The organism is Corynebacterium sp. HMSC074E01 (genome assembly GCF_001808885.1).
GTDB lineage: Bacteria > Actinomycetota > Actinomycetes > Mycobacteriales > Mycobacteriaceae > Corynebacterium.
The window spans coordinates 1-113,612 of the sequence record NZ_KV794846.1 but is presented as its reverse complement, the minus strand read 5'-3'; the positions used below and the strand labels follow the sequence as shown (position 1 = coordinate 113,612).

Here is a 113,612-nt window from a genome sequence, read left to right as displayed (position 1 = left end):
TGAACCAACTGAATTGAATGGGGGTGAAGTCAAAACCATCTCCGTTGTATGCGCGCCATAAAGCTGCAATGTCGAAGGAGAGAATCGCGATGATTTGAATTGCGACGAGGATGTATTGCATCTTCTGCGTTGTATCCATACCCCGATATGCAACCCAAGCTGCAGCAATCAAGAACACAAGGGTTGTTGGAATATTCACCCAGAGGTTCCGCGTGAGTTCAGCAAGTTCGGGCTTACCTGCAAGCTGCGCGATGAGCAGGTAAAAGAAGTCGACGGCTACTGCGGCAAGATTCGACAGGACCAGAATCGTAGCGGCGATAAGGCCCCAGCCGCCCATCCATCCGACCCATGGGCCGAAAGCTTTTGTTGCCCATGTAAAGGTGGTACCGGAATCAGGAGCACGGTTGTTAAGCTCGCGGTAGGCAAAAGCAACAAGCAGCATGGGAATAAAGCCCAGAATGAGGACGGCCGGAACGAAGGCACCCACCGCCGAAATAGCAGGACCAATTCCCGAAGTTAGGGTGTAGGTTGGTGCTAAGCAGCTGATGCCAATGACAACTGCGCCGAGCAAACCGACTTTGCCAACTGCCAGGCCTTTGTCAGAAACTACTGGTTGTTCGCTCATGAGCGTTCACCTCCTTTCAGCGTCATGTAGCCCGAAGGGACAACAATGGATGGAACCGGAACATGCCTGAGGATTCGATGAGCGGTAGCGCCAAGGAAGAGCCGACCTTCACTGGCAATCCGTGCTGATCCAAGAACTGCTACTTCGCCTTCTTCCCAGCTAAGGTTTTGTAGCGCTGACTGGACACTTGCTCCCGATGTGGTGATGCGCGACGCCCGGCCTTTGGAAACCGCGTCCTCGATTGCTTCGGAAAGCTGCTGCTCGAAAGTGACCCCGGAATCTTCTCCAGAAATCTTCAGAGTAATGATGCGCAGCGGGACCTCTCGGCGGTATGCGCGGTCGAGCCCGATAGCAGCGACATCTGATCGTCCTTGTCGCGGGCCGACAAGTGCAGAAACGCACGTTATTGGTCCGGGATATGAATAACCTTGGGGAGCTAGCGCGACTGGGACTTGCGCTGTGTAGAGCAAGGAACTGGACACTGTACCGATGCGGAATCGGTTCAAGAGTCCGCCTGAGCGTGCTCCGACGATAATTAGATCGCATTCAAGTTCTTGCGCGGCGTCATTCAAGGCGAGCGCGGGATCGGTTCCCTCCACAATGTGACACGTCGCAGAGATATCAGAGGGAAGACTCTCTACTGCGTCGGTGAGGCGCTGTTGGGTTTGCTTTCGCACGATTGCGTTGTAGCCAGGGTCCTGAGTCTGCACGCCAAACCCTTGAGGGGTAATTGGTGGAACAACAGAGACTAGTTTTAGGGTGACTTGGCGCTTGCGTGCGAGAGCGATTCCCAAGTGGAGTGCATCGTGGCCATCACTAGTATCGATATAGGCGACGAGCAAGGAGCCGCTAGCTTTGCGGCGTGGAAAGTCGGTGAGTGGATTCATTGACAGTCACCGCTTATCCCTGCCCAATGATCTGCTGCGCAACGGTTTCGCCGATACGTACTGCGCCGTCGACGTGCTGGTAACCTGCACCAGCGATGTCAGAGGAAGAGTAATAGATCGGACCGACTGGTTGGTTTTGGAGATGGCCCCATCGCGATAATCCGCCCAAGTCATAAGATGTTGCGTAAGCTCCGCGAGTCCACTCTTCAGCCGCCATATCGGAGAGGAAGAATGCGATGGGATTCTTTACCTTGTCACCAAGGTAAATGGACATTGCATCGAGGATTCGCTCCTTGCGTTCTTCGGCGGTGAGCGCCCACATCTCCTCGGCGTAAACATCGGAGACGAAGCCGACTAATGTGCCGAAGGTATCTTCCTTTCCTTCCTCCCCGCCCGCAAAGTTCTTTCCGTAATTTGTGTTGTCATAGATTTCAGCAACGAGTCGATCGCCACCGAATGCAGTACCGGACAATCCCTCCTCGCGCCAGAAGGGGGTTTCATAGACAGCATGAACTTTAATGACTAAGCCCATGGAAATGTGCTGGTGGGCAACATGCTGCTCGCGTGGTAGCGGTGGCACATAGGAAATGCGATTGTAGAGGTTGGGCGGAACCGCAAGGATTGCGTATTGAGCATGGACAATTGCTCGGTCCGAGTAAGCGGTTACGGTGCCAGGGCCGCCGTTGTTGGCTACACCGTTGCGGACATCCGCTTCTACATTATTGGGGGCATCCGCCGTAGCGGGATCCGGCGTAGCCCACTCGAGAGTGCGTACAGGTGAGCTCAAGATGACGTCGTCGCCGAGTTCCTCAGCCATCGTTATGGAGACGGACTGCATGCCGCCAACGACACGCTTGTCAAGCAAAAAGTCTTCATCAACAAGGTTGTCGAATGAGCCGGCCGATGAAGCCATGAGGGCTGCTTGGAGCACGGAAAAAGTCCGAGAAGGCTTGGTGAGCATCCCTGAAGAAATATAAAGGGAGATGTTGTCGATTGCTTCGGAATCGTCGGAAAGGCTCTCCAGCCAGTCGCGGAACGATTGGCTGTCTAGTTCCTCTGCGCGTGGGTGCTCCCAAGGGGCATCCGCGTCGACTTCCTCGGCTAGCTGATTGAGCTTACTAATCAGCCGATCCATTTCGGCAGCAGTTTCCTTTGAAGTCGGGAACGTATCTCCTTCGAACTCGTGTCGCGTGCCATCCGGGGAAACATAAACCGACTTTCCTTCGCGGTAGCGGTCGAAGGTTTCGAGACCAAGCTCTTCAACAAGCTCTGTCAGTCGTGTTTGATCGGGCGAGATCCACTGACCGCCGATTTCGATGAAGTGCTCGGCGCCCTGGGCATCTAGCACCTTGCCGCTCCATGTTCGGCCGCCGACACGATTGCGCGCTTCGAGAACGCAGACTGACTTGCCTGCCTTCTTTAGGGTGCGGGCAGCCATGAGACCCGAAGCGCCGGCGCCGACGATTACAACATCAACTGTGCGCTCTTCAGCGCTGGTATTACCATTTGGTTGCGTGACCATTGGAGTGTTTCTCCTTCGCGTGCGGTAGGTATGCGGGGGAGGGAACCTTCGTACGAACGACGGTGCTCCGGCGTTAAATTAAACCCTTTAATTTAACGCTGTGACTACAGTAACAAACTTGCGGAGAGAATTGTAGGGATCACAGTGGAAAAAGTTTCGCGCCCCAAAGGGCGTCCGGTTAAAGCGCTGGTAAGCCGGCAGAAAATTGCGTCAGCCGCATTGCGTATTGTTGAGTGCAAAGGGCTTGAGGCTCTGTCTATGTCAGCGGTGGCGAGATCTATGAAAGTGAGTACAGCAGCGCTCTACAATCACATTTCAAATAAGGAAGAGTTATTGGCGTTGGTGCAGGATGACATCATTGCCAAAGTTGATACTTCAGTGCTCCAAGGTGCGCTTGCAGGCGAAATTTCGGCAGTGGATGCGCTTCGAAAATGGGCATGGTCTTATCGTGACATCCTGGCTGCCAACATCCCTCTAATTCGCGTTATTACCCAGCTTCCTCTTTATGGATCGCCACAAACGATTGCGATGTACGAAGCGCTAGTTCAAGTGATTTCACTTGCCGGAGTACCCGAGCGGGATGTCATTACGAGATTGGTTGCAATTGAGGCATTGGTTTTTGGCTCTGCCTATGACGTCCATGCGCCCTTGGATATTTTTGCCTCACCGGGACCCGAGGATAGTGCTTTGAATAAGATGAATTCGATTTACTTGGCGCAGTTTAGAGAACAATCATCTGACGAAAAAGAACAAGCTAGACTTCGTGCGGACAAGTCCTTTGAGGCGGGGCTGGAAGCGCTTATAAAAACGCTCCTATAGACGCCGTGGCGCCTTGATCAATGCAATCGTGTCAACGATCACGTAGCCCTCCCCGGTACTTCGTATATCCGGGGAGGGCAAATGTAGGTGCTCAAAACTACCTAGGCTTAGGCCTTTCTCGGCTTTTTAAAGTCCGTGTCCTTCAGCTTCGAGGCGTTCGGATCGATCGGGCGTCCGTCAGCGTCCAGATCGTTGAGCTCAGCGAGCTCGGTGAAGTCCGCCTGGGCATCGGCGAAGCCTTCTTCCGGATCGATTTCATCGAAGTTGCGGATGGTGCCGTCGCGTTCGTCCTTGAACATGTCCTTGCCGTAGATGACCAGAACCATGATGATGCCGGCGGCGAATCCCCATGCGGCACCCTGGGTGGCCAGCACGCCGGCGGTAACGCCTGCGATACCCAGATCCTTCTGGTTCTTGGCCTCCATGATGCCCACGCGCACAGACACGAAGCCCTGAATGATGAGCGTCAGTGCCAAGCCCACCGGCAGGATGGGCTCCACGAAGGAGGTAATCGGCAGCAGGAGGAGGCCTGTGTTAGTACCCCAACGGAAAGAGCCCGCGCCGCCAAAGATGGTGCGCATGGCGCGCTTGCCCTGCTTGTAGCGTTCAACGATGACCACGTGCATCGCCGCCCACAGCGGGCCACACATGGCGATGTCCGGGCCGATGATGGACATCAGCATGTTGCGGCCGCCGAAGAGCAGGTGCGCGCGCGATGGGCTGTAGACCACGGCCTCGTCCGTGCGGACGTGGTCGGCTTCCTTGAGAACGGCGTTAGCCTGCAGGACGTCACCGAAAACAACGATGTACGCAGCCAACACCGTGGGGATAGCGGTGAGGAACATGTGCGCCGGCGGAAGACCGACACCGAAGACGGTGTACTCAGACCACAAGGTCATGAAGTCAGGTTTTGAAAAGCCCCACTCCCCGTCCGGCCAGGGAGCCTCGCCCGCCAGCGGTGCGACAAAGACCGCGACGAAGATGGCAGGCAGGATGCCTAGCGAAGCCAGGAAGCGCCAACCGGCGGCCTTCTGTCGTAGGGCTTGGAAACCTCGTGAATACATGAGGAAGAAAGCTACGGCTACCGCGATGGTGATGGTGATGGGGAAGGAGTGGAAACGTCCATCCTCCTTAAACACCGAGATGATGGCGGCAATACCGGCACCGAGAACGATGCCGGAGCGCAAGCCCGAGGGGATGAGGCGAACGACCTTTGACGCCCATCCCGTTATGCCCAGCGTTAGTGAGAATATGCCCAGCATCAGCTGGAAGCTGATCAGGGCCCAGATACGCTCTTCACCCTCCGGGAAGGTTTGGATGTAGACCGTCAGCAGCGGAATGGCCGGGGTAATCCAGCCCGGGACAACCGGGTCACCCAAGAGGTGGTGGGTCAGGTAGAGAAGGCCGTTGAGCATAACGACGGCCAGTGCCGCTTCGTAGGGCATGCCGAGGGCCTCGGTCATCAGGGGGATAGCGCCCAGGTCGACCACGCACATGAACAAGCCTTGGGCGAAGTCCGGCCATTCCATGCGGTAGTGCACGAATGGCAAACGGACATCAAAGGGCCCCATCTTCCAGTGGGGCGAAGCTTGACCGATGCCCTGATCTTCGGGTTCGGTGGCTTCAGTGGTTTCGGCCATGACGGCCTCCTTTCAAAGAAAAGGGACCAAGCCCTACGGGCGCGAACCACGCAGGGCTTGGTGAGGAAAGGTGAAGTGGTTGAGGTTTAGCTGAACTCCGTTTAGTCGAATTCGATGATCTGGCGCAGGGCCGCACCGTCAGACAGACGGTCCATGGCGGCGTTGATGTCCTCGAGCTTGATGTGATCGGAGATCAGGGCCTCGGCGTTGAGCTTGCCCTCACGCCACAGCTGCTCGTACTTCGGAATGTCCTTCGACGGAACGGAGGAACCCAAGTAGCAGCCGTGCACGCGGCGTGCCTCACCGGTCATCACGAGCGGGTCGATGGTGATGGTGGAGCCCGGTGCTGGCAGGCCAACGGTAACGGTCAGGCCGCCCGGTGCGGTGACCTTGTATGCGGTTTCCAGGGCCTTCGGGTGGCCGGCGGCCTCCACGACGGCGGTGAATTTCTTGCCGGACTCCTCAGCTTCCTGCGGGGTCATGGCGGAGGTGGCGCCGATTTCGAGCGCCTTCTCGCACTTGTCCTTCTGCATGTCGATGCCCACGATCTCCTTCACGCCGAGCGCAGCGGCGGTGATGATCGCAGCCATGCCCACGCCGCCGAGGCCGACGACAGCGATGCTGTCCTCCGGCTTCGGGTCGATCTCGTTGAGCACGGCGCCGCCACCGGTGAGGATGGCGCAGCCGAGGATAGCGGCGATGTCCGCCGGGACATCGGAGCCCACCGGTACGACGGAGAGCTCGGAGACCACGGCGTGGGTAGCGAAGCCGGAAACGCCGAGGTGGTGCTGGACCATCTCACCGTTGCGGGTGAGGTGGCGGGTGCCGCGAATGAGGGTGCCCTCGTTGTTGGTCTTGGAGCCGACCTCACAGGGCATCTTGCCGTCGGTCTTGCAGCCGGCGCACTCGCCGCAGCGCGGGAGGAAGGTCATGACTACGTGGTCGCCAACCTTGACGTTGGTAACGCCCGGGCCAATTTCCTCGACGATGCCGGCGGACTCGTGGCCCAGCAGCATCGGCAGCGGGCGTGGGCGGTTGTTGTTGACCACGGAGAGGTCGGAGTGGCAGAGGCCAGCGGCGGTGATCTTGACCAGAATCTCGCCCTCGCCGGGGGCGGTGAGCTCGAGCTCGCTCACGGTGATGGGCTGAGAGTCGGCGTAAGGGCGCTCATCGCCGGAGCGCTCCAGGACGGCGCCGCGAATGGTAATCGTGTCAGACATTGATACCTCCAGACATCGGATGGGGTTAATGCATCGCAATGTACGCCACGTCACGTCGGGGAGGGCGGGAATGGTGTGGGAAAACCTACACCCAATAGTTGTATGGGTGGGGAATTCTCTACCTACTCAGCGCGTGGGCGCGCAACGCTACGAAGACATCGAGCCCGCGCTGGCCCACGGCCCACTCATCTCCCATGAGCTCAGCGATCCGGTCGAGTCGCTGGCGCACCGTATTGGGGTGGATAAACATGGCGCGAGCTGTTTGCGGGATGCTGTGGCCGGAGAGCAAGTAGTGGTGCGCGGTATCGGTCAGCTCCGTGGAATGCTCTGCGTCATAACGCACCAACGGGCCGATCGTGCGCGTGGACAGCGCGCTCAACGCCTGCGGGTCCGCGCCCAAGATGAGGCCGACGGTGCCCAAGGTATCTTCGGTGACTAAGCGGCCTTGTACGCCGAGCGCTAAAGCTGACTCCAAGTAGGCCATAGCGGAATCGTGGGCGCTGCGTGCCGAATCCAGCCCGTCGAAGCCGATGGCAGAAACCGTCAAGTCAGAAAACTCAGACAGCAGCGGGGCAAGTGCCTTATCAATTGCTCGATCCGGCTGGTACAGCACGCACACGTGCTGGTCGTGGTGTGTGATAGCGGCATTTCCCGGCAGAAGGTGCTCTAGTTGCGGGCGAGTCGGCAAACTCTTTGCCGAGTGTAAGCCGACGAAATAGAGCTGTACCGAAGAATTCAGGCTGATTCCCGTTAGGTGGCGCAGACGAGCGATCTCCTCGCGCCCAGCATTACCCAGAGCGACGGCGTAGACGAGGTCATCGACTTTGCGCGCGGTGGCGTCGACAAGCGCTTCGGCAAAAAGAGCAATCGCAGTAAAGGCAGCGGAGGCGTGGCTGATGACGCGCAGTTCGGCATCGCTGAGCTCTTTGTCCACGCCAATCGTGCCTAAGGCCCGCCCGTTGAACTCCACGGGGAAGGTACTGGTTGGGGGAGTGTTCGGGGCACCTTCCGTGGTCCATAGGGACACCGGTGCATCGAGGCTATCAGCCAACACGCGTTCGAGTTCCTCAAAACTCGCGTTATTCATCAGCACGTGGAGCAGCTGCGTGTTGACCTCATTGAGCCACTGCAGTTCCTCCACGTGCCGGCTCAGCGCTATCTGGGAGCGGGTAAGCTCCGCGACGGACTCTCCCTGACTTTCGATGACTTGCGCATTTTCCAGAGCCACTGAGGTAATAGAGCCGAGCACCTCCAGTGCGGCGATTTCCTCGTGCGTGTAGTGGCGGGGGTGGCGGTCGCCCACCAGCAGCGCGCCAATCGTGCGTCCGGCAATGCGGATTGGGGCGCCGAGGATCCCGCGGATTCCTTCGGCTTCTACCGCGCGGTCCACGTAATCCACGTGGGTGACGTTGGGATCGGCGGAATGGTCATAGGTCCACGCCGGGCGGTTGGTGGCGGCCACAATGCCGAGGATTCCGGAGCCCATCGGCATATTGATGGTGCGGAACTCCTCCGTCACGACACCGCTGGTGGCCAGCACCTTAGTAAAGCCGGTGTCCTCATCGTTGAGGCTGAGGTAGCCCACGTCCGTGCCGATGGTGGAGCGCGCGTGGCGCACGATGGCACGGAAGATATCGGTGGATTCGCGGCCCGAGTTGAGCATGTGGGAGACGTCGAGAAGCTTGGTCGACATCACCCGCCACGTGTGGTTGGCGCGCATGGTTTCCTCAACGGCCCGAAGCGCGCCAAGCTCCTCGGCTGCCAGTTGCTCTCGCAACTCGTCGGGGACACGGGTGCCGCTGGCGAGGTGGGAGAGTACGGGGCCGAGGAGAGACATGCCCCCTAGCTTAGGGGGCTAGTCGGGGCGCTACCTACTTCCAGTGGGAGGAGGAACGCTTGGTCATCTGCTCGCGGTACTGCTGGGTGGTGGTGGGCAGGAGCTCACCGGTGGCCCAGTCCAGGATGACACCGTAGTGGCGGACCAAGTCGAGCTGGTCTAGCTCGCCGGCGTTGTAGCGCTCTGCCACGGACTCCGGGTTCTCCGCCAGCTTGTCCAGGCGGGTGGAGCGCAGCTCCTCGCGCAGCTTCTTGGTTTCCTCCTCATCGAGCTCGTACTCATCGATTTCGGGGTCGATGGGGCGGATGACCACACCGTAGTCCTTTGCGGCGCGGCCCACGGAGACATAGCCGTCAATGACATCCTCCAGCACGGCCTTCGGGTCACGCTCCAGCGCATCACCGAAGCCGCCGCCACCAGCAGATGGGCGCTCGAAGGTATCGCCCGGGCCTACCGGCACGTTGGAGAAGAGCGCGCCGAGGTACTGCTCATCCGGGGTCCCGCGGTTGAGCCATACACCCTGCGGGATGGAGGGCAAGCCGCCGTCGATGCCCCAGGTGACCGAACGGGAACGGTCACAGCAGTAACTCATCACCGTCTGGTTCGCATCCGTGAGCACGCCGCCCTTGGATACGCCGACGCCGCCGCGGAACTTGCCGGGGCCAGCCGAGTCGGTGACCAGCGCGTGGTGGCTGGTGAGAACCGGGGAGAGGCGCTCCTGGCCTTCCACCGGCTGGACCGCTAGTCCCGGGCCGAAGACCGGAGCGGTGGCAGAGGAACCATCGCGGTCGACGCGGCCGCCCCAGCCGCCGGCCATCCAGTCGTACCACATGAAGAACTCGCCCTTATCCTGCGGCTTCTTCGCATCGCGCGTATCCCAACCACCGATGAGAAGGTACTCCAGGTTGAAGGCACAGGCCATGGCGCGCTCTTGCATGAGCTGGGACCACAGTTCGAAGACGGCGTTCATGATCTTCTCGAAGGGGCCGGAACAGAAGCCGGTCACCGCGTGCGGCATGCCGGCGTTGACCACGGTTCCCTCGGGGCCGAGGTCGATATCCATGGCGCGGTAGAGGCCGGAGTTCAGCGGCACGTCGGGGAAGAAGGTCTTGGTACCGGCGACGATTCCGGAGAACGCGGAACCATAGCCCGCGTTGAGGAAGCTGGCCACAGCTGGTGCGGAGCCATCCAGCGAGTAGGACAGGCGCCCGCCCTTGATGCGCATCGTGACCTTAATCGGCACGAGGCCTTCTTCCTTGGCCGGGTCGAGGTCGATGTAGTCGACGGTCGACCACTCGCCGTCGTCAAGCTCGGCGACGCGGGCGCTGACGATGTCTTCCACGTAATCCTGGACCTCACGCAGCGCGGTGCGCACGATGTCGACCGAGTACTTGTCCACGAGGCGGTGGATTTCGCGCTCACAAACAGCGGTGGCCTCAGCCTGGGCCTTGAGGTCACCCATGACGATCTCGGGGCTACGGGTGTTGCCCGCCAGGAGCTTGGCGACGTCCTTGAGGAACACGCCCTTGGACCACACGCGCACCGGAGTAATACGCAGGCCCTCGGTGTAGTAGTTGGTGGCGGAAACATCGAAAGAACCCGGGACGGAGCCGCCGGCATCCGCCCAGTGGCCCTTGTTCTGCGCGAAGGCCAGCAGGGTGCCCTCGTAGAAGATAGGGCGCAGGAAGGAAACGTCGTTCATGTGCGTGCCGCCCTGGTAGGGGTCATTGATGGCGAAGACGTCGCCTTCGTGGATGTCATCCCCAAATTCCTTGAGCACGGCCTGGCACTGAAAGTGCAGCGTGCCCACGTGCACGGCAATGTCCTGGTCACCCTGCATGACGGTGTTGCCCTCGGCATCGCACAGCGCGGAGGAGAAGTCGCGTGAATAGATAACGAAGGAGTAGCACGTACGCAGAATCTGCTCGGACATGAGGTTGACCGAGGTGGCGAAGGCGTTCTTGAGCACCTCGAAGGTCACCGGATCGAGTGAACGGCGGTTGGACGAGGACTTATTCTGCGTCTGCGACTGAGTTTGGGTTGTAGTCATGTCGATTCCTTTCAAAGGAGAGTCTTAAGGCGAGAGTCTTAGGCGTTGGTGGCCTTGCCGATGTGGATGCGGATGTTGGACCACTCATCAATTTCTGCGCGGTCTCCTGGCGGAATAACGGTGGTGGCGTCGAACTGATCGATGATGGCGGGGCCGTTGAGCTTCGCACCAGCCTTCAAATCCGGGCGGTGGTAAATCGGGACATCGGCCCAGCCGCCGTGGGCGGAGAAGTACACCGGGCGGGTCGTCTCCGGAAGCTCTGCTTCGTGCTCTTCAACCTCGTAATGCTTGAAGGGCGGGTTCTCCAGCTCACCGATGGCGATGAGGCCGATCTGGTAGAACTCCACGGCGCCCTCGCGGTCGGCGAAGGAGTACTCGCGCTCGTGCTCGTCATGGAACATGGCCACGGCATCATCCAGCGGGTTATCGGATTCCGGAATCTCTACGGTCAGGGAGCGCCACTGGCCGCGGTAGCGCATAGAGGCGGTCAGCTTGAACTTCATGCGCTCCTCGGGGACATGCTCCTTGTGGAGGCGCTCGCGGGCCTCGGAGATAAGCGCCTGGAATTCCTTGCGCAGGTCCGCAGTGTCCACTTCGTCCACGGGGGCTTGGTACATCTTGGTGATGTCATGGCGGATGTCCACGAGCAGGCAGCCCTGAGCAGAGGTCACGCCCGGGTGCGGTGGGACGACGACGGTGGGGATGGAGAGGTCACGGGCCACCTCAGCACCGTGCAGTGCGCCGGCGCCGCCGCCGACGACGAGAACGAAATCGCGCGGGTCATAGCCGCGGCGGATGGACAGCAGGCGAACGGCGTCGGCCATGTTGGCGTTGGCCACCTGCACGATGTTCTCCGCGGCGGTTTCGGTATCGAGACCGAGGGGTTCCGCGACCGTCTTGTTGACGGCTTCGCGCGCGGCATCCGGGTTCAGCTTCAGCGCGCCACCGATGAGCTCTGTGCCGAGGCGGCCGAGGGTGACGTTGGCATCGGTATTCGTGGCCTCGGTGCCGCCGCGCTCGTAGCAGACCGGTCCCGGATCCGCACCGGCCGACTGTGGGCCGTTGCGCAGGGATCCTGCCTCATCGATCCAAGCTTCCGAACCGCCACCGGCACCGATGGTGCCCACCTCAATGGACGGGAAGCAGATGGGGAAGCCGTACTCGACCTGCCACTGCTTGGTAATGCGAATATCACCTTCGTAGACCAAGGCGATATCGGTGGAGGTACCACCCATCTCCAGGCCGATCGCGTTGGAGTAACCGCAGCGCGTAGCGATATCCTGCACCGCGATGGCACCGGCGGCAATGCCAGAGGCGGCCAAGCGGACCGGGTAGCGGGAAACCATCTCCGGGGTCATGGAACCGCCGCCGGAGTGGAGGAGCAGCAGGTCGCCGTCGTAGCCGCCTTCCTCCAGCTGGCGGGACAGGCGGTTGACGTAGCCGGAGACCAGCGGCGCTAGGACCGCATTGGCGACGGTCGTGGAGAAGCGGTCGTGCTCGAAGATCTCTGGGAGGATTTCGGAGGAGGTGGAGATGGCGGCGTCGGGAAGCTCCTCGCGCAGGATCTCCGCCATGCGCTCCTCGTGGGAAGCGTTGGCGTGGGAGTTGATGAAGCAGATCGCCACGGTCTCAATTTTCTTGCGGCGCAGGATGCCGGCGATGCGGCGTGCCTCTGCTTCATCGAGTGGGGTGACCTCCGCGCCATCGAAGTCGATGCGCTCTTCTACCTCGTAGCGGTCGCGGCGGCGGATGTAGGGCTCGGCAACGTCCTTGTAGGCGTCCCAGAGCTCATCCTTGGTGCCGTCACGAATCTCCAAGACATCGCGGAAGCCCTTCGTGGTGATGAGCGCTGCGGGTGGGAAGCGGCGCTGGATCAGCGCATTGGTGGCCACCGTGGTGCCGTGGGAGAACACCTCGACCTGGTTGAGCTGGACGTCGGCCGACTTGAGGCCGTTCATCACCGCCTTCATCGGGTCATCCGGGGTGGAGGGGACCTTCGCTACCGACAGCTCGTGGGTGTCGGTGTTAACGATCGCGACGTCGGTGAACGTTCCGCCGACGTCAACGGATACGCGAAATGGCTTGGTCTCCGTCATGGTGTGGACCTCTCTTTCAAAGGCTAGTGAATTCGGTTGGAAGAAATCTTCATATGCTTCCCGGAAGCCGGCAATGGAGAAATGGTGAATAGAGGTGGAAATAGGTGGAGGAAACTCCAAAAACCCAGGCTGAAGGCCGCTAGAATTACCTGATTAAAAGTAAGATAGGACACTATTTCTCGGAGGGTTAAGTGGCGTCACAAGAAGGTCCGGTGTTGCGCATCGCCGATCTCGTCGTGATGGAGCCGCGGTTGGGCCGCGTTAATAAAGCTCCCGAAAGCGAAGATTTTGTGGGATTGTGTGCTGAGGGCGATGGCGACGTGACAGGCTGGCTGGTCTTGCCCCGAGAGGAGGGAACGCCCCGCGCCATTCAGCGCCGTCTCGCGGATGCCGCCGGTGTGGTCTTCCTTGAGTCCGAGTTTGATGAGCAGGAAATTCTGGACTCGGTGGATGGCAGCGTGGCCCTCTTGTACGGCACCGGAGGGGTGACGCGCCAAGACATTCGCCGCGCCGTGGATGAGCTGCTTCGGCGCCAGCCCAACCTTGCCTCCTGGCGGAAGCTGAGCACCATTGGTCAGCTAAGCCCGGGTCTGGTTAACCCGGCTCCGGAATCTGAGATCCTCGCGCGCTTTGCCCGGTTTAGCGGTGATTCCCTGCTGCTCTTGAGCATCGATGGGCGGGTCATTGCGGCAGCCGGCGAGCTTCCCGCGCGCAGTATTGCCCGTTCCCTATCGGTGGTCACTAACCACAGCACTACTACCTTGCACGTCGGGCGCTGGAAGGTCTTTGCCCGGTGGCTTGACATTGCTGGCGAAAGCCCTTCCTTCGACCATGGTTATTGGTTGATCCGAGGGAGGCAGACCAGTCAGGACGCAGACTTCGATGACCCTAGCTTTGCGGCATTGGAGGAGCTGCTTACCGCCTCCTTGCTGGCGCAGCGAAATATTCAGCGCAACCACGTCGCCGAATCCAGCGCGTTGTTGGTGGCCTTGTGTGATGAGAACTCGAATAGGGAGGAGGTGGCGACGACCTTGCGCAGAAGGGGATTTTCAGAGCATGCGAAGATGCGGCTCATTGTCTCCGACTCCGTGAAGGACTCCTACCGCAGCGATGTCCGGGACAAAGCCTTCGCCGTGGCCCAAGATGCGGGCGTGCCACTGGTGCTGGGATATGTGGCTGGCCGCACCTGCGTGCTGACGACGCAATCGGGTACTGAGACCAAGATTGCGGACGTGCTCTTCGGCTCAGTGGGGCTTTCCGATGGCTTCGACACCGTCGAGCAGGGCCCGCAGGCGTGGCGGCAGGCTTTGCTTGCTGCCGTCGTGGTGGATCGGAAGCACTCCTTGCACCTGCAAAACCTGGAGTTTTCTCAGTGCAGCGCCATTGAGAAGGCAGCGGCCTACCTGGGCCAGCGGGGCCTCGAAGATGCGGTGGGGGAGCTCGACCGCGCGATCGGCTCCATCAAGAACGGCGAAGAGATTTTTCATGCCTACGAGGCTGAAGGGTTTTCCGTCGCCCGTACGGCCAAGGTCGTGGGCGTGCATTCCAATACGGTCCGGCACCGGCTGGAAGCACTGGGGGACCGCATCCGCTTCTCCGATGCGGACCTGGTCCTCTGGGCGCTGTGGAAAGCATTGCGCCCCCGCATGCAGCGCTAAGCGGCTGGATACGGGGGCACAGAGGAGACGAGAGAGTAGAGAGTGAGAAGAGGAGCGGAGAGAACTACACCTTCTTCTTGGTGCGCGGGATGGGCTTGCCGGTAATCAGCGCGTGGAGCTTGCCGTCACCGATCTGCAGCTCTTCCGGAATGTCCTCGGAATCAACCTCGGTCATGATCTCCTTGATGAAGTCAGATTCCGGGATGGAGGAGTTGCGAGCGATGGCCACCAGCTCACGAGCCTCCTCATCGGAGAGGTGGTTGTCATTCTCAAAGCGCTTCTTGAGTAGCTCACGCGCGCGGCGGCGCAGGTCGGCCTCAGACTGCAGGTCCTTGCGGTTCTTCAGCCAGGCGAAGCCAATGATGAACATGATGGCAATGCCCATGTATCCCAGAATCGGGTAGACCCAGCCGATGAGGTTGGAGAAGCCGACGAAGGAGAGCACGAAGCCGATGAGCACGGAAATGACATAAACCTTGTAGAAGTGCTGCGGCTTGCCGCGGGTCAGGCGCTTGGCAAAGGCATAGAACATACCAATCGCGGTGTTATAAATCATGCCGTAGATGGCAACGGACATGGCGATACCAAGCCATGGGTGGATCTGCTCAATCATGGCCAGCGTTGGCATTTCAGCCTCGGTGATCGGGCCCACGGAGACGTAGAGGCCGCCGACCAGGACCGCCAGCAGGAAGAGGAAGCATACGCCTCCGAGAATGCCGCCGTAGCCCACCTCTTTGGCATCGAGGAAGTTGCCGCCGATGACGATCATCATGGAGACCACCACGATGACGTTCAGCCCCAAGTTATTGATGGCGGAGACCCACCAGTTGGGCAGCGTGGTGGGAATGTTCTGCGCCTGCTCGTTGAGGTGCGACCAATCGGGGTTGGCCGTGAGCACGGTGTAGACGGTGCCGATGGTCAGCAGAATGATGATGAATGGGGTGATGACTCCAATGGCGATGGTCACCTTGTCCACATCGAGCAGGCCGGTTAGCAGGGTGAGCACGAGCATGAGGACCGCGCCGATCCATACCGGCCAGCCCCACTGCTGGTTAAGGTTGGCGCCGGCACCGGCAAACATGGCGAAGCCGATGCAGAAGAGACAGGTCAGCGTGGCGAAGTCGAGGATCTTCGACACGATGGGGGTGGACACCGCGTTGAACACGGAAGTGTGCTCCTTGGCACGGTGATAAGAACCTAGTTGGAGAATAGTGATACCGGAGATGGTCATGGCCAGTGCAGTAACGATGGCACCGACGATGCCCATGTTGCCGAAGGCAACGAAGTATTGGAGGGCCTCGCGGCCGGACGCGAAGGAGGCACCCGCGAGCACGCCGATGAAGGCCATCGCGATGCCGAATGAGCGTTTAAGCATGGTGAACCTAACTTTAGGTGGATAGAAATCTCTACTTATGCAAACGGGGCAGGCGGCCTAGGAAAGGTGCCTGCCCCGTGCGTGATGGAGCGGAAGCTTTTAGTTCGCTGCCGCCTTGATGAACTCGGCGACGACTGCGAGCTCTTCCTCACCGCGGTCAATGACACCGGCGGAGGTGAACAGCCCGTGGTGGTAGCCCACGAGATGTTTGTGCGTGACGTCGACGCCTGCCTTAGCTAGCTTCCCGGCATACTCAATGCCCTCGTCCGCCAGCGGATCGTTATCCACCGTGATGACGAGTGACGGGGGCAGACCCTCTGGGAGCTCGTCAAGCAACAGTGGGGAGAGATCCGTGGCCGTACGCTGTGATTCCTCCGTGACGAAGGTATCGATGAACCAGCGCATGGTGTCCGATGCCAGCGGGAAGCCCTCCTCCAAGCGCTTGTAGGAGGCCCCATTTTCGGTTCGCTCGCGAGAGCAATCCGTGATCGGGTAGAGCAGGATCTGGGAGCTGAGCTTGGCAGCGTTCTCTTCGCCCACAAACTCGTTTGCCAGGGTGGCAGCGAGCTGGCCACCGGCCGAGTCACCCGCCACCGAGATGGAGGTCACGGTCAGGCCGTGCTCAGCCGAGGAATCTGACAACCAGCGGTAGGCGGCGCGGCAATCGTCGATAGCCGCCGGGTAGGTGTGCTCCGGAGCAAGGCGATAGTCCACGGCAACGACCGGGAGACCGGTCAGCACCGCGATACGGCGTACCGAGGAGTGGTGGGTCTCCAGGTTGCCCATGAGCCAGCCACCGCCGTGCATGTAGAGCACCGCAGGGGTCTCCTGTCCGCGCTCCGCCTCCGGGCGGGGGTCGTAGAGGCGAACCTGGAACTGGTCGACCTGGAAATCCGTGGTCGCGGGTTCCTTCTCCTCGTGGAGCGGGTTGGCGTGGGCAGAGGCTACGTAGTTCTCACGCACCTGCGGGATGGGGAAGTTATGGAAGGACTTCGCCCCACCATCGCGGAAAGGTTTCAGCGCCTTCCACGCATCCTCAGCGACGGGGCGCCCGGAGTATTCGTCGTGCAGAGTGTGCATTGTGAAACTACCTCCTAGACCAGCTCGTAGTCGTTGAGCTCGAGCTTGTCGGTGAGCTCGTAGTACTCAGCAACGTTGCCGGACCAGTTGTTGATGACGCGGCCTTCCTCGTTCTTGTACCAGGAGGAGCAGTCAGCGGAGAACGCAGATGCCTCGAGCTCCTTCTGGATCTTGGTGTTGAACTCGTCGATGACGTTCTTCTTCACGTCGAGGGCTGCCTCTGGGTTCTCGCGCAGGTACGCAACGGCCTGGGAGATGTAGCGGTCCTGAGCCTCGAGCATGGCCACCACGGAGTGGTGGTTGAGGTTGGTGTTCGGGCCGTAGAGCATGAAGAAGTTCGGGAAGCCATCCACGGACATGCCCAGGTAAGCCTCCGGGGAGTTGCCCCAGCGCTCACGCAGGTCGACGCCATCGCGGCCAGCAATCGGCAGGTCACCCTGGAACTCCTGGGAGTGGAAGCCGGTGGCGTAGATGACCACGTCGAAGTCGTGCTCTGCGCCGTCGTCGGTGCGGATGCCGGTCTCGGTGAACTTCTCGATGCCCGCGGTGATGAGCTCCACGTTGTCACGGTTGAAGGTGGGGTAGAAGTCATCGGAGCGCAGGATGCGCTTGCAGCCGAAGGCGAAGGTCGGGGTGAGCTTCTCCACCAGCTCTGGGTCGTTGACCTGGGAGCGCAGGTGCTCCATGGCCTGCTCGACACCTTCGGCCGCGGAATCGGTGCCCTTGCGGGTGCGGTCGAAGCCTTCCTCGCGAACCTCGTGGATCTCCTGGCGGATGGCGCGGTAGGAATCCGGGTTCTCCTGGAATTCCTTAAGCTCTTCATCGGTGAAGATGACCTGGTTGCGCGGCAGGATGTAGTTTGCGGAGCGCTGGAATACGGAGAGCTTCTCCGCTTCCTTGGCAACCTCCGGAACCAGCTGGACAGCGGAGGCCGCGTTGCCGATGACGGCGACCTTCTTGCCGTTCAGGTCGACGTCGTGGTTCCACTCGGCGGAGTGGAACTGTACGCCCTGGAATGCCTCGCGGTTCGGGAAGTTCGGGATCTTCGGCTTGGAGAGCTGGCCCCAGGCGCCGACGAAGACGCGGCCGTAGTAGGTCTCACCGTTGGCCTCGATCTCCCATGCCTTGAGGTCTTCCTTCCACTCGGCCTTGGTGATGCGGTGGTTGAATTTGATGTGGTCGTAGAGGTTGAATTCCTCAGCAAGAGCCTTGAGGTAGCCCTGCATTTCGTCCTGACCGGCGAACATGCGGGAGACGCCAAGGTTGAGGAAGTAGGAGTAGCAGTAGATCAGAGCCTGGGTATCGCAGGCAGCACCCGGGTAGGTGTTGTCGCGCCACACGCCGCCGACCTCATCGGCAGCCTCGAGGATGAGGAAGTCTTTCTGCTCGTCGCGGACCAGCTGGGCGCCCATGCCCAGTCCGCCGTAGCCGGTGCCGAGGATGATGCAATCGTAGATCTTCATAGTGGTGTGTCTCCTTTTAGACGGTGGTGGTGTGGATTAGTTTGCGCGGATGGCTTCGGCCAGGACCTGGAGGCCGTCGCGCAGGGTGGACTCATTGATGACCAGCGGGGGCAGGAGGCGGATGACGTTGCCGTCGAGGCCGCAGGTGAGGATGAGCACGCCCTGCTCGCGGCAGGTCTTGGCTACCTTGGCGGTGAGGTCAGCGTTCGGCTGGTTGTTGTCGTCTACCAGCTCGATGGCGATCATGGCGCCGCGGCCGCGGACCTCGGCGACGGTGGTGAGCTCGAGCAGCGGCTCCAGCTCCTCGCGGGTGATGGCCTCGATCTCGCGGGCGCGGGAAGCCAGATCCAGCTCCTCCATCTCCTCGAAAGCTGCCAGGGAAGCAGCACAGGCCACCGGGTTACCGGCGTAGGTGCCACCCAGGGAGCCCGGGTCCGGGGCATCCATGATCTCGGCGCGGCCGGTCACAGCGGACAGCGGCATGCCGCCGCCCACGCCCTTGGCGGTGGTGATGAGGTCCGGAATGATGCCCTCATCGTCGCAGGCGAACCAGGATCCAGTGCGGCAGATACCGGCCTGAATTTCATCGGCGATGAAGACAACACCGTTGTCGGTGCACCATTCCTGCAGCGCCGGGAGGAAACCCTTGGCCGGCTCGACGAAACCGCCCTCGCCCTGCACTGGCTCGATGATGACTGCAGCCAGTTCTTCGGTGCCGACGTACTGCTCGATGTAGCGCAGGGTGCGCGCTGCTGCCTGCTTGCCGTCGAGGCCGTCGCGCAGCGGGTAGGACATCGGCGCGCGGTAAATATCAGCGGCCAGGGTGCCAAAGCCCTGCTTGTAGGGCTTGTTCTTGGCGGTCATGGTCATGGTGAGGTTGGTGCGGCCGTGGAAGGCACCGTCGAAGACCACGACGCGGTTCTTGCCGGTGTAGCGGCGAGCGATCTTGATGGCGTTCTCCACTGCCTCCGCGCCGGTGGAGAAGAGACAGGTCTTCTTCTCGTGGGTGCCCGGGGTCAGCTCGTTGAGCTTCTTGGACACCTGGATAAAGCCCTCGTAGGGAGCGTTGAGGAAGCAGGTGTGGGTCAGGTGGCTGGCGGCCTCGGCGACGGCCTTGGCAACGCGCTGGTTGGAGGCGCCAACGGAGGTCACGGCGATGCCGGATGCGAAGTCGACGATGGTGTTGCCGTCGACGTCGACAAGCACGCCACCGTCACCGTCGGTGATGTAGGAGGGGTAGCCCGGGATGACGCCAGCAGCGACGTCTGCTTCACGTGCGGCATTCAGCTCCTGGCTGCGAGGACCAGGGATTGCGGTGGAGACATTCCGCTCCTGGGGGAGGCGGTGCTTGAGATCCTGCATGCTGTCTGCTCCTTAATACTCGGAATTTTTTATGACGTGGGTCATTCTTATGGCTAAACTTCAGAAGGGCCATAGACAATCTGGTGAAAGAATGGTGAGAATTTGTCCACAATGGATACGGGGGTAGCGGTCGGGCTGGAAGAGGGGAGCGTTTCCCTGAGATGGTTGGCTAATCAGCCTGATTTGGGGATAGAAATTCTGCACGATTGTGGGCGCCCTTTTTCCGTAATGCACCCGTGTGAGCTGCGCGATCCCCGTGAGTTTGTGGGGTCTGGGGTGGTTATCCTGCTTACCGGCATGGCGTTTGAAGGGAAATCGGAAGAGCTGGCGGAGTACATCCACAGGGTGGCCGAAGGCGGGGTAACGGGGGTGGGTTTCGGCGTTGGGATTGCCTTTGCCGAGGTTCCGCCCGCCATGGTGGAGGCCGCCCGGGAATGCGATATTTCGCTCTTCACGGTGGCGCTGCGTGTTCCTTTCGTCTCGGTGCTCGCGCGTCTCCACGACGAGCTGCAACGCCAGCGCGAGGAAGGGCTGGAGCGTTTCATTGCCCAGCAGGGTGCGCTGAACGACGCCGCCGTGGCCGGCCTCGACGCCCTCGTGGACAAGACCGGCCGACTTTTGGGTGCGCACTGTTGCCTCGTGGATAAGGATGGGCGGGTCTTCGCGCAGTCGAGCCTTCCCGGGCTGCCGCCGGTGGAGTGGGCACCAGTGATTGCTGATGCCCGCGCTCAAAACTTCTATGCCGCACGCCGTGTCGGCGGGTGGAATGTTTTGGCCCAGCGCTTGGCCGACCACGGCGCACGATCCTTTGGTCTGCTGGCGGTGGCGCGTGAGAGTTTCGGTGTGAACGAGCGCGCGCTGCTCAAACAGGCCGCAGGTCTAGCGGAACTCACGGTGAAGCGCCCGCAGGAGCTGCGGCGCACCCAAAACGAACTCAACTCCATGGCCATGGCTATTCAGTTGGGTATGGACCAGCCAGAAGATCCCATGCGCCGCATCTTCCACATGGTGGGTGATGCGCAGGGTCGGGTGCGTCCTGTGCTGGTGAAATCTGAGGGGGAGCGCGCCCACCAGCGCTTCATTCAGGCGTTGGATGCCCGACTGCAGGAACACGGGCGCTTGCTTTTCGAGTACGCGCTGGATAAATCCTCCAGCCTCCTGCTCTTTAGGGGAAGCCGGTCGATGAAGAACCTGCAAGACTTGTTGCGCGATATTCGCGGAAGCAAGCGCATCGTCGTGGGGCAACCTATACCATGGGCCGAGCTGGGAGTAGGAGTTGTCCGTGAATTGGAATCCTTCGCCTTTGGGTTGCAGCCAGGAATGTTGGCGGGACCAGAATCGCGGACGCTGAGCTGGACCAGGGATCCTCGGGTCAAGGGTGCGGTGCACAATCGCGCCGAAGAAACCTGGGGCAAGGTGCGCGCCTTTGATGCGGAGCACGGCACCGAACTGGCGGAAACCCTGGAGGTCTACCTGCGCGCGGGTGGGCATGTGAGCCGCACTGCTGAGGAGCTGCAGTCGCATCGGCATACCGTGCGCAAGCGCATCGCGGATTTGGAAGATCTCCTGGAAGTCGATCTCAAGGATCCCCTCGTGGCGGCGGAGCTGCTCATCCTCGGGGTCAGCGTTCCGGATTGAGGCCTTAAAAGTCAGCTAAGAGTCAATACTGAGTAAGAGAAGCTCCGCCCGGGTTACAGGGTTGGCCAGGTCCACGCCGCAGAGTTGCTCCACTTTATCCAACCGAGCGCGCACGGTGTGGCGGTGAACGCCGAGCTCCGCGGCGGCGGTGGCCAGGTTGGCGTTGCCCACGAGGAAGGCTCGCAATGTAGTAAGCAGCTCGGTGTTGTGTTGCGTATCGTGCTCGGCTAGAAGGCTGACCGTGGTTGCGCGCCGAGCGGCGAGAGCCTCGGGCACGCCCGGCTCTGCCAACCACGTGGGCGCAGCGGAGTCGAAAGGCGCCACCGTGCCAAGTGGGAGGCTGCGGGCGTGGTTGTGGAGTGAGGATAGAAGCGCTGGGGTCAGTGTCTGCCATTGTGTGTGCCGCAGGTGAGATGCCCGGAGGTAGCGCGTGTGCTTCCCAAGGAGTTGCGGGTGCACGGTGCCCGGTGGAAGCGCGATAAGTGCCGAATCGTGGTCCGGGCGGATGAGGCTGAGAGGCTCGGCTTTTCCAATTTCGCTCAAAGCCCGCGTGAGGCGGGAGGGGGAAGGCGCCGTGAGAAACAGGACATCTATGAGGTCATGGCTATCGACCATATGAAAAGCCGCCTGCAGAGCGGGGGAGTTCACGCCGGCGAGCTGGGCGTCGAGTGCCAATGCCCCGAGGATTGTGTGCGCAGTGGTGTCGGGGTGGTCCAAGAGCAGGCTGGCCAGACCCGCTAGGTGCCGAATGAGCGCCCGAGAGTAGGAATCGAATTTTTCTGCACGCGTTACCGCGATGGCCCAGCGCCGTCCCGCCGAGCCGAAAATGCTGGTGATGGTGGCGCCTGTGCTTGTCGACGTCCCCGTTCCCCGCCCCGTCTGCTCCGCGGCCTCCACCGCGGCGTCGGCTGCACTGAGCTGGCCGCGATCGCTGCGGCTGACCACCGCTCCGGAGGAACTGGCTACCGCTACCGCGGCGCCGAGTTCCTTGCCTGCCTGTGCGATGAGTGCGCCGATGTTCGTGGCCGCCGCCTGGTTGAGGCGCTCCTGCTGGCGGTGGAGTGCAAAGTGCGCGTTGTTGTCCAAGCGGGCCTGTTCTTGAGCCACGGCCGTGGTGATGGAAACGAATCGGGTGGCGCGCGGGACTTCAAAGAGGGTGAGGTCGTGCTGGGAGCAGGCGCGGATAAGTTCTGCGGGAACCTCACTGAAGGCCAGTCCGGTGCCAAAGCCGATGCCCTGCACGCCGGCCGCGGCGAGGGCCGCAACATAGCGCTCGAATCCTTCGGCTGCCTCCTGGAAGGCAAGCCCCAACGTGAGCATGAGCGCGCCGGGGGAGGTGAACTCGCTGGGGTCCGCGAGCTCGGAGGCGTGAATGGTGTTGAAGGAGGTTTTAGCGCTAAGGACGCTCCGCAAGCTCAGAGAGCGCTGGTTGAGCAGCCAATGGAAGGAAATCTCACGCATGGTGGACAGACTACACAGTAGTGGGAACAAAATTTATACATAGTGTCCATAGTGTTCGGGGCGTGTTGGGGGCCACACTAAGGGGCATCCTATTCAACCGAACACAAAAGGAAGACCATGCAGGAACTTCAGTACCACATTGAGCAGTCCCGTCACCTGGGTCAGCAGGTCCCGGGCCCGAAGAGCGCCGCCCTGGATGAGCGCCGCAAGAACGCCCTCCCCGCGGGCATGGCACCGTCACTTCCGGGCTACGTAGTGGATGCCGATGGCGGCATTCTTGCCGACGCCGACGGCAACCGCTTCATCGACCTCGCTTCCGGTATCGCTGTGACCTCCGCTGGTGCTTCGAACCCGGCCGTCGTGGCCGCGGTTCAGGAGGCCGTCGCGCACTTCACCCACACCTCCTTCACCGTGTCCCCGTATGAGTCCTACGTGGCCGTGGCAGAAAAGCTCAACGAGGTCACCCCGGGTGACCACCCGAAGAAGACCGCGCTGTTTAACTCCGGCGCAGAGGCCGTCGAGAATGCCGTGAAGATTGCCCGCAACTACACCGGAAAGCGCGGTGTCGTGGTCATGGACCGCGCCTTCCACGGCCGCACCAACCTGACCATGGCTATGACCGCCAAGCAGTCGCCCTACAAGAATGGCTTCGGCCCCTTCGCCCCGGAGATTTACCGCGCACCGATGTCCTACCCGCTGCGTGACGGCCTGAGCGGCGCCGAGGCGGCCCAGAAGACCATCACCATGATTGAGCAGGAAGTCGGCGCAGCTAATCTGGCCTGCGTTGTTGCTGAGCCGATTCAGGGCGAGGGCGGCTTCGTCGTCCCGGCCGAGGGCTACCTCGCAGCAATCCAGAAGTGGTGCAACGAGAACGACGTGGTCTTCATCGTCGACGAGATTCAGGCAGGCATGATGCGCACCGGCACCTGGTTCGCCTCCGACCATGAGGGCATTGTTCCGGACATGGTGACCATTGCGAAGGGTATTGCCTCCGGTATGCCGCTGTCCGCAGTGACCGGCCGTGCGGAAATCATGGATGCCCCGCAGCCGGGTGGCCTGGGCGGTACCTACACCGGTAACCCGGTGGCCTGTGCTGCTGCGCTGGCAACCTTCAAGGAATTCGAAGAGAAGGACTTCGGTGCGCGTGCCCAGAACCTAGAGAAGGTCGCCCGCGAGGAGCTGGAACCCATTCTGGGCGATGAGCGCGTGGCCGAGTTCCGCGGCCGCGGCGCCATGCTTGCCCTCGAGTTTGTTACCGCTGAGGGTGAGCCGGACTCTGAGCTGGTGCACAAGATTGCCGACGCCGCCAAGGCCGAGGGCGTCCTGCTGCTGACCTGCGGCCTCGACCACAACGTCATCCGCTTCCTGCCTTCTCTGGCTATCCCGGAAGACCTGTGGCGTGAAGCGCTGCAGGTCGTCGTGAAGCAGTTCAACGAATACAAGTAAGGCAAGATCACGTGCTCACCCAGCGCTGGCTGGGTGAGCACAAGTTTTAGTAATCATCGGAGAAGTCTTTGTCCAACAAAATTTCTGTGCCGCAGAGGGATGAATCCGCGGCGGAATTCAAACCTGCGTTGTCTTTTGCGCAGGGCGTTGCCCTCATTTTTGGCACCAACATCGGCGCTGGAGTCCTCTCCATTCCTTATGCCGCTCGCAACGGCGGATTCCTTGCGCTCGTCATTGCCCTGCTCGTGGCCGGTACTCTCACGACCATTTCCATGTTGTACGTGGCGGAGTCCGCCATGCGCACCAAGTCCACGCTTCAAGTCTCCGGACTGGCCGAACATTACCTCGGGCAGTGGGGCAGGTGGCTGGTCTTCGTTGCCATCATCGTTAACGGCATCGGCGCGCTCATTGCCTATGCCGCCGGTTCCGGCGACTTGATCAACAACATCTTCGGTCTGCCGCCACTCCTCGGAACGCTGATCTTCTTCGGCTTCGGCTCGTGGGTGATGTACCGCGGTCTGCACACCACGGGTAAGACCGAGGGCGCGATTACGGCCGGAATGGCTATCATCATCGCTGTCCTTTGCGGATGGACGATTCTGGGCCCTGGAATCAAGATTGACAACCTTTTGGTTATGCACCCGTTCTTCATCGTCCCGATTCTGAATCTGGCGGTCTTCTCCTTCTTGGCACAGTATGTGGTTCCGGAGCTGGTGCAGGGCATGGACCCGGCCAAGCCGCAGCAGACCGCCCGGGCAATCGTTATGGGCATGGTCATCACCGGCTTTACCCTGGCGTTGGTACCTTTTGCCGCGCTTGGCCTTCTTGGCATGGAGGTCACCGAAGTGGTGACCATCGCCTGGGGAGAGGCACTCGGTCCGGTGGCCTACTACCTGGCCAACATCTTTGCCCTAGCGGCCATGTTGACCTCCTTCCTGGCGATTGGTTTTACCACCATGCGCAACGTCCTAGACATCTTCCACTGGGAAGGCGTGAAGGGCCAGCGCATTGTGGCAGTGGCGCTGACGGTTGTTCCGCCACTGGTGATTTCCATTGCTGGTCTCGGTGGCTTCGTTGCGGCGTTGTCCTATGCTGGTGGTTTTGCGGGCGCCATCATGTCCGTCATCCCGGTGATGCTGTTGCATGCCTCCCGAAAGAAGGGCGACCGCGATCCAGGCTGGAACGTGGGCGGACTCGCACACCCAGTAATCCAAGGAACCATCATCGTGGTCTACGTCTTGGCCTTCCTTTACTCGATCATTTCTATCCTTGGGTTGGTGCCGGCAGGCTGGGCTTAGATCCGGCTTTTCGACGCGACACCCCGCCTACTTGCCAAAGTTCGGGCCAGATCTTGAGTCAGGAGCGAGGGATTTGGCAGAACGGGCAGTTGTAGCCCGGACCTGGCTCTAGTTCGTGCCGAAAAAAAGGCTGGGCCGCTCTCCATGTCGGGAGCGGCCCAGCCTTTCAGCATGATGTAACCGAGGTTACGGCCTAGAAGATGCCGTGGTTATGAAGTGCCTCGTCATCGGAGGGGACCTCAGAAATGGCATCCCACATTTCGACGAGCTTGCCGTCCTCGACGCGCCACAGCTCGCAATAGGAATGGCGCGCACCAGCGATGCTGCCTTCTGAATGGGTCAGAACGAACTGTCCCTGCGCAATCGTGCGGTGGATGCGCTCATACTCCAGCCCCTCGCCATCTTCCTTCAGCTTGGTGAGGAAGTCGACGCAGTTTTCGGCACCATCGGCGATGTCAGGGGAATGTTGGGCAAACTGATCATCGCGGGTGTTTTCGATGAAACCGGAGTAATCAGCGCCGATGAGCGAGCGGGTGAAGAACTCGATGACGAACTCTCGGTTCTGCTCGGTGAGGCTCTCATCACCGATTTCGGTAGCGCCATCGAGCTGCGTGCGGCCGCTTGCGTTCGGTTCTGCCAAGGGAACGAGGTTGTCCCAGTGCTCGACAATCTTGTCGCCCTCGACGCGGTAAATATCGAAACCGACGAAGGGCTCATCCTCGATGCCGTCGAAGCGACCATGCAAAGCAACGAGGCCGTTGGCTTCATCCGTAATCACGCGGGCGTTGGTGTACTTCAGTCCCTCGCCCAGATCCGCGACAAATTTCTTGAGCCCTTCTGCATCATTAGCGATGAGGGGAGAGTGCTCCACAAAGTTATCGGCGAAGTGCTTGTCCAGGACCGAGGTATCGTGGCCGTCGAAAAGCGCGGTGTGAACCTCGAGGACAGAGTTTCCTAGTGAAGTCATGGAATCTCCTTAGTTGGCCACGAAGTAGGTGCGCTTGTTGACGAACTCATCCATGCCATAGGGGCCGAGCTCGCGGCCGTAACCGGAGTTCTTCACGCCACCGAAGGGGACTTCGGCGCCCTCCGCCGCGTAGGTGTTGACGTTGGACATGCCGACCTCCAGGCGCTGGGCAATCTTCTCGGCGCGCTCGACGTCCTTGGAGAAGACGCAACCGCCCAGGCCGTACTGGGTGTCGTTGGCCAGCTCCAGCGCCTCTTCGTCGCTGCTGACCTTGAACACGGTGGCCACCGGGCCGAAGAGCTCTTCGTAGTAGACATCAGAGCCAACCGGAACATCGGTCAGCACGGCGGGGCTGAAGTAGGAAGACTTCTCATCGACGAGCTCGCCGCCGACGTGCAGAGTGGCGCCGGCCGCCACGGTGCGGTCGATCTGATCCTTGAGGTTTTCTGCCGCGCTGCGCGAAGACAACGGGGTGTAGACAGTTTCGGAAGCCTCCTGCGGGGTACCCGGCTTCATGGCCTTCGCGAGCTCGACCAGCTCAGCGACGAACTCGTCGTAGATATCCTCCATCACAATCAGGCGCTTGTTGGAGTTGCACGCCTGGCCGGTGTTGTACATGCGGGTCTCCCACGCATCCTTGGCTGCCTGCTTGACGTCATCGGTGTCGAGGATGACGTAAGGATCGGAGCCACCGAGCTCGAGTACTGCCTTCTTGAGGTTCTTCGCAGCCAGAGAACCCACCGCGGCACCTGCGCGCTCGGAGCCGGTGAGGGACACACCGCGCAGCTCCTTGTGCTCGATGATCTTCTCTGCCTGCTCATGGGTTGCGAAGATGTTGGTGTAGACGCCCTTGGGCACACCGGCGTCATCCATGATCTTCTGGATGGCAAGCGCGGAGCGCGGGCAGATGGTGGCGTGCTTCAAGACGATGGTATTGCCCAACATCAGGTTTGGTGCGGCGAAGCGCGCGACCTGATAGTAAGGGAAGTTCCACGGCATGATGCCCAGCAGAGTGCCGATAGGGAGGCGCTGGATGTAGCCCTTGCCGTCCATCTCGACGGGGATTTCCTCGTCGGCGGCGAACTTCGGGCCGTTGTCGGCGTAGTAGGCAAAGATAGCGCCGCTGAACTCAGCCTCCTCGAGGCCCTCGGAGACCGGCTTGCCCATTTCGGTTGCAATGATCTCAGCGAGCTCATCCTTGCGCTCTTCGAAGAGCTCGGCAACGCGCGTGACTAGCTTGGCGCGCTCCTCGATCGGGGTATCGCGCCAACTGAGGAATGCCTCGTGCGCGCCATCAACGGCGGCCAGGATTTCCTGGTCAGTGGCGTGGTCAAAAGTCTCAAGAACCTCACCGGTAGCGGGGTTTTCTACGCGAAATCCGGACATTGCTTCATCCTCCAATGATTGAAGTGTGTATGGGTTGCACCCCATTATGGGGCGGATTGTGACTTATTGCAAGGGTTCTGCACTTTATGTCATTTGTCTCAGTATTGGCTTATGGGGTACTTGGACTGAGGGGGTGAAAGGAGGCCACTTAGCCCCGCCAGGGCTGAATGCCCGCGCGGCGCCAGGCCTCCAAGAACTGGGTAGTCTCGGCTTCATCGGTAATGGACACGCGCACGCCCTCATCGAGGTAGCGGCGGATGACCACGCCTTCATCGAGCATCTTCGTTTCCACCTCCGCGGCATCCGCGCGCGGCAGCCACACGAAGTTGCCGTAGGACTTCTCGGCCCCTAGTTCTGCGCAGACGCGGTCGCGTTGTGTTTTGGTGATTTCGACGGCGTCGTCAAGCTCGTCATGGCGCTTGAGCACCTCCACCGCGGCAGTTTCTGCCATGGCGGTCACCGTTAGCGGCAGGGAGAGCAGCTGCAGAGCATTGATGATTTCTGGGCCAGCCACCGCGTAGCCCACGCGCATGCCGGCCAGGCCCCATGCCTTGGAGAAGGTGCGTACACCGAGCAAATTGGGGTAGCGCTGGTATTCCTCCACTGAATCCGGGGTATCGGGGGCGTCGTTGTATTCCCAGTAAGCCTCATCCAGCAGTACGACGACGTCCTTGGGCACCCGGTCCATGAAGGCGCGGAATTCACCGCGCGTGATGACGGTGCCCGTCGGGTTATTGGGGTTGCACAGGATGATGAGCTTGGTCTTCTCCGTCAGGGCGGCAAGGACTGCCTCCAGATCGACGCGGTAATCCTCCGTGAGCTGGACCAGAATCGGTTCCGCGCCGGCCATGCGCACGTAGAGGGGGTAAGCCTCAAAGCTGCGCCAGGGCACGATGACCTCATCACCCGTCTGGCAAGAAGCCAAGATGGTGGCCTGCAGGATGGGCGTGGAACCCGCCGAGACGAAGATATTTTCCGCCGGGACATCTAGGTAATTGCACAAGGCGTTGGTGAGCTCTAGGCTGCCGGGCTGTTGGTAGCGGTTGGTGGTGCGGGCGGCGTCGGCAACCGCGGCAATGATGTCCTCGGCAGGCGGGAAGGGGACCTCGTTGGAAGAGAGCTTCAAGGCATTGGGGAAATCCTTGCCCACCTTGTACTCGGGGAAGCTTGAGAGATCACTACGAAGCATAATCACGTCCTTTCTAAATCATGTCCCAGATGGTCACGGCCATAATCAGCAGGCCCATGCCGAAGACGAAGTAGTTCCACGGGTCATTGCGGAATTGCTTGTACACGTCCAGTTTCTTGAACATGTACACCGGAACCAGGTAGACGATGAACGCCACGAAGACACCGGAGACCACGGAAATCATCGAAATAATGGAGGGGTTGAAGATCGCCACGAGCGTGGTGCACACGAAGGCGATGAGATAAATGATGTTGAGCAGCGTGCGGTGCGAGACCTTTTCCGCCAGCTTTGGCGCGGCGTTCTTCAGCAGGTATTCCGTTCCCTCTTCGGTACCGAGCATGTGGCCGAAGTAGGAGGAGACGATGGCGCAGATGACCACGATGGGGGCCATGTAAGCCATGAACGGAGTGCCCGTGACGTTGGCGAAATAGGAGAGCACCGGGATGTTTTGCTCGAGTGCCTCATTCATACCGTCGGCGCCGAGCGCGAGGACGCAGGACCACACGAAGAACATGGTGAAGACGACGAGCAGGATGGCGGTGTAGAACTCCGTGCGGGAGACGCGCTTCTCGGTCTTCTCGCCGTACTGCGGCTGCATGTCGATGGCGAACTGCGAAAGCGCCGCCATGTGGGAGAAGGAAAAGACCAGCACCGGAAGGATGAGGAAGATGCCCTTGAGCATCTGGCCCCAGCCATCGGCACCATCGTCAAAATGGATGAAGCTGTGCAGGTCCCAGCGCGGAATGAGGTAGATGGACGTGATGGCCAGGGCGATAATCAGCGGGTAGACCAGCACTTGGGCCAGCCAAATCATAGGTTTGCGGCCGATGGCGAAACCACCGGTCATGATTCCGACGCAGATGGTGGCCAGCAGCCAGCGGTCGATGGAAGGCCCGCCCAGCTGGTTGACGATGAAGCTATCCACCGCGTTGGTGATGGAGACACCGTAGATCAGGACGGTGGAAAAGACCGTGATCCAGTACAGCACCGCGAAGCCAATTCCTTGGCCTTTGCCCAGGTATTGCGAAACCAGCTCGAGGATGTCTTTGCCGTGGTCCTCCTTGGGTGCGCCGGCAACGATGCGCGCATAGGTGCGGTGTGAAAAGTACACCAGCGGAAGGATGAAAACCGTAGCGAAGACGAGCGGCCAGAACCCAAATCCGCCGGCGTTAAGCGGCAGGAAGAGGATGCCGGCACCTACGGCGGTGCCGAAGAGCGTAATGATCCACGATGCGGTGGAGGCGGCGGGGCGCTGCTTGGCGACGACCCCATCGCCCACGATGTGCTCGCCCTCTTTCAGGTCACTGGTGGGCGGTGTGGATGTTGTTGAGGGAGTATTGGTAGAGCTCATGGTGAGCCTCCTCTAGTCGATGGGTAGGGAGTGGTCCTGGTCAGTGATGACGTTGATGAGAGCTGGTACGCCGTCTTCGGCGATGGCGCGCAGGGCCCGGGCTACTGCCTCTTGTGCCTGCGAGTCGTCGGTAACGAGCTCACCGTGAGCGCCGAAGCCGCGGGCTACCGCCGCGAAATCTGGGTTCACCAGCTGGGTGCCGGAGACGCGATCAGGGAAGTGCTTCTTCTGGTGGTCGCGGATGGTTCCAAATTCGCCATTGGACATGACGATGATGAGGAAGGGCGCGCCGTATTGCAGTGCGGTGGCCAGCTCTTGGCCGTTCATGAGGTATTCGCCGTCGCCAGCAATGGTGACGACGGTGCGCTCCGGGAACTGCAGTTTGGTGGCTACTGCGGCCGGGATGGAATAGCCCATCGAGCCGTTGCGCACGCTGAACTGGGAGGGGTAGACCTGCGAGCGCAGGAATTGTTGGGCCCAGATGCAGTGGTTTCCGGCGCCGAAGGTGTAGATGGGATCCTGCGGCAGCTGTTCGTGGAGTGCTGCGAGGATGGCCTCCATGTGGGCGGTGCCTTCTTTTCCGGGACGGTAGTCCGCTGGCTCGGGGAGAGTGGCGAAGTCGAGGTGGTTCGCGTGCGCGTTATCAAACCACTCGCCGCGCTTGTCCTTGCCCTCGATGCTCAAGCGGTCCAGGGTGTTAGCGAAGGCTACGGGGCTCGCCACGATGTGTTCTAGCAGCGCCACGGAGTGGCCGCGGAGGCTGGTATCAGGATTGATCGCGATGTTGCGTGCCTGAGGTGACTGGCGCAAGGTATAGCCATCGGTGGGAACATCACCGAGAACGGCACCGACTTCGATGACGAGGGAGGCGGCTTCCAAAAGTTGTGCCGCGCGTGGGTCGCGCCCATAGCCGAGCCAGCCGGCGTTGGCGGGGGAGTCGAAAGGCACGCGGTCAGCGGCGCGGAAGTCTTGAATGATCGGGATGCGGTGCTCTTCGGCGAAGCGAGTGATCTTCTCTGCGGCCTCCGGGGTCCAGCGCGGACCGCCGGCAAAAATGAGTGGACGCTCTGCGCGGCTCAGCTCGCGGGAGAGGAGGTCCAGGTGATCGTCGGAAAGCGCGCCTTCCGCAACCGGGATGGGCGGATGGATGGTGCCCGTGTACTCCTGGTGGAGAATATCCTCCGGCAGGCCCACGATGACGGGGCCGGGGCGGCCCTGCTGGGCTTGGAAGAAAGCTTCGGCCACGACGCGGGAGGCGCGCGAGGGATCATCGAGGACGAAGACCTGCTTGGCCTGGGTGCCGAACCAGGCCTTGGGGTCGAATTCCTGGAAGGACTCGCGGTCGCGGTCGGAGGTGGGGATGAGGCCCACGAAGAGGACGAGCGGGGTGGCATCCTGCCAGGCGGTGTGGATGCCCACGTAGGCGTTGGCCGCCCCGGGCCCGCGGGTGACCATGGCGACGCCCGGTTGGCCGGTAGCCTTGCCGTGGGCTTCGGCCATGTAGGTGGCACCGCCTTCGTGGCGGGTGACGATGGCCTTAACGGGGGAATCGTAGAGGCCGTCGAGGACGGGAAGGAAGCTTTCGCCGGGCACGAGGAAAGCGCGGGTGACGTTGTGCGCGGCGAGGGATTCGGCAATAGCGGCGCCGACATGTGACATGGAAACCTCCCTGGTGTTGTTGTGGTGGTGGTCTCATTATTCTTTGCTGATGTCATGTTGTCTAATGTCTAGAAAGCTGGAAACCCATACCCTAAAGGCATGTGCCGTGGTAGAAGTGGGGGAATGGACATGGTGAAGGCCAAATATTTCCTTGCGGTGGCTGAGGCTGGCACGGTGACCGCTGCCGCGGCGCGCCTGGGTATTACCCAGCCGGCGCTGAGCCGCCAGCTGCGGCGCTTTGAAAAAGAGCTGGACCTGCAACTCTTCGTGCGGGCAGGGTCCTCACTAGTGCTTAGCGACGCTGCACATGCCCTCATCCCGACCTGCCGCCGCCTCCTCGCCGAATCTGCGCGCGCCGGGCAGGCAGTGGAGGCACTTCGCGCGGGCAGTATCCCGGCACTGCGTGTGGCTGCTACGCCGACGACGATTTCGACTCTGCTTGCGCCCTTTATTGAGGCCGCTGGCCAGACTATCCCTCTGCTCACAACGACCCCGGTCACGCACTACGACGTCTTTGACGCGCTGGAAGGCTCCGCCGACGTGGTGATTGCCACCATCCCGCCAGGCAATGACGTGGCCTCACTGGCTTTGGGCACGATTCCGGTGCGTGCCTGGGTGCCGCCGACGCACCCAATGGCATTGGAGTGTGCGGGTTCGACCAGCGTGGAGGTTAGACGGTTATTGCAAGAAAAGGTGGCTCTGCCCTCGCGGCGCAGCGTGTCCCGCGGGGTGGTGGATTCCTTCGTGGGCACGGCCGGCTGTGCCTTGGGCTCGCATGCCGAGTGCGATGACACCGCAACCTTGAGTGCCTTGGCCCGCTCGGGCCGAGCCGTGGCCCTGATGACAGAGCTGCAGCCTCCGCGGCTGGTGGGCTTCGACGTGGTCGATGGTGAAAAGACCCTGGGCGGGGTGCCGCTGGTCGCGGCCTGGTCCCCGGGGCACTTCGCGGGGCAGGAGATTGCACAGATTGCGCGGCGGTTCCGGAGTTTTATTGAGGGTTCGCTTCGCTAGGGTCTGCTTCTGGGCGCTGGGCGGTGTGCGCTTGGTGTGCGGTGGATAAAACTGCCCCAGTTGCCAAAGTTCTGGCCTGAATCAGAAGCGATAACTTTGGCAGCAATGGCAGCTGCGCAGCACTCAGCGGTGAACCGTGTTACCTTGGGGCTTAATCTTCCGGGGGGGGGGAAATGACATGAGACATGGCATTGTGCGCGATCTGTCTAAAGGTGTGCTTGCAACTCGCGTGCGCCGAGGAGAAGTAACGCGACTGGCCAAGGGGCTCTATGTCTGGGGCAGGCCCGAGCCATTAGAACTGTTGAAGCTGCTACAGGAGCACCGGCCATTCCTTAAGGCGACAGGAACAACGGCTGCCCAGGTGCTTCTTGGAGAGACAGTTACTTTTCCACTGAAGCTCGCCAGTGTGGAGAGAATGCCGGCATCGACTTTTTATGTGCACTCGCGGGTGAGCGTCGAAAGCTTTGTTACCTCGTCTGGGATCCGGATTCTTAATCCTCTTGTCGCTATGAAGTCCGTGAGCCCTGAAATGGGGATTCGCGTTTTTGAGTCCATCTATTCCTCGAAAGCCGGACGAGCCCGACTGGATAGTCACCGCGAAGCACTCAATGTTATCCCTGTGGTAAGCCAACGCATGCTGGACCAAGCCGCGCTATTCACCGATTCTGGTGCGGAGGTGAAAGTGGCGAAGGGGCTGAAAAGGCGTGGGCTCAAGGTCGAGTGCAACGTTGTTATCGGTCACTACACCTGGGATATCGTGCTCCCAGAGCTCAAGATCGCGGTAGAAATCAACGGGATGAAATTCCATTCCCAGCAAGAGTCATGGTTGCGGGACCACTGGAAGAACAACGAAGGTGCTCTGATTGGGTGGTTAACGCTGCGCTACACAGGTCATTGCGTGGCTCATCATCTGGACTATGTAATCGACCAGATAGCTAATGCCAGGAATCCGGACTTTGAGAAGCGCTACTTCAAATTCATCGGATTTTGGCACGAGGGAGTGTTGCCGCCCAAACCAAAGCCCTGGGAGTACAGCGAGCATTTGAGGTATCTGCCGCCTGTGCCGCCGGAACCGCCAGACTTTCCGGGGCCACCCAACTGCCCTAGATGACGAAGTTATTGCCAGATCTTGAATCGGAGCCGCGAACTTTGGCAGAACGGACAGTGTGGAGCGTGGTCCTGGCAGCAGGTCGCGGACGCTAGGCAGCAACCAGCCCCTCAACAATGAGCGCCAATGCCGCGCTGATAACTACGACGATGACAATGCGGTTGAGCACCGTGGCGTTGATGAAACGGTTGAGGTAGCTGGCGGCAATGAGGCCCAGGATGGCTACCGGCAGGTAGGCCGCGGCGGCGGTGAGCTGCAGGCTGGTGATTTGCCCGTTCAAGCCCAAGATTGCCAGCGAGATGGTGGAGCCGATGATGAAGGTGCCCGACAGGGTTCCGCGTATGCGGGCTGGGTCATAGCCTTTAAGCACCAGCGCCATGGGCGGGCCACCGATGGAGGTCGACGTGCCCAGGAATCCGGAAGTAGCGCCCGCGACAGCAATGTTGGTCGTGGTGTGCTTGGGTGACCAGCCGAGGCTGGACAAGGTCATGGCGAAGATGACCGCGCAGCCGATGAATAGGGAGAGCCCGCGGTGGGAGAGGGAGGCAATCGCCCACGCACCCGCGAGCGAGCCGGGGATGCGCGCGATGGAGGAGATAGTCACGATGTCCCACGACACCGCCGAGCGTGACTTGAGCATCGTCGTGGTTGAAATGACGAATGCCAGCAGGAGGATGAACGTGGGAACCAGCTCCGGCTTGATCAGCGCCAAGATTGGGGTGGCGATGGTGCCCAGCCCAAATCCGATGGTGCCCTGGCAGATTGTGCCCACGAGGATGAGCACGCCGATGAAGATATAGAGCCAGCTGAACATTGCTCTACTATCTCACGACAAGCTTTAGGAGCGGACGGTGACCTTCTCGTTGGCAGCGATGTCCGCCAAACGATCGGCCGAGCACAAGCCCGTCACGATGACGGCTGAGCCGCCCGCAGCCAGCGGTTCGAGGACGGCCCGCTCGAAGGAGGGGCTGTCCGTCCAGCCTTGGGAAAGTACGCGCTCAGCGCCTAAATTCGTGGGGAAAAGCTCCGGTAGCGGGGTAGTGGTGCCATAGAAGTGATCGCCATAAAAGCGTACGGTGGGGCCGAAGTCGATGGTGCCCAATGGCAGCTCGCCGCCGCTTTCGACAACGCCGCGGCCAAAAGGATCCTGGGTGACTAGCACCGTATCGACCAGCGGTGCTGATGCAGAGCCGGCGCCCGCGTCCGCCGCAGCCTTGAGGTAGGCCTCCGGGGAGGTGAACACCACGGCGACATCATCGGCGTGCGGCTCTGGGGCAGCCGCACCATCCGTAATGTCAAAGGGGATGCCGGCGGCTAGCGCCCCAAGCGCAATGACGGCAGCCTGCCAGGACACCGGAAGGTCAATGAGGATACGGGAGTCCGTGTCCGGTTCGAGGTCGAGCTCCTCCAGCAGCATGTTGGCAATCTTGGAGGTCCAGTTCTCCAGCGTTTGCGCCGAGAAGTCCATGCGGGTGCCGTCAGTTTCGTTATAAACACTGAGCCGGGGAGCAGAGGCATCGGCGGACAGGAGATGCTGTAGGAGTTCCATGTCCGCCCATCGTAGGTGGCAGGCGCTCAGCCCGCCACGAACGGCCGGTGACTAGGCCTTTGGGCGCGCGGCGAGCTTCACTCGCGGCACGTTTAGTTGACGCAGCGCGGGCCGTCGCCGCCGGCGTCGATCTCAGGCGAAACCTCCGCGGTACCGAAGTCATCGCCCGGGGTACCTACCTGCTGGGTTTCACCGCCTTGGTCAGGCTCCGCAGCAGCCTCTTCTTCCTGTGCGGAATCATCCTTCGGGCCGGCGTAATCATCAGTGGCCACCACGATGAAGGTATCCGGCTCGAGCTCCTCGTTGGCCGTGACCGGCAGTCCGCCGAGCTGCTCGGCTAGGGCCAGGGCGCGCTCATCGTTAGCATCCGCAGCCACAATCTGGGACTCGGTATACAGGCCCGACTGCGCATTGGCCGTGCGCTCCACGGTGTAGCCCACGTTCTTCAGCCATGCGCCGATTCCGCCGGCCATTCCGTCGACGTTGCCGGCGTTGAGGACGTGCAGATTGAGGTCCTCAGCCACGGGCTTTTCGCCATTGTTGTTGCCCTCGTCCGTGGCGGCATCCTCAGACTTTTCGTCTTCCTCGGCCTTTTCCTGGGACTTGGCCAGATCCTCCATGAAGCGATGTACCTCCGCGGTATCGATGGTCACCACCGATTCGCCATAATCACCCACGCCGGAAATGGAGGTCACCGGGATCGTCGTAAAGGTCACGTTGCCGCCGGCCAGCCCAGCCAGCTGGGTAACGAAGCCCATGATGTCCCAACCGTCATCGATGACCACGGAGCGCTCCACGGCATCGGCAATCTTGTTGAGTTTGCCCGGGGAGGTCAACGTTCCCGAGTCCAGTACCTTCGAGGTCAGCGATGCCATGTAGGCCTGCTGGCGAACGATGCGGTCAAGGTCACCGCGCGGGAGATCGTAGCGCTGACGCACGAAGGACAGGCCCTCGGGGCCCTGCAAAGTTTGGCGTCCGGCCGGGAACTTGGCGCCCGACATCGGATCATCGACGGCGTCGTTGAGGCAGACATCGACGCCCCCGACGGCGTCGGTAAGCAGCACGAAGCCCAGCAAGCCCACCTCAGCGTAGTGGTCAACGCTGACATCAGTGAGTTGGTGCACCATCGAAATGAGACCAGAACGGCCGGCCTCCGTGCTTTCCTTTTCGATCTCCTTGTCCGTGTGAGGTGCCTTCTTGCCCGCTGCCTCAGCCTCCACGTTGTCCTGCTGCAGCTCCTCCATCTTGGCTACCTTGTGTTGCGCAAAGACGGCGTTGATCTTCGTGTTTCCGAAGTCTTCGTCGTGGACATAGGTATCGCGCGGAATGGATACTGCCGTGGCGCGCGAGCCGTCGTTGGGAATACGGATCACCATGATGGTGTCCGTGTTTTCCTCTCCTTCGTCCACGCCAGCATGCAGATCTGCCAGCTCCTGTTCTGAAAGCGGATTCCCCTTGGCATCGGTGCGCGAGTCCTTGCCCACGAGCAAGATATCGACCGCGCCATCGAGACTGCTGTCCTTGAAACCACCCTGGTTGCCCAGCGCCAGGTTGGATGCGGAGGAAATATCATTTCCCAGCTTTCCCACGGTGAAGTAGCCCACGCCGGAGACCACGAGGACGACGGCGGACAAGAAAGCGACGATGGCTTTCACCGGCGTCGATCCTCGTTGGGCGGTGGGCGCGGACTGCGAGGGCGCGGCCTGGATATGGCGGGCGGCGCGCGGGGAGTTCGGGGAAGTCACGGGACTAGTTTAGGTGAGCTCGCTGCAAAAACGTGAAGCAGTGTCGCGGGCGCGTGCGCGCGCTGGCGTTGGGTACGCTCAAATTCATCGTGAAGAATATACAGAAACCCCTGGCCGTGGTCACCGTGACCTTTTCTCCTGGCCGTTACCTCAGCGATTTCTTGTCATCGCTGCGCTTGGCGACGTCCCAGCCTACCCTCATCATCCTTGCCGACAACGGCTCGACCGACGGGGTGCCGGACGCCGCCGCGCGGGAGCACGCGGACGTGGAATTCCTCGATACCGGGGGAAACCTCGGTTATGGCGCCGGAATGAATGCCGGCGCGCGTTTCGCTCGAGCGAAAGGCGTCGATGAAGAGTTCTTTCTCATTGCTAACCCGGACGTGGCGTTTAGCGAAGGTTCTCTGGATGAGCTGATCGCGTGCGCGCGCCGCCACCCAGATGCCGCGGCGGTGGGGCCGCGCATCGTGGAGCCGGATGGCAGCAACTATCCCTCTGCACGCGCGGTGCCGACGTTGTTGACGGGTGTGGGCCATGCGCTCTTTGGCACGATCTGGCCTTCCAATCCGTGGTCGCGTGCCTACCGCGATGATGCCGACATGGACAGCGAGCGCCCCGCCGGCTGGCTATCCGGTTCCTGCCTGCTGGTGCGATGGGAGGCTTTTGAGCAGATCGGTGGCTTTGATGAGCGTTACTTCATGTATTTGGAGGACGTGGACTTAGGCGACCGCTTCACTCGCGCCGGCTGGCGGAATATCTTTTGTCCCACGGCGGTGATTACCCACGCCAAGGGCCATTCGACGCAGGCCCATCGCGGCGCGATGCTGCGTGCCCACCATGATTCTGCCTATCGCTTCCAAGCGGATAGGCACCCGCACTGGTACCAAGCGCCACTGCGCGCGGCTTTGTGGCTGGGATTGCGGGTGCGCGGGCTGGTTTTAAGCGCGTGCCGCGACGGCTCCTAGGGCTGGGGCGCTTATACACTAACGGTGGCTTATCTGAAAAGAGATTAAGGAACGATATGACTGAATCAGCGCCCCAGTGGGGATCGACGGCCGATGCCGTCATTCTGGTGGGAGGTCGCGGCACTCGTCTGCGCCCGCTGACGATTGGCACGCCGAAGCCGATGTTGCCCACGGCCAACTACCCATTCCTGCAGCACCTGCTTGCGCGTATCAAGGAAGCAGGAATCGAGCACGTGGTGCTCTCCACCTCCTATAAGGCGGAGGTCTTTGAGGAGTACTTCGGGGACGGCTCCGAGCTGGGCCTGGAGATTGAGTACGTGGTGGAGGAGACCGCTCTGGGCACTGGTGGCGGTATCCGCAATGTCTATGACAAGCTGCGCCAAGATACGGTCATGGTGTTCAACGGTGACGTTTTGTCCGGAATGGACCTGAACGGCATTCTCAATACGCATCACTCCAAGGATGCGGACGTGACGATGCACCTGCTCAACGTTGCTGATCCTCGCGCCTTTGGTTGCGTTCCGACGGATTCAGAGGGCCGGGTGACGGCCTTTTTGGAGAAGACGGAGGATCCGCCGACGAACCAAATTAATGCTGGCTGCTACGTGTTCAAGAAGGATGTCATTGAGACCATCCCGGCTGACCGCGTGGTTTCTGTAGAGCGCGAGACCTTCCCGCAGCTGCTGGAGTCGGGCCGCCTTGTGGTCGGACACGTGGATAATTCCTACTGGCGCGATATGGGCCGTCCGGATGATTTCGTCCGCGGTTCTTCTGATCTGGTGCGTGGTATTGCGCATTCGCCGCTGTTGGTCGGCCGCACGGGTGAGTCCGTGGTGGATGAGTCTGCGGGTATTGCCGGTGGTGTGCTCCTTCTGTCCGGTACGGCGGTGGGCCGCGGTTCCGTCATTGGGGCGGGTTCGCGTTTGGATGGCACGGTGGTCTTCGATGGTGTGACCATTGAGCCGGGTGCCATCATCAACAACTCCATCATTGCCTCGGGTGCCCACATCGGTGCGAATGCGCACATCGATAACTGCGTTATTGGCGAGGGTGCAATCATTGGTGCGCGCTGTGAGCTGCAGGGTGGCATGCGCGTCTTCCCGGGCGTGAGCATTCCGGACGCGGGCGTGCGTTTTAGTTCCGACGCCTAAGCGCTGCGCCGTAAAAGGAGGACAAGGCACCGAGGAGGAAGGAACCTTCTCGGTGCTTTCCATATCTTTTGGGCGTGACGCATGGTTTTCATGGTGCGATTGAGATCCATGTGTTTTGCCTAACTGGGTGGCGACACGCCGAAGCAACCTTAGAATTGTTCACAGGGTTGGGGGTGGCCACTACATGTAGTACCCCCGATGATTGCCCCCTAGATAGGTAATCTGTGACGGATGTGAAAGTTGAGGATGCTGTACAGCGTTTTCGCTGGAGCCGCCGAAAAATCTCCCGCGACAGGTTGACGATATTTAGTGATTCGGTGTGAAATGACATCAGTGTAATCAACGGCACGGCGGGCACGGCACCGAAAAATCTTTTCGGTGTAGGGTCGGTGCCATCGAATCAAGAGAGAAACGACCTCGGAGAAAGGAAGCGGCGTGGACAATACAACGAATAACAGCGCTATTCTCCGTGGCGGTGCTGCTGCAGAGATGTCGCTCGATGAACTCTTTGGTGCCGTCGAGCAGGAGTGGCAAGACCAGGCGCTGTGCGCCCAGACGGATCCAGAAGCATTCTTCCCGGAAAAGGGAGGCTCTACCCGCGAGGCCAAGCGCATCTGCCAGGCCTGCGCGGTGCGTGATGAATGCCTCGAGTATGCCTTGGAGCATGACGAGCGCTTCGGTATCTGGGGCGGGCTTTCGGACCGTGAGCGTCGCCGCCTCAAGCGTGAGATTGGTTAGAGCTCAAAGCAGCTACTAACTAGCACCAGTACTCCCCCTCACTGCACAGTCCTATGTCATTCGGCTCGGGTCTCGGCGGTGAGGGGGAGTAGTGGTTTTAGGGCAGGGTCGCTCCGCACCCCTAGCCTTTACCAAGTAAAACGCGGATCGATATCACCGGGATCGACGTTGAGGTAATTGGCAACCAGAGCGGTCAACACTGTGGACAGTAGCTCTTCACGCTCCTGCGCGGAGTGCACGCGCTCCTCCACGGGCATGCGGAAAATGACGAGCCGGGCGCGCGTGGGCTGCCCTTCGGAATCAACGCCCGCCGGGACAATGCGCCCGAGCGGAACGGGGCCATCCGCGATGATTTCATCCGGCAACACAGTCATATCAGCTGAGAGGCGCATGCGGGGCACGGTATCAACGGCGAGATCGAGCCCGGTGAGCTGCTCGGCAAAGGCATTGTGAATGGGGGAGTAGGCCTCGAGCACGGCCATGTCGAAGCGCTCGGCGCTGCTGCGGTAGCGCGGCGTATTCTGCGGCAACAGCGGCCCGCGGGCACCACGGCCATGGCGGTGGCGGGCCGGGCGAATATGCGGGCGGGGCGTGGTCATGCGGCTTAGTCTAAGCCGCTTCGAGGCGGGCTCGTGGCGAGACGCGCCGCGCTGAACTATCTAAATCTCAAGTTAGGGTTTAGACTTGGGCCCGTGAATAGCTCTCGCCATTGCTCCCGCCCCGGCTGCGGCCGTCCCGCCGTGGCGACGTTGACCTACGCCTATGCGCAGCAAACCGCCGTCGTGGGCCCGCTCTCCGAAGAAACCGATCCCCATGCCTGGGATCTGTGCGAAAAGCACAGCGCACGAATTACCGCCCCGCAAGGATGGGAAATGGTGCGCGTTGACCGCATCGAGCTCGATGAGGATGATGACCTTACAGCTCTCGCCGAGGCGGTCCGGGAGGCCGGGCGCGTGACCACTGGCTTGGTGGATGATTCCACTGCCGGTTCCGGCGCCGATCCCATTGACTATTCCGCTACTTTCGACGGCGCGGATCCGCGAAATTCGAACCACCCCGTGTTCCGAACCCGCCGCGTCCACGATGCCCGCCAGCGTCGCCGCGCTCACCTGACGGTGGTTCCGGACGCAGAGTAGCCACTCGGGCGCTTTCTAGCCCGTCGGACACTGACTGGTCCGTCGGACGCTTTTTGGCCCGTCGGACGCGGTAGCTCGCGTCCGACGGGGGTATGCTTGTGGGCTATGCGAACTCGTGAACAGCTCAATGCAGTGATCAAGGCCTATGACGTCCGTGGTGTTGTGGGCGAGGACATCGACGAAAACCTCGTGCGCGATACTGGCGCGGCCTACGCCGCCATCCTCCGCGGGGAAGGGGAGACCACCGTGGCAGTGGGCCACGACATGCGTCCGTCCTCCCCGCAGCTGGCCGCCGCCTTTGCTGAGGGCGCTGCCGCGCAGGGCCTCAACGTCATTCAGCTCGGCTTGACCTCGACCGATGAGCTGTATTTCGCTGCCGGCCACCTGAATTGTGCGGGCGCTATGTTCACCGCCTCTCACAACCCGGCTAAGTACAACGGCATCAAGCTCTGCCGCGCGGGTGCTGTTCCGGTGGGACAGGAGACCGGTCTGGAGCAGATCAAGGACATGCTGATTGACGGCACCCCGGCCTTCGATGGCGAGCCGGGCACCGTGACCGAGCGCGAGGTTCTGCCGGACTACGCGGCATTCCTGCGCGGCCTGGTGCCGCTGGAGAACTCCCGCCCACTGGTCGTGGCTGTCGACGCCGCGAACGGCATGGGTGGGCACACCGTCCCGGCGGTCTTCGAGGGGCTGCCTTTCGACGTGCGTGACCTCTACTTTGAGCTGGACGGTACCTTCCCTAACCACGAGGCCAACCCGCTGGATCCGAAGAACCTGGTGGACCTGCAGAAGTTCACCGTTGAGCAGAAGGCGGATATCGGCCTTGCCTTCGACGGTGATGCGGATCGCTGCTTCGTGGTGGATGAGAAGGGCCAGCCGGTGCCGCCTTCCGCTATTTGTGCGCTGGTGACGGAGCGCTACCTGGACAAGTTCCCTGGTGCCACCGTCATCCATAACCTGATTACTTCCAAGACCGTTCCGGAGCTCATCGCGGAAAAGGGCGGCAAGGCCGTTCGTACCCGCGTGGGCCATTCCTTCATCAAGGCCCAGATGGCCAAGGAGAAGGCGGTCTTTGGCGGCGAGCACTCCGCTCACTACTACTTCCAGGAGTTCTGGAATGCGGACTCCGGCATGCTCGCGGCCATGCACGTACTGGCGGCCCTGGGTGAACAGGACAAGCCGCTGAGCGAGCTCATGGCGCAGTACTCGCGCTACGAGGCTTCGGGTGAGATCAACTCCACTGTGGATGACCAGAAGGCCACGACGCAGCGCGTGTTGGATGAGCTGGCGGACAAGATTGAGTCCGTCGACGAGCTCGATGGCGTGACCGTACAGCTGAAGGGCACCGATGCGTGGTTCAACGTTCGCGCCTCTAACACCGAGCCGCTGCTGCGCCTCAACGTTGAGGCCAAAACTGCCGAAGAGGTGCAGGCCATCGTCGACGAGGTGCTTGCCATCATCCGCGCCTAGCGTGAAGGCATGTGCCTTCACACGAAGGCCTTGAGACTTGAGGCGAAAACTGCCCTATCTGACGATTTCCCCCGCGTTCATTGCGGCGGGAGCGATAACTTCGTCAGATAGGGCAGTTGTAGTTGGGGAAGACCCAGCTTGGCCGTGGAGGCTGGGCTGAGGGGCTGGGCCATGGGGCCCCGCCTTGAAACAGCGGACTAGCCGCGCGAGTGGTTGACCATCTCTTCCCACTCGACGAACTTCTTGCGCTCGCGACCCTCGGCCTCACCCAGTGCGCGCTCGGCGGCGTCGAGCTTCTTCCAGCCCTCCCAGGTCAGGTGCTCCAGGCCCTTGGACTCGAAGAGCTCGACGATGTCCTCCTCGCGGGAGTGGGAGAGGTTGCCTGCTTCGGCGTCGGCAAGCAGCATGCCGATGGTCTCCGTGGCATCGGACTTGGTGTTGCCGATAAGGCCCACCGGACCGCGCTTGATCCAGCCGGTGGTGTAGAGGCCCGGCACGACCTCACCGTCGAGGTCAACGACGTGGCCGCCGTCGTTATTGATGACGTTCTTCTGCTTATTGAAGGGCACGCCCTCGATGGCATCAGAGCGGTAGCCCACGGCCAGGTAGACGGCCTGGGCCGGCCACTCGGTGAACTTGCCGGTGCCGGAGACGGAGCCATCGCCGTTGAGTGCGGTGCGCTCGGTCTTCACGGCAGTAACCTTGCCGTTTTCACCGATGAACTCCACCGGCTGCTCAAAGAGGTGAATCTGCAGGGTGTGCGGGGCATCCTTGGGCTCGCGGATGGCGTAGCCTTCCAGAGTTTGGCACACCAGGTCGCAGGACTTGGCCTCTTCGCGGGCCTTGAGGGAGGCCTCGTCGTAGTCGATGTCCTCCGGGTCCACCACCACGTTGATGGTCGGGGAGTGGTCGAGCTCCTTGAGCTCCAGCGGGGTGAATTTCGCCTGCGCCGGACCGCGGCGGCCGAAGACGCGCACGGTGGTGGCCTGGTTCTTGGCCAGGGACTCATAGACGTTGTCGGGAATCTCGGTGGATTCCTTGAGCTCATCGCCGGTCTTGGCCAGGATGCGGGCCACGTCCAGGCCCACGTTGCCCACGCCGATCACCGCGACGTCGGTGGCGGAGAGATCCCAGGAGCGCTCGAAACGCGGGTTGCCGTCGTAGAAGCCAACGAATTCGCCGGCGCCATGAATGCCTTCGAGGTCAGAGCCGGGGATCTGCATGCCTAGGTCGCCGACGGCGCCGGTGGCGAAGACGATGGCGTCGTAGTACTCCTCGAGCTCGGAGACGGTGACATCGCGGCCCACGTTGATGTTGGAGAGAAGGCGAATCTGCTCGGTGTCGAGTACACGGTGCAGGGAATTGACGATGCCTTTAATACGTGGGTGGTCCGGAGCCACGCCGTAGCGGATGAGCCCGAAGGGGGCGGGCATCTGCTCGATGAGATCGATCTGAACGTTGCCGCCGGTTTTCTTCACCAGGATGTCGGAGGCGTAGATGCCGGCTGGGCCGGCGCCGATGACGGCTACTTTCAGGGGCTGCTGGGTCATGATGGCCTTTCGGAATGTTGTAGTAACTAACGAAAGCTTAGGTCTAAACAAGCGTGGGTTTCATTGAACCGGCTTGTCTGCTGTAGGGCAACTGGGCCTAATTACATTCGGAGAACATTGTGGCATAAACCCAGCGTGCTTTGCATATTCGGGAGAAAATAAAAAAGACTGCTTTGTCTGTTTTAGCTAGACCGGTAGGTTTTCACTAACCGACGAAAGGCAGCAGATTATGACCACCGCGACGAAGCGACCACCCCGCGCAAAGAAGCCAGAAGGCCAGTGGAAGATTGATGGCACCGCGCCGCTGAACTCCGACGAGGAGATTAAGCAGGCCGATGATGCCCTAGCAGTGCGCCAGCGCGTTATCGATATCTACTCCAAGCAAGGATTTTCCTCGATTCCCGCAGAGGACCTCGCCCCACGTTTCAAGTGGTTGGGCCTGTATACCCAGCGCAACCAGAACTTAGGCGGTGAGATGACCTCCAAGCTCAGCAACACCGAGCTACAGGATGAGTACTTCATGATGCGCGTGCGCTTCGATGGCGGCCACGCGGATCCCGCTAAGCTGCGCGCGGTGGGAGAGATTTCGCGCGATTATGCGCGCTCTACCGCGGACTTTACGGACCGCCAGAACATCCAGCTGCATTGGATTCAGATTGAAGATGTCCCCGCCATCTGGGAAAAGCTGCGCTCCGTGGGGCTAGATACTCTACTGGGCTGCGGCGACGTCCCCCGTGTCATCCTGGGCTCACCGGTAGCGGGAGTGGCTGCTGACGAAATTATCGACGCCACCCCGGCCATCGAGGAGATCAAGAATGACTACCTCCTGCGCGATGAATTCCATAACCTTCCGCGCAAGTTCAAGTCCGCCATCTCCGGCAATGTGCGTCAGGACGTGACCCACGAGATTCAGGATGTCGCCTTCGTTGGTACGGAGCATCCCGAGTATGGCCCGGGTTTCGATTGCTTCGTGGGCGGAGGTCTGTCCACCAACCCGATGCTCTCGCAATCCCTCGGCGCGTGGATCCCGCTCGAGCGCGTCCCAGAGGTGTGGGCTGGAGTCGCACGCATCTTCCGCGACTATGGCTTCCGCCGCAACCGCAACCGTGCGCGCCTGAAGTTCCTGGTGGCGCAGTGGGGCATTGAGAAATTCCGAAAGGTACTGGAAGAGGAATACCTCGACGCACCGCTTCTCGACGGCCTCCCGCTTCCCGTCGCTCCCGGCAACCGTGACCATCTCGGCGTGCACCGCCAGCAGGACGGAAAGCTTTACGTGGGCGTCAAGCCCACCGTCGGGCATGCCACCGGCGAGCAGCTCATCGCCATCGCGGACGTGGCCGAGAAGTTCGGCATCAGCCGCATCCGCACGACGCCGATGAAGGAGCTGCTCTTCCTCGACGTGGAAGAAGAGGACATCCCTGCGCTGTCGCGCGCCCTGGATGAGACGGGCCTGTACTCCCAGCCCTCGGAATTCCGTCGCGGCGTCATCTCCTGCACCGGCCTGGAATTTTGTAAGCTCGCGCACGTGACCACCAAGGCCCGCGCCATCGAGCTCGTCGACATCCTGGAAGATACCCTCGGTGACCTCGACGTCCCGATTTCTATCGCCCTCAACGGTTGCCCCAATGCCTGCGCGCGCTCGCAGGTATCAGATATCGGCCTTAAAGGGCAGATCGTGACCGATGCTGATGGCAACCGCGTCGAGGGTTTCCAGGTCCACCTTGGCGGCGCCCTTGGCCTCTCCCCGGACTGGGGCCGCAAGCTGCGCGGACACAAGGTGGTGGCGGATGAGGTCCCGGACTATGTCATTCGCTTGGTCAACAAGTACAAGGAGCAACGCGAAGACGGCGAGCAGTTCCGCCACTGGGTCCTGCGCGCGGACGAGGAGGACCTGCAGTGAATTTTCGTCGTCAGCCTAACCCGAACCGTAACCACCCAGCCTTTTGCCCCTACTGCGCCGGAACAAACCTATTTCCAGATGAGGAAGATGATTTTGCCTGGAAGTGCGAAGAATGCCTTCGCATCTTTTCCGTACGCTTCCACGGCCAAGACGATGCCCCCGTAGCGCCCGCGCCGGCGGTCTCCTCCGCGGAGGCGCTGCAGCGCTCTCTCGCTCGCCGCGGCCATTCCACCGCGAAAACTCAGGATTAAGGAAACCCACCATGACCGCCCCGACCGCTACCACTGCATTACTAACCCTGTCACACGGCTCACGCCACCCCGAAGCTGCAGCAAACGTTATGGCGCTGACCCATGCCGCTGGTGAGCTTGCTGGTGTGCCGGCCACCGCCGCACACTTAGAATTCAATGACCCGCCACTCGATGAGGCGGCGCGCTGCCTAGCAGTGCAAGGAATACGCGAGGCGGTCGTTGTGCCTTTGCTCTTTACCGAGGGCTACCACCAGCGCATCGACGTTCCTGAAGCTTTGGCCCAGGCTTCTGCGGCGTCGGGAGTGCGCCTTCACCAAGCCCGTGGACTCGGTACCGGCGAGGACATGGCGCGTCTGCTGGCAGAGCGAGTTCCCGAGGGAACAGATACCGTTGTCCTCTATTCTGTCGGCTCCTCCGATGAGCGTGCCAACGCCGCTGTCGCTGATCTAGCGCGACGCGTCGGCGAGCTGGCCGGTTGCACGGCGAAGGTTGCCTACGCCACGCGCGGTGAGCGCCAGCCCGTTGAGCCAGATGGCAATCAGGAGGTCGTCGTGCCACTCTTTGTGAGCCCCGGCCTGCTTTTAGATCGCCTCGACGAGGAGGCGGAGCACGGCGGCGGGGAGCCCCGGCAGGTTCTCCCTCCGCTGGGTGAGGCGCTCGCCGGCATTGTTTCCCACCGTTATACGGAGGTGGCCCATGCGTAGCCTCATCCTCATCGCGATTGCGGGTGCCGCCGCGCAGCTTGTCGACGGCGGCATCGGCATGGGCTTCGGCGTTACCTCCACCACCATCCTGCTACTGGCGGGATTGGGGCCTGCGACGGCCTCCGCCGTGGTGCACACATCGGAGCTAGGCACCACCTTGGTCTCCGGAATTAGCCACTGGCGTTTTGGCAATGTGCATTGGCCCACGGTGCTCAAGCTCGGTGTGCCGGGAGGCCTGTCGGCCTTCATCGGAGCGACGATTCTGTCTAACCTCTCGCTCGAGGCCGCCGAACCCGTGACCTCCGCGATTCTCTTAGTCCTAGGCATCAACCTCGTCTGGCGCTTCTCGCGCCCACGGAGCAGCACATCGCAGGAGACTCGACAGCACTCCACTCCCTTCCTCGCGGGGCTTGGCGTGGTGGGAGGCTTTGTCGATGCTTCGGGCGGCGGTGGCTGGGGGCCGATTTCCACCTCGACGCTCATGGCGGTCGGCCGCGAGCAGCCGCGGCGCATCGTCGGCACTGTTAACACCGCAGAATTCCTCGTTACTTTTGGAGCCACGGCAGGCTTCATCGTTGGCCTCTGGGAAGAGATCGTGGCTAACGCTGCCGCGGTTGTAGCGTTGCTTATCGGCGGAGTCATCACCGCACCGATTGCAGCGTGGCTCATCTCGCGCATCAACCCCACGCTCCTTGGCGGCTTCGTGGGCACGGCTATCGTGACGCTCAACATTCCTAAGGCCCTAGGGTGGGCGCTGGCGCATCAGCAGATCCTTCTTCTGCAGGTCGCTGCGCTGGTCCTCGGAGTTGCTCTCACGGTATGGGCGAACCAACGCCGGGCTCGATCCGCACAGGGCGAGGAGGGGGATAGCACTTCGCAGCAGCGCACTGGCAGCCGTGTCGTCGAAACGACGGAGCCGACTGGCCGCGAGGGCGCCCATGCAGGCAGCTCCGCGGAATCCGAGGAAGAGCGCGTCAGAGTTGATTAGAAGGAGTTGACTAGAACTCGGGGCTAGAGCCCGGCAACCTCACCGATGACGATGACCGCTGGGGGAGCCACTGAGTTCTCCTCCATCGTGGTCCCTAACTCAGCCAGCTCGCACTGGAATGCCCGCTCGCCATCGAGGGAGCCTTCCTGAATGATGCGCACGGGGGTGTGGGGGGAGAGGGAGGCGTCGATCAGCGCGGTGGCAATGGCCGCCGCGTTCTTCACACCCATGATGACCGAAAGCGTGGCCCCAGACCGCGCGAGTGCTGCCCAATCCACCAAGGACTTGGGGTGGCCTGGCGGCAGGTGCCCGGAGACCACCGTGAAGGCATGGACGACGCCGCGGTGCGTCACCGGCGTCCCCGCCAGTGCGGGCACCGCGACCGCCGAAGTCACCCCGGGGACGACTTCCACCGGGATGCCTGCCGCAGTGAGCGCAGTGAGTTCTTCGAAACCACGCCCAAACACATAAGGGTCCCCACCTTTGAGGCGGACCACGCGGCGCCCCTGGCGGGCGTTGTCAACCAAAATCTCGTTGATGCGCTCCTGGGCCACCTGGGCGCGGTAGGGGATCTTGGAGACGTCGATAAGCTCCTTGGCGTCAATATCGCACAGCTTATCCAGCTGGGCGGTAGGGCCGAGGTGATCTGCCACGATGACCTCAGCATCCTGCAGCGCCCGCATGCCACGCACGGTGATCAGATCCCACGCGCCGGGGCCGCCGCCGACAAGGACTACCGGATGAATGCTCATGGCCACTAATCCTAGCTATGCTCGGGCCTATGACTTCCTATGACCCCGAAACCGTGGGCTTCTTTGACATCGCCCACGAAGGCGCCCAAGCGCGCGTGGTGGCTGCATCCGTGCCGGAGCTGGCCCGGCTCCTGGGTGGGCTGCGCCCGCGCAGCCTCGTCATCTTGGCCGCGGATCAGATTTCGCGCGCCGCCGCGCATGTTGCTGTGGGCCTAGCCGAGCCCGCTGAAGTCCCCATCATGGTCAGCGAATCACTGCCGCACTTTACTGGTGCACTCGATGTCGTGGTGGTGGCGGGGGATAGCCCGTGGGCGGAGCGTGCGCTGCATACTGCTGCGCGCCGGGGTGCCACGACAGTCCTTCTCAATGAGATCGAGGATGCTCCCGAGGACACCATCGTCATCGACACCTTGCCCACCGCCGAAGGGATTTCCCCGGTGCGCGTGATTACAGCTGTGCACGCCGTGTACGCGGTGCTGAGTGAGGACCCAGTTCTCGTTTCCCGCCGCGTGGAGGACATCGCCGATGCCGTGGACCGTGAGCTGGAAGCACTATCCCCGCAACGTGACTCCACGACGAACCCTGGGCGCGCGTTGCGTGAATTCGTAGAGGGCGGGCGAGTCATCCACAGCTGTGGGCCCGATCCTTATGCGCTGTCGGAGGAGCGCACGCGCGTGCACCTCGACGCGCTTGTTGCCCGCATGGCTGGCGCGCTGTGGGCAGCCCACGGGCTGGGAGGGACCGTTGTTGATGCGGAAGGCTTAGGGCCGATTCTGCAGACAGACCCGACTGACATCTTCTATGACCCGTTTGAAACGGAAGAGCCTTTGGTACCCTTGAAAGTTGTTTTATGGGGACAGGAAGAGGCGAACCTTCCCCACTCTTTCGCAGCAGCGAGCGCCGACACCTCCTGTGGGGAATTGGCCCGCGCGCTGCAGCTGATTACGCGCAGTTATGCCGCGACCGCCTACGACGTGAAATAGAGGATTTCAATGAAGTTGCTCACCAGCGCTGCCCGCAATTATTCGTGGGGTTCGCGCACGCTTATCCCGACGCTGCTCGGCGAACCAGAAGCCCACAGCCCGGTAGCTGAGCTGTGGTTCGGTGCGCATCCGGCTGACCCTTCAACGATTGGGGAGGAGAAGCTGGATGAGATCATCGCGGCCGACCCCGAAGGACAGCTGGGGCAGCGGGTGGCGGATAAATACGGCGCCGGCCTGCCCTTCCTGCTGAAGATTCTGGCGGCCGCTGAGCCGCTATCGCTGCAGGCGCATCCTTCGAAGATGCAGGCCGAGGAAGGTTTTGCCCGTGAGAACGCGGCGGGAATCGAACTCACGGCAGCCAACCGGAACTACAAGGATGACAACCACAAGCCGGAGCTCATCGTGGCGCTCACCGAGTTTTATGCCATGGCGGGCTTCCGCCCCCTCGCGCAGACCCGTAGCCTCTTCGCGGCTTTGGAATGCGAAGAACTAGCGCACTATGAAGGCATGCTCGACGCGGATCCAGCCGCCGAAGGCGATAGCCTCCGTGCGCTGTTTACCACGTGGATTACTATTCCTGGCGCCAAGCGCAAGGAGCTGATCAGCGCGGTAGTGGCCGCTGGTGAGCGGCTCCGCAGCGCCCAGGCTGGTGAGCCGTGGATGGCCACCGTAATGGGTACCGTGGCCAAGCTCAATGAACAGTACCCAGGTGATATCGGCGTTCTGGGAGCGCTTCTGCTCAACCACATTGTCCTGCAGCCGGGAGAGGCGATTTACCTCGACGCCGGGCAGCTGCATGCCTATGTCTCCGGCTTAGGCGTGGAGATCATGGCCAACTCCGATAACGTGCTGCGCGGCGGATTGACCCCGAAGTTCGTTGACGTTCCTGAACTGGTCAAGGTCCTTACCTACGAGGCGGCTGAAGACCCGCGCGTGGACCTGGTGGATGCCTCCGAAACCGGAAACGTGAAGGGTGCTAAGGCATGGTCTTATCCGGTACCGATTGAGGAATTCCTGCTGGACCGTGTGGAGCTTTCCGGCGAGGAGAGCGTCGACGTCGACAGCGATGGCCCGATGATTCTGTTGTGTACCTCCGGCGCAGCTGCGTTGAGCAACGCAGAGGGAGAGAGCCTCAGCTTAAGCGCGGGCCACGCTGCGTGGATCCCTGCTAGCGACCCGGCAGCCACCGTCCGCGCTGCCGGTGCCGAGGACACTGAGGTATTCATCGCCCGCGTCTAAGCCCGCGGCGGGGCGGCAAGCCTTAAAACTGCAGAGCTGCCCAGGCTTTGTTTGCGCCTGGGCAGCTATGGGGGAATTTAAGCAGACTCTGTGAACGCCGGTCTGGCAGTTGGCTCGGGGGAGCTTTCAGCTGGAGCAGTGGCGGAGGGGGTTGCTGCAGAAGGTTCCTCGGCAACGGGGGCATCATCCGTCGGTGCAGCTGGGGTGGGAGCCTCGTTGCTTCGGTGGGTTTCGGTTTCGCGCCCCAGCGCTTTCACACCATTGCCGCCTTGTGGGGCGGTTCCTTCCCACGGCTTCTTGCCAGCTTCGCGGGGGTCTGCGGGATCCTTCCGCTCCTCATAAGGTGCGGGAGCTTCGTGGGTGAACCCAGCTGGCCGCGGATTGAAGGTTCCAGGGGAGTCGGAAGGTTCTGATCGCGGGGGAGTGGGTTCCTCAGGCTGTGGCTGAGGTTGCCCGGAGGACTGCGGGCCAGCGTGGTGGTCCTCCGTTGGGCTCTCCTGCGGAACGACGGTCGGTGATTCCGGTGTGGTCGGCGGCTGCGTCGGCTCTGAGCTCGGCTGAGGAGAACCCGGTGCTGGCGACTCAGGGGCAGTCGTAGCGGAACCCTCGGATGGCGGCGCAGTGGGCGCCGTGCTGAGCGGCGCTTGCGGGTACTGAGTGTTCGGGGTTACCTGTGGCTGTTGGTTCTGCAGCGAGGAGACATTGTCAGGGCGGTAGACAGCCGTGGGTGCAGCCGGTTCCGTGCGGTTTACTACGGCATTCGGTGCCAAGTACGGGTCCTCCGCGGGTGCGGCAACCTGGGTCTGGGACTGCTTGGAGCGCGTCGAGCTCGGGGAGGCCGTGGTGGTGTAGGAGTGCGTTGCCGAGGATGACGTGGCCGGAGCGCTCGACGCAGCGGTGGCGGCGGAGGGCTTGGAGACCACGGAATCCGGCGCGCTCATGCGCCACACTGCGATGCCAACGGCGACGGCACACAGGAGGCCTACCACGACGAAAGCCACAATGCGGCGAGGGGTGCTCGTCATGCGGGGCGCTCTCCTTCCTACTTAAAATGCTGCGCAAAAGCCTGCTCAAATGTCACAAGACGGTAACAACGATAACACGAAACTGAGGATAGTAAATGGGCTGGGCAATAATCCCCGTGCATTTCTTATGCAAGCCGGTATTCGGAGCGCTGTAGAAGGAGAGAAATGTGAAAGAGGAAGGAAAGGTAAATAGGTAGCTCTGTAATAAAACGGGACTGCAGGACCAAGCCTTGCATACGTGCGCCTAAAGAATGGTAGAAATTGGATTAGATAGCGGCTGCGCGGCGTGCCCCGCCCGCGAATCCGCACCGGCAACCGTGGATAAAAGAACACAGACCCCTAATTCACCAGAGCATTAAGGAGAAAACAATGAGCTCATGGGATGAAGACATCTTCGCTGACGAGGCCAACGTCGACTTCTTGGATGAACTGGCTGATCTAGAGGATGAAGAGATCGTTGCTGCGGTCGATGATGCCTGCGCGCTCGCGGTCTCAGGCGAGGCGCAGACTGAGGAGGAACAGCGCAACGCCCTAGCAGCGGCCACGATCGCCGCCATCTGGGCAGGTGCTCCGTTCAGCGCCGGGGAGGTCGTTGAGGACTACCCCTTCATCCGGGATCTCGCCGGATCCGGCAGCGAGAACCTGAACGAAAATGCCCTCGAGCTCATCGAAAGCGTGGAGGAAGACTATGATCTCGAGCCCTTCATTGAGGCTCTGTCGTAGAGGCAGCTTTCCTAGACACAGCTCGAGCACCAGATACACCAAGCATGCTGATCAGTATTGAAGGAATTGACGGCGCGGGTAAAAACACCATCACCCAGCGCTTGCGGGAAGAACTAGCCTGCGATGTCGAAGTCTTAAGCTTCCCACGCTACGAAGACTCCATCCATGCTCAGCTCGCGCAGGAGGCACTCTACGGGCGTATGGGTGACCTCACCGATTCGGTCTACGGGATGGCCACGCTCTTTGCGCTGGATCGGCGGGGCGCCAAGGAGCAGCTCCTCGCCGCCGCTGAATCCACGGATACTCTGCTCATTTTGGACCGCTATGTGGCCTCCAACGCCGCGTACTCCTCCGCGCGAGTGGGAGGGGAGCTCATCGTCGATTGGATTTATGAGCTCGAATTCGAGCGCTTCGGCCTACCAGTGCCGCAACTGCAGATCTTTTTGGATACCGACGTTGCCCTTGCCGGCCAGCGTGCCGTGGCCCGTGCAGCCGAGGATGAAGGACGCAATCGCGACCGCTATGAGCGCGATGCCGCATTGCAGTCACGCACGGCGGCTGCCTACCGCCGCTTGGCAGAGCAACAGTGGGCAGGGCAGTGGATCGCTACAGCGGATGCCGATATGATTATCCAAGCTGTCAAGGAGCTTGTAGGAGAACAATAACGTGGCACCGAAAATCTTGGTCGTGGATGATGACCCGGCAATTGCCGAAATGCTCACCATCGTGCTCGAGGCAGAAGGGCTGGAGCCTATTGCCGTCAACGATGGTAATGAGGCCATCCCGGCCTTCCGCGAGCACGACCCGGATCTGATCCTGTTGGATCTCATGCTTCCGGGCATGAACGGCGTTGATATCTGCCGTGCCATCCGTACCGAGTCCTCGGTGCCCATCGTGATGCTCACCGCAAAGACCGATACCGTCGATGTGGTCCTTGGCCTCGAATCAGGGGCGGATGACTACATCACCAAGCCCTTCAAGCCGAAAGAGCTCATCGCCCGCATCCGTGCGCGCCTGCGCCGGATTGACGGAGGTACAGGCGAAATTATCGAGGTAGGGGACCTGCTTATCGACGTCCCCGAGCACACCGTCACCCGCAAGGGCGGCGAGGAGATTTCGCTGACCCCGCTGGAATTCGACCTCCTGCTGGAAATGGCTCGAAAGCCCGGACAGGTGCACACCCGCGAGGCGTTGCTCGAATCTGTCTGGGGCTACCGCCACGCTTCCGATACTCGCCTGGTCAACGTGCATGTTCAGCGCCTGCGCGCAAAGATCGAGCATGACCCAGAGGATCCGCACATCGTGCTCACGGTACGCGGTGTGGGATACAAGACTGGAAAAGTCGCCGAGTAAAGGACTACCGCTATTTTTGGTTGGTTAAGGCGAGCCCGGGATGGCGTCGTCGAGCGCTGGCGCACGTCCCTGCAGACACGCGTCTTGGGCATGATGCTGGTCGCCTCCACGGTGGTCATGATCATCCTGGCTTATGCGCTGGTGTCGGTGTTGACACAACAGCTGGTGAGCCAGAAGGAAGACACTGCACTGCAGGAGCTCGACCGCGCCCGCGTGGCCGTGGAACAGCAGATCGACGCCACCGGCACAGCAAATTCAACGCAGGTGCGCATCAACTCTGCTCGCGCCGCCTTGGGCCAAATGTCGGCGCAGCAACCCGATGCCCAAGCTGTGTATGAGCCGGTCATCGTCGTTGAAAACTCAGACGGCACGGCCACGACCTCGCCGGAGGGCTACCGCATTCCCGATGGCATGCGCGAGCTCGTCGGCCGCGGTCAGGTTGTCCAGCAATACGCCACGGTGGACCAGCAGTCGGGGGCGACTTATAACGCGTTGATGGTGGGCACGCCCATCGAAAGTGATATCCCGAATACCCAGGTCTACCTCGTATTGTCCATGGAATCCGAGGAATCCACGATGGCGCTTATGCGGGGTTTGCTCTCGGCCGCCGGAGTGGTGGTTGTGGTCCTCCTCGTCGGCATTGCCTGGCTGGCCACCCAGCAGGTGATCGTTCCGATTCGTTCCGCATCCCGCATTGCGCAACGATTTGCCGCCGGCCACCTGCGCGAGCGCATGGTGGTCAACTCGGATGATGAGATGGGCCGCCTTGCTTCCTCTTTCAATGACATGGCAGACAAGCTGTCAAAGCAGATTACCCAGCTGGAGGAGTACGGCAACCTCCAGCGGCAATTCACGTCCGATGTCTCTCACGAGTTGCGCACGCCACTAACGACGGTGCGCATGGCGGCGGATGTCATCGCGGAAGACGCAGAAGAGTTCAATCCCTACACCAAACGTTCGGCGGAGCTGCTCATCAAGGAGCTGGATCGTTTCGAAGACTTGCTCGCGGACCTGTTGGAGATCTCTCGCCACGATGCAGGCGTTGCTGATTTGTCCACTGCCTCCATCGATATTCGCTCCTGCGTGGACTCCGCACTGAGCCAGGTGGAGCACCTCGCCGCAGAGTTGGGGGTGGAGGTAATCGTTCATGCCCCAGAGGAACCCGTGGCTGTGGAATGCGATTCGCGCCGCGTCGAGCGCATCTTGCGTAACCTTCTCGCGAACGCCATTGATCACTCTGAAGGCAACCCCGTCACCGTGGATATCGGGGCGACTGAGGATGCCGTTGGCATCGCCGTCACCGATTCTGGTGTGGGACTCAAAGAAGGCCAGGAGGAACTGGTGTTCAACCGCTTCTGGCGCGCGGATTCCTCGCGCAAGCGCCACTCAGGCGGGACCGGCTTGGGCTTAGCCATCGCTCGCGAGGATGCCGTGCTCCATGGAGGCACTCTGGATGCCATCGGCTACTTCGGCGTTGGCTCGCGCTTCCGTCTGATCCTGCCACGCACTCCGGGGGAAGCGGTGGAATCTGAGCCCATTGCCCTCGAGGTCCCCGGTGCTTCGAAGCCCGTCGAAGCGGAGGAACAGTCTGCGTTCGAGGTGAGCACTGAACCAGGAGCCCTTGCAGTAAAGGCAGAGCCAGATAACGGGATAGTGTGGCCCTCGGAGCGCGAAGCGCGTGGCGCGGAAGCACCGTTCAATCAAGACATCGTCCCCGATTTCGACGAGGAGGCCCAGCGATGATTCCGGCCCGCCGCCCACTCGCAGTACTCAGCTGCGTTGCGCTTACTACCCTCGTCGGGTGCTCGACCTTGCCACATAACACCGATCCCCAGGTGATCGGCACCTTTGAACCGCATGAGCGGGCAGATGATGCCGTCGTGGAGCCCCGCACCGATAGCGAACCGGACCTTTTAGTCCGTGACTTTTATTCGGCCGTGGCGATTCCCACTGGTAACTACGCTGCTGCCCGCACCTTCCTTTCTTCCGAAATCGCTAATTCTTGGGATCCCACGGATACCGTGCTCGTCGTGGACTCCATCGACCTTGTGACCTCAAACATGGAAGACGGTGCCCTCGAGTATTCGGTGCGCGGCAACATCATCGGCCGTCTGGCGAATGGCGGGGCCTATGTCCCGGATAACTCACGCCTTGAGGCGACTGTCCGACTGCGCCAGTTCAATGGGCAATGGCGCATTACGGACCTGCCCACCGGCGCGGTGATCGAGCGCACGGAACTGCGCAACCGCTACCGCCCGCAGTCGCTGTACTTCTTCGGTATAGCCCAGCGCCTACTAGTGGCGGACCGCAGGTGGCTCTACTCAGGGAAGGACTCGATCGCTTCAGAGCTGGTCACCCTCTTGCTACAGGGCCCGTCTTCCGATATTGCTCCGGCGACGTCCACCCTGATCCCGAAGGATGCCACTTTCTTAGGCATCAACGATGGCGTGTATGAATTCAGTGGTATGTCAGCAATGAGCCAGGAGGAGCGCTTCAAATTTGCCTCCCAGTTGGTCTGGACTCTCAACAATGCGGAGATCACTAGTTCGGTGCGCGCCACCATCGATGGCAGCCCCTTGGTTGACAACATGGAGGAGATGACCATCGATGATTTCGCCGAGTTTAACCCAGAGGTAGCTGCCCAATCCGTGCCCAAGCTCTACGCCGTCAACGACGGCTCGCTGCTGGAAGTCAAGGGCGAAGGTAGCACCGAGGTACAGGGCATGGCCGGCCAGATCCACGACATCCAGTCTGCCGATATCTCGGATGAGGGGATGGTGGCCGCGGTGCGTAAGCGTTCTGAGAAGGAATCGCAGCTGGCGATGGGCGAGCTCGGCCACGAACTCAAGGATTCGGTCAAGGGCGAAACCCTAGCCCGCCCCACCTTCGAGGTGGGCGGCCAGGTGGCGTGGACCGTCGTCGATGGCAAACATGTAGTCCGTGTGACGCGTTCGCCGGCGACTGGCGAACTGAGCACTGCCGAGGTTGACACCTCCGCACTGGAGAACGTAGAGGGAGAAATCTCGGTCATCCGTCTGTCCCTCACGGGAGCCCGCATCGCCATGATCATCGACGGCAGCATTTATACCGGCGTGGTGGCCCGCGCGACTTCGGGCGAGCGGCGCATCGTCAACATCCACCAAGTTGGCCCAGAGCTGACTGGCTCGGCCTTGTCCGTGGAGTGGCAGACGGATGGTTCTTTGCTCGTGGGTACCTCGGCGTCGAACTCGCCCGTGTGGCGTATCGAGCAAGACGGTTCTTCTGCTACCACCTTGCCCACCGGAAATATCACCGCGCCTGTGGTGGCGGTGGCTTCCTCACCGTCGACGCACTACGTCACCGATGCGCATGCCCTACTGCAGCTTCCCGCAGGCGGATCTGAACGCTCGTATTGGCGTGAAGTCGAAGGTCTGCAGGGAGTGCGCTCTTCCCCCATTATCGCGCGCTAGAGTCGCGCTACAGTGGGGTGCATGCCGAAGAATCGGGGGATAGGGGAGGCCACGGTCGCTCTCGTGGAGCTTTTCTTGCCACGTCCCTGCGCCGGGTGCGGGGGAGAAACAGCTGCGGGCGGGGTGTTGTGCACGTCCTGCCAGGAACACTTGCGGCAGGTTCCGCGCCGGGTGGAACGGCCGCAACCTTTGGGGTTTCCGGCATGGGCTCTTGGACCCTATTCCGATACTCGCCGTGGGGTCATCATTGCCATGAAGGAACGTGGGCACCGCGCAGTGCGTGCTCATCTCGGGGCGGTGTTCGCCGCCGGCATCGATTACTTGCGCGCCCGAGGTGATATCCCGGAGACCGGGTTGCTTGTGCCGGCGCCGACGCGTGTGTCTTCGGTGCGTCGCCGCGGTGGCGATCCTGTTGCTTCGCTGTGCCAGGCAGCGGCTGCCAGACTTCCGGGCTGGGCTGTGGTCAATGCCTTGAGTACGGCTGAAAGCAGCGCGGACCAATCGGAGCTCAGCGCCGCGGAGCGCGCTGATAACATGCGGACAGCCGTGCTGTTGCGTCCCGCCGCCCGCGAACTGGTGGGGAAGAGCGTGCTGCTTGTCGACGACGTCATCACCACCGGCGCAACGCTGCGCGCCAGCGCCGCGCGTGTGTGGGCTATCGGGGGTGACGTTGCGGGCGCGATTGTGCTGGCAGATGCGTAGGGTGGGCCGCTATCGAGCTTGAGTGGAGGGGGCCAGTCACCGCGTTGGTTATGACCAGTGGTAGCATGAGGGGTGTCACAGGGAAGCGGGCTTTCGGCCCCTCATTACAGGCTTGTGGAAGTCCGCAGAATGTGCAGTCATTCAGTCCCCACGAGTATAGGGAGGCATTTCATGTCCCAGCAGACCAACGCTCAGGTCACCATCACCGGCCGTAACGTGGAGGTTCCGGAGCACTTCCAGGAACGTGTCACTGAAAAACTAGCCAAGATCGAGCGCCTTGATCCGACCCTGACCTTCTTCCACGTGGAGCTGCAGCACGAGCCGAACCCGCGCCGCGAGTCCGAGGCAGAGCGTCTGCAGATCACCGCTACCGGTAAGGGGCACATCGCTCGCGCCGAGGCGAAGGAAGATTCTTTCTATGCGGCACTCGAGACTGCCCTGGGCAAGATGGAGCGCTCCCTGCGCAAGGTTAAGGTGCGCCGTGAGAACGTGAAGTCCGGCCACCGCGCCCAGAAGGGTACTGGCCAGATCGCTGCTGAGCTGGTCGCTGAAGCTGAGGCAGCTAAGCCTGCTAAGGAAGAGCGCTACATCGATCCCTACGCCGAGACCGTCGAGGATGTTCGCCCGGGCCAGGTCGTCCGCTTCAAGGAGCACCCGGCAACCCCGATGTCTGTCGATGATGCGCTCAGCGAGATGGAGCTGGTCGGCCACGACTTCTACCTTTTCATCAACGAGGAGAACAACAAGCCTTCCGTGGTTTACCGCCGTCACGCATTCGATTACGGTCTCATCTCCCTCACGGATGCTGATGCTTAAGGCCTAAGCCTTAAAGGCCTTGGGGCCTAGTGCACAGGCTCCCTGCCCCGCAGCGCACACGCGCAGCGAGACAGGGAGCCTTCTTATTTCTCTATTAAGCATTGTTAATCTTTGATCTTCTCTTTTTCGTGACGGATGAGGGGGCGTCCTGCAAACGCCGGGGTGGGGGGCAGAATTACGCTTTGGTCTGGGTGGCGAACTGTAAGGGAAAAGCTAGTGAGTACAATGGCGACGAGTTAACTTATTTGTCGCGACAAGAAGGACTATCTAGACGTGTTTGGACTTTCCAAGCTGCTCCGTGCCGGTGAGGGACGCACCGTCAAGCGCCTGGCCAAAATTGCAGATGATGTTATTGCCCTAGAAGATAAATTCGCGGCGCTGTCGGACGACGAGCTCAAGGCTAAGACTGATGAGTTTAAGAAGCGTCTGGCGGATGGCGAAAAGATGAATGACATCCTGCTCGAAGCCTTCGCCACCGTGCGTGAGGCCGCCTGGCGTGTGCTTGATCAGAAGCACTACAAGGTGCAGATTATGGGTGGTGCCGCCCTGCACTTCGGCAACGTCGCTGAGATGCGCACCGGTGAGGGCAAGACCCTGACCTCGCTGCTGCCGGCCTACCTCAATGCGCTGGAGGGTAAGGGCGTACACATCGTGACGGTCAACGATTACTTGGCCAAGCGTGACGCCGAGATGATGGGCCGTGTCCACCGCTGGCTGGGCCTCACTGTTGGCGTCATCCTCTCCGAAATGCGCCCTGCGGAGCGCAAGGAAGCTTATGCTTGCGACATCACTTACGGCACTAACAATGAGCTGGGCTTTGACTACCTGCGCGACAACATGGTCCGCTCGCTCAATGACACGGTCCAGCGTGGCCACAATTACTGCATCGTGGATGAGGTTGACTCCATCCTGATCGACGAGGCCCGTACCCCGCTCATTATTTCCGGACCGGTCGACGGCTCCTCCCAGTTCTACGGCGTTTTCTCCAAGTTGGCGCCGAAGATGCGCGAGGGCATCCACTACGAGGTGGACCACAAGAAGCGCACCATTGGTGTGCTGGAGGAGGGCGTCGAATTCGTCGAGGATCAGCTGGGTATTGAAAACCTCTACGCCCCGGAGCACTCCCAGTTGGTGTCCTACCTCAACAATGCTTTGAAGGCGAAGGAGCTCTTCACCCGCGATAAGGACTACATTGTCCGCAACGGCGAAGTGCTGATCGTGGATAGCTTCACCGGTCGCGTTCTGGCTGGTCGTCGCTACAACGAAGGCATGCACCAGGCCATTGAGGCAAAGGAAGAGGTGGAGATCAAGAACGAGAACCAGACTCTCGCCACCGTTACGCTCCAGAACTACTTCCGTCTCTACGACAAGATTTCCGGCATGACCGGTACTGCAGAGACCGAGGCTGCTGAGCTGCACTCTATCTACGGGCTAGACGTGGTGCCGATTCCGACTAATAAGCCGAACCAGCGTACCGACCACTCCGACCGCATCTACAAGACCCAGGAAGCCAAGTTCGCTGCGGTGGTGGATGACATCGAGGAGCACGTTGCCGAAGGCCAGCCGGTGCTGGTAGGTACCACCTCCGTGGAGCGCTCCGAGTACCTCTCGCAGCTGTTGAGCAAGCGCGGAATCAAGCACTCGGTGCTCAATGCGAAGCACCACGAGGAAGAGGGTCAGATCGTCGCCCGTGCCGGCCGCCCCGGCGCCGTAACCGTAGCCACCAACATGGCCGGCCGCGGTACCGATATCGTGCTCGGCGGTAACCCCGAGGTCATCCTGGATGAGAAGCTGCGCGAGCGCGGCCTCGATCCCTTCGAGGATGAAGAAAAGTACCAGGAGGCCTGGGACGCAGAGATCGATCAGGAGAGGGAACGCTCCAAGCGCCTGGGCGACGAGGTCCGCGAGGCCGGCGGCCTGTACGTATTGGGCACTGAGCGCCACGAGTCGCGTCGTATTGATAACCAGCTGCGCGGCCGTTCCGGCCGTCAGGGTGACCCGGGTGAGACCCGCTTCTACCTGTCCATGCGTGATGAGCTCATGGTGCGCTTCGTGGGCCAATCCATGGAAAATATGATGAACCGCCTCAACGTGCCGGATGATGTGCCGATTGAGGCCAAGATGGTGTCTAACTCCATCAAGGGTGCACAGGCGCAGGTGGAGAACCAGAACTTTGAGATGCGTAAGAACGTGCTCAAGTACGATGAGGTACTCAATGAGCAGCGCAAGGTTGTATACGCCACCCGCCACGACATCCTCGAGGCCAGCGACATCAAGGACAACATCCGCGAGATGATCAACGATACCGTGTCTGCTTACGTGGCGGGCGCGACAGCCACCGGATACGTGGAGGACTGGAACCTAGACGAGCTGTGGAATGCGCTGGAGTCCCTCTACGGGCCGACTATGACGCACGAGGAGCTTGTCGACGGTACCGAGTACGGCTCCGCCGGCGAGATCTCTGCGGAGCAGCTGCGCGATGCACTGTTGGTTGATGCGAACTCTGAGTATGACCAACTCGAAGAAGCCGTGAGCGCCATCGGCGGCGAAAGCCAGATGCGCAATACCGAGCGCATGATCATCCTGCCGATTATTGACCAGAAGTGGCGCGAGCACCTCTACGAGATGGATTACCTCAAGGAAGGTATCGGTCTGCGTGCCATGGCGCAGCGCGATCCTCTGGTGGAGTACCAGAAGGAAGGCGGCGACATGTTCAATGCCATGAATGACGCGGTCAAGGAAGAAACCGTGCGCCAGCTGTTTATGCTGCGCAAGCAGTTCAAGGCGCAGGAAGAGGCGAATGCCGCGGGTGAAGCGGAAGCATAGGACAACACTGAAGCGCCAGCGTTAGCCAACGCAAGACGCCGTGGGAATCTTTCCCCACGGCGTCTTTTTATTGGAAGTAGTTAGGTATATACTGGCAGAACGTTAATTGTTTTTCTTCGGAGGTTGAGTTAGTATGCGTCGCTTGTCTCTGCGAGTAGGTCTATCCGTGTTCGCATCTGCCACCCTGCTGGGTGGCGGCGCAGCTGCTTCGGCTTTGGAACTAACCCCGGAAGAGCAGTGTCAGCTGGCCTCCGTATTGGACTCTCAGAGCGATGACTCCTTGAAGGACGCTGCACTTAGCTCACAGGATGTTGTCTCCACTCAGTGTGGCGCGGTGCCTGAACCGGAAAGCTTTGATGAAGCTACTGCGAAGCTTCCCGTGGTTGGGGCCACCATGTTTGGCGGCATCAGCCTAGCTTTGGTGAGCGCTTCTGCGGCCTTCGCCGGAATCGATTGGACACCCATCCTGATCAAGCTGGGATCGCTGTTCTAAGACCAAGGCTAAGCCATAGGTTTGCTTTCTAATCCTCTCTAAAACCTCAAGAACCGCGTCCTCAGAACCTCTTTCTCTTGAGTCAGTGGGTTTGCAGGCCGCCCGAAAGTAAGCGGAATGACCGCAGGTATCGGCCGGTTGCAGCGCCGGTAAAAGCGCGCCGTGTTGAGCCTAAGAGCACCGAACCGAAGAACTCACCATTTGAGCGCGCGTGTAAGCTGCGCAGCGTCATTCCTCCGTGTGATTCCGCCGCTGCTTGGGCTTTCCTCCAGGCGCGCACATGCTTAGTGATTTCCGGGGCAAAGCGCGGGTTATTGAGATGACTCAAAGGCCGCAAGGCGGCGGCGACTTCGAGAACTATGACAACGAGACCACGGATCTCTTCCCGCGTGGCTAGGTCGCGCGCTGTGGGCTCGCGCTCGTAGCGGATGCGTTGCGGGGCAACATACAGTTGTAGGTGGCTCATGCCGGGGATGGGGGTGTACATGTCAATCGCGTCCTCTTCCGCAATGCGCGGTACGGAGGAAGGCGCTGAAGCAACGAATGGGAAAGGGCACAGAGAAGGAAGCTGGATGCACGTTCATTGTGCCATGGCAGCCCCGTCTGCGGCTAGAGCTTTGCAGCGCATCGGCCGGTGAGAGCAGGCGGGCGGTATGTTCGCTATACTTTCGGACGATAAACACAGTTCAATGCGAAGGGTAGATAAAATGCGTGGACTCATCGTCGATTTTGTAGGCGTGCTTGACGGCACCGAGGAGGACGTCAAGCGCTGGAGGGAATTATTCGCCGCCGCGAAATCCAACGGAGTTGCTACCGCTATCCTTTCCAACGATCCGGGCGGCCCAGGCGCGGAGCACATCCGTGAGTGGGAATACCGCGGCATCGTGGATGCCGTGGTGCTCTCCGGCGAGGTTGGCGCTGAGAAGCCGGACCGTGCTGCCTTCCAAGCCGCGGCAGATGCTATCGACCTGCCGATTAATGATTGCGTCATGGTGGATGATTCCATCGTTAACGTGCGCGCTGCTGTGGAGAACGGCATGGTGGGCATGCTCTACACGGTCTTCGATCGCACAAGCGTTGAGGTCCAGGCAGTCTTCGACATTGAAGGTGAGTTCTAAGTGTCGAAGGATGTGCGCGTCTTCCTGCCGGCTACCTTCGGCATGCTGGCTGAGCTTGAGGAGACCGGCCAGCTCGCCGCCCGCAGTGGTTGGGGTTTTGCGTTAACGCCCGCGTTGCGTGAGTTCTACACCGAAGGCGACGAGGAAGAAATTGAGTACTCTGCCTTCCTTGAAGCGTCCATGGCTTCATTGCGCCTGTTGGCTGTCGGGGATGAAGAAGAGTTTCCCCACCGACGCGTGGTCATCTCCGTCGACGTGGATGAGTCCGTGGTGACTCCGAAACCGGACATGGGCGAGCCTGTCGTGGCCCTCAATCCTGCCACGATCACGAAGGCTAACCTGCAGGCCATCCACGTGGATATCGAGGAATCCGAAGCCGCTACGGCCAAGGCTATTAACGCTATCGACAACGCTGATCTCGGGGATGAGGACGCTGAGCTCGTAGTCGGTGATGCTTTGGATAATTTCATGGCTTTTTATGACCCCACCGAACTACCCATCCTTGTGGAGCTTCTTTAGGGATCTTCTTGCCAACAATCACCGGTGCCTCACGCGTGGTGCTAGTCTAAGCCTCTAACGCCATCGCTTAAGAAGGAGCACCACCGTGAAGAGAGCCCGTCTTGCTAGCCTTGTCACCGCCGCTGCCCTGAGCACCGCTGCGCTTGTCGCCGCACCAGTTGCCGGCGCAGAGGAGCCTGCAGCGCCGATCGTGCAGGAGCACGCGGAGCGCAGCAACCCAGACCCCAAAAATCCGGATCCTGATATGGGTGTAACGACCCCATGGCTGCGAATCCTCGAGGGCTCCTCGCAGGGGCCAGTGGCCGTCGTTATCGCCATCCTCTTCGGCATCATCAGCATTGGCTTCGCCGCCTACAAGGAGTTTGGTGATTACCTGCCCAAGTTGGGCTGATTGCTGATATTCTGCGGGGGTAAAACTCAGCTCTATCGAAAGGTTTACTCAGTATGTCTTCCTCCCGTCTTCGCCGTGTGGTGGCTACCTCGACCTTGTCCGTCGCGCTTGTGGCTGGCGGTGTCGTTGCCCCGACTGCCGGTGCAGTGACCACCTCCATCAAGAACGATAAGTGCACCATCACCTTGAACGAAGAGGAAGCCAGCGACCTGAAGAATGCGGAGTCGAAGGATAATGACGTCGACAGCAGCTTGCTGAAGAATGGCCTGAAGATTTCGCCCAAGGACGCGGAGAAGCGTGCTCGCGACGTAGAGAACCAATCGGACGAGCTCTACCGTGCTCTGGCTGGCTATGAGGCAGAGGTCGAGCTCGGTGATGAGGACGCCGTCAAGCGCGCAAAGAACAACATTGCGGTGGTAGAGGCCTTCCGTGGGATTGCGCCGGACTACGTCAAGGCCCTCAACGCCTGTGCGAAGAAAGAAGAGTTCAATAAGGAAGAGGAGACCGGTGGCAACACCTCCTCCAATATCGATACCGGCGGCGCTATCATCCTCGGCGTTTCCGGCGGCTTGGCCGTGATCCTTATGGTTCTCCGCGCGGCTGGTCCCTTCCTTAAGACCGTTCTGCCGCCGCAGCTGGCGGCAATGCTTCCGCTCTAAAACTTAGGTGCCATTAGAGCGCGTAAAGCTCTTCCTGTACTACGCGTAAGGCCTTTCCAGCGCTACGCCTAAGGCCTTTAGGCTTTAGGCCCAATCGACGTTGGTGCGCAGGGAAGCCAAAAGGCCCCGCACTGCGTCGCGACGGCGCGCAGACGCCGTTCCTTCTTCGATGCTGAGGTCCAATCCGCATTCGGGGTCCGCGGGTGGCCCGGCGTGGGTGCATCCACGCGGACAATCCTCAATTGCTTCGGCAAGGTCATCGAAGACCTCAATGACGTTTTCCGCATCAATGTGGGCTAAGCCGAAGGAGCGGATGCCTGGGGTATCAATGATCCATCCGCCATGCGGGGTGCTCCCTTCAGCAGGCAACCGCAGCGCCACCGACTGCGTCGATGTATGGCGGCCCTTGCCCACAGCGGAGACTTCGCCGGTTTCGCGGTTGGCATCCGGTACCAGCCGGTTCACCAGCGTGGATTTTCCTACGCCCGAATGGCCGATGAGGGCCGTGACATGTCCATCAATTGCGGCACAGACCTGCTCCAGCCCATCGTCCACGCCAGCTTCCACCACGGTGACATCCAAGTCCGCGAACTCTTGGGCGAACGGAGTGGGGTCGGTGAGGTCGGTCTTCGTCAGACACAGGACGGGCTGGATATTGCCGGCGAAGGCCGCGATGAGAGCACGCTCCACGAATCCGGAGCGCGGCGGTGGATCCGCCACGGCGCTCACGATCAGGAGGCGGTCCGCATTGGCCACCACGATGCGCTCATAAGGATCCGTATCATCCGCGGTGCGCCGAAGGACGGAAGTGCGCTCCTCTAGCTTCACGATGCGCGCGAGGGTGTCCTTCTTACCAGAAGTATCGCCCACGACGCCGACCCGATCACCGACCTCTACGGGCGTGCGGCCCATCTCGCGGGCGCGCATGGCGGTAACAACCGGGCCATCATTATCAAGGGCAACTCCCCAGCGCCCGCGGTCCTTGGTGATGACCATGCCGAACTTGGCATCCTTGTGCTTCGGACGGTCCTTCGTGCGAGGGCGCGAGCCTTTACCCGGCCGGATGCGGACATCTGATTCGTCGTAGCTGCTCGCGCGCCTAGCCATGGATCATGGCCTCCCACATCTTGGCGAAGCCGGGCAGAGTCTTGGACGTGGTGTCGATGTCCTCGACCTCGACACCGTCGACTGCCAAGCCGATGATGGCGCCAGCGGTGGCCATGCGGTGGTCGGCGTAGGAGTGCCACTGGCCGCCGTGGAGTGGGGCAGGGGTGATGCGGAGGCCGTCGTCAAGCTCGGTGACGTTGCCGCCAAGGCCGTTGATCTCCGTAGCGAGGGCCGCCAGACGGTCCGTCTCATGGCCTCGCAGGTGCGCGATGCCGGTCAGCGTCGACGGCGTTGAAGCCAGAGCGCACAGCGTAGCCACGGTAGGGGTGAGCTCACCGATATCTCCCATATCGAGATCGATGCCGCGCAGGCCTGCTAGACCCTCCTGCGGGCCGGTGACCTGCAGGTAGGGATCCTGGCGAGGGGCCTGCGGGACGTACTCAACCTGTGCCCCCATCTGCTCCAGGATGCCGCGGAAAGCATCACCTGGTTGGGTCGTTTCCTCCGGCCAATTCAGAATGCTCACGCTTCCGCCTGAGACGGCGGCAGCGGCAAGGAACGGAGTGGCGTTGGAGAGATCTGGTTCGATGTACCACTCGCGTCCCTTAATCTTCCCGGGCCGGACGACCCAATTGTCGTCGCCCGCGAGCACGTGCACGCCGGCCTCACGCAGCATGCTAATGGTCATGAGAATATGCGGTTGGGAAGGGACGGTGCCGCCTTCGTGGCGCACGCTGATTCCGTTGCGGTAGCGCGCCCCGGCCAGAAGCAGCCCGGAGACGAACTGGGAAGAAGCGGAGGCATCAATGGTGACTTCGGCGCCCTCCGGAGTGCCATGAGGCGTGATGCTAAGCGGCAGGCTATCGCCTTCGATGTCGACCCCCAGCTCACGCAAGGCCGTGGTCATCGTGGACATGGGGCGCTTCCGGGCATAAGGGTCACCGTCGATGACAACAGGCCCATCCGCCAGCGCTGCCACCGGAGGCAAGAAGCGCATGATCGTGCCAGCCAGGCCACAATCCACGGTCGCCCCATGGAGCTGACCCGGCGTCACGCGCAGGTGCGGTCCCCACTCGGAGATACCTACGCCCATGGCCTTCAAAGCTTCTTTCATCAGGTCAGTATCGCGGGACACCAGCGGGTTGTAGATGATAGAAGGTGAGTCAGCCAACGCAGCGAGGATGAGGGCGCGGTTGGTCATCGACTTTGACCCGGGAACTTCCTGAGTCCAGGACAGCGGGCCGGTGGGTTGGGGAGCACTCCAGAATGCAGACATGTAGTCCATAATAAAGGGCATGTGCGGAAGATTTGTTCTGTTCACCGAGTCCCTACTGGAGGAAATCGGAGCGTGGGAGTCCATCACGGAGGTCCACGCGCCGGAAGGCCTGCCGCCGGCACGCTATAATATTGCTCCGACCCAGCCCATAGCCATCGTGCGGGTTGCGGAGGAGACCGCCCGCGTGGAGCCAGCCCGCTGGGGGCTTATCCCGCATTGGAAGAAAGACCTCGATGGCCCGCCGCTGTTTAATGCCCGCGCGGAAACTGTGGCGCAGAAACCTTCCTTCCGCGATGCCTTCAAGGCGCAGCGCTGTGTCATCCCGCTGGATGGCTACTACGAGTGGAAGGCTGGAGAGGACAAGAAAGCCAAGAAGCAGCCCTACTATGTGACCGGGCCCGATGGTCTGCTGTGGGCGGCTGGTTTGTGGGCCACGGGGATGGATAGGCTTTCGGCCACTATGGTGACCACGGATGCCACGGAGGAGATGGCGTGGCTGCACCACCGCCTGCCCAAGTTTCTGTCTACAGAAGAGATCGCGCCCTGGCTGGCGGGAGAGGCACTGCTGGAGCCGAGCTCCGTGCGCGGCTTTCAGGCACGCCCGGCAGACCCCGCGGTGGGCAACGTGCGCAACGACTACGCAGAGCTTATCGACGAACCACCGGCCAGCACCCTCTTCTAGTTCGCGAGAACTAGTCGGCGAGAACGTCGGCGAAGGAGAGCTCCAGCACGCGGGGGAGATCCTCCGGATTCATCTCGATGTCGAGGCCACGCTTGCCTCCGGAGAAAAGGATGGTGTCGAAGAGCAGCGCGGTCTCGTCAACGACAGTGGGCAGGACATGCTTGTGCCCCAACGGGGAGATACCGCCGGGGATATAGCCGGAGGACTTGGAAGCGTCGACAGGCGCGGCCATCGTGGCCTTGGATGCGCCGAAAGCGGCGGCGGCTTTCTTGAGGCTGAGCTGGTGAGTGACTGGAAGGACACAGACGGCGAGTTGGCGTTTAGGGCCTTTGCCAGCGCTCAGATCAATGACGAGGGTTTTGAAAATGCGCTCAGGGGCAACATCGAGGGCCGCAGCGGCTGCCTCACCGAAGTTTTCGCGACCGCCCTCAAAGGTGGAGACGTGGTGGTCAATACCTGCCTCTTCGAGGAGTTTGAGGGCGGGGGTAGCGGCACGCGGGGTCTTCTTGGACATATAAACCACCCTAGTCCGGAGCGCTAGGATGGTCGGTATGGCCACAGAAACGACGAGCGAGATGCTTCAGAAACAGCGGTTGTTTGAGGAGCAAGCCTTGCCCTTGCTGGACCAACTCTACGGCGGAGCGATGCGTCTGACGCGCAACCCGCAGGACGCAGAGGACTTGATCCAAGAGACCTACCTCAAGGCCTTTAGCAACTTCGATTCCTTCAAACAGGGCACGAACTTGAAGGCGTGGCTGTACCGCATCATGACGAATGCCTACATCAATTCTTACCGGAAGGCCAAGCGCCGCCCGGTGGAATCCTCAGCGGATGAGCTGAGCGATTTTCAGCTGTATACCACGTCCGGGCATGATTCCACGGGCCTGGAATCAGCGGAGGTCGAAGCACTCAAGCAGATGCCGGATTCGGAGATTTCCGAGGCCATGAATGACCTGCCGGAGGACTACCGCATGGTGGTGTACTACTCGGATGTGGTGGGTTTGGCCTATAAGGAAATCGCAGAAGTGATGGGCACCCCATTGGGGACGGTCATGAGCCGCCTCCACCGCGGAAGAAAATTGCTTCGCGCGGCGTTGAAAGACGTAGCACGAGAAAAAGGCATTGGTCGCAACCACCCAGAGATGGAGGAGAAGTAATGGAACGCGCAACAGGACGCAATTGCGGTGCGTGTAACTCTCCCGAGGTTGAAGCGCTCTTTAGGGAGCTGTTCGATGAATCGACGAGCTACGCGCGGGCTATGGCAATCCGCGAGCATCTTGCGCAGTGCGATGCCTGTCAACAGCGCGTCGAGAGTGAAGAAGTAATCCGAGCACTCGTGCGCAAATGTTGCGGGGGACAGGCAGCACCGCAGTCACTGCGCCAGCGCATTTGCGTGGAAATTACGCGGACTGAGATTACCTGGGGCTAGGGCCGTTGAGGCCACATTAACGCCTAGGCCAAGTTAGATAGGCCTCGGCGTATAAGCAAAGGGCTCGTTCCCGTCCTCTGAATGAAGAGGGAAACGAGCCCTAATTGATTGCTGACGTTATGCGTTAGGACGCTTGCCGTGGTTAGCGGACTTCTTACGGCGATCCTTGCGCTTACGGCCACGCTTGCTCATCGCGTACTCCTTCTGTTAAGGGTAAATGAACTTATTCAACTGTAGCGGCAGGGTATGCCGGGGGGTTAATCGGGGGTGCAGTTTTTGAGGACTCTTTAAGCAGAGACGCGGGCACGGCCGCGGCTGCGGTTGCGGCGCTTGATAGCGCGACGCTCCTCTTCAGAGAGGCCGCCCCACACACCGGCATCCTGTCCGGACTCGAGGGCCCACTTGAGGCAGGAAGAAGCAACCGGGCAGCGGTTGCAGACCAGCTTGGCCTTAGCGATCTGGGTGAGTGCAGGGCCGGAATTGCCGACAGGGAAGAAAAGCTCCGGGTCTTCGTCGCGGCAAACAGCTTCGTGGCGCCAATCCATGATTGAAATCTCCTAACAAATTTTTGACAGCAGTGAGTGAAAGCAGGCGCACCAAGGGCAGTCCACAGCCGTGAACTGTTCCGAGTGCTCCGGGGGTTTAAGTGAACTGGTCTGCGGTCAGTGGGGCCCTGTCTCGAGTTAGGGCCAGCGTCGCCGCCGCCATGGTTCACTTGCGGTTAACTTGGAGGTTTCTCCGAGTTAAGAACTGATTTAACAGCTCGTTGTTTTTGCTACCTGAGAATAATGACACGTTTACTCAAACTCCGCTAGGGGTAGAGGTCAAAAAGTGTCCAAAGTCACTAAATAAATTCCGTCAATTCATACATTTGTTATGGATTGGGTCCTGTAAGAACCCTGTCAGTAACGTCTCAACCTGCGGTGATGGGGGAAATGGGGTGAGTGTGGTGACCTGGATCGCGTCAAATCCGGATTGCTTCCTCTGCCCCCGAAACGTGGAAGGCAGGTAGCTCAAGCTGAGCCTGGTGACGTTGTATTCGGAAAGGGGATATCTGTGGGCGCGTGAAGCACTGGCGTGGAGTAGGCCTAAGCGTGGAATAGAGACGTAGACTAGATACCCGTGAATAAGAAGCAGAAACAGTCCTCGACCACGCCTGCCCGCACAACCGGAGGCCGCGCCCCGGGGGCGGTGATAGCGGCTGCCGGCATTGCCGTGCTCCAGTCCATCGCGGTTATTATCTTCGGAATTTTCCTCGTTGTTCGTGAGCTAACGGGTGCTGAAAATGACTCTATGGTTTCCGATTCTGGGGCGGCGGGCTTCGTCGGCCTAGGTACGGCTATCTTCGTCTTTATCGTGTTCGGCTTTGTCATCCTTGCCTCGTGGGCCTTCGTTAAGGGCAAGCGCTGGGGCCGCGGAGCTATCGTGCTCGTGGAATTTATTTTGGGTGCCATCGCCTTCCAGATGTTCAGCGGAGGCTCCGCAGCGCTCGGCGCCGTGACGCTGGCCAGCGCAGCGGTGGTACTTTACCTGCTCATGATGCGACCCGAGGCGGCGCAATGGGCTGAAAGCCACTTCTAGGTGAGCTGCTTCTTAAACAACTAAGAAGCTAAGAGGCAGTGAGCGCCACGGCGGTGTTTCCACGCTGCTCGGTGATGGCCGTGCCCGCAAGAGTCAGCGAAATTGGACCGGTATAGCCGTCACGGTCAATAGGAATGCTGCGCTCGGTCTTTCCAGTAGCCCAGTCCACCACGTCGATTCCTTCCTCCGTGGGCACTAATAGCCGCTCGCCGACGGCGATGCCGGTGCCGACTGCCTGCTCCAGAACGTGGTCCACTTTGAGCTCGGTTGGGCTAAAGAGATAAAGACGCTCACCGTCGAACCACGTCATGTGGTGGGGCAGATCAGCGACCGCGGGGGCGAAGGGGGAAGCGGAATTCGTGATGGCCTTTGAAGGCTCCACGTCCGTGGAGGAGAGCGCTTTGCCCTCAAAGTCATAGGAGACGATACGTGGCACATCGCCCGGCAGGAAGACCGCAGCGGCCTCCTGACCATAGGCAATGAGACGCGCGCCTGGGTTATTAATCTCGATATCCTTGGAGATTTCCGGCGAACGCGCATCCTCTGGAGTGGCGTTTTGGATGCGCAGCCACGTGGAGTCTAGAGAATCCGGACAGGATTCGGTCACCGCCATCGTTTCGGTGCGGGTCAGCGCTGAGGTGATGGCGCAATCCTCGTGGGGTTGGAGGTTCGGTTCTTGTTTGGCTTCGACATCGCCATATTCAACGGTGCGCACTAGGTCAGAGCGCCATAGTTCTACGCGCTCGGCGGAAACGGTGCCCACGCGGTCATTCGACACAATGGGGACCACCTGCTCGGAATTGCGGGCGCTGCGGGTATCGGAGTACTGGCCGGATACCGCATCGATGGCTACCACATCGCCGCAGCCATTTCCCACATCATAGGTGGCCACGATCTTGTTCCACGCCGTGCCGAGCGAACAGAGGTCGGCATCGCGGCGCTGGTAGGTCCAGACCGTATCGCCAGAGGCATCCGAAGCGCGGAGGGTATCACCGTCATGGGTTATCAGCAGCCCCTTGGTGGATATCGCGCGAGACTGGCCCGGCACCACAGTGTTAGGGAGGCTGAAGGATTCAGTGAGGGAGTTGGGGACGGACTCGAGAGTCTGAGTCTCGGCATCAGACGCGGTATCGACAGCGGGAGTAAGCTCCGACTTGTGGATCGGTGCCGTAATCACCGCGCCGCCAATAGCAATGGCACAGACCGCGCTGATCGCGCCCACAGCAAGCCAGTCTGCTTTGGTGGAACGCAAGACGGGAGCCTTCTTCGCAGAGCTTGGCTTCTTCGCGGATTCCGGGCCCTGCTCGGTGCTCATCGGCGTCCTCCTTGGCGGGGCTTGCGCGTGCGGGAACGGGTGCGGCGCGAGGCGCGGGCAGATGCCGTGGAGGAACGTGGTGAGCCTCCACGCGACGACTCCCCACGTGAGTTCGAGCGCCGCGGTGCACCCAGCACTTTTGTGGGTGGGCCGACGGTGTCAGCAACCGCCTCTGGGATATCGAGGGCTTCCGCAAGCTCCGGGGAGGTGCTGAACCACTGCGGTGGCTCTGGCTGGCCCAAATCAAGATCATCGTTGATGACTTGCCATTTGCCCAGCTCGTCGTAGCCGACGAGAGTGATGGCCGTGCCCGTGTGCCCCGCGCGGCCAGTTCGTCCGATGCGGTGGACAAAAGTCATCGGATCATCGGGTACCTGGTAGTTGATGACGTGGGTGACATCCTCAATGTCGATGCCGCGAGCGGCGACGTCCGTGGCCACGAGAATCTCCACGGTGCCTTCCCGGAAGGCATTGAGCGAGCGTTCGCGTGCTTTTTGGTCCAAATCGCCGTGGACCGCGCCCACGCGAAAGCCGCGCTGTGCTAGCTCGTCCGCGACGGCAGCGGCTGAGCGTTTCGTCCGCGTGAAGATGATGGTGCGCCCGCGGCCTTCTGCCTGCAGGACCTTTCCCAAGACCGCGATCTTGTCCATACGGTGTGCCTGGAAGGTGACCTTGCGCGTGGAGGAATGGGTGTGCTGGGCGTCACCAGACTCGGCGCGGATGTGGACCGGCTTTTCCAGGAAGGTACGTGCCAAGGTCACGATGGGCCCAGGCATGGTGGCGGAAAAGAGCATGGTCTGGTGCGGGTTGCCGTGCAGGAGCGAGAGGATCTTCTCGATATCCGGCAAGAAGCCCAAGTCCAGCATCTCGTCGGCCTCATCCAGAACTAGAACGCTGACGTGGTCGAAGGAGAGATGCTTCTTCTGGCAGAGATCGAGCAGGCGGCCCGGGGTGCCGACGACAACGTCCGCACCCGATTCAATCTGTGTGATCTGCTCTTCGTAGGGGCGCCCACCACACAGGGTGACCACGCTGAGCGGAAGGTTCGCGGCGGCGAGCTCCAGATCCCCGCTGACCTGGATGGCTAGCTCGCGCGTTGGTGCAATGACCAGTGCGCGGGGAGTCCCATCGAGCTCCGGAATGTCGGCGTCATCGAAAACGCGATCCAGCAGCGGGACACCGAAGCCATAGGTCTTGCCCATGCCGGTGCGCGCTTGACCGATGAGGTCCTGGCCATTCAAGGCAATGGGCAGCGTGAGCTCCTGGATGGCAAAGGTGTGCGTAATCCCGTTGTCAGCGAGGGCATCGCAGATCTCTACAGCGACGCCGAGTTCGGCAAAGGTAGGGGATTCGCGGGAATCGCGGGAAGATTTCGGGGCAAGCACACCTTGATAGTAGAGGACGTGGCTATAGTGGGGCCATTAGAGCGCCGGGGCGCAGTTCTCACGGCACCGATTAAAGAACACGATTTAAGGGAGATGCACCACATGGATATCAAGTTTGGTTTTGCCGATACCGCCCGCGAGCTGGTTATTCACGCGGATGGTGAGCGCGAAGAACTGACCCAGACCATCAACAACGCCTTGGCAGACAACTCCACCCTCGAATTGAAGGACACTAAGGGCCGCTCTTACATCGTGCGCACTGAGCGAGTCGTTTACGTAGAGATCGGCACTGCACGCGCGCACACCGTCGGATTTGCGGGCTAAGTACGCGCGCGCTGGCTCAGCGGGTAGCCTAAATGGCCATGGAGAATCCCGCGGATTTTAAGCAGCACCCACACCCCGCCTCAGCGGTGGAGCGCTTCGCTCGTGAGTACGGCTGGTGGCGTGTGGTGGCGATCCCCGTCATGGTCGTCATCACTGTGTGGGTGCTGGTTGATGTTTTCCGCTCGCCTGCCCAGGATGCGGAGGTGACGGCGGCAGGGGAGACGTCGGCAAGCAGCACCGCCGCATCCGCCTCCTCGCGTAAGGGGCCTGACCCTGCCAACGCCAGCGCGGTCGCCGCCGCCAAGGATGGTTTGCCTGCAGGCGGTGACTTCACCGAGCAAGGTGAGGAAACCTACCGCGATGCAGGGCCGTCCACCATGCACGCGGGCAAGGGCGGGAAGCAAACCATCCGCTTTTCCGTTGAGATTGAAAACGGCATCGACACCTCCGCATATGGTGGGGACGGTGCTGTCGTTGCGCTTGTCGACGCCACCCTGGCCGACCCTCGCGGGTGGACGGCCAACGGAGACTTTGAATTCATCCACGTCAAAGCCGATGACAACCCCGATACGCACATCCGTCTGACATCATTGGGAACCACGGCGAAGTTGTGCGGCGCGCAGTTGGAATCAGAAACCTCCTGCCACACGACCATTACGGGGGAGTCCGCGGTCAACCTCAACGAGTCTCGGTGGGTGCGTGGCGCGACGCCCTTTGAAGGAGACTTGGGCAATTACCGCCAGTACCTGATCAACCATGAGTTTGGCCACGCTATCGGTTTTGCAGCGCATCAGGCTTGCGGCGGGGACGGTAAACTCGCGCCGGTCATGATGCAGCAAACGCTGAGCTTGAACAACGCCCAGCTTTTTGAGAAGGAACCCAACGAGGTTTATCCGGACGAGGATGTCACGTGCGAGCCGAACCCGTGGCCCTACCCGAACCCGGCTAATTCTGATCACGCTAAGCCCGAGTAGGTCGCCCACAATTTAAGGATTGTTTCCCCATGCCATTGCCATCTGAGCCCGTTCTTGCCGCTTTCAACGCCGAGTTTCACCCGCGCCGAACACAGGGTGAGCTCGTGGGTCCTGCGTGGGATAGCGGGATCCGCGTGGGCGATATTGTCTTCGCCGAGGCGCGGCCGTGGACTGGCTGGTCCGCCAAGGTTCGCGAGAAACTCAGCCTGCCGGGAGCGCGTATTGCCCGGCCAGTGCTGACTGCGGATGGTCGCTACACTGCTGCCGGATGGAAGGCCACACAATTTGTGGAGGGGCAGTTGCGGGGGCGCATCGATGAAACGGTGCAGATGGCGCTACGCCTCGATGAAGCGCTCGAGTTGGCGCCGTTGCCGACGGTTGATCGGCGCGATGATGTGTTTGCACGGGCAGAACGGGCAGCGTGGGAGGAGAGCGGCGAGGCCTATTCCGATGCTGAGCTTGCGCAGCTCCCACTTGTCACCGCCCACATGGACGTGCTGGGCACCACGGTTTTTTCTGGGGCGAACCCGCCGGCGCTGACTGATATCGTTCCTTCCGCGGCACCGCGCCCGGTTGGCTGGTCCGCCGCGCTGGTCATGGTGGATGGCCTCATCGCAGGGGTGGTGGATGATGATATTTGTGCCCGCTTTGCGGCGGTTCCCGGTATGCGGCAGCTGCTCTTGCGCGCGGTGGCGTACCGCCGTTACGTCAATACCCTGCACCCGCGCTCTAAAGCGACCGTGCGTTCGAATATAGAGAGGGTGGAAGAGGCCCTCGTGTCCGCGGCATCTGACACACTATAGGGCGTGAAGTACAGCAGCGAATCCCCCACACGTACCGGCGTCACGCTTCCTCCCTCACCGGAAGTCCGCCTCATTCCCCGTAGCCGCCGCGCCACGTCGCGCGAATGGGATGTTCCTTTGCCGCAGCAAGGTACCTGGCGGGTGCTTGGTGCGGCGGGGTCAGGGGTGTCAAGCCTGCTGATCGACGTTGTCTTGGCACAGCTGAATGCTGGAGCCGATGCCTCCGGCATCCTTGTTGTTGCCCCATCCAAGGAATCCGGTTCGCTGCTGCGCCGGGAATTGGCAGAGAACCTTGATGACTATGCCGCACAGACTTCGATGGTGCGCTCGGTGCACTCATTGGCTTTTGCGCTGCTGCGCCAAAGCAGCGAGGAGGAGCTGCGTCTCATCACCGGTGCGGAACAGGATGCAGTGATCCGTGAACTGCTACAGGGCCATGCGGCCGATCGCCGGGGCGCGTGGCCAGAGGAGATGCGCCCGGCCCTGGAGTACGTGGGCTTTGCGCGCCAACTGCGTGACTTGTTGCTGCGCGCCATCGAACGTGGCCTGGGCCCGACAGACCTGGAAGAGCTGGGGGAGCGCTACGGCCGCCCCATGTGGGTGGCTGCCGGAGATTTCCTGCGCGAATATGAGCGCACTCAGGCGCTGGCGGGTTCGCATTCCTATTCCGCTGCGGAATTGGTCAGCCAGGTGCTTTTGCGCCCGGAGCTGTTGCGCGAGCACCCGTGGCACACCATCGTGGTCGATGACGCGCAGTTGCTGGACCCGACCTCCGGCCAGCTGATCGCGGAGCTGGCGAAGACCGCACGCCTCACCGTGATTGGTGGTGACCCCGACCAAGCGGTCTTTGCCTTCCGCGGTGCTAATTCAGATTTCCTCACCACCTGGAAGGCAGAGAATGAACTTCGCCTGAGTTCTACGTACCGCAGGCCTTCCCCGGCGTGCGTGAGCGTCGTGGATTCCCGGGGTACCTTGCGTGATGTCTTGGCCAATACGGTTCGCCGCCGGCACTTAGAGGACGGCGTGGACTGGCGAGATATCGCAGTGATCGTGCGCTCTACTGGAGACATTGGACCTGCCCGGCGCACGCTGCTGTCTGCCGGCGTGCCGGTGCACATCAACCCCACGGACGTGGTGCTCGCTGAGCAGCGCTTGGTCAAAGCGGTGCTTTTGGCCCTGCGTGCTCTGGAGAATGAGCTTGAGCCCGCCGAACTCGAGGACCTGGTTACCGGTCCCGTGGGCGGCGCTGATCCGGTGACGCTGCGGAGACTCATCCGCGGCCTACGCCGCTGGAAACCGGAGCAGCGCGGAATGAATACGCTTCGAGAGTTGCTGGACGGTGAGCTGCCGGACTTCAATAACCTCCTCACCGAGCGCGAGGAAGCGATTTTGGCGCGTATTCGCGGGGTGCTGTCTGCCGGTCGTGCAGCCTTGCGGGAAGGCGCTGCTGTTGAGGAAGTCCTCTGGGAGGTGTGGCAAGCCACGGGTTTGGACACGCGCCTGCAGGCAGCAGCCCTGCGCGGTGGCGCCGCGGGTTCGCAGGCGGACCGCGACTTGGACGCGATGATGGCCTTGTTCGACGCCGCCGGCGATTACGCCGAGCGCCGTCCGGCGGCATCGTTGGAGTCCTTCATTCTGCATATCACGGAGCAAGAACTGCCCACCGGCGTGCGGGATCGCCGCTCGGCCTTGCCCAATGCGGTAGAAATTCTCACCGCGCATGGCGCAGTGGGGCGCGAGTGGGACACCGTCATCGTGGCGGGCGTTCAGGAAGGAACGTGGCCCTCGGTGGGGGAGACCGGCTCTCTTTTTGGGCAAGAAGACCTCATCGATCTGTTGGATCGTGGCATCACTCTCGGCACCCCAGTCAGCCACGTGTCGGGGCGCTTGGCGGAGGAGCGCCGCCTCTTCCACGTGGCCACCACCCGTCACAGGCAACGGCTGCTCATCGTGGCGGTGGACTCACCGGAGAGTGATGTCGTGGAAGAACCCTCGCGTTTCATCGACGAGTTCCTTTCTACTCGCGGCGTTGATGTTCCCGGCGCACAAGCGCGCCGGGAGGCAGGCAAGCGCCTGGCACGCCAGGCCTGGCCACGTGAGCTGGGTCTCGAGGTTCCGGAGCCGAATCCGGTGACGCTGCCCAGTGCTGCTAGTGGGGAGGGAGAGCTCGATCCCCTTGATGTCTCCGTGCTCTCGGTGCCCGCCTTCGTGGCGCAACTGCGCCGTTGTGCAACCGATCCGGAGACCGGCGAGGTGGAGCGCTCCCAGGCGGTCCGGCAGTTGGCCCGTTTGGCGGAGGCCGGGGTCCCCGGGGCGCATCCGGATCAGTGGTGGGCCGCGCGCGGAGTGGCTTCGCAATTGCCGCTGCGTGGTTCGAGCACAGTGTCGCCATCCCGGGTTGATGCTCTGCTCACGTGTCCGCTCAACGCGGTGCTGGGGCAGCTCGTGGAGGATGATTCTGCGAATATCAACCTGCTACGGGGTAATTTAGCGCATGCTTTCTTGGAAGCGCTAGGCCGCGGTGCTGCCGCCGAGCCCGCGAAGCGGCTGGTGCTCGATGCCTTCGATGCGCTTCTGGAAGGGCCAGCGTGGCACCGCGAGGCTGAGCGTGCGGACTTTGAGCGCCTTATCGACCGCACTCATAGTTGGGTGCTCTCGAGCTCGACATCACTCGAACCCGTGGGCGTTGAGGTCCCCGTCACCGTGGACATTGCCCCCGATGTCACCATTCGTGGGTTCATTGACCGGTTGGCGAAGGCCGGCGAAGACTACGTCGTGGTGGATCTCAAGACGGGGACAAAAGTCCCGTCGGCGACCAGTGCCCAAGACAATACCCAGCTCATGACCTACCAGCTGGCGCTGGCGCACGGTGAGCTTGTCACAGCGCCCGTAGAACCTGGCGGCGAGTCGCAGGCTGTGTCTATCCGGACCGGTGACGGCCTGCCGCGTGGCGGGGGTGTTCTGGTGTATCCGCGATCCAGTACTGCCGCCGTGTCCACCCGGGAGCAAGCCACCAAGCCTCCTGAGGAGCTCGAAGAGTTTGCGCAGTCGCTGCCCGCACTCGTGGCTGAGCTGCGTGGTCCGGGGCTGACCGCGCGCGAAAACGCTGATTGTGATCGCTGCCCAATCCGCTCTATCTGCCCTGTGATGAATGAAGGAGGTCTGGTGACCGATGCCTAAGAATCCCGCTCAAAACTTCAGCCCTGAGGAGCTGGCTGCTGCGCTGGGCAAACCCTTTCCGCCCACCCCGGAACAGGCCGCCGTTATTGATGGCCCGCTTGGCCCGAAACTCGTCGTGGCCGGCGCAGGCGCTGGTAAGACGGAGACGATGGCCTCGCGCGTGGTCTCACTCGTGGCAAACGGTTTGGTGCGGCCCGAGCAGGTCCTTGGCCTGACCTTTACACGCAAGGCAGCCCAACAACTAGAGCAGCGCATACGCCGCCAGCTGCTGACCCTGCGTTCCTCTGGAATCCTTGCCCCAGGCAGCTCGGCGGCAGAGGCGGTGGAAAATATCGCGCCAAACGTGTCCACCTATGACTCTTATGCCGGTGATCTTGTCCGCGAGTATGGCCTGCTCATGCCGGTCGAGCCGAATGCCCGCATCATCACCGAGGCGGAGCGCTATGCCATCGCCCACGAGGTGGTGAGCAATTACTCGGGCTCGCTCAGCACAGATAATGCGGTGGCCACGGTCACCGCTACCTTGCTCAAGCTCGCGGAAACGATGGACGGAGAGCTTAAGAATCCGCAGGATCTCTATGAGCATGAGGACATCTTCCGCAAGACCGCTGAGGACCTAGAAAAGAGTAAGAGGACCAAGGGTGAGTTCAGCAAGGACTTGCAGAAATACCTGGATACCCAGCGCTTGCGCCTGGAGTACCTGCCCTTGGTGGAAGCGCTCAAGAAAGAGCAGGCAGAACGTGGGGTGATCACTTTCGGTGAGCAGATGTCCATCGCCGCCACCCTGGCCAAGAACTTCCCGCTCTTAGGCGAGCAACAAAGCGCGCGCTACCGCGTCATCATGTTGGATGAGTACCAGGACACCTCCCACGCGCAGCGCATCTTGCTGCGCTCTCTCTTTGGCGGCGAGCGCGAGGGGCTCTCGGTCACTGCGGTGGGTGATCCCATGCAGTCCATCTATGGCTGGCGCGGCGCTACGGCAGAAAACTTGGAGGCCTTCGTCACGGACTTTCCGCAGCCGGACGGCACCCCGGCGCCGAAGGATCAGCTCACCACCTCCTGGCGCAACCCTTCGACGGTACTCAGCTTGGCTAATGACGTGGCGTCGAAGCTCTTCTCCTCAAGCCCTGGCGAGCGCCCAGTAGATGAGCTGTCGCCCAAGCCCACCGCACCGGCCGGCAAGGTAGAGCTGGGTTACTTCGCTTCGGAGGATGAGGAGCGCGCGTTCATCGCTGAGCACCTCCGCCGGCTCTATGAGTCCACGCCGGAAGGCGAGGATTTCAGTGCCGCCGTTCTCGTGCGCACCAATAAGCAATCGCCGTTGATCGCCGCTGCTTTGGATGAGGTCGGCGTGCCCAACGAGATCTTTGGCCTCGGTGGACTTCTCTGGCAGCCGGAGATCCAAGATCTCGTGGCGGTGGCCACGCTTTTGGTGCGGCCACAGGACACCGCTGCGGCGCTGCGCGTGCTTACTGGGCCGATGTGTGGCCTGGGTATCGCCGATATTCAAGCGCTGCATTCGCGTCAGCGCAACCTTGCAGGTGCCACCGAGGGACGCACGCGGTGGGAAGGCGGTGATCCCCTGGCACACCTGGCTGCCCAGGTCGAGGAGATCACGGCGGAGGGGCCAGACCAGGTGCTGGGGCTTGCCGACGCCCTCGCAGACCTCGGTGAACGCGATCGCTACAGCACCGAAGGCTTGGAGCGCATGGAGGCGGTCTCCTCTAAGCTGCGCTATCTCCGTACCTATTCTTTGGGCAAGACTCTCAACGACATCGTGGCCGATATTGAGCTGCTCTTTGGTCTGCGCACCGAAGTTCTTGCCTCCGGCAAGCCGGGGGGAGCAACGCACCTTGACGCCTTCGCCGATTTTGTCGCGGGCTTCCACGGTGATGGCTTGGCCGGTCTCTTGGACTATCTTGAGTTAGCCAAGGAAAAGGAAGACGGGCTCGAGCTGGGAGAGGTCCCGCTTGTGCGCAACCGCGTGCAGATCATGACGGTGCATAAGTCCAAGGGCTTGGAATGGGAGCACGTCTGCGTGGCACATGCGGATTCCTCGAGCTACAAGGCGCAGGCGGAGACCTTCCTGACCAAGATTGAAAAGGCCCCAGGTGATGAGGATGCCATCGATGTTCCTGAGGATGCGGTGACGCGCTCTGACTTTGATAAGGCCTGCACGGCTTTCAAGGAACAGAACCGCGAGTTCCAAGCAGAGGAAGCTGCCCGTTTGTTCTATGTGGCGATGACCCGCACCGAGTCCACGCTGACGGTGACTGGTTCCGGCACGAATAAACTCAAAGGCAAGAGCAAGAAGGGCCCCTATTCCTACCTGCAGCTATTGGCAGATAAGCATCCGGAGCTGATTGTTCATTGGGATATCCCCGAAATCCCTGTGGAAGAGGAGAAAGGTGGCATAGTTGAATCCTCTTTCCCCTCATTGACCCCGCAAGCGGAAGCGCTGCAGGCAGCAGAGGCGGTCCGCGCAGCTATGGAGAACCTCCCCCCGCTTCGTGATGGTGAAGTCTTCGGGCTCTGGGAACAGGAGGCGAGCGCGCTCATCGAAGAGCATAAAGCCCTCCAGGCCCCAGTGGTCGATGTTGAACTGCCCGGCGAGCTGACGGCCTCCGACATGGTGGCCATGTCGGCAGATCCCACCCAATTCGCGCGCCGCCAGCGTCGCCCCATCCCCTTCAAACCCAACTCCTATGCCAAGCGCGGCACTGCTTTCCACGCCTGGTTGGAGGATCGTTTTGGCGCGCTTGCCTTGTTGGGGGAGGATGAGCTGCCCGGCTCTCATGATGAACCGGACCACGATTTGGAATCCCTCAAGGAATCCTTCCTAGCCTCGGAGTGGGCACAACGCACGCCGGCCTTCGTGGAGGCCCCTTTCGAGATCACCATTGGGGATTCCGTCGTCCGCGGCCGCATGGATGCGGTATTCCAACAGCCGGATGGTTCGTGGCTCATCGTGGACTGGAAGACTGGCCGCCGCCCCCAGGGCGCTGCGTTGGCCTCGGCGCAGATTCAGCTCGCCGTCTACGCGGAGGCATGGCGGCGCATCCACGGCGTGGAGACTGTCCGCGCGGCGTTCTTCTACGTGCATGAGAACTATCTTCTGGAGCCGGAGGACTTGCCCACCGGACCACGGTTGGCTGAGTTCTTAAGCTCTGCATTTTCAACCCCACCAGGGTTGAGTCTAAGGTAGTCTCACGAGGAATTCCGCACTGTCAAGGGAGGTTGGCACTTCGTGCCCAAGCACTTAGGTAAACGCTTTAAATCGCGTTTCTTGTCGCAGGTTGAGCTGACCTCGCAGCCTGATCACGCGCTCATTGATGTCATCACGATTCCGCGCACGCAGAGCACCAGCCCGTGGAAGCAGCTGGCAAGCCGCGTTATCTGGGCCATGGGACTCTTGGTTTTCGTCACCATCGTCGTCTTTTTTGACGGTGATGGCTACAGCGAAGACCTGTCCTTCCTCGATGCCGCTTATTACTCAGCGGTGTCGTTGACCACTGTGGGCTATGGCGATATTGTCCCGGTGACTCCCACCGCGCGCTTCATTAACCTCATTATCGTTACCCCGGCCCGCCTGCTCTTCCTTGTTTTATTGGTCGGTGCTACCTTGTCGGTTCTGACGGATCGAGCCCGCCGCACCTTTGAAATCCAGAATTGGAGAAAGCAATTGCGTAACCACACCGTTGTCATCGGCTATGGCACCAAGGGTGCCGGTGCGGTCGCCGCGCTCATCGCTGATGATGTTCCCGCCTCCCAAATCGTGGTTGTTGATAACAACCGCGCGGCCCTGGCCAGCGCCGAGCACCACGGCCTCGTCACCATCTATGGCTCCGGAACCAAGCAGGACGTCCTGCGCATCGCCGGTGCGCAGCACGCCTCCTCCGTGGTGGTGACTCCGTCCACGGACGATACCGCGGTGCTGTGCACGTTGTCCGTGCGAGAGCTTAACCCTAAGGCCAAGGTGGTCGCGTCTGTGCGTGAATCTGAAAACCGCCACCTTCTCCTTCAATCTGGCGCTGATTCGGTGGTGACCTCGGCGGAGACGGCCGGCCGCCTCCTGGGCCTCGCTACCGTAACGCCAACCGTGGTGGAGATGATGGAGGATCTCCTCTCACCAAATGAGGGTTTCTCCGTGGCGGAGCGCGCAGTGCGCGAATTCGAGGTGGGCTCCAATCCACGTCACCTCGCCGACATTGTTCTGGCGGTTCTGCGCAACAACGAGCTACACCGCGTCGATACGGCAGACGCGTATGCACTCAAGCCTGGTGACCGCCTGCTCTATATCAAGCATGAGATGCAGCAGGCTGCGGAAGATACCGATGAAGACGAGGATGAAGGCAACTAATGTTCCTGCCCGTCACCGAGACTGGCCTTGTCCCGGTATCGCCACAAGGCCAGCCGGTCTTTCTGGCTAAGCCGGCGGGGGAGATCGTGGTTGCGGCCGGGGATATTCACGCTTTCCTGGTGGAGTCCGAGGCCGCCGAGCGGCTCGGTACACTGCGCGATGCCACCTTCTTTAACGGTCAGCGCGACATTCTCAAAGCCCTGCATCTGATCCGTAACCGTCGGGAAGCGCGCTTTGATCCACGCACTGGGCGGGAGCTGTCCTACCCTGCGCCAGGGGGCGTGGGACATGATGGCGAACGCCTCGTCTTTCCCCGCTTGGATCCCGCCGTCATCGGCATCATTCACCACGCGGAGTCGGACCGTATCCTGCTGGCTCGCAACCGTCACCGTCCAGGATTCTTTTCACTCATCGCCGGCTATGTCGATCCCGGCGAGACCCTTGAAGAAGCGATGATCCGCGAGGCACTTGAGGAAACCGGTCGTCGCGTTGAGTCAGTTTCCTATTGGGGCTCGCAGCCCTGGCCGCCTAGTGGCTCTTTGATGGTGGGCTTTTCCGCGGTCACGGAGGATGTCCAGCCCGTGTGCGATACTGACGAAGAGCTCGCAGAAGTGCGGTGGGTGTCCCGCGCTGAACTGCCAGAACTGACCATTGCCCGCAAGGGTTCAATTGCACACACGATGATTATGGAGTGGTTCCACGGTGATGAGACCGGATCTGTCCCTGCTCGATGAAGACCAGCGAGCCGCAGCCACGGCGCCGCGCGGCCCAGTCTGCATCCTGGCGGGTGCCGGAACGGGTAAGACCCGCACGATTACCTATCGCATCGCTCACATGGTGGACCAGGGTTTCGTCAACCCGCAGCGCGTTCTGGCCGTCACCTTCACCTCTCGCGCCGCGAGTGAAATGCGCGAGCGGCTCAACCAGATGGGCGTTGGGGGAGTACAAGCCCAAACCTTTCACGCCGCAGCGCGCCGCCAGTTGAAGTACTTTTGGCCGCAGGTTGCTGGGGATCTGCCCTGGCAGCTCATTGACAACAAGTTCAGCCTGGTCGGCCGCGCGGTCCGCTCGCTTGGCTTGGACAACAACAAGGACACGATTCGTGATTTCCTGGGGGAAATCGAATGGGCAAAGTCTTCACTGATTAGCCCCGAGGGCTATCCCGGTATCATCGAATCCACGGACCGCGAGGCGCCGGGGGATCCGGCCAAGGTGGCGGAGGTCTTCCGCCGCTATGAGGACATGAAGGCCACCCCGGATCTCATGTACCTCGATTTTGATGACTTGCTCATGCACATCGCCGGCGCCATCGAGAACGTGCCTGCGGTGGCGGAGGTCTTCCGTGAGCAGTACCGAACCTTTGTGGTGGACGAGTATCAAGACGTCACCCCCTTGCAGCAGCGAGTACTGGAGGCCTGGTTGGGGGAGCGCGATGACCTGACGGTCGTGGGCGATGCCAACCAGACCATCTATTCCTTCAACGGTGCTTCCCCGGAGTATCTGCTGAATTTTTCCCGCACCTACCCGCAGGCCACCGTGGTCAAGCTGCAGCGAGACTACCGCTCCACCCCGCAAGTGACGGACCTGGCTAACGAGGTCATCTCGAAGGCCACGGGCCGCGCGGCGGGGACCCGCCTGGAGTTGCAGGGCATGCGCGAGCCTGGACCCGAGCCCACGTTTAAGGCCTATGAGTCTGAGGAGATTGAGGCCAAGGAGGTCGCGGGCCAGGTTCTGACCCTGCTGAACCAGGGAGTGAAGGCTTCCGAAATCGCAATTCTTTACCGCATCAACGCGCAATCAGAGCAGTTTGAGCAGGCGCTTGCTGACGCTGGAGTGGTTTACCAAGTCCGCGGTGGCGAAGGCTTCTTCCGCCGCCCAGAGATTTTAGAGGCCATCCGCGTGCTCATCGCTGCCACGCGCCGCGATGATTTGCCGAATGATCCGGTGGCTGTGGCACGTGCGGCCTTCGTGGAGCTGGGGCTGTCCGCCACGGAACCGCAGGGTGCGCAGGCCCGCGAGCGCTGGCAGTCGCTCACGGCCTTGGTGGACCTCATCGCGCAGATCGTGGAGGACCACGAGGGGATAGACCTGCCTGGCGTGCTAGGAGAGCTGCACCGCCGCTCCGAAAACAAGCACAACCCCACGATGGAGGGCGTGACCCTCGCTACCATTCACGCTGCCAAGGGCCTGGAGTGGGATGCGGTGTTCCTCGTAGGTCTCACCGAAAAACTCCTGCCCATTAACCACGCCATCAAAGCCGGCGATGAACACGTGGAGGAGGAGCGCCGCCTCTTTTACGTGGGTATTACCCGTGCACGCGAGCACCTAGCCTTGTCGTGGGCGCTGGCTAAGACCACTGGTTCGCGGGCCTCACGTGAGCGAACCCGCTTCCTGGACGGCGTGGTCCCGGGAATCGAGGAAAGCCAGTCCTCGAACCGTCGCTATCGCCCGCGCCGTTGCCGAGTGTGCTCGGGGCAGCTCAGCAGCCCGGCAGAGAAGGTCCTCGGCCGCCACGAGTGGTGCGAGTATGAGGGTGATGAGGATGTCTTCAACGCGCTGCGCGCGTGGCGGGCGTCGGTGGCGAAGGACTCTCAGGTTCCTGCCTACGTCGTCTTTTCTGATGCCACCCTGCAAGCGATTTCGGAGGCTCTTCCAGCCAACGAGGCGGAGCTGCTGGATATCTCCGGGGTGGGCCCCTCGAAGCTGGAGCGCTATGGCGCGGAGGTTCTGCAGATCATTGCTTCTTCCCGCGGCTAAGAGGAACTACGAAGCAGCGCAGTACGTGCAGCGAGGATGTTCCATGAGAAGCCTCCGTTGCTCTAGGCCGTAGAGGTCTATCTCCGTGAGTTCGCCGGCGAGCGGCTTGCCACCGGGCGCTCCTGGCGGGGCCGGCCTTCCCAAGAGCCGGCGAATAATCACCACCGCATGCATCACTATCGCAGTGCGCACGATTGGGTCTCCCGGTGCTTCCACTGCCGCGGCGCGGTGGGCCACCTCGTGCCATAGCTCGTCTGATTCGATGCGGTGCAGGTGCGCGCATAGCGGGCAGGGGCCAGCCCCGTCGATGCGAACCGGTCCGATGATGCCGCGGGCATCGATCATAGATACCGGCAACCAGGTGGCTGGGGAATTGTGCATGGCCTGTGCCCATTCCGTGGCGCCATCCAGCATGTCGACAGCCACGATAGGCAGGTGCCCGGCCACGTTTGCGATGTACTCGGCGGGGGTTTCGCTGTGGAGAGGGGAGCGTGGTTGAAAGGAATCACCAAGCAGGACATCGCGCAGTTCATTGGCCAGGGCGGAGGTTCCCAGCACGGCCACGCGCTGCGGCCGGGGCGCCGGCCACAGAACTCGGTAGCTAATCAGATCCTCCACTAGGCTGCGGGCAGCTGAGGGGCTCATGCCCGTATTCTCAATGGATTTTTCAATGGTTTGTCGGGTCAGCGGCGTGCGCAGCCTGTTGAGCAAGCCTGCCAGCTGTGGGTGGGCTTCGAAAACCCCGACGCGCGTGGCATCCATCCCACACTGGAGCATTCCGGGTTCACGCTCAAGAATCGTGGTTTCCGGCGCCAGCATGTACGTCTGTGCACTCAAGACTGTCCTCCCCGTTTTTATGACCCACCCCAGGTGTGTTTAGACACCATTGCACCACAGGTAGAATGCCCTGTCATGTCGAGCAATCCCGAGGTACGCGTCATCCGTTCAGCCCGGCGCCGTCGCACCGTCCAAGCCCGCGTGGTCGACGGTGTTCTGGAGGTGCGCATCCCCGCTTGGATGTCAGCGGCGGAGGAGCGCGAAGCGGTGGATGGCATCGTGGCGAAGGTGCGCAAAAAACAAACCTCTTCGCAGCTTTCCGACGATTCCCTGGCCGACCGCGCCCGCACCTTGAACACTCGCTTTCTGGAGGGCCGCGCCACGGTGGGTTCCATCCGGTGGGTGAGTAACCAAAAATCCCGCTGGGGTAGCTGCACTACCTCAACGGGAGATATTCGGATTTCTGACCGGCTGCAGGATGTTCCTGACTACGTCCTCGACGCGGTCATCATCCACGAGCTGACGCACACCTTCATCCCGGGCCATGGTCCGGACTTCTGGGAGTGGGCTGACCGCGCGCCCAAAGCGGAGCGCGCGAAAGGATACCTCGAGGCGTACCAGCGTTTCCGCTAGTTCTCTTCCTCCGGCTTGTCCTTTCTGTTGTCGTCGCCGTCGGCGTCTGTGTCCTCACCAGTGCTGTCGCTGGTGTTATCGCTGGCATTGTCACCGGAATCCTGTTGGCGGAGCATCTCCTCCAGCTTGGAGAATTCTGCCTCAAAGCCCTCATCAGGGGTGTCATCGAGCAAACCGTCGATGAAGGACGCCGGGTTCTCCAGGTGCTCGGCCGTGGGCAGAAGATCCGGGTGGTCCCAGGCGGAATCGCGCTTATCGGAGCCTACCGCGACGGTGGCGCGGCGCCAGAGTTCAGTGGCGGCCTCCACCTTCGGGGCGTTGAGCTCGATGCCGACAACTTGGGAGAAGGCCTTCTCCGCGGAGCCGCCAGTGGAGCGGCGGTGCGCCCACGCTTCAGTCATTGCTTTCGTGGACGGGATGCGCTCTCCGAGTGCTTCGGTCACGACGTGCTCTACCCAGCCCTCGACGAGTGCCAAGAGGGTCTCCAGGCGGGAAGCCGCGCCCGCGTTGCGAGAGGTGATCCGCGGGGACAGGTCCATGCCTTGTAGCTTGCTCATCGCGTCCTGGATGGCCTGCGGGTCGCCGGATTCCAGGTTGAGCTCGCGGGTAGCTTCCTCGATGTGGGAGGTATCAATAACCAAGCCCATGGCGTATTCCTCAACGGAGGAGACGAGGCGCTCGACCAGCCATGGCACATGCTTGAACAGGCGCTGGCGGGCAGCTTCACGGGCCCCAATGTAGACGAGCACCTCCTGGCCCGGAACGTTGAGATCACGCGCGATGGCCTGAATATTGTGCGGCAAGAGTGCGGTGGTGCTTGCTGGGGAGACCGGCAAGCCGAAATCAGAACCGGTCAATGCCTGCGCAGCCAGATCACCTAGGGCGTGGCCCAGCTTCATACCGAAGTTCATGCCGGACATCGAGTTCATCATCGAAGTCATCGGGCCCATCATCTCGCGGGCCTCCTCCGGCAAGGATTCCAGCTGCGCGGAGTTCATGTGCTCCGCCACCGGGGTGACCATGCGCTGCCACATCGGCAGGGTCGAATCCAGCCACTGCGCGGAATTCCAGGCAGTGACGGTGCCGGATGCGGTGGGGAGAATCGTGGCATCATCCAGCCACAGTTCCGCCAGCCTCACGGCTTCTTGCACGGCGGTGCGGTCCTGCTCGCTGACCTCTTTATCGCCGGAGATCTGCTGGTGCGCGATGCGCTTGGCCAAGTCATAGTTGACCGGGCCGGAACCCTCCGGGGAATTCATGGAGGAGCCCATGCCGGACAGCATCTGGCCGAACTGATTCAATAGGTCTCCTAGGCCACCGTTGCCCGCGCTGAAGCCGAAGGCGCCGAACGGGTTCTGGTCGCGACGATCGTTATCATCGTCATCGTCGTTATTGGGGAAGGAAAAACCGAATCCGTTGCTCATGGGGCCTAATCTACTAGGTTTCCTAGCGCGGATTCTAGGACCACGGCAACGCTGAGAGCGAACAAGCATCACGAGGCTGTAGGCTGATCCTCCGTGAAATCTTCGCAGAACCCCCGAACTCGCCGCCTGTCCACCCTGACGTGGGGAGCCATTCCGGTGGTGTTGACGGGAGCCCTGCTCAGCGTTGACCACATCCCCGGTACCGACATCACCCTGTCGGTGCCGTACGCCGCCGAAGGACCAGGTCCGACCGTGGACACCTTGGGTGAAGTGGAGGGAGAACCGGTGGTCAACGTCGAGGCCCCAGAAACGTTCCAGCCGCAGGGGCATCTCAACATGACGACGGTCTCCGTGCGCACCAATATGACGTTGGCTCAAGCTTTGGGGCGGTGGCTTTTCACCGATGACACCATCGTCCCCATCGACAGCGTCATCCCGCAAGGCAAGACGGATGAGGAAGTTCAGGAAGCCAATCAACAGGCTTTTACCCAGTCTGAGTCAGCGGCCACCGTCGCCGCCATGAACTACCTGCACAAGCCCGTGCGTATCGAGGTAGCACAGGTGCTCGACGACGGCCCCGCAGCGGGCGCGCTTGACGACGCCGACATCATCACCGCCGTCAACGGCGACAAGGTCACGGAGCCTGGCCAGGTACAGGAGAAGATCCGCGCTCTTAAGCCCGGTGATGAAGTGAAGCTGGGGATTATTCGCAAGGGCGAGGAAAAGACTGTCCGGGTCACCCTCGGCTCTCACCCCGAGCAGGAGGACGTGGCCCTGCTAGGCATCCTTATGACCTCGGTGCCCACCGAAGACATCACGGTGGATTACAACCTGCAGGACATCGGCGGCCCCTCGGCTGGCATGATGTTTACCTTGGCGGTGATTGACAAGCTCTCTAGTGAGGATCTCACCGGCGGCCGGTTTGTCGCCGGCACCGGCACTATTGGTGAGGACGGCGAAGTCGGCCCCATTGGCGGTATCGTCCACAAGGTCCACGCAGCGCAGGAAGCGGGCGCCGAACTATTCCTCGCCCCAGCCGACAACTGCGCGGAGGCGGTCAGCCGCGATACTGGGGACATGGTGGTGGCCAAGGTCCACACGCTGGACGATGCCATCGAGGCCATGCAGGACTTTGCGGAGGGCAAGCCCGTCGAGACCTGCGAAGGTTAGACCTTACACCAAGCCAAGCTCCTTGAGGCGCTCCTCCGGATCGTCCTGATCCGTGGAGATCATCTGCTGCATGATGAGGCCCTCATCGTTGTCAACGACGGTGAGGATGGCCGTGTTGCCCAGCATGGACCAGCCCACGACGCGGTTGCCGCTGTCCTCGATGACGCGGGAGCTGCGCAGCTCGGTGAGCACCTGGGTGGTCTGGGAAGCCTTGGTCTTGGACTTGAAGAACTGGAACTGTCCCACCTCGGAGCCGGAGCAGTTGAAAGAATCCGTCACGCCATTGGGATCGCAGCGGTCGAACTGCGCGAAGATCTCTTCCGGCACGAGGCCACCGAAGATCTTATAAGCCTGCTCCACAGAGTCGGTGAACTTGCCGCTGGGCTCCGCGGACTCGCTGGCGTCCTTGTCTTTGTCTTTGCGGTCGGCGTAGCTGCGGGTTGAGGATTCATCCTCCGCCTCCGAGCTGTCTGCAGACTCGGAGGTGGCGGGAGTAGTCGTCTCGGATTCCTCAGCGGAGGTTGCCGGGGCCGGGGCGCTGGTCTTCTCCGCGGCGGCGGTCGTTGCTTCGCTCGCAGGCGCTGGTTCAGGGGAGGGGGCATCGTCCTTCCCACATGCGGAGAGCAGGCAGCCGGTGGCAAGCACGGCCGATGCTGCGGCGGTGAAGCGGGATGTCAAGCGCACGAGAGACTCCTCTATCAATTGCGTGCCCAGCCCTGAGAGCTGAGCGCTAATGGCCACTGCAGTCTGAGTTTAGTCGATTAGAGCATTTCCTCCGGATCTTGCTCCAACCCGTAGCGCAGTGCAGCGATGACCCCAGGCGCCACATTCGGTCCGCCACGCAGTTGGATATCGTCCTCCGCGAAGGGGCCGGCCTCCGCCAGTTCTTCCTCGGTGGGGCGTAGCTGCAAAAGCGTGAGCTCGGCGCCATCGTCGTCGAAACTCTCCGCATCGGCTGTGGAGCTTCCGTCCAGGGCGGTGGCTCGCAGGACTCCGGAGAAGAGGCGGGCGGGACGGGCGTCGCCAAGCGCGGCGTCCGAGGTGTCCTTAAACATGATCTCCTGTGCCAGAATGACGCCGGCGATCTCTCGCGGCCATGCTAGCCGCGAGACGTAGTCCGCGAGGTGCTCCGATCCCGGTTCGATGCCTTCCGGCAACTCTTGCACCACGAGGGTGAGGGGAGAGGAGTCATCGACGTCCCCAAGCTGGGCGGCCACCAGCTCAGTAGGGACGAGAGCAAAAAGGGTAGGAGGCGCATCCCAGCCTTCGGCGTGGATGAAATCCACGGCTTCGCGCATCGCCTTGTTGAGCGCGCGGTGTACAGCGGGCTGGGAGGAAGGTTGGGAACTCATAAGCGTCCTTGTTCGTTGACGGTCATAGTGCTTCTCTAGACTAGAAGCTTGATACCTCTATATTCGCACGACACTTGATTGGAGCTGGAGTTGGCTTCCGGACTCAACCGACCCGCCGCCCCGATGAAACGTCCGCCCAAATTTCTCTCGTGGGTTGTCGCCATCATCGCGGTCCTCTTGTTCATTGGCCCCATGTTGGTGGGCTTCTACACGGATTGGAAGTGGTTCGGCGCGATTGAGTACCGTGGGGTCTTCACCAAGACCCTGGTGACGCGCATCGTCCTCTTCATCCTCTTCGGCCTCGTAGCAGCGGCTGTTACGTACGTTGCGGGCCTGATTGTGTGGCGGGGGCGCGGTGACTCGATGGACATGGCGGACTTCAATTCCCCCGTTTATCAGTACCGCAAGTCCATTGAGAGCACGATGAGTGTCTTCCTCAAGGTCATCCCGGTGCTTGTCGGCGTCGTTTCCGGCCTGTTGGGGCAAGCCAACTGGCGGACCGTCATGCTCTTCCTCAATTCTCATGACTTTGGGGTGGCCGACCCGCAGTTCAACCACGACCTTGGCTTCTACGCCTTCCGTTTGCCGGTGTGGTCAATGCTGGTCAGCGCTGCTTCCATGCTGGTCGCAGTGTGCTTCCTCATCGCACTCGTGGGGCACTACATTCTTGGCGGCATTCGCTTGGGCAATCGCGCCGCCGGCGTGCGTGGTTCGCTGTCGAAAGCAGCGCGCACGCAGCTCGCCGTCACCGGTGGCATTTGGATGCTGCTCCAGGTGGCTGGCTACTGGCTGGGGCGCTACGAGTTGCTGTACAACCAGCACTCGCTGTTTACGGGTGGTTCCTACACGGACATCAATGCCTACCTGCCGGCAAAGATCATCCTCATGATCATCGGCGTGTTCGTGGCCGTGGCGATCTTTTCTGCAGTGGTCATTAAGGACCTGCGCATCCCTGGCTTGGCCGTGGTGCTCATGGTGCTGTCCTCCTTGGTCATTGGCCAAGGCTGGCCGCTCATCATGGAACGCTTCTCCGTGAACCCGAACCGCCAGGCTAAAGAGGCGGAGTCGATCTCCCGCAACATCGAGTCCACTCGCTTTGCCTATGGCCTCACAGACGACAAGGTGACCTACGAGGAGAACTGGGGCGCGGAGGACGTCGCCGATGACAAGGTTGCCTCGGATGACTCCACCATCTCCAACCTGCGCCTGCTGGACCCGGACATCTTGGCGCCGACGTTTACTCAGATGCAGCAGCTGAAGAACTTCTACGGCTTCCCAGAGACGCTGGCGATGGATCGCTATGAAATCGATGGCGAACTCCGTGACTTCGTGGTCGCAGCCCGCGAGCTGGACCCGAACGAGCTGCAGGAGAACCAGCAGAACTGGATTAACCGCCACACCGTGTATACCCACGGCAATGGTTTCATTGCGGCGCAGGCCAACACAGTCGATGAGGTAGCTCGTGATGCCGGTTCGGCCCGTGGTGGTTTCCCCATCTTCACGGTGGCGGACCTGCAGACCCAGGCGGGCAAGGACGCCGAGGGTGAGGGCGAAACCCAGAATGCTGAAGAATCCCTCGGTATCAAGGTGGACCAGCCGCGAACCTACTTCGGCCCGGTGATCGCTAGCGCCCAGGATGGGATGGACTACGCCATCGTGGGCAAGACGGGTGATGAGTCCGTCGAATACGACACCGATACCTCCACCTACACCTATGACGGCAAGGGTGGCGTCGACATCGGCAACATTGTTGACCGCACTGCCTTTGCGCTGAAGTACCAGGAACTCAACTTCCTGCTCTCGGACCGCGTGGGGCCGGAGTCCAAGCTGCTCTATGACCGCGACCCGAGCGAGCGCGTGGAGAAGGTTGCTCCCTGGCTGACGACGGATTCCTCCACCTACCCGGCGGTCATCGATGGCCGCATCAAGTGGATTGTCGATGGCTACACCACCTTGGATTCCCTGCCGTATTCGCAGCGCACCTCCCTGACGGAGACCACCCAGGACGCACAGAACCCGACGGGCACGACGCAGCGCTTGGTCAACGATCAGGTGGGCTATATCCGTAACTCGGTGAAGGCGACTGTCGACGCTTACGATGGCACCGTCGATCTCTATGAGTTCGACACCGAAGACCCCGTGCTTAAGGCATGGGAGGGTGTCTTCCCGGGCGTCGTCAAGCCCGAGTCGGAGATCTCCGACGAGCTGCGTCAGCACATGCGCTACCCGGAGGACATGTTCAAGGTGCAGCGCAACCTGCTGGCCAAGTACCACGTAGATGACCCGGGCGTCTTCTTCAACAACGACGCCTTCTGGTCCGTGCCGGAGGATCCGACTGCCGGTGAATCCCAGGGGCTGAACCAGCCGCCGTACTACGTGCTGGCTTCCGACCCGGAGACCAACAAGCCGAGCTTCCAACTCATCACCTCCTACCGCGGTCTGAACCGTCAGTTCCTCTCTGCACACATGGCGGTGTCTTCTGACCCGGAGACCTACGGCGATATCACCGTGCGCGTGCTGCCGACGAATACCCAGACCCAAGGCCCCAAGCAGGCGCAGGACGCTATGATGTCTTCTGATCAGGTGGCTCGTGACCGCACACTGTGGCAGGGCTCGAATGACCTGAAGAACGGTAACCTGCTGGCCCTGCCGGTGGGTGGGGGAGAGATCCTCTACTTGGAGCCGATCTACTCGCAGCGCAAGGGCCAGGAGTCTGCGTTCCCGAAGCTGTTGCGCGTGCTGGTGTCCTACAAGGGGCGCGTGGGCTATGCGCCGACGATTGGTGAGGCCCTAGAGCAGGTCGGCATCGACCCGAAGGCCGCCCAGGACATCACCGAAATTGAGGGTGACTCCGGCAAGCAGACGGAGAAGGATGACGAGGAGGCCAATGCCGCCGATAAGAAGGACGAAGAGAAGGACTCTGAGTCTTCCGCACCGGCCTCCGCTCCGAAGGCATCTGACGAGGGTGAGGCTATCGACGCCATCAACAAGGCTCTCGATGGTGTAGACAAGGCCAAGAACGGCTCCTTTGAGGAGTATGGCAAGGCCCTGGACGAGCTCGATAAGGCAGTGGAGGACTACCGCTCCCTGCAGTCTCAGTAAGTCCGGATAGGTGCCGGCGAAAACTCGGCGCCTCACCTATGAAATGGCGCCTGCCCAGGGGATTTGGGTAGGCGCCAAGGTGTCTGTATAGTTACATCCGTCGCCAGCACACGGGACAGTGTGCAGAGCGCTTGATGTTTGGAAGTACATCTCGACGCGGGGTGGAGCAGCTCGGTAGCTCGCTGGGCTCATAACCCAGAGGTCGTAGGTTCGAATCCTGCCCCCGCTACCAACTTCCGACCCCTACCAGGGAATATCCTGGTAGGGGTCTTCTTCATTTTGTACTGAAATCGCCACTTGGTGCACTAGATGGTGGCTTAAGGGACATTTCGTGTGGATTTGCGGCGTGTCGCACTAAGGGACATTTCGTGTGGATTTAGGAGCGTCCGGCCCAGCCTTTTCTTATGCCTAAGCTGGGGTTCCATTCGCTGTCGATGTGGGTATCGAATGCGGCAGGTCGCCCGTCTGGGTGGCCGCGGCGTTTACGTTCTTCTTGTGCCCAGGCTGCGCGTGCGGCTTTTTCTCCTTGGCGTCCGAAGTCTTGTTGCTTGGCTAACTCCAGCGGCGCTACCGGGTCTTCGGTGTGGGTGTAGAGCCACCAGTCCATGGTGATGCGCTGGTGCTCATCGAACATGCCACGATGATTGCCCGCTAAGTCTTTGAGTTGTTTGTTGATGCCGCCTTCCAGCAGGTTCGTGGTGGCTTTTAAGTCTTGCGTGACACCTTCAGGCGGGTCAAGGAAGGTAAATAATTGTCCGACGTGGATGAGCTTTTCTAGCCGTTTTAGAGCCCTGCGGGCGTTGCGGTGGGTGTACCACCATTTCTGGTTAGCGCTGACCCATTTCGGTACTTGGCCTGCTGGTATAGCACTGCGGTAGGTGCGCTGTTTAAGCCAATCAGCAAAGGTAATGCGGGTGTGGTGGACTGCAGCTGTAAACCGCGCAGCATCGTCGGGATTGCGTACTTGGACAAGCATGTAGCCCAGTTTCCGGATTGCTTTATGGGCTGGGTGAATCGGGTTGCGGCTGATATCAGCAAAAGTGTTGCGCTGGACGTGAACTAGGCAGCGCTGGATGGCAACGTCGGGCCATTTGATACGCAGTGCCTTGAGCGCTCCACCTGCCCCGTCGGTGGTGACGATGAGTGGTTGCGCGATTTTGTCGAGCAGTTTCAGGTACTCGTATGAGCTTTCGCGCAGGCACCAGTGCCAGGCAATGACGTGTGTATTGGTGCAGGCTACCAGCAGGCATTTCTTGTGAAAGTAGGTGCCGTCGATAAAGACCTGGTCGTAAACCTGATAGGGGTCAGAAGAAGTGGGCACGGTGATAAACCACAAAAGCTTGAACCACCGGGTTAAAGTCCGCCTTGTTACCCCAAGGCGCTTGGCTAAATGGTCTGCGGATTCACCGGAAAGAATCCAGTCAATAAAGATTTTGAAGTGCCGAATCTCGCTGGCGTGTGCGCGGGCATTAATCGATGAAACGTTGCATTTAGGACACAACCAGCGCTGGGTTCCTGCCGCGGTTTTGCCGTTCTTAACCAGTCCGTGGCCGCACATGTCACACGACGGTCGATTCCTATTAGCCATAGGAATTGGCCTTACCGCACCAGCTGCAGTCCCCCTATCACAGACCTAGGACTATCCGGTGTTGATTTCATCGATCGGGCTGTTGGAACCGATCCAAAATCAAGATCACCGCATTATCCCAGGCTGCCCCGGGGATCTGTATCGGTTTATCCACACGAAATGTCCCTTAAGCCTAGATGGTGCACTGGGCTCAAAATCCTGCACCATGCAAGACTGTGGCACGTCAACAAAACGGCGCATGTTTTTCGGATCTTCTACTACGAACGTCTCTAGAAAACACCGACACTCCGCTAAGATTGTCTTTGAGCGCGAGTTACCGGGATGCCCGTTTATGGGGCACGGGTCTCGCGGCCTAAACGACAAAACGTGTTGTTTTCCGGCGTGTCGAGTTAAACGACAGATTGTGTTGGTGGGGGTTGGGGTTTAGCGTATGTGACCTTTGCGTATTCCCATAGAGTGGTTGTAGGCAGTGTCGATGGCGCTGTCGTAGGTTGCTGGTCGGCCGTCTTCGTGGCCGCTGGTGGCTTGTGTTTCCTGGTTGGCTAGGGTTTGTGCTTTGGCGAGTGCGTCCTGGCCCCAGTTTTGCTGCCTGGCGATTTCTACAGGGTCGCCAGGCAGCTGCGTGTGTAGGTACAGCCACCAGTCACAGGCGATGCGTTGTTGCTCGTCGCGTAGTCCTCGGTGGGCGTGCATCAGTTTCTTGATTTGTGAGTTCACTCCGCCTTCCAGGCTGTTGGTTGTGCGCTCTAAGCGTTGGCCTTCTTTAGCTTGGGTGAGGTAGGCAAAGAGGTGTCCGTGTTGACTCATTTTCTTCAGCTGTAGGTAGATTCCGCGGTGAACATCGTGGGTGTACCACCATTTTTTGTTGCCGCGTTTGGATTTAGGAATCTGCTCGAAAGGGACGTCTTTGACGTAAGTTTTGGCTTTGAGCTGGGCGCTAAATACAGTGCCGAATTGGTGTAGCTTGGCAGTCCATTCGGCTGCTTCATCCAGGTTGTCAACGGCTAGCAGTTCGAAGGAAAGCCGTCGCAGTGCTTTGCCCATCGGCGAGGTGGGGTGCAGGCCTGTGGCGCGTTGAATGTTGCGTTTGACGTGGACAATGCAGCGTTGAACCGGGGTATCAGGCCACAGGCGGCGTAGTGCTTTAAGTCCTCCGGAATCCCCATCACAGGTCACCAGTTGTGGTGGGGCTAGTTCGTCCAGCAGGCGCATGTATGACCAGGAGGATTCCTTAGTGCACCAGAACCAGTTGATGACATGGCAGGAGTCAGCAGCTACGACAAGGCACTTGGTGTTGAAGTAGGTGCCGTCGATGAAGATTTGGTCGTAGATTCGCTGCTTATCAACGCTTCGGGGAGGTTGGATAAGCCAAAACGTTTTGAACCGGCGTTGCAGAGTTCGTGATGAAACTCCGCAGGTCTTAGCTGTCTCTGCCAGGCTGTGGCCTGACATGAGCCAAGAGATGAAAAGGCGAAACCATTTTGCTTGAACTGCGTCGTCATTGGCGCGGGTGAAAGTGGCCTTGCAAGTGCGGCATCGCCATCGTTGGCGACCGGTACTTGTCGTTCCGTATTTGATGCATACCCCGCTACAGACAGGGCATCGAGGATGATTCTTACTCATCCTCTCATCGTGAACCTAGGCAGCTAGCACACTGGCACTTCCCCGGCGGTATTTCCGGCCCGAGGCTGGGTTATCCCTCCGGATAAGTGAAATCATCCTAATACCAGCACGCCAGACCAGCTAACCACCCAACCTCACCAACACATCCTGTCGTTTAGGCCGAAGACTGAATCAATCTACAAGGTGATGTAGGCAATGGGCGGCAATACTAACTTAGGCACAGCCAAGACTGCCAAGAAGGACGAGTTCTACACGCAGTGGAATGACATTGAAAACGAGATGCAAGCCTATCTCGAATACGACCCCGACGTATTCAGAGGTAAGACAGTTCTGCTGCCGTGTGACGATCCGGGGGCAAGTAACTTCACCAAGTACTTTGCACTGAACTTTGAGAAGTTCGGCTTGAAGAAGCTGATCTCTACGTCTTATGCGCCAGCATCAAACCCAGCCGTGACTGAGAAGGGGCAGATGCTGCTGGACTTCGCACTTGGCGAGGACCAGGACGAGAAGTTCAACGAAGACGACACCTGGCACAGAGGCCGCATTTACGTCCTTGAACAGGGCACGGATCTTAACGATGACGGCAAACTGAACAAGGAAGATCTCAAGTGGGATTACCTTGAGGGAGACGGAGACTTCCGCTCCGAGGAGGTCACGAAACTTCGTGATGAGGCCGACATCGTAGTTACCAACCCACCGTTCTCGCTGTTCCGAGAGTTCCTTGCGTGGCTGATCGAGGGCGAGGTCCAGTTTTCCGTTATCGGGAACATGAACTCTGTCACATACAGGGACGTTTTTCCACTGTTCCAAGAAAATAGGACTTGGTACGGGCCTTCTATCTCTAGCGGTGATCGAGAGTTTCGTGTGCCAGAAAGTTATCCTCTCACTGCTGCAGGGCATCGCGTGGATGAACTGGGTAATAAATTCGTTCGCGTAAAAGGCGTCCGATGGTTTACCAATATCGAACACGGTCGCCGCCATGAACCACTGGTTCTGATGACGATGGATGACAACCTTCTTTATGGATCGAAGAGGGTTCGAGAAACTGCGTACGTCAAATACGACAACTACGACGCTATTGAGGTGCCGGAGACCAAGGGTATTCCAAGCGATTACGACGGTGTTATGGGGGTACCCATCTCATTCTTGGACAAATACAGTCCAGAGCAGTTCGAGATTATCTGGCGGGGCGGGGATATGGAATGGGCTGAAAATGAATGTACGTTCTTTACCCCTCCGGCGAAGGAGCAACAGCAAAAGCATCGCGCCGCCAACAAAACGTGGCGTGTGCAAAACGCCTATGTGCTGAATGATGATGGTTCAGCACAAACTATCTACCAGCGTATCTTCATCCGCCACCGCCACCCCGAGACCAAGGAGTCCTAAGTCATGGAAGCAAAACTCAACCCCCGCAAGATCCGTGACATCGTAGACGGATTTCACTACAACGAACTCGAAGGCAAAGGCCTGTACGGTTTGGCTGGCAACCTCACCATCCAGCCGGAGTACCAGCGCAACTACATCTACAACGACGGTAAGAAAGACGTAGCCGTCATCGACTCGCTGCTCAAGGGCTATCCACTGGGGCTAATTTACTTCAACCAGCCCAAGCAGTACGAAGGCAAGTTCGAGATCCTCGACGGTCAGCAGCGCATTACCTCTATCGGGCGCTTCTACAAAGACCTGTTCGTCGTCAAAGACACTGACGGCAATGAGCAGTATTTCTCGTCGCTGGGCAAACACCAGCAAGAGCAGATCCTTGAGACTGAGTTGCTCATTTACGACTGCTATGGCACTGAGGCCGAGATCAAGGAGTGGTTCAAGACCATCAACATCGTCGGTGTGCCGCTTACAGCCCAAGAGCTACGCAATGCCGTGTACTCGGGTCAGTTCGTCGATGCTGCTAAGAAGGTCTTTTCTAACTCCGGCTCAGCGATCATGTCGAAGTGGTCGAACTTCGTTAAGGGCGACCCAGCCCGCCAGGAGGTGCTTGAAGTAGCGCTGGACTGGATCGCTCAGCGTGAAGGCACCACCATCGATAGTTACATGGCAAAGCACCGTGAAGACGATAACTGCAACGAACTACAGACTTACTTCAAGGCTGTTATCGACTGGGCGGCAAGTGTGTTCAAAATGACAGACACGTCCATGCGAGGCATCGAATGGAACACGCTGTATGAGCAGTACGGCGCCAAAGGCTACAACGCGACTGAGATGACGGCTGCTGCAAAGGAGTTGCTGTCTGACCCGCAAATTCAGTCCAAGAAGGGTATCTACGAGTACCTGCTTGGCGGCAAGACAGACACCAAACTACTTAACGTACGTGTCTTCACTGAAGCGGTGAAGAAGCGCGTCTACAAGCGCCAGACTGATGCTGCAAAACAGAAGGGTGTCTCCAACTGCTCGTATTGCGCTATCGGTCACGATGAAAAGAAAGCAAAGATCTGGGCGCTTAAAGAAATGGACGCTGATCACGTCACTGCGTGGTCCAAGGGTGGATCGACCGAGGAGAGCAACTGCGAGTTGCTCTGCAAGTCGCACAACCGTGCCAAAGGCAACGCTTAAAGTCGGTGATTAACCATGCTCATCGGCTACGCACGTGTCTCCACGTCGAAACAAGGGCAGTCGCTCGACACCCAGCGTGAGGCGCTCATCGACGCTGGCTGCGATGAAAACCACATCTACACAGATACGATCTCGGGCACGAAGTGGCAGCGCCCCGGCCTTGATGACGCGCTGGCGTATATGCGCCCCGACGACACGCTGGTTGTGACCAGGCTCGACCGTCTTGGTCGCAGCCTCGCTGAGACGGTGAATACTATCGCTGACTTGGCGGAACGTGATATCAACGTGAAAGTGCTCGAACCCGCGCTGGACACGTCGCGTCCTGCTGACAAAGTGGTCATTAACGTCATGGCCTCTCTCGCTGAGTGGGAAAGAGACCTGCTGATCCAGCGCACCCGTGAAGGCGTAGCGCACGCCCGCGCCCAGGGCAGGGTCGCCGGGCCGAAACCGAAGCTCACTAACGAGCAAGCCCAGGTTGCCAAGGAACTCATCGACGGTGGTAAGTCCGTCAGTGCAGTGGCGAGGACGTTCAACGTGTCCAGGCCGACCATCTACAGAGCCATCGAGCGCCTTGAGGCTGACGCATAACAGCCGAGACCTATCACGAGGGCTGCGTCGCTAGCGCGCACACCCTGCAAGCAAGCACCAGGCGAGCGCTAGCGACGCACTGAGTACGTGGGGGTGCTGCAGGGCGCGGTAATAGCACTGCCCGGCACAGCCGGGGCCAAATACGGGATTGACCACACACATCCCGTATTTGGCAAGGAGTGCTCATGTCCACCTATTCGCAAACGCTTACATCTCACGGCGATATTCTCGCCAACATCCCCGGTATCCTGGGCTTTTACCCGCAGAACTCGCTGGTGCTCGCGTTCTTCGACCGCAACAGTGACACCCCTGGCCTGCACTTAGGCCCTCTCGCCAGGCTCGACCTCGATGACGCCGTGCAGACGCTAACCGCCAACCAATCGCAGTTCGCTGCATGGTCTGGCCGCGTCAACGCTGACGCTGTTATCGCTTACGTGATAAACGCGGACCCCTCAGCAGCAGATGACCTGGCAGAATTCCTGCTCAGCGAAGACTCACCTCTGCCGACCGTGCTTGCGATCGTGCAGGTTCCCGAGCTTACTTCTGGGACCGGTTGGTGGACTGTGTATCAGCAACTGAGCCTCTCAGCACCGCGCACCGGGGTTGTCAGCGAGGTCGCCGGCTCTGCTGCGCTGCAGCAGATGGTGTTGGACACTGGGCAGCTTCCAGCGCTGTCTCGCGCAGAGCTAGAAGAGCGTTTGGACAGCACAGCTCACGGTATCGACGACGCTGTATACCGAAACATCATCGCCGACGTCGAGGGGTACGAGAATGAGATACATTTTCTCCGTGACGATCTACAGCATGAGTACGAGAAGGCTGCAAAGGGTGTCTCTGACCCCACCGATACACAGGCCATCCGTGCTGCGCTGAGGTGTTTTACGACTCCCATGTTGCGTGATCCACTGCTCGGCGCACTGCTGGACGAGCCTGAGAAGGGTCTGGCGTTCGCAGAAACTCTTATGTGTGTCGTGCCACGAGACTGGCTCAAGATGCGCTCGCAGATAACCGCTACCGTCGCTGTACTCGCACAAGCCACTGGGCAGACTGGCCTGGCCGGTGTAGCTGCTCATAAAGCCACTGAGCTAAGTGATACCGAGAACTTTCCGAACCTGGTGGCCAGATCCATCAGCCTCGGCCTAGGCAGCAAGCTCATCACGAGCGTCAAACAGGGCGCGTCGAAAGCACATTACCTCCTGTTCGATGCTTAAGTCTCTTACCCCGTTGCAGTTAATGCTGCAGCGGGGTTTTCTTTTTCAGCATGGCCATGACCAGGGAAGACACACATCTTCTACAAGCAGGGGAGCAACTTCTAGCCAGCAGAGCTGTCTCCAAGAACGGATTGAATATCCGATCCACAAGGAGGCACTCATGTACCACTACACGCACGAAGACCTGGAGCTGCTCTACCTGATGAGCGACGGCATAGACGGCGAGGACGCTGATCCTGGTGCAACCCAAGAGCTACGCGACCTGGAAGCAGAAGGGCAAGTACTGCCCTGGGCCGTGCTGTAACAGCACTTTTCTCAGCAGCAGCAAAGCCGCTGCTCAAACACACAATTGAAAGACAATTCACACTCACTCAAAAGGAGAAATCATCATGTCTAACCCATTCAACTCCGGCACCATTGTTGGCAACACCGCTCGCGAGCCGAAGATCTTTGAGCACGCAAACGGCGGCGCTACCGTGAAGCTCAACGTCTACGCGCGTAATACGTTCAAGAACAAGAACACCGGCAAGGTGGAGTCTGAGATCGTGGAACTCACCGGCTACGTGCAGGACGCTAAGAACCTCGGTGTCTTCGGCTGCATCGGCGCTGGTGACCGGGTCGCGGTCAGCTACTCGCTCAAGACGGACAACTACACCGATAAGGATGGCGTGAAGCACTACCCGCTGATCGCACGCATCGATACGGTGCAGCTCATCGACTCGAAGAAAGAGTCTGCAGCCCGCGCTGCACGCCGTGAGAACGGCGCTGGCACCGCCGCCAACGACACTGAAGAAGTGCCGTTCTAACCACAACACCCCGCAGGGAAACCTGCGGGGTTATTTTTTCAGTACAAACCGCGCATGACGCCGTTGCCGTCCGGTAGGGGATCGCTACCGCGCCTGCTCTGGGGCACCGTCATTTCACAGCGCAATACACGCACCACGACACGCGCTGTTTTACCGTGCAACAAACACGCCATTTCGCTGCGCATTGCACTGACACATCTACACGCCGCTGGATCAATCACTTCACTGCACCCTGTAGTGGCGCGTCACTTAATTGACACGTTTATTGCGCAGTTAAGTGGTGTGTCACTTCGTCGACCACTTAAATGACACTTTTAATGACACGCCACTTCATTGGCACATTTACTGCGCAGTTAAATTACATGTCATTTCATTAGCACGTTTATTGACTACTTAAATGACGCTGTAACTCTGCATCACATTCTGCAGGCACTTTCGCTGCACTCTCTACGTACTCATCTACTGTCCACTTAACGGCACTGTAGCCACGTACCTCTACTACACAATCAACAGCACAACAAACACGCCACTACACGCGCTATTTCACAGCACTACAGGATTACCGCTACACAAAACAACCGCTCTAATTCTTCGATTTTCGCTGAATTAGAGCGGTTTTAGCGCTGTCTCTGGGCACTGACCCCGGCGACACCCGGCTAGGCCGCTACAGGGCCGTACAAGGCGTGTGGCGAGCTGCTACAGCTCCATGCCACCATCGCGGTCGCGCTGTTGCTGCTGGCGGCGCTTGTTGGTTCGTTCCTGAGCACGGCGGCGTGCGGCGGTCCGTTCCTGCTGGATACGCTGCTCAACAGCAACCCGATACCGCTGCTTCATCTCAGGGTCGTTATCGAGTTCGACATGCAGGAAGTCCCGGTCTACGTGGGAAATCTCTTGCAGAGACTGCGTTGCCTCCTCGATAATGATGGCGGCTTCCTCTTCTGCAGCTGCGCGGCGCGCTTCGAGGCTTTCGGTGAATGCGCGTTTCTCCGTGTCAAAGGCTTCACGCTCACTGTCCAGGGCTGCACGTTCGTTGGCCAGCTGTTCACGCTCACGCGTGGCCTCGCTGCGGATGGCCACAGCATCACGTTGTGCTTCGCTACGAGTGCTCTCAGCGTCTCGTGTGGCCTCGCTACGGGTCTTTTCTGCGTCTCGCTCGGCTTCCTTGCGTGCTTCGCTGCGGATCGTTTCAGCCTCCTGCTCTGCACGCTTGAGCTTGGCCTCTGCAGCGCTGTTGACCTCTTCGGCACGGTCCAGCAGCTCATCTGCTTGAGCTTCGGCCAGCCCTACTGTCTGCTCAGCCGCAGCCTGTGCATCGCTACGGATCTGCTCGACGTCCTGCTCAGCCTTCTCGCGTGCTTCACGCAACACACGCTCTGCAACCTCGCGAGCCTGCTGTTCAGCGTTCTCCTGTACACTTCGCGCTGCTTCACGGTCCGCCTGGGCCTGTTCCAGTTCTTTTGCTGCTTGCTCGCGGTCACGATCAATCGCGTCCATGTCGCGGTGTACGGAACGGCGCTTGACTTCTACTTCATCCTCGCGGTTGGCAAGGTCGCGTTCACGATCCTGCTGCTCCGTGTAGCGGTCGAGGTTTAGGGATTCATCGTGACGTTCGGAGACTTCCAGTTCTACTGGGTAGCCGAGCGCGTGCATGTGTTCACGGAGTCCGCGCTGCGCGTCGATCATTTTTTGATTACCCGAGATCTGTTTACCCTTTTTTGGGCCAGATTTGTACCTGACCGAGGTGTCAGTGTTGTACGCGATACCTGGCCTACAGCGGAGCTTTGACGGATCATCGGGCTTCGGGGAGAAGCTATCGGCCTGGAACTGGCTATGCGGTGTGCTCTCGTCAAAATTCATATCCCCTCCGGCCACAGCATCGATGCCGCCGGGGATGAAGTTCTCGGCAAGCCAACGCATTGCCTCTTCGAAGTATTGTTTCGCTTCCTCGTAGTCGCGTGCGACATAGCGCGGACGTTTTACTTCGCGCCCGTCCACCTCACTGGTGTAGAAATCCGGGATTTCTTTGCACATCGATTTCGGTGGATTCAGCTTCGGCTGGGGCCTCGACGACGCGGTTTCTACCGAGGATGTTGTGAAGCACCTCCGCGACAACAGCCCGAGCCTGCAGACCATCCTCCACGGCCCGAGCACCAGTACCTGGGGTGGGCACAACCTCGCCGGCGGTCTGCGCCGCGTCATGGCGAAGTGTGGCTACACCGATATCAAGAGCTTCCAGAAGGTGGATATCACCCTCTCGAGCTAGCTGCGCACTTTCGCGGCCGACAACGCCCGGTGGAACTTCAATGATCCCCCGGGCGTTTTTCATGTCTACGGGGTGAGGCGTATGTCACAGCCGATTCATCTTGACTCTCCTGTAAGTCCGACTAAAGTTTGTCCAGAATAAAAAGTACGTCTAGGCGTAACTTATGGAACAGCCTTGGCGAATGCATTTTCAGGAAAGGAAAACTCAATGGTTCGGTCGGAAAAGCGGGAGTCGCGATCAGCACTGTTCGTGGCAGCAGCCGCGATGATGGCGATGATTCTCGCGGCGGCGCTCACAGCGTGCGCGCCGGAGGAGGATCGTGCAGACGGCGGAAAGCCGAAAGTGCTGACCACTTTCACTGTGATCCAGGACATCGCCCAGAATGTCGCGGGGGAACACTTGACTGTGGATTCTTTGACGAAGCCGGGGGCGGAGATCCACGGCTACGAGCCCACGCCGGCTGATATCCGCCGCGCGTCGGATGCCGACCTCATTCTGGATAACGGCCTGAACCTGGAGAACTGGTTCGCGCAATTCGTCGAGGACGTCGACGCGCCCCACGTCACCGTCAGCGACGGCGTGGACCCGATCGACATCACCGAGGACGAGGGCGCGGGCAAACCGAACCCGCACGCGTGGATGAGCCCGGTCGAGGTGGAGAAGTACGTGGACAATATGGTCACCGCCTTCAGCGAACTCGATCCGGACCATGCTGAGGACTTCAAGCAGAACGGCGAGCAGTACAAAAAGGAGCTGCAAGAGGTCCAGGACGGCATGGTCACTGAGTTGGCGAACCTGCCTGAGCAGCATCGCGCACTGGTGACGTGCGAGGGCGCATTCTCCTACATGGCACGCGACGCTGGTCTGGAGGAACGGTTCATTTGGGCCGTGAACTCCGAGAATGAGGCAACTCCGCAGCAGATCACCCGTGCCATCGAATTCGTCAAGGAGAACGACGTGCCGGCCGTATTCTGCGAGTCCACGGTCTCGGACGCACCGATGCAGCAGGTAGTTGATGCAACCGACGCCACCTTCGGCGGCACTCTGTACGTCGACTCCCTTTCGGAGAAAGACGGTCCGGTTCCGACCTACCTCGACTTGATCAAGCACGACGCCGACGTGATCACGCAGGCGTTGACGGGTAAGAAGTAGGTGTCACGGTGCAACAGGAAACGTCATCAGCCGCGGCGGCCGTTTCGTCGAATGCGACTCCCGCGATATCCGTGCACGATGTCACCGTTCACTATGGGAGCGTGCTCGCGCTCGACGGTGCATCCCTCGAGATTGCGCCGGGACGCGTGTGCGGACTCGTCGGAATGAATGGATCCGGGAAATCTACGCTATTCAAAACGATCATGGGGCAGACCCGGCCGGATTCCGGGACCGTCGCCGTCAACGGAGATGACCCCGCGGTTGCCCGCCGCACCGGTGTGCTCGGGTACGTGCCTCAGCGCGAGGCAGTGGACTGGGATTTCCCGGTCAGCGTGCGGGAGGTGGTCATGATGGGTCGCTACGGACAACTCGGTTTCACGCGCCGGCCTCGCCGGGCTGATATCGAAGCCGTCAACCATGCACTCGAGCGTGTGGAGCTCACGGACTATGCCTCACGTCAGATCGGTCAACTTTCCGGCGGCCAGCGGAAACGCGCCTTTGTTGCCCGGTGCATTGCCCAGGGGGCGAGGATCATGCTGCTGGACGAGCCTTTCGCGGGCGTCGATAAGCGCAGCGAAGCGACAATGACCCGGCTGTTCCGCGAGCTTGCAGACGGCGGTGCCACCGTCTTCGTGTCCACGCACGACCTCCCTGCGTTACCTGAGCTGGCTGATGAAGCGATGCTGCTCAACCGGCATGTGCTCATGCACGGCTCGCCCAAGGATGTCCTGCAACCCGATAATCTCGCCGCTGCCTTTGGACTGGATGTGATGAAACGATGATCTCTTTTCTTGTCGACCCGTTCGCCTACGACTTCATGGTCCGCGCGTTCGCCACGAGCCTGATTTCCTCCATCGTGTGCGCGGTGCTGTCGTGCTGGCTGGTCCTCGTCGGCTGGTCGCTGATGGGCGATGCCGTGTCCCACGCAGTGTTCCCCGGCGTGGTGCTGGCGTATATCGCGGGCGTTCCCTTCGCTCTCGGGGCAGTGGTCTTCGGCTTCCTCGCCGTGGGATTGATCGGTGTCGTGCGTGATACGAGCCGGGTCAAAGAAGACGCTGCGATCGGAATCGTCTTCACGACGCTCTTCGCGTTCGGGCTCGTGCTCATCTCCGTCACGCCCTCGCACACCGACCTCAATCACATTATCTTCGGTAACCTGCTCGGCGTCTCCAAAGCTGATCTCGTGCAGATCCTCGTTTTGGGCGTGGCCACGCTGGCCGTGCTCGTGCTCAAGCGCCGCGATTTCACGCTTTTCGCTTTCGATCCCGTGCATGCTCACGCGATTGGTCTGTGGCCGAAGCTGATTGGGGCAGTGTTGCTCGCCCTGCTCGCGCTCACCTGCGTGGTGGGGCTGCAAGCCGTCGGGGTGATCCTCGTGGTGGCGATGCTGATCATTCCGGGTGCGACCGCGCACCTTTTGACCGACAGTTTCGGCCGCATGCTGCTGATCGCTCCTGCGGTGGCCACCGTATGCTCCGTCGCGGGGCTGTACGCGAGCTACTACCTCGACGCTTCGCCTGGCGGACTCGTGGTCATGGCGCAGGGGATCGCATTCCTGCTGGTGTACCTGTTCAGCCCGAGCCAAGGGATCGTCACAGCGCGTGCGTGCCGGGGCGGAACGGCACGGCTAATTGGAGACGAACAGCGCATCGGTAGCGGTGCGGCCGAGCGGAACTGAGTTCTTTGCCCCGTCCACCTTCACATCGAGCGACTCGGAAAACGGTGCGCCTTCAGTGACCGTGAGGACGGCGCCGACAACGATGCCATTCTCCTCGAAAAACTTCAGCAGGGTCGGGTCCGAATCGGAGATCCGCTCGACAGTGACCGTCGTCCCCGCTGCACCGGCGCCCGCCCCAGCATCCGTGAGGCGGCATGCGTCCAAAGCGGGCACCGTACCGTCGGCGGTCGGGATCGGATCCCCGTGCGGGTCGCGGGTGGGGTGGCCGAGCAGCTTGTCCAGCCTGTCCACCAGGTAGTCAGAGACTGCGTGCTCTAAGTGCTCCGCTTCATCGTGCACTTCGTCCCACGTGTACCCGAGAGTCTCCACCAAGAACGTCTCGATGAGCCGGTGGCGCCGAATCATGTCCACTGCGTACCCGCGGCCCTTCTCGGTCAATTCCACCGAGCCGTACGGGGCGTGCACGATCAACCCCTGTGCGGCGAGCTTGCGCACAGCATCCGAGACCGACGACATCCGCAGCCCCGTCTGCTTCGAAATCAGGGTTGCCGTCACGGGTTCCGCTGACCATTCCGTGAGACTCCAGATGACCTTCAAATAGTTCTGGGTCGAAGTGGATAATTCGCTCACCGACATGCGTTCAACTCTACTTACCTTCCGGGAGCACGCTTATCGACGCCGCCCTGAACCGCTAATCCGCCCTGCACAGTCGCGACTGTTCAGTCTATCCAGGCCATGAGTTAGACTCTGAATCCGTGACTACCACCTCGAATGCACCAGAGCAGACCCCACCCGCAAACGCTCACCCGCGCCCCGTCCTCGTCGTGGACTTCGGCGCGCAATATGCGCAGCTCATCGCACGACGCGTGCGTGAGGCCCGGATCTATTCGGAGGTCGTTCCGCACACGATTTCCGCAGAAGAATTGAAAGCCAAGGACCCGGTGGCTCTCGTGCTCTCCGGTGGTCCCTCATCCGTCTACGAGGACGGTGCTCCGCAGCTCGACCCGGCAATTTTCGAGCTGGGGCTGCCCACCTTCGGCATTTGCTACGGCTTCCAGGTGATGACTCAGGCGCTCGGCGGCACCGTGGCCAAGACCGGCTCCCGCGAGTACGGTCGCACCGCAATGAACGTGCGCGGCGGCGTACTTCACCACGGCCTGCAGACCAACCACCCGGTATGGATGAGCCACGGCGATTCCGTCACCGAGGCACCAGCTGGCTTCGAGGTCACCGCTTCATCGGAAGGCGCACCAGTCGCCGCATTCGAAAACGCTGATCTATGCATGGCCGGCGTCCAGTACCACCCGGAGGTCATGCACTCGCCGCACGGCCAAGAGGTGCTCACGCGCTTCCTCACCGAGATCGCAGGCCTCGAGCAGACCTGGACCGCCTCCAATATTGCGGAACAGCTTATCGACGCAGTCAAGCAACAAGTCGGCCCCAACGGCCGCGCCATCTGCGGCCTGTCCGGCGGCGTGGACTCCGCTGTCGCTGCTGCACTGGTCCAGCGCGCAATCGGTGACCGACTCACCTGTGTCTTCGTCGACCACGGCCTGCTGCGTCAGGGCGAGCGCGAGCAGGTCGAGACCGACTTCGTGGCTGCTACAGGCGCGAAGCTGGTCACCGTCGACGAGCGCGAAGCCTTCCTGGGCAAGCTCGCTGGTGTCACCGAGCCGGAAGCCAAGCGCAAGGCTATCGGTGCAGAATTCATCCGCTCCTTTGAGCGTGCCGTTGCTGGTGTGCTCACCGAATCTGGTGACGACGCACCCGTCGACTTCCTCGTTCAGGGCACCCTGTACCCGGACGTTGTCGAGTCCGGCGGCGGATCCGGCACCGCCAACATCAAGAGCCACCACAACGTCGGTGGCCTGCCTGACGATGTCGAATTCGAACTCGTCGAACCCCTCCGCCTGCTGTTCAAGGACGAGGTCCGCGCCGTTGGCCGTGAACTCGGCCTGCCCGAGGTGATCGTGAACCGTCAACCTTTCCCGGGCCCTGGCCTGGGTATTCGCATCATCGGTGAGGTTACTGAGGAGCGCCTGGAAACCCTTCGCGCAGCCGATGCGATCGCTCGTGAGGAGCTAACCAAGGCTGGCCTCGACGACCAGATCTGGCAGTGCCCGGTCGTCCTGCTTGCCGACGTTCGCTCCGTCGGCGTCCAAGGCGACGGCCGCACCTACGGCCACCCGATCGTCCTGCGTCCAGTTGCTTCCGAGGATGCCATGACCGCTGACTGGGTCCGCATCCCGTACGAGGTGCTGGAGACCATTTCCACCCGCATCACCAATGAGGTTGAGGACGTCAACCGCGTCGTGCTGGACATCACGTCCAAGCCGCCAGCCACGATCGAGTGGGAGTAACCAGCTTTTAGCGCTGACACCCAGGATTTAAGTGCCAGCGCTAAATAGTTAGTGCTAAATAGTTGATGCTAAATAGTCAGTGGATCTCGATTACATAGCTGCCTCAGGTGAGAATTTTTACCTGGGCTTTTGGAGCGAAGCTAAGGCCCCGATGTAATCGAGATCCACTCGTTTTATTTGTAATGCACTCCAAGCGAAGGTGGCGGCGTTGGCGTGCGCTGATGCAGAAGCCACCACGCGACAAACCCGGTGAAGATTCCTGCCAGCGGCGCTAATACTGCCCTGGGATCCGTGCCCAGCGTGACGGACGGGAAGAAGATCAGCAATCCGATCAACAACAGCCAGCCTGTGCTGCGGTCTCTGAGCACAACAGGACTCAGACGTTCTTTCGGTGTGAAGATCGCCTGTGCGGGGGATGTCTGCGTGCCAAAACGCGGCATGGTGAACCAGCACAGCAGGTACAGGAAAATGCCGCCGCCGATGATGAGCGCCAGCACAGCAAAAACGACGCGGACGAAGGTCACATCGACGTTATAACGCGCACCGATGCCCTCACAGATGCCACCGACTAGTGGGTTGCCACCTTGTTCTTTGGGGATCCGTGGCGGGCGCGTGTCCCACATGGCCTGAAACGAGCTGTTGGTGTCCATGGCTCAAGTATGCATTTGGCGGGCAAAGCTCGCTGGCTAAATGGCACGGGTCTAGGGGGAGGATCGAGAGATCCTTGCATGAAACCTGAATTCGCTGGCGTAGACAATGCCGCTGGCCTCTTTGAAGTCCCTGTTCAGGGAGGTTTCGCCGCCTTCGATCTTCGTCAGCGCGTCGAGTAGCCTCGTTGTGATTTCAGGTTTCTTCCTAAAACCTGAATATCGGCACTGCTTGTGTACTGGTTTGTGCACTTAAGGCCCTGGATTAGCTTATCCAGGGCCTGTGGATTCAGGTTTCGTGCAACGCAGCAAGAACTACTAGTCGGCGAGAACTACTAGTCGGGGAGCGCTGCTAGCCAGCGTGCGTTGCTAGTCGGCGTGCGTTGCTAGCCAGCGTGCGTTGCTAGTCGGCGTATGCGAGGCGACGGGAGCCGTCGACATGCGGGTACAGTACCCACGCAGCGCCAGCAACGAGCGCGAATGTGAGCGTGACTCCCCAGGCTGGCCATTGCGCGAGAGGTGCGAGCATGAGCGCCAGCCACCAAAGCATTAACGGCACGAGCATGCTTATCGACGGCACCGTACTTACCCGCTTCTCTTCCGCGAATGCCCTCATCTCGCCCCGGTAGGGGTGGAGCAAAGTGATGGCGACAGCAAGGGCAACGCATCCGAGCGCGATGAGGAGTTTGGGGCCGATCGCGAGCTGGGAGACCATGACTGCGATGGATCCGGCGACGCCCACAGTTCCCATGACTCTGACGATGAGCGGAGTGGGGATTGGGGTGGTCCGGGTGCGGACGTCGTAGGCGTACATGGAGGTGGACGCTACCATATGACCTGCGATAGAAAATATGTTCGATATTTTCAATTGACCTTGGTTCGCCCGCGGAGCATAATCAGCTTCCGTGAGTGGAACAAGTGTTCGCAAGACGGTCGCGGAGGTGGACCTGGCGGCATCGACGGTATCGACGGGCTCCAGTGGTTCTGCGCACGCTGAACAGATCGCCCAGCTCCGCTCCAAAATGGCGCAGATCGGCGGTGCTGTCCCTGGTGGTGATGGGGATGGTACCGGCTTCGCACAGAAGATCACAGGCAGCGAAGATGTGGTTTCGCTCGGTGAGCAGTTTCGATTTCTGCTTCCTGGCGGTGGTCTACCGCGCCATGCTGTCACACATATGAGCGATACACCGGCGCTGGTTGCGGAGATGCTTCTCCACGTTGTGGAAGCAGGTGGTCACGCCGGTGTGGTGGGGTGGCCGGAATTGTCTTATGCCGGAATTGACCCGAAGTATCTGGGCCGCATTATCGCTGTGCCGGATCCAGGGGTGGACCCTTTGGGTGTTGCCGCGGTGCTCACGGAGGGGCTGGACTTGGTTGTGTATCGCTCGCCAGTGGCGCTTGCTCTCTCTCCGGTGCGGTGCCGTCCACTGTTGGGCAAGCTGCGCAAAGGTCGGGCAGCACTGATGATGGTTGGCGCGACGGTGCCGTCTCCTGCGCTGACTGTCACGGGCGATATTCAGGCTTTTCATGGCATTGGTCGTGGTACGGGCCGCATTACTGGTGTGGGTATTCGGGTGCGGGCGCAGTCGAAGGGTGGGCGTCCGGCGTCGGCAAGCATCACTGTGGGGCAGGCTGCTGTGGAAGCGTCAACGCCTTAATCCCGCGTCAATCGATTTCAGTCTGGCAAGGACTGTTTCTTGTGACGGCGATCCGATTCGAAAAATGGCGTTTTTCATACGGGTACAAATGGAATCTCACTCGTATGAAGAAGACGACTATTCGGCTACCAGCTACACCAACCGGCGACCCTAACTGGGACTACATGGAGCGCTTCATGAAGGGGTTGCGGTAGTGATAGTCCGCGGTGTCTGCGGGCTAGTTCTTTTATGGGGGCGTTGATGCCACCTTCGAGGCTGTTTGTTGTTGCTGCAAGGTTGTCGGGGTCGATGGTTGTTGGTGGGGGTTGTAGGTAGGTAAACAGCAGGTCTCTGCGGTGCAGAGATAGCAATGATTGATAGGCCGCTCGGACGCGTTGGTGGGTGTAGACCTTGGTGTAGGCGCCGGTAGCGGGGTCTTTGATGGTGGTTTTCTCGTTCATCCATTCCCGGTAGGTGTGGCATATCCGGGCCTGACCCCCGGAAAGTAGACACGTCG

100 protein-coding genes, 1 tRNA gene and 2 pseudogenes (1 of these 103 running past the window's edge) are annotated in these 113,612 nt (G+C 60.6%); 59 read left to right on the top strand and 44 right to left on the bottom strand.

The window, feature by feature from the left end; genetic code table 11:
* The 3 genes in view from HMPREF2537_RS05855 to HMPREF2537_RS05850 are tightly spaced (at most 13 nt apart) and all read right to left on the bottom strand, a layout consistent with a single transcriptional unit that may run on beyond the window.
* Window positions 1–625: the start of an APC family permease gene (locus tag HMPREF2537_RS05855; protein ID WP_070526356.1), read on the bottom strand. 896 nt of this gene lie to the left of the window's left edge; only the first 625 of its 1,521 coding nucleotides appear in the window; its start codon is at window positions 623–625; the stop codon falls past the left edge of the window.
* Window positions 622–1,512 (bottom strand): universal stress protein, encoded by an 891-nt coding sequence (locus tag HMPREF2537_RS12450; protein ID WP_083298976.1) that lies wholly within the window; start codon window positions 1,510–1,512, stop codon window positions 622–624. The genes HMPREF2537_RS05855 and HMPREF2537_RS12450 overlap by 4 nt, the downstream gene beginning before the upstream one ends.
* Window positions 1,513–1,525: 13 nt before the next feature.
* Window positions 1,526–3,034, bottom strand: a complete 1,509-nt coding sequence (locus HMPREF2537_RS05850) for a flavin monoamine oxidase family protein (protein WP_070526353.1) — start codon at window positions 3,032–3,034, stop codon at window positions 1,526–1,528.
* A gap of 144 nt (window positions 3,035–3,178) precedes the next feature.
* Between HMPREF2537_RS05850 and HMPREF2537_RS05845 the strand changes: the two genes are divergently transcribed.
* On the top strand, window positions 3,179–3,853 hold the full coding sequence (locus HMPREF2537_RS05845; RefSeq protein WP_083298975.1) for a TetR/AcrR family transcriptional regulator: 675 nt from the start codon (window positions 3,179–3,181) through the stop codon (window positions 3,851–3,853).
* 107 nt (window positions 3,854–3,960) lie between these two features.
* Here HMPREF2537_RS05845 and HMPREF2537_RS05840 read toward each other — a convergent pair whose 3' ends face one another.
* The 5 genes from HMPREF2537_RS05840 to HMPREF2537_RS05820 form a co-directional block, all read right to left on the bottom strand.
* Window positions 3,961–5,493, bottom strand: a complete 1,533-nt coding sequence (locus HMPREF2537_RS05840) for a permease family protein (RefSeq protein ID WP_070526350.1) — start codon at window positions 5,491–5,493, stop codon at window positions 3,961–3,963.
* A 101-nt stretch (window positions 5,494–5,594) separates the two neighbouring features.
* Window positions 5,595–6,713: an alcohol dehydrogenase catalytic domain-containing protein gene (locus HMPREF2537_RS05835; RefSeq protein ID WP_070526346.1), complete on the bottom strand. Its 1,119-nt coding sequence runs from the start codon at window positions 6,711–6,713 to the stop codon at window positions 5,595–5,597.
* A gap of 118 nt (window positions 6,714–6,831) precedes the next feature.
* Entirely contained in the window at window positions 6,832–8,550 is a 1,719-nt protein-coding gene (locus HMPREF2537_RS05830; RefSeq protein ID WP_070526342.1) for a helix-turn-helix domain-containing protein, read from the bottom strand.
* 34 nt (window positions 8,551–8,584) lie between these two features.
* Entirely contained in the window at window positions 8,585–10,600 is a 2,016-nt protein-coding gene (locus HMPREF2537_RS05825; RefSeq protein WP_070526339.1) for a hydantoinase B/oxoprolinase family protein, read from the bottom strand.
* Window positions 10,601–10,638: 38 nt separating this feature from the next.
* Window positions 10,639–12,696 (bottom strand): hydantoinase/oxoprolinase family protein, encoded by a 2,058-nt coding sequence (locus tag HMPREF2537_RS05820; RefSeq protein ID WP_070526335.1) that lies wholly within the window; start codon window positions 12,694–12,696, stop codon window positions 10,639–10,641.
* Between the two features lie 191 nt (window positions 12,697–12,887).
* Between HMPREF2537_RS05820 and HMPREF2537_RS05815 the strand changes: the two genes are divergently transcribed.
* Entirely contained in the window at window positions 12,888–14,354 is a 1,467-nt protein-coding gene (locus tag HMPREF2537_RS05815) for a helix-turn-helix domain-containing protein (RefSeq protein WP_070526332.1), read from the top strand.
* Window positions 14,355–14,418: 64 nt separating this feature from the next.
* Here HMPREF2537_RS05815 and HMPREF2537_RS05810 read toward each other — a convergent pair whose 3' ends face one another.
* From HMPREF2537_RS05810 to gabT (HMPREF2537_RS05795), 4 genes are all read right to left on the bottom strand, one after another.
* Window positions 14,419–15,729, bottom strand: a complete 1,311-nt coding sequence (locus HMPREF2537_RS05810; RefSeq protein ID WP_070526329.1) for a YkvI family membrane protein — start codon at window positions 15,727–15,729, stop codon at window positions 14,419–14,421.
* A gap of 99 nt (window positions 15,730–15,828) precedes the next feature.
* Window positions 15,829–16,809, bottom strand: a complete 981-nt coding sequence (locus tag HMPREF2537_RS05805; RefSeq protein WP_070526325.1) for an alpha/beta hydrolase — start codon at window positions 16,807–16,809, stop codon at window positions 15,829–15,831.
* Between the two features lie 14 nt (window positions 16,810–16,823).
* Window positions 16,824–18,272: a flavin-containing monooxygenase gene (locus HMPREF2537_RS05800; protein WP_070526322.1), complete on the bottom strand. Its 1,449-nt coding sequence runs from the start codon at window positions 18,270–18,272 to the stop codon at window positions 16,824–16,826.
* A 36-nt stretch (window positions 18,273–18,308) separates the two neighbouring features.
* Complete coding sequence (gabT, locus tag HMPREF2537_RS05795) at window positions 18,309–19,634, bottom strand: 4-aminobutyrate--2-oxoglutarate transaminase (protein WP_070526318.1); 1,326 nt, start codon at window positions 19,632–19,634, stop codon at window positions 18,309–18,311.
* Between the two features lie 111 nt (window positions 19,635–19,745).
* On the opposite strand from gabT (HMPREF2537_RS05795), the gene HMPREF2537_RS05790 reads away from it, so the two are divergent.
* On the top strand, window positions 19,746–21,272 hold the full coding sequence (locus tag HMPREF2537_RS05790) for a PucR family transcriptional regulator ligand-binding domain-containing protein (RefSeq protein ID WP_371441233.1): 1,527 nt from the start codon (window positions 19,746–19,748) through the stop codon (window positions 21,270–21,272).
* 15 nt (window positions 21,273–21,287) lie between these two features.
* Here the strand turns inward: HMPREF2537_RS05790 and HMPREF2537_RS05785 are convergent, their stop codons facing one another.
* A complete protein-coding gene (locus HMPREF2537_RS05785; RefSeq protein ID WP_070526311.1) occupies window positions 21,288–22,733 on the bottom strand; it encodes a PucR family transcriptional regulator in 1,446 nt (481 codons plus the stop codon).
* Window positions 22,734–22,850: 117 nt separating this feature from the next.
* On the opposite strand from HMPREF2537_RS05785, the gene gabT (HMPREF2537_RS05780) reads away from it, so the two are divergent.
* Complete coding sequence (gabT, locus tag HMPREF2537_RS05780; RefSeq protein ID WP_070526308.1) at window positions 22,851–24,179, top strand: 4-aminobutyrate--2-oxoglutarate transaminase; 1,329 nt, start codon at window positions 22,851–22,853, stop codon at window positions 24,177–24,179.
* A gap of 68 nt (window positions 24,180–24,247) precedes the next feature.
* Window positions 24,248–25,477: an aromatic amino acid transport family protein gene (locus HMPREF2537_RS05775; RefSeq protein WP_070526304.1), complete on the top strand. Its 1,230-nt coding sequence runs from the start codon at window positions 24,248–24,250 to the stop codon at window positions 25,475–25,477.
* 193 nt (window positions 25,478–25,670) lie between these two features.
* Here HMPREF2537_RS05775 and HMPREF2537_RS05770 read toward each other — a convergent pair whose 3' ends face one another.
* The 5 genes from HMPREF2537_RS05770 to HMPREF2537_RS05750 all read right to left on the bottom strand — a co-directional run bounded on the left by HMPREF2537_RS05770 (window position 25,671) and on the right by HMPREF2537_RS05750 (window position 32,029).
* Window positions 25,671–26,444, bottom strand: a complete 774-nt coding sequence (locus HMPREF2537_RS05770; RefSeq protein ID WP_070526301.1) for a nuclear transport factor 2 family protein — start codon at window positions 26,442–26,444, stop codon at window positions 25,671–25,673.
* Between the two features lie 9 nt (window positions 26,445–26,453).
* Complete coding sequence (locus tag HMPREF2537_RS05765) at window positions 26,454–27,830, bottom strand: NAD-dependent succinate-semialdehyde dehydrogenase (protein ID WP_070512293.1); 1,377 nt, start codon at window positions 27,828–27,830, stop codon at window positions 26,454–26,456.
* A 148-nt stretch (window positions 27,831–27,978) separates the two neighbouring features.
* Window positions 27,979–29,019, bottom strand: coding sequence for a histidinol-phosphate transaminase (locus tag HMPREF2537_RS05760; RefSeq protein WP_070526297.1), 1,041 nt, complete (start codon window positions 29,017–29,019; stop codon window positions 27,979–27,981).
* Between the two features lie 13 nt (window positions 29,020–29,032).
* Entirely contained in the window at window positions 29,033–30,370 is a 1,338-nt protein-coding gene (locus HMPREF2537_RS05755; RefSeq protein ID WP_070526294.1) for an aromatic amino acid transport family protein, read from the bottom strand.
* A 12-nt stretch (window positions 30,371–30,382) separates the two neighbouring features.
* Complete coding sequence (locus HMPREF2537_RS05750) at window positions 30,383–32,029, bottom strand: thiamine pyrophosphate-dependent enzyme (protein ID WP_070526291.1); 1,647 nt, start codon at window positions 32,027–32,029, stop codon at window positions 30,383–30,385.
* 129 nt (window positions 32,030–32,158) lie between these two features.
* On the opposite strand from HMPREF2537_RS05750, the gene HMPREF2537_RS05745 reads away from it, so the two are divergent.
* On the top strand, window positions 32,159–33,040 hold the full coding sequence (locus HMPREF2537_RS05745) for a LysR family transcriptional regulator (protein WP_246818713.1): 882 nt from the start codon (window positions 32,159–32,161) through the stop codon (window positions 33,038–33,040).
* A 178-nt stretch (window positions 33,041–33,218) separates the two neighbouring features.
* Window positions 33,219–34,151 carry an endonuclease domain-containing protein gene (locus tag HMPREF2537_RS05740; RefSeq protein WP_070526286.1) on the top strand — a complete coding sequence of 311 codons (933 nt, stop codon included), beginning with the start codon at window positions 33,219–33,221 and terminating at the stop codon, window positions 34,149–34,151.
* 88 nt (window positions 34,152–34,239) lie between these two features.
* Here HMPREF2537_RS05740 and HMPREF2537_RS05735 read toward each other — a convergent pair whose 3' ends face one another.
* The 3 genes from HMPREF2537_RS05735 to HMPREF2537_RS05725 all read right to left on the bottom strand — a co-directional run bounded on the left by HMPREF2537_RS05735 (window position 34,240) and on the right by HMPREF2537_RS05725 (window position 37,442).
* Complete coding sequence (locus HMPREF2537_RS05735) at window positions 34,240–34,962, bottom strand: sulfite exporter TauE/SafE family protein (RefSeq protein ID WP_070526283.1); 723 nt, start codon at window positions 34,960–34,962, stop codon at window positions 34,240–34,242.
* A gap of 24 nt (window positions 34,963–34,986) precedes the next feature.
* Window positions 34,987–35,697: a TIGR03089 family protein gene (locus HMPREF2537_RS05730; protein WP_070526280.1), complete on the bottom strand. Its 711-nt coding sequence runs from the start codon at window positions 35,695–35,697 to the stop codon at window positions 34,987–34,989.
* A 92-nt stretch (window positions 35,698–35,789) separates the two neighbouring features.
* The gene (locus HMPREF2537_RS05725) at window positions 35,790–37,442 is read right to left on the bottom strand and encodes an LCP family protein (protein WP_210383623.1); all 1,653 of its coding nucleotides are present in this window, start codon (window positions 37,440–37,442) and stop codon (window positions 35,790–35,792) included.
* A gap of 53 nt (window positions 37,443–37,495) precedes the next feature.
* On the opposite strand from HMPREF2537_RS05725, the gene HMPREF2537_RS05720 reads away from it, so the two are divergent.
* The 3 genes from HMPREF2537_RS05720 (at window position 37,496) to HMPREF2537_RS05710 (ending at window position 40,296) form a co-directional block, all read left to right on the top strand.
* Window positions 37,496–38,407, top strand: a complete 912-nt coding sequence (locus HMPREF2537_RS05720) for a glycosyltransferase family 2 protein (RefSeq protein WP_210383626.1) — start codon at window positions 37,496–37,498, stop codon at window positions 38,405–38,407.
* A 56-nt stretch (window positions 38,408–38,463) separates the two neighbouring features.
* Window positions 38,464–39,558, top strand: a complete 1,095-nt coding sequence (locus tag HMPREF2537_RS05715; protein WP_070526273.1) for a mannose-1-phosphate guanylyltransferase — start codon at window positions 38,464–38,466, stop codon at window positions 39,556–39,558.
* A gap of 489 nt (window positions 39,559–40,047) precedes the next feature.
* The gene (locus HMPREF2537_RS05710) at window positions 40,048–40,296 is read left to right on the top strand and encodes a WhiB family transcriptional regulator (RefSeq protein ID WP_005528147.1); all 249 of its coding nucleotides are present in this window, start codon (window positions 40,048–40,050) and stop codon (window positions 40,294–40,296) included.
* Between the two features lie 128 nt (window positions 40,297–40,424).
* On the opposite strand, the gene HMPREF2537_RS05705 is transcribed toward HMPREF2537_RS05710, so the two are convergent.
* Complete coding sequence (locus tag HMPREF2537_RS05705) at window positions 40,425–40,895, bottom strand: metallopeptidase family protein (RefSeq protein ID WP_070526269.1); 471 nt, start codon at window positions 40,893–40,895, stop codon at window positions 40,425–40,427.
* A 93-nt stretch (window positions 40,896–40,988) separates the two neighbouring features.
* On the opposite strand from HMPREF2537_RS05705, the gene HMPREF2537_RS05700 reads away from it, so the two are divergent.
* Together HMPREF2537_RS05700 and HMPREF2537_RS05695 are read left to right on the top strand one after the other, a co-directional pair.
* Window positions 40,989–41,432: a DUF3499 domain-containing protein gene (locus HMPREF2537_RS05700; RefSeq protein ID WP_012714896.1), complete on the top strand. Its 444-nt coding sequence runs from the start codon at window positions 40,989–40,991 to the stop codon at window positions 41,430–41,432.
* 105 nt (window positions 41,433–41,537) lie between these two features.
* The gene (locus tag HMPREF2537_RS05695; protein WP_070526267.1) at window positions 41,538–42,905 is read left to right on the top strand and encodes a phosphomannomutase/phosphoglucomutase; all 1,368 of its coding nucleotides are present in this window, start codon (window positions 41,538–41,540) and stop codon (window positions 42,903–42,905) included.
* Between the two features lie 197 nt (window positions 42,906–43,102).
* Here HMPREF2537_RS05695 and HMPREF2537_RS05690 read toward each other — a convergent pair whose 3' ends face one another.
* Complete coding sequence (locus HMPREF2537_RS05690) at window positions 43,103–44,455, bottom strand: FAD-dependent oxidoreductase (RefSeq protein WP_070526264.1); 1,353 nt, start codon at window positions 44,453–44,455, stop codon at window positions 43,103–43,105.
* 229 nt (window positions 44,456–44,684) lie between these two features.
* Here HMPREF2537_RS05690 and HMPREF2537_RS05685 point away from each other — a divergent pair, with 229 nt between their 5' ends.
* Genes HMPREF2537_RS05685 through HMPREF2537_RS05675 form a run of 4 tightly spaced genes read left to right on the top strand, consistent with a single transcriptional unit; the run spans window position 44,685 to window position 48,298 of the window.
* On the top strand, window positions 44,685–46,355 hold the full coding sequence (locus HMPREF2537_RS05685; RefSeq protein ID WP_070526261.1) for a nitrite/sulfite reductase: 1,671 nt from the start codon (window positions 44,685–44,687) through the stop codon (window positions 46,353–46,355).
* The gene (locus HMPREF2537_RS12445) at window positions 46,352–46,606 is read left to right on the top strand and encodes a hypothetical protein (protein WP_010189207.1); all 255 of its coding nucleotides are present in this window, start codon (window positions 46,352–46,354) and stop codon (window positions 46,604–46,606) included. The genes HMPREF2537_RS05685 and HMPREF2537_RS12445 overlap by 4 nt, the downstream gene beginning before the upstream one ends.
* 11 nt (window positions 46,607–46,617) lie before the next feature.
* Window positions 46,618–47,310, top strand: a complete 693-nt coding sequence (locus HMPREF2537_RS05680; RefSeq protein WP_070517834.1) for a sirohydrochlorin chelatase — start codon at window positions 46,618–46,620, stop codon at window positions 47,308–47,310.
* Window positions 47,303–48,298: a sulfite exporter TauE/SafE family protein gene (locus tag HMPREF2537_RS05675; RefSeq protein WP_070517835.1), complete on the top strand. Its 996-nt coding sequence runs from the start codon at window positions 47,303–47,305 to the stop codon at window positions 48,296–48,298. The genes HMPREF2537_RS05680 and HMPREF2537_RS05675 overlap by 8 nt, the downstream gene beginning before the upstream one ends.
* Window positions 48,299–48,321: 23 nt before the next feature.
* On the opposite strand, the gene cobA is transcribed toward HMPREF2537_RS05675, so the two are convergent.
* A complete protein-coding gene (gene cobA, locus HMPREF2537_RS05670) occupies window positions 48,322–49,050 on the bottom strand; it encodes a uroporphyrinogen-III C-methyltransferase (protein WP_070526259.1) in 729 nt (242 codons plus the stop codon).
* Between the two features lie 29 nt (window positions 49,051–49,079).
* Here cobA and HMPREF2537_RS05665 point away from each other — a divergent pair, with 29 nt between their 5' ends.
* Both HMPREF2537_RS05665 and manA read left to right on the top strand, forming a co-directional pair.
* Window positions 49,080–50,033 carry an exopolyphosphatase gene (locus HMPREF2537_RS05665; RefSeq protein ID WP_246818714.1) on the top strand — a complete coding sequence of 318 codons (954 nt, stop codon included), beginning with the start codon at window positions 49,080–49,082 and terminating at the stop codon, window positions 50,031–50,033.
* Between the two features lie 9 nt (window positions 50,034–50,042).
* Window positions 50,043–51,272, top strand: a complete 1,230-nt coding sequence (manA, locus tag HMPREF2537_RS05660) for a mannose-6-phosphate isomerase, class I (protein ID WP_070526254.1) — start codon at window positions 50,043–50,045, stop codon at window positions 51,270–51,272.
* Between the two features lie 77 nt (window positions 51,273–51,349).
* Here manA and HMPREF2537_RS05655 read toward each other — a convergent pair whose 3' ends face one another.
* Window positions 51,350–52,297, bottom strand: coding sequence for a DNA-directed RNA polymerase II (locus tag HMPREF2537_RS05655; RefSeq protein ID WP_070526252.1), 948 nt, complete (start codon window positions 52,295–52,297; stop codon window positions 51,350–51,352).
* A 369-nt stretch (window positions 52,298–52,666) separates the two neighbouring features.
* Here HMPREF2537_RS05655 and HMPREF2537_RS05650 point away from each other — a divergent pair, with 369 nt between their 5' ends.
* From HMPREF2537_RS05650 to HMPREF2537_RS05610, 9 genes are all read left to right on the top strand, one after another.
* A complete protein-coding gene (locus HMPREF2537_RS05650) occupies window positions 52,667–53,020 on the top strand; it encodes a DUF4259 domain-containing protein (RefSeq protein ID WP_070526249.1) in 354 nt (117 codons plus the stop codon).
* 44 nt (window positions 53,021–53,064) lie between these two features.
* A complete protein-coding gene (locus HMPREF2537_RS05645) occupies window positions 53,065–53,685 on the top strand; it encodes a dTMP kinase (RefSeq protein ID WP_070526246.1) in 621 nt (206 codons plus the stop codon).
* 1 nt (window position 53,686) lies between these two features.
* On the top strand, window positions 53,687–54,373 hold the full coding sequence (gene mtrA / locus HMPREF2537_RS05640; protein ID WP_010189192.1) for an MtrAB system response regulator MtrA: 687 nt from the start codon (window positions 53,687–53,689) through the stop codon (window positions 54,371–54,373).
* A gap of 90 nt (window positions 54,374–54,463) precedes the next feature.
* Window positions 54,464–56,116, top strand: a complete 1,653-nt coding sequence (gene mtrB / locus HMPREF2537_RS05635; RefSeq protein ID WP_070526242.1) for an MtrAB system histidine kinase MtrB — start codon at window positions 54,464–54,466, stop codon at window positions 56,114–56,116.
* Window positions 56,113–57,822 carry an MtrAB system accessory lipoprotein LpqB gene (lpqB, locus tag HMPREF2537_RS05630; RefSeq protein ID WP_070526239.1) on the top strand — a complete coding sequence of 570 codons (1,710 nt, stop codon included), beginning with the start codon at window positions 56,113–56,115 and terminating at the stop codon, window positions 57,820–57,822. The genes mtrB and lpqB overlap by 4 nt, the downstream gene beginning before the upstream one ends.
* Window positions 57,823–57,843: 21 nt before the next feature.
* Window positions 57,844–58,524 (top strand): ComF family protein, encoded by a 681-nt coding sequence (locus HMPREF2537_RS05625; protein WP_070526237.1) that lies wholly within the window; start codon window positions 57,844–57,846, stop codon window positions 58,522–58,524.
* A 171-nt stretch (window positions 58,525–58,695) separates the two neighbouring features.
* Window positions 58,696–59,340, top strand: coding sequence for a ribosome hibernation-promoting factor, HPF/YfiA family (gene hpf, locus HMPREF2537_RS05620; protein WP_010189188.1), 645 nt, complete (start codon window positions 58,696–58,698; stop codon window positions 59,338–59,340).
* A gap of 273 nt (window positions 59,341–59,613) precedes the next feature.
* Complete coding sequence (gene secA / locus HMPREF2537_RS05615; RefSeq protein ID WP_070526235.1) at window positions 59,614–62,166, top strand: preprotein translocase subunit SecA; 2,553 nt, start codon at window positions 59,614–59,616, stop codon at window positions 62,164–62,166.
* A gap of 133 nt (window positions 62,167–62,299) precedes the next feature.
* Window positions 62,300–62,659: a hypothetical protein gene (locus tag HMPREF2537_RS05610; RefSeq protein WP_070526233.1), complete on the top strand. Its 360-nt coding sequence runs from the start codon at window positions 62,300–62,302 to the stop codon at window positions 62,657–62,659.
* Between the two features lie 82 nt (window positions 62,660–62,741).
* Here HMPREF2537_RS05610 and HMPREF2537_RS05605 read toward each other — a convergent pair whose 3' ends face one another.
* Complete coding sequence (locus tag HMPREF2537_RS05605; RefSeq protein WP_070526227.1) at window positions 62,742–63,146, bottom strand: hypothetical protein; 405 nt, start codon at window positions 63,144–63,146, stop codon at window positions 62,742–62,744.
* Window positions 63,147–63,366: 220 nt separating this feature from the next.
* Here HMPREF2537_RS05605 and HMPREF2537_RS05600 point away from each other — a divergent pair, with 220 nt between their 5' ends.
* From HMPREF2537_RS05600 to HMPREF2537_RS05585, 4 genes are all read left to right on the top strand, one after another.
* A complete protein-coding gene (locus tag HMPREF2537_RS05600) occupies window positions 63,367–63,777 on the top strand; it encodes an HAD-IA family hydrolase (protein WP_010189184.1) in 411 nt (136 codons plus the stop codon).
* A 12-nt stretch (window positions 63,778–63,789) separates the two neighbouring features.
* Entirely contained in the window at window positions 63,790–64,296 is a 507-nt protein-coding gene (locus HMPREF2537_RS05595; protein WP_210383625.1) for a DUF6912 family protein, read from the top strand.
* An 85-nt stretch (window positions 64,297–64,381) separates the two neighbouring features.
* Complete coding sequence (locus HMPREF2537_RS05590) at window positions 64,382–64,687, top strand: hypothetical protein (protein ID WP_070526223.1); 306 nt, start codon at window positions 64,382–64,384, stop codon at window positions 64,685–64,687.
* 53 nt (window positions 64,688–64,740) lie between these two features.
* Entirely contained in the window at window positions 64,741–65,346 is a 606-nt protein-coding gene (locus tag HMPREF2537_RS05585) for a hypothetical protein (protein WP_070526220.1), read from the top strand.
* 84 nt (window positions 65,347–65,430) lie between these two features.
* Here HMPREF2537_RS05585 and rsgA read toward each other — a convergent pair whose 3' ends face one another.
* Both rsgA and aroA read right to left on the bottom strand, forming a co-directional pair.
* A complete protein-coding gene (gene rsgA / locus HMPREF2537_RS05580; RefSeq protein ID WP_070526218.1) occupies window positions 65,431–66,453 on the bottom strand; it encodes a ribosome small subunit-dependent GTPase A in 1,023 nt (340 codons plus the stop codon).
* Entirely contained in the window at window positions 66,446–67,750 is a 1,305-nt protein-coding gene (gene aroA, locus HMPREF2537_RS05575; RefSeq protein WP_070526216.1) for a 3-phosphoshikimate 1-carboxyvinyltransferase, read from the bottom strand. The genes rsgA and aroA overlap by 8 nt, the downstream gene beginning before the upstream one ends.
* Here aroA and HMPREF2537_RS05570 point away from each other — a divergent pair.
* Window positions 67,749–68,411, top strand: coding sequence for an SOS response-associated peptidase (locus HMPREF2537_RS05570; RefSeq protein ID WP_070526213.1), 663 nt, complete (start codon window positions 67,749–67,751; stop codon window positions 68,409–68,411). The genes aroA and HMPREF2537_RS05570 overlap by 2 nt on opposite strands.
* A gap of 10 nt (window positions 68,412–68,421) precedes the next feature.
* On the opposite strand, the gene ybaK is transcribed toward HMPREF2537_RS05570, so the two are convergent.
* Window positions 68,422–68,925: a Cys-tRNA(Pro) deacylase gene (ybaK, locus tag HMPREF2537_RS05565; RefSeq protein ID WP_070526211.1), complete on the bottom strand. Its 504-nt coding sequence runs from the start codon at window positions 68,923–68,925 to the stop codon at window positions 68,422–68,424.
* A gap of 37 nt (window positions 68,926–68,962) precedes the next feature.
* Here ybaK and HMPREF2537_RS05560 point away from each other — a divergent pair, with 37 nt between their 5' ends.
* Together HMPREF2537_RS05560 and rsrA are read left to right on the top strand one after the other, a co-directional pair.
* The gene (locus HMPREF2537_RS05560; RefSeq protein ID WP_010189171.1) at window positions 68,963–69,568 is read left to right on the top strand and encodes a sigma-70 family RNA polymerase sigma factor; all 606 of its coding nucleotides are present in this window, start codon (window positions 68,963–68,965) and stop codon (window positions 69,566–69,568) included.
* Window positions 69,568–69,840, top strand: a complete 273-nt coding sequence (gene rsrA / locus HMPREF2537_RS05555) for a mycothiol system anti-sigma-R factor (protein WP_070526208.1) — start codon at window positions 69,568–69,570, stop codon at window positions 69,838–69,840. The genes HMPREF2537_RS05560 and rsrA overlap by 1 nt, the downstream gene beginning before the upstream one ends.
* Window positions 69,841–69,957: 117 nt before the next feature.
* On the opposite strand, the gene HMPREF2537_RS13160 is transcribed toward rsrA, so the two are convergent.
* Together HMPREF2537_RS13160 and HMPREF2537_RS05550 are read right to left on the bottom strand one after the other, a co-directional pair.
* Window positions 69,958–70,032 carry a 50S ribosomal protein bL37 gene (locus HMPREF2537_RS13160; RefSeq protein WP_012714902.1) on the bottom strand — a complete coding sequence of 25 codons (75 nt, stop codon included), beginning with the start codon at window positions 70,030–70,032 and terminating at the stop codon, window positions 69,958–69,960.
* A 95-nt stretch (window positions 70,033–70,127) separates the two neighbouring features.
* Window positions 70,128–70,385 (bottom strand): WhiB family transcriptional regulator, encoded by a 258-nt coding sequence (locus HMPREF2537_RS05550; protein WP_010189168.1) that lies wholly within the window; start codon window positions 70,383–70,385, stop codon window positions 70,128–70,130.
* Window positions 70,386–70,962: 577 nt separating this feature from the next.
* Here HMPREF2537_RS05550 and HMPREF2537_RS05545 point away from each other — a divergent pair.
* Window positions 70,963–71,421, top strand: a complete 459-nt coding sequence (locus HMPREF2537_RS05545; protein ID WP_070526206.1) for a hypothetical protein — start codon at window positions 70,963–70,965, stop codon at window positions 71,419–71,421.
* 28 nt (window positions 71,422–71,449) lie between these two features.
* Here HMPREF2537_RS05545 and HMPREF2537_RS05540 read toward each other — a convergent pair whose 3' ends face one another.
* Window positions 71,450–72,736, bottom strand: coding sequence for an Rv3212 family protein (locus HMPREF2537_RS05540; protein ID WP_070526204.1), 1,287 nt, complete (start codon window positions 72,734–72,736; stop codon window positions 71,450–71,452).
* Entirely contained in the window at window positions 72,733–74,121 is a 1,389-nt protein-coding gene (locus HMPREF2537_RS05535; protein WP_070526202.1) for a DEAD/DEAH box helicase, read from the bottom strand. The genes HMPREF2537_RS05540 and HMPREF2537_RS05535 overlap by 4 nt, the downstream gene beginning before the upstream one ends.
* Window positions 74,122–74,223: 102 nt before the next feature.
* Here HMPREF2537_RS05535 and HMPREF2537_RS05530 point away from each other — a divergent pair, with 102 nt between their 5' ends.
* The 8 genes from HMPREF2537_RS05530 to HMPREF2537_RS05495 are packed head-to-tail and all read left to right on the top strand — an operon-like array spanning window position 74,224 to window position 86,519.
* Window positions 74,224–74,445, top strand: coding sequence for a DUF3107 domain-containing protein (locus tag HMPREF2537_RS05530; RefSeq protein WP_070526468.1), 222 nt, complete (start codon window positions 74,224–74,226; stop codon window positions 74,443–74,445).
* A gap of 32 nt (window positions 74,446–74,477) precedes the next feature.
* Window positions 74,478–75,419, top strand: coding sequence for a DUF3152 domain-containing protein (locus tag HMPREF2537_RS05525; RefSeq protein WP_070526200.1), 942 nt, complete (start codon window positions 74,478–74,480; stop codon window positions 75,417–75,419).
* 29 nt (window positions 75,420–75,448) lie between these two features.
* Window positions 75,449–76,222 (top strand): hypothetical protein, encoded by a 774-nt coding sequence (locus HMPREF2537_RS05520; protein ID WP_070526198.1) that lies wholly within the window; start codon window positions 75,449–75,451, stop codon window positions 76,220–76,222.
* Between the two features lie 3 nt (window positions 76,223–76,225).
* On the top strand, window positions 76,226–79,402 hold the full coding sequence (locus HMPREF2537_RS05515; protein ID WP_371591557.1) for an ATP-dependent helicase: 3,177 nt from the start codon (window positions 76,226–76,228) through the stop codon (window positions 79,400–79,402).
* Window positions 79,395–82,607 (top strand): ATP-dependent helicase, encoded by a 3,213-nt coding sequence (locus tag HMPREF2537_RS05510; protein ID WP_070526194.1) that lies wholly within the window; start codon window positions 79,395–79,397, stop codon window positions 82,605–82,607. The genes HMPREF2537_RS05515 and HMPREF2537_RS05510 overlap by 8 nt, the downstream gene beginning before the upstream one ends.
* A gap of 42 nt (window positions 82,608–82,649) precedes the next feature.
* A complete protein-coding gene (locus tag HMPREF2537_RS05505) occupies window positions 82,650–83,762 on the top strand; it encodes a potassium channel family protein (protein ID WP_070526192.1) in 1,113 nt (370 codons plus the stop codon).
* On the top strand, window positions 83,762–84,496 hold the full coding sequence (locus tag HMPREF2537_RS05500; RefSeq protein WP_070446118.1) for an NAD(+) diphosphatase: 735 nt from the start codon (window positions 83,762–83,764) through the stop codon (window positions 84,494–84,496). Before HMPREF2537_RS05505 ends, HMPREF2537_RS05500 begins: the two co-directional genes overlap by 1 nt.
* The gene (locus tag HMPREF2537_RS05495) at window positions 84,468–86,519 is read left to right on the top strand and encodes an ATP-dependent DNA helicase UvrD2 (RefSeq protein WP_210383624.1); all 2,052 of its coding nucleotides are present in this window, start codon (window positions 84,468–84,470) and stop codon (window positions 86,517–86,519) included. Before HMPREF2537_RS05500 ends, HMPREF2537_RS05495 begins: the two co-directional genes overlap by 29 nt.
* 6 nt (window positions 86,520–86,525) lie before the next feature.
* Here the strand turns inward: HMPREF2537_RS05495 and HMPREF2537_RS05490 are convergent, their stop codons facing one another.
* Window positions 86,526–87,356, bottom strand: a complete 831-nt coding sequence (locus tag HMPREF2537_RS05490; RefSeq protein WP_070526187.1) for a hypothetical protein — start codon at window positions 87,354–87,356, stop codon at window positions 86,526–86,528.
* A gap of 75 nt (window positions 87,357–87,431) precedes the next feature.
* On the opposite strand from HMPREF2537_RS05490, the gene HMPREF2537_RS05485 reads away from it, so the two are divergent.
* Window positions 87,432–87,929 (top strand): M48 metallopeptidase family protein, encoded by a 498-nt coding sequence (locus HMPREF2537_RS05485; RefSeq protein WP_070526185.1) that lies wholly within the window; start codon window positions 87,432–87,434, stop codon window positions 87,927–87,929.
* Here the strand turns inward: HMPREF2537_RS05485 and HMPREF2537_RS05480 are convergent.
* Window positions 87,926–89,353 carry a zinc-dependent metalloprotease gene (locus HMPREF2537_RS05480; protein WP_070526182.1) on the bottom strand — a complete coding sequence of 476 codons (1,428 nt, stop codon included), beginning with the start codon at window positions 89,351–89,353 and terminating at the stop codon, window positions 87,926–87,928. The two genes, HMPREF2537_RS05485 and HMPREF2537_RS05480, sit on opposite strands and share 4 nt — an antisense overlap.
* 93 nt (window positions 89,354–89,446) lie before the next feature.
* Here HMPREF2537_RS05480 and HMPREF2537_RS05475 point away from each other — a divergent pair, with 93 nt between their 5' ends.
* A complete protein-coding gene (locus tag HMPREF2537_RS05475) occupies window positions 89,447–90,523 on the top strand; it encodes a YlbL family protein (RefSeq protein WP_070517854.1) in 1,077 nt (358 codons plus the stop codon).
* A 3-nt stretch (window positions 90,524–90,526) separates the two neighbouring features.
* Here HMPREF2537_RS05475 and HMPREF2537_RS05470 read toward each other — a convergent pair whose 3' ends face one another.
* Together HMPREF2537_RS05470 and HMPREF2537_RS05465 are read right to left on the bottom strand one after the other, a co-directional pair.
* Window positions 90,527–91,207, bottom strand: coding sequence for a beta-N-acetylglucosaminidase (locus HMPREF2537_RS05470; RefSeq protein ID WP_070517855.1), 681 nt, complete (start codon window positions 91,205–91,207; stop codon window positions 90,527–90,529).
* Between the two features lie 77 nt (window positions 91,208–91,284).
* Window positions 91,285–91,875, bottom strand: a complete 591-nt coding sequence (locus HMPREF2537_RS05465) for a PPA1309 family protein (RefSeq protein ID WP_070526180.1) — start codon at window positions 91,873–91,875, stop codon at window positions 91,285–91,287.
* 123 nt (window positions 91,876–91,998) lie between these two features.
* On the opposite strand from HMPREF2537_RS05465, the gene HMPREF2537_RS05460 reads away from it, so the two are divergent.
* Window positions 91,999–94,977, top strand: coding sequence for a UPF0182 family protein (locus tag HMPREF2537_RS05460; RefSeq protein WP_070526177.1), 2,979 nt, complete (start codon window positions 91,999–92,001; stop codon window positions 94,975–94,977).
* A 155-nt stretch (window positions 94,978–95,132) separates the two neighbouring features.
* Window positions 95,133–95,209: transfer RNA gene (locus tag HMPREF2537_RS05455), tRNA-Met, on the top strand.
* 144 nt (window positions 95,210–95,353) lie between these two features.
* On the opposite strand, the gene HMPREF2537_RS05450 is transcribed toward HMPREF2537_RS05455, so the two are convergent.
* Both HMPREF2537_RS05450 and HMPREF2537_RS05445 read right to left on the bottom strand, forming a co-directional pair.
* Window positions 95,354–96,565 carry an IS1249 family transposase gene (locus HMPREF2537_RS05450; protein WP_070526175.1) on the bottom strand — a complete coding sequence of 404 codons (1,212 nt, stop codon included), beginning with the start codon at window positions 96,563–96,565 and terminating at the stop codon, window positions 95,354–95,356.
* Window positions 96,566–96,988: 423 nt separating this feature from the next.
* Window positions 96,989–98,188, bottom strand: a complete 1,200-nt coding sequence (locus HMPREF2537_RS05445; RefSeq protein ID WP_070526172.1) for an IS1249 family transposase — start codon at window positions 98,186–98,188, stop codon at window positions 96,989–96,991.
* 195 nt (window positions 98,189–98,383) lie between these two features.
* Between HMPREF2537_RS05445 and HMPREF2537_RS05440 the strand changes: the two genes are divergently transcribed.
* The 6 genes from HMPREF2537_RS05440 to HMPREF2537_RS05420 all read left to right on the top strand — a co-directional run bounded on the left by HMPREF2537_RS05440 (window position 98,384) and on the right by HMPREF2537_RS05420 (window position 103,358).
* The gene (locus HMPREF2537_RS05440; RefSeq protein ID WP_070526170.1) at window positions 98,384–99,574 is read left to right on the top strand and encodes an adenine-specific methyltransferase EcoRI family protein; all 1,191 of its coding nucleotides are present in this window, start codon (window positions 98,384–98,386) and stop codon (window positions 99,572–99,574) included.
* Between the two features lie 3 nt (window positions 99,575–99,577).
* Entirely contained in the window at window positions 99,578–100,753 is a 1,176-nt protein-coding gene (locus HMPREF2537_RS05435; protein WP_070516682.1) for an HNH endonuclease family protein, read from the top strand.
* Between the two features lie 15 nt (window positions 100,754–100,768).
* Window positions 100,769–101,341, top strand: coding sequence for a recombinase family protein (locus tag HMPREF2537_RS05430; RefSeq protein WP_070516680.1), 573 nt, complete (start codon window positions 100,769–100,771; stop codon window positions 101,339–101,341).
* Window positions 101,342–101,526: 185 nt separating this feature from the next.
* Window positions 101,527–102,552, top strand: a complete 1,026-nt coding sequence (locus tag HMPREF2537_RS05425; protein ID WP_070516678.1) for a DUF4192 domain-containing protein — start codon at window positions 101,527–101,529, stop codon at window positions 102,550–102,552.
* A gap of 160 nt (window positions 102,553–102,712) precedes the next feature.
* On the top strand, window positions 102,713–102,856 hold the full coding sequence (locus tag HMPREF2537_RS12800; RefSeq protein WP_158011595.1) for a hypothetical protein: 144 nt from the start codon (window positions 102,713–102,715) through the stop codon (window positions 102,854–102,856).
* Window positions 102,857–102,941: 85 nt separating this feature from the next.
* Window positions 102,942–103,358 (top strand): single-stranded DNA-binding protein, encoded by a 417-nt coding sequence (locus HMPREF2537_RS05420; protein WP_070516677.1) that lies wholly within the window; start codon window positions 102,942–102,944, stop codon window positions 103,356–103,358.
* 696 nt (window positions 103,359–104,054) lie between these two features.
* Here HMPREF2537_RS05420 and HMPREF2537_RS05415 read toward each other — a convergent pair.
* Window positions 104,055–105,389 carry a coiled-coil domain-containing protein gene (locus HMPREF2537_RS05415; RefSeq protein WP_070516674.1) on the bottom strand — a complete coding sequence of 445 codons (1,335 nt, stop codon included), beginning with the start codon at window positions 105,387–105,389 and terminating at the stop codon, window positions 104,055–104,057.
* An 88-nt stretch (window positions 105,390–105,477) separates the two neighbouring features.
* On the opposite strand from HMPREF2537_RS05415, the pseudogene HMPREF2537_RS13030 reads away from it, so the two are divergent.
* From HMPREF2537_RS13030 to HMPREF2537_RS05400, 4 genes and pseudogenes are all read left to right on the top strand, one after another.
* A pseudogene (locus HMPREF2537_RS13030) lies at window positions 105,478–105,621 on the top strand (GuaB3 family IMP dehydrogenase-related protein); the annotation flags it as partial.
* A 273-nt stretch (window positions 105,622–105,894) separates the two neighbouring features.
* A complete protein-coding gene (locus tag HMPREF2537_RS05410) occupies window positions 105,895–106,773 on the top strand; it encodes a metal ABC transporter substrate-binding protein (RefSeq protein ID WP_232745304.1) in 879 nt (292 codons plus the stop codon).
* An 8-nt stretch (window positions 106,774–106,781) separates the two neighbouring features.
* Complete coding sequence (locus HMPREF2537_RS05405; RefSeq protein ID WP_070516670.1) at window positions 106,782–107,555, top strand: metal ABC transporter ATP-binding protein; 774 nt, start codon at window positions 106,782–106,784, stop codon at window positions 107,553–107,555.
* Window positions 107,552–108,451, top strand: a complete 900-nt coding sequence (locus HMPREF2537_RS05400; protein ID WP_070526167.1) for a metal ABC transporter permease — start codon at window positions 107,552–107,554, stop codon at window positions 108,449–108,451. Before HMPREF2537_RS05405 ends, HMPREF2537_RS05400 begins: the two co-directional genes overlap by 4 nt.
* Here HMPREF2537_RS05400 and HMPREF2537_RS05395 read toward each other — a convergent pair.
* Window positions 108,401–109,087: a metal-dependent transcriptional regulator gene (locus tag HMPREF2537_RS05395; RefSeq protein WP_070516666.1), complete on the bottom strand. Its 687-nt coding sequence runs from the start codon at window positions 109,085–109,087 to the stop codon at window positions 108,401–108,403. The two genes, HMPREF2537_RS05400 and HMPREF2537_RS05395, sit on opposite strands and share 51 nt — an antisense overlap.
* Before the next feature lie 119 nt (window positions 109,088–109,206).
* On the opposite strand from HMPREF2537_RS05395, the gene guaA reads away from it, so the two are divergent.
* The gene (guaA, locus tag HMPREF2537_RS05390) at window positions 109,207–110,811 is read left to right on the top strand and encodes a glutamine-hydrolyzing GMP synthase (protein ID WP_070516664.1); all 1,605 of its coding nucleotides are present in this window, start codon (window positions 109,207–109,209) and stop codon (window positions 110,809–110,811) included.
* A gap of 173 nt (window positions 110,812–110,984) precedes the next feature.
* On the opposite strand, the gene HMPREF2537_RS05385 is transcribed toward guaA, so the two are convergent.
* Window positions 110,985–111,461: a PspC domain-containing protein gene (locus HMPREF2537_RS05385; RefSeq protein WP_070516662.1), complete on the bottom strand. Its 477-nt coding sequence runs from the start codon at window positions 111,459–111,461 to the stop codon at window positions 110,985–110,987.
* A gap of 400 nt (window positions 111,462–111,861) precedes the next feature.
* Complete coding sequence (locus HMPREF2537_RS05380) at window positions 111,862–112,290, bottom strand: hypothetical protein (RefSeq protein ID WP_232745300.1); 429 nt, start codon at window positions 112,288–112,290, stop codon at window positions 111,862–111,864.
* Between the two features lie 73 nt (window positions 112,291–112,363).
* On the opposite strand from HMPREF2537_RS05380, the gene HMPREF2537_RS05375 reads away from it, so the two are divergent.
* Window positions 112,364–113,116: a hypothetical protein gene (locus HMPREF2537_RS05375; RefSeq protein WP_246820255.1), complete on the top strand. Its 753-nt coding sequence runs from the start codon at window positions 112,364–112,366 to the stop codon at window positions 113,114–113,116.
* Between the two features lie 188 nt (window positions 113,117–113,304).
* Here the strand turns inward: HMPREF2537_RS05375 and HMPREF2537_RS12435 are convergent.
* A pseudogene (locus HMPREF2537_RS12435) lies at window positions 113,305–113,612 on the bottom strand (IS256 family transposase); the annotation flags it as partial.

Bases quoted from the DNA above. Each gene is read 5' to 3' on its own strand.
- HMPREF2537_RS05825 (WP_070526339.1), bottom strand. From the start codon at position 10,600: ATGACTACAACCCAAACTCAGTCGCAGACGCAGAATAAGTCCTCGTCC.
- HMPREF2537_RS05805 (WP_070526325.1), bottom strand. From the start codon at position 16,809: ATGCACACTCTGCACGACGAATACTCCGGGCGCCCCGTCGCTGAGGAT.
- cobA (WP_070526259.1), bottom strand. From the start codon at position 49,050: ATGAGCATTCATCCGGTAGTCCTTGTCGGCGGCGGCCCCGGCGCGTGG.
- HMPREF2537_RS05585 (WP_070526220.1), top strand. From the start codon at position 64,741: ATGTCTTCCTCCCGTCTTCGCCGTGTGGTGGCTACCTCGACCTTGTCC.
- HMPREF2537_RS05760 (WP_070526297.1), bottom strand. From the start codon at position 29,019: ATGCTTCGTAGTGATCTCTCAAGCTTCCCCGAGTACAAGGTGGGCAAG.
- HMPREF2537_RS05740 (WP_070526286.1), top strand. From the start codon at position 33,219: ATGAGACATGGCATTGTGCGCGATCTGTCTAAAGGTGTGCTTGCAACT.
- rsgA (WP_070526218.1), bottom strand. From the start codon at position 66,453: ATGGCTAGGCGCGCGAGCAGCTACGACGAATCAGATGTCCGCATCCGG.
- HMPREF2537_RS05790 (WP_371441233.1), top strand. From the start codon at position 19,746: ATGGATACGGGGGTAGCGGTCGGGCTGGAAGAGGGGAGCGTTTCCCTG.
- HMPREF2537_RS05840 (WP_070526350.1), bottom strand. From the start codon at position 5,493: ATGGCCGAAACCACTGAAGCCACCGAACCCGAAGATCAGGGCATCGGT.
- HMPREF2537_RS05430 (WP_070516680.1), top strand. From the start codon at position 100,769: ATGCTCATCGGCTACGCACGTGTCTCCACGTCGAAACAAGGGCAGTCG.
- HMPREF2537_RS05645 (WP_070526246.1), top strand. From the start codon at position 53,065: ATGCTGATCAGTATTGAAGGAATTGACGGCGCGGGTAAAAACACCATC.
- HMPREF2537_RS05460 (WP_070526177.1), top strand. From the start codon at position 91,999: ATGAAACGTCCGCCCAAATTTCTCTCGTGGGTTGTCGCCATCATCGCG.
- HMPREF2537_RS05655 (WP_070526252.1), bottom strand. From the start codon at position 52,297: ATGACGAGCACCCCTCGCCGCATTGTGGCTTTCGTCGTGGTAGGCCTC.
- HMPREF2537_RS05485 (WP_070526185.1), top strand. From the start codon at position 87,432: ATGTCGAGCAATCCCGAGGTACGCGTCATCCGTTCAGCCCGGCGCCGT.
- HMPREF2537_RS05830 (WP_070526342.1), bottom strand. From the start codon at position 8,550: ATGTCTCTCCTCGGCCCCGTACTCTCCCACCTCGCCAGCGGCACCCGT.
- HMPREF2537_RS05495 (WP_210383624.1), top strand. From the start codon at position 84,468: ATGAGACCGGATCTGTCCCTGCTCGATGAAGACCAGCGAGCCGCAGCC.
- HMPREF2537_RS05465 (WP_070526180.1), bottom strand. From the start codon at position 91,875: ATGAGTTCCCAACCTTCCTCCCAGCCCGCTGTACACCGCGCGCTCAAC.
- HMPREF2537_RS05385 (WP_070516662.1), bottom strand. From the start codon at position 111,461: ATGGACACCAACAGCTCGTTTCAGGCCATGTGGGACACGCGCCCGCCA.
- HMPREF2537_RS05690 (WP_070526264.1), bottom strand. From the start codon at position 44,455: ATGACCCAGCAGCCCCTGAAAGTAGCCGTCATCGGCGCCGGCCCAGCC.
- HMPREF2537_RS05835 (WP_070526346.1), bottom strand. From the start codon at position 6,713: ATGTCTGACACGATTACCATTCGCGGCGCCGTCCTGGAGCGCTCCGGC.
- HMPREF2537_RS05800 (WP_070526322.1), bottom strand. From the start codon at position 18,272: ATGAAGATCTACGATTGCATCATCCTCGGCACCGGCTACGGCGGACTG.
- HMPREF2537_RS05785 (WP_070526311.1), bottom strand. From the start codon at position 22,733: ATGCGTGAGATTTCCTTCCATTGGCTGCTCAACCAGCGCTCTCTGAGC.
- HMPREF2537_RS05500 (WP_070446118.1), top strand. From the start codon at position 83,762: ATGTTCCTGCCCGTCACCGAGACTGGCCTTGTCCCGGTATCGCCACAA.
- HMPREF2537_RS05735 (WP_070526283.1), bottom strand. From the start codon at position 34,962: ATGTTCAGCTGGCTCTATATCTTCATCGGCGTGCTCATCCTCGTGGGC.
- HMPREF2537_RS05550 (WP_010189168.1), bottom strand. From the start codon at position 70,385: ATGGATTGGCGCCACGAAGCTGTTTGCCGCGACGAAGACCCGGAGCTT.
- gabT (WP_070526308.1), top strand. From the start codon at position 22,851: ATGCAGGAACTTCAGTACCACATTGAGCAGTCCCGTCACCTGGGTCAG.
- HMPREF2537_RS05755 (WP_070526294.1), bottom strand. From the start codon at position 30,370: ATGAGCTCTACCAATACTCCCTCAACAACATCCACACCGCCCACCAGT.
- HMPREF2537_RS05675 (WP_070517835.1), top strand. From the start codon at position 47,303: ATGCGTAGCCTCATCCTCATCGCGATTGCGGGTGCCGCCGCGCAGCTT.
- manA (WP_070526254.1), top strand. From the start codon at position 50,043: ATGAAGTTGCTCACCAGCGCTGCCCGCAATTATTCGTGGGGTTCGCGC.
- HMPREF2537_RS05510 (WP_070526194.1), top strand. From the start codon at position 79,395: ATGCCTAAGAATCCCGCTCAAAACTTCAGCCCTGAGGAGCTGGCTGCT.
- HMPREF2537_RS05570 (WP_070526213.1), top strand. From the start codon at position 67,749: ATGTGCGGAAGATTTGTTCTGTTCACCGAGTCCCTACTGGAGGAAATC.
- HMPREF2537_RS05410 (WP_232745304.1), top strand. From the start codon at position 105,895: ATGATTCTCGCGGCGGCGCTCACAGCGTGCGCGCCGGAGGAGGATCGT.
- HMPREF2537_RS05395 (WP_070516666.1), bottom strand. From the start codon at position 109,087: ATGTCGGTGAGCGAATTATCCACTTCGACCCAGAACTATTTGAAGGTC.
- HMPREF2537_RS05715 (WP_070526273.1), top strand. From the start codon at position 38,464: ATGACTGAATCAGCGCCCCAGTGGGGATCGACGGCCGATGCCGTCATT.
- HMPREF2537_RS05380 (WP_232745300.1), bottom strand. From the start codon at position 112,290: ATGGTAGCGTCCACCTCCATGTACGCCTACGACGTCCGCACCCGGACC.
- HMPREF2537_RS05525 (WP_070526200.1), top strand. From the start codon at position 74,478: ATGGCCATGGAGAATCCCGCGGATTTTAAGCAGCACCCACACCCCGCC.
- HMPREF2537_RS05435 (WP_070516682.1), top strand. From the start codon at position 99,578: ATGGAAGCAAAACTCAACCCCCGCAAGATCCGTGACATCGTAGACGGA.
- ybaK (WP_070526211.1), bottom strand. From the start codon at position 68,925: ATGTCCAAGAAGACCCCGCGTGCCGCTACCCCCGCCCTCAAACTCCTC.
- rsrA (WP_070526208.1), top strand. From the start codon at position 69,568: ATGGAACGCGCAACAGGACGCAATTGCGGTGCGTGTAACTCTCCCGAG.
- HMPREF2537_RS05650 (WP_070526249.1), top strand. From the start codon at position 52,667: ATGAGCTCATGGGATGAAGACATCTTCGCTGACGAGGCCAACGTCGAC.
- HMPREF2537_RS05605 (WP_070526227.1), bottom strand. From the start codon at position 63,146: ATGTACACCCCCATCCCCGGCATGAGCCACCTACAACTGTATGTTGCC.
- HMPREF2537_RS05730 (WP_070526280.1), bottom strand. From the start codon at position 35,697: ATGGAACTCCTACAGCATCTCCTGTCCGCCGATGCCTCTGCTCCCCGG.
- HMPREF2537_RS05440 (WP_070526170.1), top strand. From the start codon at position 98,384: ATGGGCGGCAATACTAACTTAGGCACAGCCAAGACTGCCAAGAAGGAC.
- HMPREF2537_RS12450 (WP_083298976.1), bottom strand. From the start codon at position 1,512: ATGAATCCACTCACCGACTTTCCACGCCGCAAAGCTAGCGGCTCCTTG.
- HMPREF2537_RS05450 (WP_070526175.1), bottom strand. From the start codon at position 96,565: ATGGCTAATAGGAATCGACCGTCGTGTGACATGTGCGGCCACGGACTG.
- HMPREF2537_RS05665 (WP_246818714.1), top strand. From the start codon at position 49,080: ATGACTTCCTATGACCCCGAAACCGTGGGCTTCTTTGACATCGCCCAC.
- aroA (WP_070526216.1), bottom strand. From the start codon at position 67,750: ATGCCCTTTATTATGGACTACATGTCTGCATTCTGGAGTGCTCCCCAA.
- HMPREF2537_RS05560 (WP_010189171.1), top strand. From the start codon at position 68,963: ATGGCCACAGAAACGACGAGCGAGATGCTTCAGAAACAGCGGTTGTTT.
- HMPREF2537_RS05445 (WP_070526172.1), bottom strand. From the start codon at position 98,188: ATGAGTAAGAATCATCCTCGATGCCCTGTCTGTAGCGGGGTATGCATC.
- HMPREF2537_RS05770 (WP_070526301.1), bottom strand. From the start codon at position 26,444: ATGACTTCACTAGGAAACTCTGTCCTCGAGGTTCACACCGCGCTTTTC.
- HMPREF2537_RS05710 (WP_005528147.1), top strand. From the start codon at position 40,048: ATGTCGCTCGATGAACTCTTTGGTGCCGTCGAGCAGGAGTGGCAAGAC.
- lpqB (WP_070526239.1), top strand. From the start codon at position 56,113: ATGATTCCGGCCCGCCGCCCACTCGCAGTACTCAGCTGCGTTGCGCTT.
- HMPREF2537_RS05520 (WP_070526198.1), top strand. From the start codon at position 75,449: ATGCCATTGCCATCTGAGCCCGTTCTTGCCGCTTTCAACGCCGAGTTT.
- HMPREF2537_RS05750 (WP_070526291.1), bottom strand. From the start codon at position 32,029: ATGTCACATGTCGGCGCCGCTATTGCCGAATCCCTCGCCGCGCACAAC.
- HMPREF2537_RS05480 (WP_070526182.1), bottom strand. From the start codon at position 89,353: ATGAGCAACGGATTCGGTTTTTCCTTCCCCAATAACGACGATGACGAT.
- HMPREF2537_RS05420 (WP_070516677.1), top strand. From the start codon at position 102,942: ATGTCTAACCCATTCAACTCCGGCACCATTGTTGGCAACACCGCTCGC.
- mtrB (WP_070526242.1), top strand. From the start codon at position 54,464: ATGATGCTGGTCGCCTCCACGGTGGTCATGATCATCCTGGCTTATGCG.
- HMPREF2537_RS05745 (WP_246818713.1), top strand. From the start codon at position 32,159: ATGGTGAAGGCCAAATATTTCCTTGCGGTGGCTGAGGCTGGCACGGTG.
- HMPREF2537_RS05765 (WP_070512293.1), bottom strand. From the start codon at position 27,830: ATGTCCGGATTTCGCGTAGAAAACCCCGCTACCGGTGAGGTTCTTGAG.
- HMPREF2537_RS05530 (WP_070526468.1), top strand. From the start codon at position 74,224: ATGGATATCAAGTTTGGTTTTGCCGATACCGCCCGCGAGCTGGTTATT.
- HMPREF2537_RS05415 (WP_070516674.1), bottom strand. From the start codon at position 105,389: ATGTGCAAAGAAATCCCGGATTTCTACACCAGTGAGGTGGACGGGCGC.
- HMPREF2537_RS05610 (WP_070526233.1), top strand. From the start codon at position 62,300: ATGCGTCGCTTGTCTCTGCGAGTAGGTCTATCCGTGTTCGCATCTGCC.
- HMPREF2537_RS05820 (WP_070526335.1), bottom strand. From the start codon at position 12,696: ATGACGGAGACCAAGCCATTTCGCGTATCCGTTGACGTCGGCGGAACG.
- HMPREF2537_RS05810 (WP_070526329.1), bottom strand. From the start codon at position 15,729: ATGCTTAAACGCTCATTCGGCATCGCGATGGCCTTCATCGGCGTGCTC.
- HMPREF2537_RS05705 (WP_070526269.1), bottom strand. From the start codon at position 40,895: ATGACCACGCCCCGCCCGCATATTCGCCCGGCCCGCCACCGCCATGGC.
- HMPREF2537_RS05695 (WP_070526267.1), top strand. From the start codon at position 41,538: ATGCGAACTCGTGAACAGCTCAATGCAGTGATCAAGGCCTATGACGTC.
- hpf (WP_010189188.1), top strand. From the start codon at position 58,696: ATGTCCCAGCAGACCAACGCTCAGGTCACCATCACCGGCCGTAACGTG.
- HMPREF2537_RS05400 (WP_070526167.1), top strand. From the start codon at position 107,552: ATGATCTCTTTTCTTGTCGACCCGTTCGCCTACGACTTCATGGTCCGC.
- HMPREF2537_RS05600 (WP_010189184.1), top strand. From the start codon at position 63,367: ATGCGTGGACTCATCGTCGATTTTGTAGGCGTGCTTGACGGCACCGAG.
- HMPREF2537_RS05680 (WP_070517834.1), top strand. From the start codon at position 46,618: ATGACCGCCCCGACCGCTACCACTGCATTACTAACCCTGTCACACGGC.
- HMPREF2537_RS12800 (WP_158011595.1), top strand. From the start codon at position 102,713: ATGTACCACTACACGCACGAAGACCTGGAGCTGCTCTACCTGATGAGC.
- HMPREF2537_RS05425 (WP_070516678.1), top strand. From the start codon at position 101,527: ATGTCCACCTATTCGCAAACGCTTACATCTCACGGCGATATTCTCGCC.
- HMPREF2537_RS05685 (WP_070526261.1), top strand. From the start codon at position 44,685: ATGACCACCGCGACGAAGCGACCACCCCGCGCAAAGAAGCCAGAAGGC.
- gabT (WP_070526318.1), bottom strand. From the start codon at position 19,634: ATGCAGGATCTCAAGCACCGCCTCCCCCAGGAGCGGAATGTCTCCACC.
- HMPREF2537_RS05850 (WP_070526353.1), bottom strand. From the start codon at position 3,034: ATGGTCACGCAACCAAATGGTAATACCAGCGCTGAAGAGCGCACAGTT.
- HMPREF2537_RS05625 (WP_070526237.1), top strand. From the start codon at position 57,844: ATGCCGAAGAATCGGGGGATAGGGGAGGCCACGGTCGCTCTCGTGGAG.
- HMPREF2537_RS05540 (WP_070526204.1), bottom strand. From the start codon at position 72,736: ATGAGCACCGAGCAGGGCCCGGAATCCGCGAAGAAGCCAAGCTCTGCG.